Origin of the sequence: Stenotrophomonas rhizophila (assembly GCF_001704155.1) — a bacterium.
Classification (GTDB): Bacteria; Pseudomonadota; Gammaproteobacteria; order Xanthomonadales; family Xanthomonadaceae; genus Stenotrophomonas; species Stenotrophomonas rhizophila_A.
Genome location: NZ_CP016294.1, coordinates 2,430,363 through 2,542,205, shown reverse-complemented (window position 1 = coordinate 2,542,205; position 111,843 = coordinate 2,430,363). Strand labels below are relative to the sequence as shown.

The 111,843-nt window shown below is 68.5% G+C and carries 100 protein-coding genes (2 of these 100 running past the window's edge); 52 read left to right on the top strand and 48 right to left on the bottom strand.

Features of this window, described 5'->3' with window-relative positions; translation table 11 throughout:
* Nucleotides 1-1,847, top strand: the 3' portion of a protein-coding gene (locus tag BAY15_RS11335; RefSeq protein ID WP_068852585.1) for a hypothetical protein. Its footprint begins 331 nt before the window's first position; only the last 1,847 of its 2,178 coding nucleotides appear in the window; its start codon lies off the left edge, out of view; it ends in the stop codon at nt 1,845-1,847.
* Between the two features lie 11 nt (nt 1,848-1,858).
* Here the strand turns inward: BAY15_RS11335 and BAY15_RS11330 are convergent, their stop codons facing one another.
* Nucleotides 1,859-2,044, bottom strand: a complete 186-nt coding sequence (locus BAY15_RS11330; protein WP_068852583.1) for a hypothetical protein — start codon at nt 2,042-2,044, stop codon at nt 1,859-1,861.
* A gap of 98 nt (nt 2,045-2,142) precedes the next feature.
* On the opposite strand from BAY15_RS11330, the gene BAY15_RS11325 reads away from it, so the two are divergent.
* Nucleotides 2,143-3,042, top strand: a complete 900-nt coding sequence (locus BAY15_RS11325; protein ID WP_068852580.1) for a LysR substrate-binding domain-containing protein — start codon at nt 2,143-2,145, stop codon at nt 3,040-3,042.
* 3 nt (nt 3,043-3,045) lie between these two features.
* Here the strand turns inward: BAY15_RS11325 and BAY15_RS11320 are convergent, their stop codons facing one another.
* The 6 genes from BAY15_RS11320 to BAY15_RS11295 all read right to left on the bottom strand — a co-directional run bounded on the left by BAY15_RS11320 (nt 3,046) and on the right by BAY15_RS11295 (nt 11,310).
* Nucleotides 3,046-3,813, bottom strand: coding sequence for a YggS family pyridoxal phosphate-dependent enzyme (locus BAY15_RS11320; RefSeq protein WP_068852577.1), 768 nt, complete (start codon nt 3,811-3,813; stop codon nt 3,046-3,048).
* A 291-nt stretch (nt 3,814-4,104) separates the two neighbouring features.
* The gene (locus tag BAY15_RS11315) at nt 4,105-4,611 is read right to left on the bottom strand and encodes a hypothetical protein (RefSeq protein ID WP_068852574.1); all 507 of its coding nucleotides are present in this window, start codon (nt 4,609-4,611) and stop codon (nt 4,105-4,107) included.
* Between the two features lie 106 nt (nt 4,612-4,717).
* Nucleotides 4,718-7,819, bottom strand: a complete 3,102-nt coding sequence (locus BAY15_RS11310) for an error-prone DNA polymerase (RefSeq protein ID WP_068852571.1) — start codon at nt 7,817-7,819, stop codon at nt 4,718-4,720.
* Nucleotides 7,816-9,231: a Y-family DNA polymerase gene (locus tag BAY15_RS11305; protein ID WP_068852568.1), complete on the bottom strand. Its 1,416-nt coding sequence runs from the start codon at nt 9,229-9,231 to the stop codon at nt 7,816-7,818. The genes BAY15_RS11310 and BAY15_RS11305 overlap by 4 nt, the downstream gene beginning before the upstream one ends.
* 9 nt (nt 9,232-9,240) lie before the next feature.
* Nucleotides 9,241-9,858, bottom strand: coding sequence for a translesion DNA synthesis-associated protein ImuA (gene imuA / locus BAY15_RS11300; RefSeq protein ID WP_068852565.1), 618 nt, complete (start codon nt 9,856-9,858; stop codon nt 9,241-9,243).
* 258 nt (nt 9,859-10,116) lie between these two features.
* Nucleotides 10,117-11,310: an MFS transporter gene (locus BAY15_RS11295; protein WP_068852561.1), complete on the bottom strand. Its 1,194-nt coding sequence runs from the start codon at nt 11,308-11,310 to the stop codon at nt 10,117-10,119.
* A 74-nt stretch (nt 11,311-11,384) separates the two neighbouring features.
* On the opposite strand from BAY15_RS11295, the gene BAY15_RS11290 reads away from it, so the two are divergent.
* The 3 genes from BAY15_RS11290 to BAY15_RS11280 all read left to right on the top strand — a co-directional run bounded on the left by BAY15_RS11290 (nt 11,385) and on the right by BAY15_RS11280 (nt 17,350).
* Entirely contained in the window at nt 11,385-11,831 is a 447-nt protein-coding gene (locus tag BAY15_RS11290; protein WP_068852558.1) for a winged helix-turn-helix transcriptional regulator, read from the top strand.
* Between the two features lie 245 nt (nt 11,832-12,076).
* Nucleotides 12,077-14,893 (top strand): beta-glucosidase family protein, encoded by a 2,817-nt coding sequence (locus BAY15_RS11285; RefSeq protein ID WP_167693300.1) that lies wholly within the window; start codon nt 12,077-12,079, stop codon nt 14,891-14,893.
* A gap of 561 nt (nt 14,894-15,454) precedes the next feature.
* Nucleotides 15,455-17,350 carry a CocE/NonD family hydrolase gene (locus BAY15_RS11280; RefSeq protein WP_068852555.1) on the top strand — a complete coding sequence of 632 codons (1,896 nt, stop codon included), beginning with the start codon at nt 15,455-15,457 and terminating at the stop codon, nt 17,348-17,350.
* A gap of 12 nt (nt 17,351-17,362) precedes the next feature.
* Here the strand turns inward: BAY15_RS11280 and BAY15_RS11275 are convergent, their stop codons facing one another.
* Nucleotides 17,363-18,457, bottom strand: coding sequence for an alkene reductase (locus tag BAY15_RS11275; protein ID WP_068852552.1), 1,095 nt, complete (start codon nt 18,455-18,457; stop codon nt 17,363-17,365).
* A gap of 161 nt (nt 18,458-18,618) precedes the next feature.
* Here BAY15_RS11275 and BAY15_RS11270 point away from each other — a divergent pair, with 161 nt between their 5' ends.
* From BAY15_RS11270 to lldD, 4 genes are all read left to right on the top strand, one after another.
* Nucleotides 18,619-19,377 carry an SDR family NAD(P)-dependent oxidoreductase gene (locus BAY15_RS11270; protein ID WP_068852549.1) on the top strand — a complete coding sequence of 253 codons (759 nt, stop codon included), beginning with the start codon at nt 18,619-18,621 and terminating at the stop codon, nt 19,375-19,377.
* Nucleotides 19,378-19,490: 113 nt separating this feature from the next.
* Nucleotides 19,491-19,949: an MgtC/SapB family protein gene (locus BAY15_RS11265; RefSeq protein WP_068852546.1), complete on the top strand. Its 459-nt coding sequence runs from the start codon at nt 19,491-19,493 to the stop codon at nt 19,947-19,949.
* Nucleotides 19,946-20,383: a VOC family protein gene (locus BAY15_RS11260; protein ID WP_068852544.1), complete on the top strand. Its 438-nt coding sequence runs from the start codon at nt 19,946-19,948 to the stop codon at nt 20,381-20,383. Before BAY15_RS11265 ends, BAY15_RS11260 begins: the two co-directional genes overlap by 4 nt.
* Before the next feature lie 74 nt (nt 20,384-20,457).
* Nucleotides 20,458-21,600 (top strand): FMN-dependent L-lactate dehydrogenase LldD, encoded by a 1,143-nt coding sequence (gene lldD / locus BAY15_RS11255; protein WP_068852541.1) that lies wholly within the window; start codon nt 20,458-20,460, stop codon nt 21,598-21,600.
* 444 nt (nt 21,601-22,044) lie between these two features.
* Here lldD and BAY15_RS11250 read toward each other — a convergent pair whose 3' ends face one another.
* Entirely contained in the window at nt 22,045-22,350 is a 306-nt protein-coding gene (locus BAY15_RS11250) for a hypothetical protein (RefSeq protein WP_068852538.1), read from the bottom strand.
* 101 nt (nt 22,351-22,451) lie between these two features.
* Between BAY15_RS11250 and BAY15_RS11245 the strand changes: the two genes are divergently transcribed.
* Nucleotides 22,452-22,946 (top strand): DUF1543 domain-containing protein, encoded by a 495-nt coding sequence (locus BAY15_RS11245; protein WP_068854683.1) that lies wholly within the window; start codon nt 22,452-22,454, stop codon nt 22,944-22,946.
* Here the strand turns inward: BAY15_RS11245 and BAY15_RS11240 are convergent.
* Nucleotides 22,928-23,620: a M949_RS01915 family surface polysaccharide biosynthesis protein gene (locus tag BAY15_RS11240; RefSeq protein ID WP_068852535.1), complete on the bottom strand. Its 693-nt coding sequence runs from the start codon at nt 23,618-23,620 to the stop codon at nt 22,928-22,930. The two genes, BAY15_RS11245 and BAY15_RS11240, sit on opposite strands and share 19 nt — an antisense overlap.
* Before the next feature lie 238 nt (nt 23,621-23,858).
* Between BAY15_RS11240 and BAY15_RS11235 the strand changes: the two genes are divergently transcribed.
* Nucleotides 23,859-24,623, top strand: a complete 765-nt coding sequence (locus BAY15_RS11235; protein ID WP_068854682.1) for a SapC family protein — start codon at nt 23,859-23,861, stop codon at nt 24,621-24,623.
* A gap of 66 nt (nt 24,624-24,689) precedes the next feature.
* Here the strand turns inward: BAY15_RS11235 and BAY15_RS11230 are convergent, their stop codons facing one another.
* Nucleotides 24,690-26,048 carry a CpaF family protein gene (locus tag BAY15_RS11230; protein ID WP_068852533.1) on the bottom strand — a complete coding sequence of 453 codons (1,359 nt, stop codon included), beginning with the start codon at nt 26,046-26,048 and terminating at the stop codon, nt 24,690-24,692.
* Nucleotides 26,033-27,298 (bottom strand): AAA family ATPase, encoded by a 1,266-nt coding sequence (locus tag BAY15_RS11225; RefSeq protein WP_237334250.1) that lies wholly within the window; start codon nt 27,296-27,298, stop codon nt 26,033-26,035. The genes BAY15_RS11230 and BAY15_RS11225 overlap by 16 nt, the downstream gene beginning before the upstream one ends.
* 304 nt (nt 27,299-27,602) lie before the next feature.
* Between BAY15_RS11225 and BAY15_RS11220 the strand changes: the two genes are divergently transcribed.
* A complete protein-coding gene (locus BAY15_RS11220; RefSeq protein WP_068854681.1) occupies nt 27,603-28,586 on the top strand; it encodes a helix-turn-helix domain-containing protein in 984 nt (327 codons plus the stop codon).
* A 276-nt stretch (nt 28,587-28,862) separates the two neighbouring features.
* On the opposite strand, the gene BAY15_RS11215 is transcribed toward BAY15_RS11220, so the two are convergent.
* The 3 genes from BAY15_RS11215 to BAY15_RS11205 form a co-directional block, all read right to left on the bottom strand.
* A complete protein-coding gene (locus tag BAY15_RS11215; RefSeq protein WP_068852528.1) occupies nt 28,863-29,258 on the bottom strand; it encodes an OsmC family protein in 396 nt (131 codons plus the stop codon).
* Nucleotides 29,259-29,360: 102 nt separating this feature from the next.
* Nucleotides 29,361-30,221 carry an acid phosphatase gene (locus BAY15_RS11210; RefSeq protein WP_083214164.1) on the bottom strand — a complete coding sequence of 287 codons (861 nt, stop codon included), beginning with the start codon at nt 30,219-30,221 and terminating at the stop codon, nt 29,361-29,363.
* A 22-nt stretch (nt 30,222-30,243) separates the two neighbouring features.
* A complete protein-coding gene (locus BAY15_RS11205) occupies nt 30,244-31,782 on the bottom strand; it encodes a sensor histidine kinase (protein ID WP_167693299.1) in 1,539 nt (512 codons plus the stop codon).
* A 355-nt stretch (nt 31,783-32,137) separates the two neighbouring features.
* Between BAY15_RS11205 and BAY15_RS11195 the strand changes: the two genes are divergently transcribed.
* The 3 genes from BAY15_RS11195 (at nt 32,138) to BAY15_RS11185 (ending at nt 34,406) form a co-directional block, all read left to right on the top strand.
* Nucleotides 32,138-33,097: an AraC family transcriptional regulator gene (locus tag BAY15_RS11195; RefSeq protein ID WP_157771741.1), complete on the top strand. Its 960-nt coding sequence runs from the start codon at nt 32,138-32,140 to the stop codon at nt 33,095-33,097.
* A gap of 151 nt (nt 33,098-33,248) precedes the next feature.
* Nucleotides 33,249-33,896 carry a response regulator gene (locus BAY15_RS11190; RefSeq protein WP_068852517.1) on the top strand — a complete coding sequence of 216 codons (648 nt, stop codon included), beginning with the start codon at nt 33,249-33,251 and terminating at the stop codon, nt 33,894-33,896.
* A 120-nt stretch (nt 33,897-34,016) separates the two neighbouring features.
* The gene (locus BAY15_RS11185) at nt 34,017-34,406 is read left to right on the top strand and encodes a response regulator (RefSeq protein ID WP_068852514.1); all 390 of its coding nucleotides are present in this window, start codon (nt 34,017-34,019) and stop codon (nt 34,404-34,406) included.
* A 13-nt stretch (nt 34,407-34,419) separates the two neighbouring features.
* Here BAY15_RS11185 and BAY15_RS11180 read toward each other — a convergent pair whose 3' ends face one another.
* Entirely contained in the window at nt 34,420-35,586 is a 1,167-nt protein-coding gene (locus tag BAY15_RS11180) for a hypothetical protein (protein ID WP_068852511.1), read from the bottom strand.
* A gap of 131 nt (nt 35,587-35,717) precedes the next feature.
* Between BAY15_RS11180 and BAY15_RS11175 the strand changes: the two genes are divergently transcribed.
* The 8 genes from BAY15_RS11175 (at nt 35,718) to BAY15_RS11140 (ending at nt 41,806) form a co-directional block, all read left to right on the top strand.
* A complete protein-coding gene (locus BAY15_RS11175; protein ID WP_068852508.1) occupies nt 35,718-36,149 on the top strand; it encodes a hypothetical protein in 432 nt (143 codons plus the stop codon).
* Nucleotides 36,146-36,658 carry a YidH family protein gene (locus BAY15_RS11170; protein WP_083214162.1) on the top strand — a complete coding sequence of 171 codons (513 nt, stop codon included), beginning with the start codon at nt 36,146-36,148 and terminating at the stop codon, nt 36,656-36,658. The genes BAY15_RS11175 and BAY15_RS11170 overlap by 4 nt, the downstream gene beginning before the upstream one ends.
* A gap of 10 nt (nt 36,659-36,668) precedes the next feature.
* Nucleotides 36,669-37,592, top strand: coding sequence for a formylglycine-generating enzyme family protein (locus BAY15_RS11165; protein WP_068852505.1), 924 nt, complete (start codon nt 36,669-36,671; stop codon nt 37,590-37,592).
* 17 nt (nt 37,593-37,609) lie between these two features.
* Nucleotides 37,610-38,593 carry a SphA family protein gene (locus tag BAY15_RS11160; protein ID WP_068854678.1) on the top strand — a complete coding sequence of 328 codons (984 nt, stop codon included), beginning with the start codon at nt 37,610-37,612 and terminating at the stop codon, nt 38,591-38,593.
* Between the two features lie 36 nt (nt 38,594-38,629).
* On the top strand, nt 38,630-39,448 hold the full coding sequence (locus BAY15_RS11155; RefSeq protein WP_083214160.1) for a DUF2092 domain-containing protein: 819 nt from the start codon (nt 38,630-38,632) through the stop codon (nt 39,446-39,448).
* A 1-nt stretch (nt 39,449) separates the two neighbouring features.
* A complete protein-coding gene (locus BAY15_RS11150; RefSeq protein ID WP_068852502.1) occupies nt 39,450-39,968 on the top strand; it encodes a hypothetical protein in 519 nt (172 codons plus the stop codon).
* A 100-nt stretch (nt 39,969-40,068) separates the two neighbouring features.
* Nucleotides 40,069-41,184: a sensor histidine kinase gene (locus BAY15_RS11145; protein WP_068852499.1), complete on the top strand. Its 1,116-nt coding sequence runs from the start codon at nt 40,069-40,071 to the stop codon at nt 41,182-41,184.
* 4 nt (nt 41,185-41,188) lie between these two features.
* Nucleotides 41,189-41,806 carry a response regulator transcription factor gene (locus tag BAY15_RS11140; protein ID WP_068852496.1) on the top strand — a complete coding sequence of 206 codons (618 nt, stop codon included), beginning with the start codon at nt 41,189-41,191 and terminating at the stop codon, nt 41,804-41,806.
* A 23-nt stretch (nt 41,807-41,829) separates the two neighbouring features.
* Here the strand turns inward: BAY15_RS11140 and BAY15_RS11135 are convergent, their stop codons facing one another.
* Genes BAY15_RS11135 through BAY15_RS11120 form a run of 4 tightly spaced genes read right to left on the bottom strand, consistent with a single transcriptional unit; the run spans nt 41,830 to nt 49,370 of the window.
* Nucleotides 41,830-43,518: an aspartate-alanine antiporter gene (locus BAY15_RS11135; RefSeq protein WP_068852493.1), complete on the bottom strand. Its 1,689-nt coding sequence runs from the start codon at nt 43,516-43,518 to the stop codon at nt 41,830-41,832.
* Nucleotides 43,519-43,541: 23 nt separating this feature from the next.
* Nucleotides 43,542-44,879 (bottom strand): OprD family outer membrane porin, encoded by a 1,338-nt coding sequence (locus BAY15_RS11130; protein WP_083214159.1) that lies wholly within the window; start codon nt 44,877-44,879, stop codon nt 43,542-43,544.
* A gap of 9 nt (nt 44,880-44,888) precedes the next feature.
* Nucleotides 44,889-46,589, bottom strand: coding sequence for an aspartate:alanine exchanger family transporter (locus BAY15_RS11125; protein ID WP_068852489.1), 1,701 nt, complete (start codon nt 46,587-46,589; stop codon nt 44,889-44,891).
* Nucleotides 46,590-46,619: 30 nt separating this feature from the next.
* Nucleotides 46,620-49,370 carry a decarboxylase gene (locus tag BAY15_RS11120; RefSeq protein WP_068852487.1) on the bottom strand — a complete coding sequence of 917 codons (2,751 nt, stop codon included), beginning with the start codon at nt 49,368-49,370 and terminating at the stop codon, nt 46,620-46,622.
* Between the two features lie 204 nt (nt 49,371-49,574).
* Here BAY15_RS11120 and BAY15_RS11115 point away from each other — a divergent pair, with 204 nt between their 5' ends.
* The 3 genes from BAY15_RS11115 to BAY15_RS11105 are packed head-to-tail and all read left to right on the top strand — an operon-like array spanning nt 49,575 to nt 52,625.
* On the top strand, nt 49,575-50,372 hold the full coding sequence (locus BAY15_RS11115) for an OmpA family protein (protein ID WP_068852485.1): 798 nt from the start codon (nt 49,575-49,577) through the stop codon (nt 50,370-50,372).
* A 41-nt stretch (nt 50,373-50,413) separates the two neighbouring features.
* Nucleotides 50,414-51,733 carry a DUF3300 domain-containing protein gene (locus BAY15_RS11110; RefSeq protein WP_068852482.1) on the top strand — a complete coding sequence of 440 codons (1,320 nt, stop codon included), beginning with the start codon at nt 50,414-50,416 and terminating at the stop codon, nt 51,731-51,733.
* 13 nt (nt 51,734-51,746) lie between these two features.
* On the top strand, nt 51,747-52,625 hold the full coding sequence (locus BAY15_RS11105; RefSeq protein WP_068852479.1) for a DUF2950 domain-containing protein: 879 nt from the start codon (nt 51,747-51,749) through the stop codon (nt 52,623-52,625).
* On the opposite strand, the gene BAY15_RS11100 is transcribed toward BAY15_RS11105, so the two are convergent.
* Genes BAY15_RS11100 through BAY15_RS11065 form a run of 8 tightly spaced genes read right to left on the bottom strand, consistent with a single transcriptional unit; the run spans nt 52,622 to nt 60,383 of the window.
* On the bottom strand, nt 52,622-54,214 hold the full coding sequence (locus BAY15_RS11100) for a mechanosensitive ion channel family protein (RefSeq protein WP_068852476.1): 1,593 nt from the start codon (nt 54,212-54,214) through the stop codon (nt 52,622-52,624). The two genes, BAY15_RS11105 and BAY15_RS11100, sit on opposite strands and share 4 nt — an antisense overlap.
* A 5-nt stretch (nt 54,215-54,219) precedes the next feature.
* Nucleotides 54,220-55,032, bottom strand: coding sequence for a hypothetical protein (locus tag BAY15_RS11095; RefSeq protein ID WP_068852473.1), 813 nt, complete (start codon nt 55,030-55,032; stop codon nt 54,220-54,222).
* Nucleotides 55,033-55,057: 25 nt separating this feature from the next.
* Nucleotides 55,058-55,720, bottom strand: coding sequence for a potassium channel family protein (locus tag BAY15_RS11090; protein WP_068852470.1), 663 nt, complete (start codon nt 55,718-55,720; stop codon nt 55,058-55,060).
* Nucleotides 55,721-55,726: 6 nt separating this feature from the next.
* Nucleotides 55,727-56,782, bottom strand: a complete 1,056-nt coding sequence (cax, locus tag BAY15_RS11085; RefSeq protein WP_068852467.1) for a calcium/proton exchanger — start codon at nt 56,780-56,782, stop codon at nt 55,727-55,729.
* Between the two features lie 4 nt (nt 56,783-56,786).
* Complete coding sequence (locus BAY15_RS11080; RefSeq protein ID WP_068852464.1) at nt 56,787-58,235, bottom strand: efflux transporter outer membrane subunit; 1,449 nt, start codon at nt 58,233-58,235, stop codon at nt 56,787-56,789.
* Between the two features lies 1 nt (nt 58,236).
* Nucleotides 58,237-59,418 carry an HlyD family secretion protein gene (locus BAY15_RS11075; RefSeq protein WP_068852461.1) on the bottom strand — a complete coding sequence of 394 codons (1,182 nt, stop codon included), beginning with the start codon at nt 59,416-59,418 and terminating at the stop codon, nt 58,237-58,239.
* Nucleotides 59,419-59,421: 3 nt separating this feature from the next.
* Nucleotides 59,422-59,967: a DUF3302 domain-containing protein gene (locus tag BAY15_RS11070; protein WP_068852458.1), complete on the bottom strand. Its 546-nt coding sequence runs from the start codon at nt 59,965-59,967 to the stop codon at nt 59,422-59,424.
* On the bottom strand, nt 59,964-60,383 hold the full coding sequence (locus tag BAY15_RS11065; protein WP_068852455.1) for a response regulator transcription factor: 420 nt from the start codon (nt 60,381-60,383) through the stop codon (nt 59,964-59,966). Before BAY15_RS11065 ends, BAY15_RS11070 begins: the two co-directional genes overlap by 4 nt.
* 166 nt (nt 60,384-60,549) lie before the next feature.
* Here BAY15_RS11065 and BAY15_RS11060 point away from each other — a divergent pair, with 166 nt between their 5' ends.
* On the top strand, nt 60,550-61,101 hold the full coding sequence (locus BAY15_RS11060) for a DUF4136 domain-containing protein (protein ID WP_068852452.1): 552 nt from the start codon (nt 60,550-60,552) through the stop codon (nt 61,099-61,101).
* A 95-nt stretch (nt 61,102-61,196) separates the two neighbouring features.
* Complete coding sequence (locus BAY15_RS11055; RefSeq protein WP_157771740.1) at nt 61,197-63,461, top strand: patatin-like phospholipase family protein; 2,265 nt, start codon at nt 61,197-61,199, stop codon at nt 63,459-63,461.
* A 12-nt stretch (nt 63,462-63,473) separates the two neighbouring features.
* On the opposite strand, the gene BAY15_RS19215 is transcribed toward BAY15_RS11055, so the two are convergent.
* The 9 genes from BAY15_RS19215 to BAY15_RS11015 form a co-directional block, all read right to left on the bottom strand.
* Entirely contained in the window at nt 63,474-63,650 is a 177-nt protein-coding gene (locus BAY15_RS19215) for a hypothetical protein (RefSeq protein WP_157771739.1), read from the bottom strand.
* 29 nt (nt 63,651-63,679) lie between these two features.
* Complete coding sequence (locus BAY15_RS11050) at nt 63,680-64,495, bottom strand: hypothetical protein (protein ID WP_068852446.1); 816 nt, start codon at nt 64,493-64,495, stop codon at nt 63,680-63,682.
* Nucleotides 64,492-64,659: a hypothetical protein gene (locus BAY15_RS19370; RefSeq protein ID WP_167693281.1), complete on the bottom strand. Its 168-nt coding sequence runs from the start codon at nt 64,657-64,659 to the stop codon at nt 64,492-64,494. The genes BAY15_RS11050 and BAY15_RS19370 overlap by 4 nt, the downstream gene beginning before the upstream one ends.
* Nucleotides 64,660-65,116: 457 nt before the next feature.
* On the bottom strand, nt 65,117-65,938 hold the full coding sequence (locus BAY15_RS11040) for a DUF2092 domain-containing protein (RefSeq protein ID WP_083214158.1): 822 nt from the start codon (nt 65,936-65,938) through the stop codon (nt 65,117-65,119).
* A gap of 123 nt (nt 65,939-66,061) precedes the next feature.
* Nucleotides 66,062-67,945: a DUF885 domain-containing protein gene (locus BAY15_RS11035; RefSeq protein WP_157771738.1), complete on the bottom strand. Its 1,884-nt coding sequence runs from the start codon at nt 67,943-67,945 to the stop codon at nt 66,062-66,064.
* A 58-nt stretch (nt 67,946-68,003) separates the two neighbouring features.
* Nucleotides 68,004-69,800: an FAD-binding protein gene (locus tag BAY15_RS11030; protein ID WP_068852438.1), complete on the bottom strand. Its 1,797-nt coding sequence runs from the start codon at nt 69,798-69,800 to the stop codon at nt 68,004-68,006.
* 133 nt (nt 69,801-69,933) lie between these two features.
* The gene (locus BAY15_RS11025) at nt 69,934-70,773 is read right to left on the bottom strand and encodes a class I SAM-dependent methyltransferase (RefSeq protein ID WP_068852433.1); all 840 of its coding nucleotides are present in this window, start codon (nt 70,771-70,773) and stop codon (nt 69,934-69,936) included.
* An 89-nt stretch (nt 70,774-70,862) separates the two neighbouring features.
* A complete protein-coding gene (locus BAY15_RS11020) occupies nt 70,863-72,209 on the bottom strand; it encodes an Nramp family divalent metal transporter (RefSeq protein ID WP_068852431.1) in 1,347 nt (448 codons plus the stop codon).
* A 28-nt stretch (nt 72,210-72,237) separates the two neighbouring features.
* Entirely contained in the window at nt 72,238-73,185 is a 948-nt protein-coding gene (locus BAY15_RS11015) for a LysR family transcriptional regulator (RefSeq protein ID WP_068852428.1), read from the bottom strand.
* Between the two features lie 165 nt (nt 73,186-73,350).
* On the opposite strand from BAY15_RS11015, the gene BAY15_RS11010 reads away from it, so the two are divergent.
* Complete coding sequence (locus tag BAY15_RS11010) at nt 73,351-74,475, top strand: MFS transporter (RefSeq protein ID WP_099047451.1); 1,125 nt, start codon at nt 73,351-73,353, stop codon at nt 74,473-74,475.
* A 17-nt stretch (nt 74,476-74,492) separates the two neighbouring features.
* On the opposite strand, the gene BAY15_RS11005 is transcribed toward BAY15_RS11010, so the two are convergent.
* Complete coding sequence (locus tag BAY15_RS11005) at nt 74,493-75,149, bottom strand: response regulator (RefSeq protein WP_068852421.1); 657 nt, start codon at nt 75,147-75,149, stop codon at nt 74,493-74,495.
* A 183-nt stretch (nt 75,150-75,332) separates the two neighbouring features.
* Here BAY15_RS11005 and BAY15_RS11000 point away from each other — a divergent pair, with 183 nt between their 5' ends.
* The 7 genes from BAY15_RS11000 to BAY15_RS10970 all read left to right on the top strand — a co-directional run bounded on the left by BAY15_RS11000 (nt 75,333) and on the right by BAY15_RS10970 (nt 83,095).
* Entirely contained in the window at nt 75,333-75,989 is a 657-nt protein-coding gene (locus BAY15_RS11000) for a hydrolase (RefSeq protein ID WP_068852418.1), read from the top strand.
* Nucleotides 75,990-75,991: 2 nt separating this feature from the next.
* Entirely contained in the window at nt 75,992-76,396 is a 405-nt protein-coding gene (locus tag BAY15_RS10995; protein ID WP_068852415.1) for a DoxX family protein, read from the top strand.
* 124 nt (nt 76,397-76,520) lie between these two features.
* A complete protein-coding gene (locus BAY15_RS10990) occupies nt 76,521-78,359 on the top strand; it encodes an amidohydrolase (protein WP_208856146.1) in 1,839 nt (612 codons plus the stop codon).
* Complete coding sequence (locus tag BAY15_RS10985) at nt 78,338-79,636, top strand: alginate export family protein (RefSeq protein ID WP_068852409.1); 1,299 nt, start codon at nt 78,338-78,340, stop codon at nt 79,634-79,636. The genes BAY15_RS10990 and BAY15_RS10985 overlap by 22 nt, the downstream gene beginning before the upstream one ends.
* A complete protein-coding gene (locus BAY15_RS10980) occupies nt 79,630-81,270 on the top strand; it encodes an MFS transporter (RefSeq protein ID WP_068852406.1) in 1,641 nt (546 codons plus the stop codon). The genes BAY15_RS10985 and BAY15_RS10980 overlap by 7 nt, the downstream gene beginning before the upstream one ends.
* Nucleotides 81,271-81,329: 59 nt before the next feature.
* Complete coding sequence (locus BAY15_RS10975) at nt 81,330-82,106, top strand: hypothetical protein (RefSeq protein ID WP_068852403.1); 777 nt, start codon at nt 81,330-81,332, stop codon at nt 82,104-82,106.
* 14 nt (nt 82,107-82,120) lie between these two features.
* A complete protein-coding gene (locus BAY15_RS10970; RefSeq protein ID WP_068852401.1) occupies nt 82,121-83,095 on the top strand; it encodes a zinc-binding dehydrogenase in 975 nt (324 codons plus the stop codon).
* Nucleotides 83,096-83,105: 10 nt separating this feature from the next.
* On the opposite strand, the gene BAY15_RS10965 is transcribed toward BAY15_RS10970, so the two are convergent.
* The gene (locus tag BAY15_RS10965) at nt 83,106-83,993 is read right to left on the bottom strand and encodes a LysR family transcriptional regulator (protein ID WP_068852398.1); all 888 of its coding nucleotides are present in this window, start codon (nt 83,991-83,993) and stop codon (nt 83,106-83,108) included.
* 121 nt (nt 83,994-84,114) lie between these two features.
* On the opposite strand from BAY15_RS10965, the gene BAY15_RS10960 reads away from it, so the two are divergent.
* Nucleotides 84,115-85,032: a M14 family metallopeptidase gene (locus BAY15_RS10960; protein ID WP_068852395.1), complete on the top strand. Its 918-nt coding sequence runs from the start codon at nt 84,115-84,117 to the stop codon at nt 85,030-85,032.
* A gap of 30 nt (nt 85,033-85,062) precedes the next feature.
* On the opposite strand, the gene BAY15_RS10955 is transcribed toward BAY15_RS10960, so the two are convergent.
* The 3 genes from BAY15_RS10955 to BAY15_RS10945 form a co-directional block, all read right to left on the bottom strand.
* On the bottom strand, nt 85,063-86,208 hold the full coding sequence (locus tag BAY15_RS10955; protein WP_068852392.1) for an MFS transporter: 1,146 nt from the start codon (nt 86,206-86,208) through the stop codon (nt 85,063-85,065).
* A 10-nt stretch (nt 86,209-86,218) separates the two neighbouring features.
* Complete coding sequence (locus BAY15_RS10950) at nt 86,219-86,998, bottom strand: DeoR/GlpR family DNA-binding transcription regulator (protein ID WP_068852389.1); 780 nt, start codon at nt 86,996-86,998, stop codon at nt 86,219-86,221.
* 94 nt (nt 86,999-87,092) lie between these two features.
* Nucleotides 87,093-87,998, bottom strand: a complete 906-nt coding sequence (locus BAY15_RS10945; protein WP_083214157.1) for a LysR substrate-binding domain-containing protein — start codon at nt 87,996-87,998, stop codon at nt 87,093-87,095.
* A gap of 100 nt (nt 87,999-88,098) precedes the next feature.
* Between BAY15_RS10945 and BAY15_RS10940 the strand changes: the two genes are divergently transcribed.
* Nucleotides 88,099-88,863, top strand: coding sequence for an SDR family NAD(P)-dependent oxidoreductase (locus BAY15_RS10940; RefSeq protein WP_068852383.1), 765 nt, complete (start codon nt 88,099-88,101; stop codon nt 88,861-88,863).
* A 94-nt stretch (nt 88,864-88,957) separates the two neighbouring features.
* Nucleotides 88,958-89,269 (top strand): DUF3817 domain-containing protein, encoded by a 312-nt coding sequence (locus BAY15_RS10935; RefSeq protein WP_428999299.1) that lies wholly within the window; start codon nt 88,958-88,960, stop codon nt 89,267-89,269.
* On the opposite strand, the gene BAY15_RS10930 is transcribed toward BAY15_RS10935, so the two are convergent.
* Entirely contained in the window at nt 89,253-91,991 is a 2,739-nt protein-coding gene (locus BAY15_RS10930; RefSeq protein ID WP_083214156.1) for an autotransporter outer membrane beta-barrel domain-containing protein, read from the bottom strand. The genes BAY15_RS10935 and BAY15_RS10930 overlap by 17 nt on opposite strands.
* Nucleotides 91,992-92,186: 195 nt before the next feature.
* Complete coding sequence (gene atpC, locus BAY15_RS10925) at nt 92,187-92,633, bottom strand: ATP synthase F1 subunit epsilon (protein WP_068852374.1); 447 nt, start codon at nt 92,631-92,633, stop codon at nt 92,187-92,189.
* Between the two features lie 221 nt (nt 92,634-92,854).
* Here atpC and BAY15_RS10920 point away from each other — a divergent pair, with 221 nt between their 5' ends.
* The 7 genes from BAY15_RS10920 to BAY15_RS10890 are packed head-to-tail and all read left to right on the top strand — an operon-like array spanning nt 92,855 to nt 102,466.
* Nucleotides 92,855-94,051 (top strand): MFS transporter, encoded by a 1,197-nt coding sequence (locus tag BAY15_RS10920; protein ID WP_068852371.1) that lies wholly within the window; start codon nt 92,855-92,857, stop codon nt 94,049-94,051.
* Nucleotides 94,048-95,241, top strand: coding sequence for an isochorismate synthase (locus tag BAY15_RS10915; RefSeq protein WP_068852368.1), 1,194 nt, complete (start codon nt 94,048-94,050; stop codon nt 95,239-95,241). Before BAY15_RS10920 ends, BAY15_RS10915 begins: the two co-directional genes overlap by 4 nt.
* Nucleotides 95,241-96,893, top strand: coding sequence for a (2,3-dihydroxybenzoyl)adenylate synthase (locus BAY15_RS10910; protein ID WP_068852365.1), 1,653 nt, complete (start codon nt 95,241-95,243; stop codon nt 96,891-96,893). The genes BAY15_RS10915 and BAY15_RS10910 overlap by 1 nt, the downstream gene beginning before the upstream one ends.
* Nucleotides 96,893-97,528, top strand: a complete 636-nt coding sequence (locus BAY15_RS10905; protein ID WP_068852362.1) for an isochorismatase family protein — start codon at nt 96,893-96,895, stop codon at nt 97,526-97,528. Before BAY15_RS10910 ends, BAY15_RS10905 begins: the two co-directional genes overlap by 1 nt.
* Nucleotides 97,525-97,791: a phosphopantetheine-binding protein gene (locus BAY15_RS10900; protein WP_068852359.1), complete on the top strand. Its 267-nt coding sequence runs from the start codon at nt 97,525-97,527 to the stop codon at nt 97,789-97,791. Before BAY15_RS10905 ends, BAY15_RS10900 begins: the two co-directional genes overlap by 4 nt.
* Nucleotides 97,788-101,708, top strand: coding sequence for a non-ribosomal peptide synthetase (locus BAY15_RS10895; protein ID WP_099047401.1), 3,921 nt, complete (start codon nt 97,788-97,790; stop codon nt 101,706-101,708). The genes BAY15_RS10900 and BAY15_RS10895 overlap by 4 nt, the downstream gene beginning before the upstream one ends.
* Complete coding sequence (locus BAY15_RS10890) at nt 101,705-102,466, top strand: 2,3-dihydro-2,3-dihydroxybenzoate dehydrogenase (RefSeq protein ID WP_068852356.1); 762 nt, start codon at nt 101,705-101,707, stop codon at nt 102,464-102,466. The genes BAY15_RS10895 and BAY15_RS10890 overlap by 4 nt, the downstream gene beginning before the upstream one ends.
* On the opposite strand, the gene BAY15_RS10885 is transcribed toward BAY15_RS10890, so the two are convergent.
* From BAY15_RS10885 to BAY15_RS10870, 4 genes are read right to left on the bottom strand one after another with little or no spacing between them, the layout of a single operon-like run.
* Nucleotides 102,463-103,056, bottom strand: coding sequence for a DUF2894 domain-containing protein (locus tag BAY15_RS10885; RefSeq protein ID WP_068852353.1), 594 nt, complete (start codon nt 103,054-103,056; stop codon nt 102,463-102,465). The two genes, BAY15_RS10890 and BAY15_RS10885, sit on opposite strands and share 4 nt — an antisense overlap.
* Entirely contained in the window at nt 103,046-103,693 is a 648-nt protein-coding gene (locus tag BAY15_RS10880; protein WP_068852349.1) for an OmpA family protein, read from the bottom strand. Before BAY15_RS10880 ends, BAY15_RS10885 begins: the two co-directional genes overlap by 11 nt.
* Nucleotides 103,690-105,972: a DUF802 domain-containing protein gene (locus BAY15_RS10875; RefSeq protein WP_068852346.1), complete on the bottom strand. Its 2,283-nt coding sequence runs from the start codon at nt 105,970-105,972 to the stop codon at nt 103,690-103,692. The genes BAY15_RS10880 and BAY15_RS10875 overlap by 4 nt, the downstream gene beginning before the upstream one ends.
* Before the next feature lie 10 nt (nt 105,973-105,982).
* Nucleotides 105,983-106,660, bottom strand: a complete 678-nt coding sequence (locus BAY15_RS10870; protein ID WP_208856099.1) for a DUF3348 domain-containing protein — start codon at nt 106,658-106,660, stop codon at nt 105,983-105,985.
* 153 nt (nt 106,661-106,813) lie between these two features.
* Between BAY15_RS10870 and BAY15_RS10865 the strand changes: the two genes are divergently transcribed.
* From BAY15_RS10865 to BAY15_RS10840, 6 genes are all read left to right on the top strand, one after another.
* Entirely contained in the window at nt 106,814-107,233 is a 420-nt protein-coding gene (locus tag BAY15_RS10865) for a host attachment family protein (protein ID WP_068852341.1), read from the top strand.
* 3 nt (nt 107,234-107,236) lie between these two features.
* A complete protein-coding gene (locus BAY15_RS10860) occupies nt 107,237-107,560 on the top strand; it encodes a thioredoxin family protein (protein ID WP_068852338.1) in 324 nt (107 codons plus the stop codon).
* A gap of 71 nt (nt 107,561-107,631) precedes the next feature.
* Nucleotides 107,632-107,973 carry a type II toxin-antitoxin system prevent-host-death family antitoxin gene (locus BAY15_RS10855; protein WP_068852335.1) on the top strand — a complete coding sequence of 114 codons (342 nt, stop codon included), beginning with the start codon at nt 107,632-107,634 and terminating at the stop codon, nt 107,971-107,973.
* A gap of 3 nt (nt 107,974-107,976) precedes the next feature.
* Nucleotides 107,977-108,603 (top strand): hypothetical protein, encoded by a 627-nt coding sequence (locus tag BAY15_RS10850; protein ID WP_068852333.1) that lies wholly within the window; start codon nt 107,977-107,979, stop codon nt 108,601-108,603.
* Between the two features lie 476 nt (nt 108,604-109,079).
* Entirely contained in the window at nt 109,080-110,567 is a 1,488-nt protein-coding gene (gene proP, locus BAY15_RS10845) for a glycine betaine/L-proline transporter ProP (protein ID WP_068852330.1), read from the top strand.
* A 158-nt stretch (nt 110,568-110,725) separates the two neighbouring features.
* Nucleotides 110,726-111,843: the start of a GH92 family glycosyl hydrolase gene (locus tag BAY15_RS10840; RefSeq protein ID WP_237334249.1), read on the top strand. 1,186 nt of this gene lie beyond the right edge of the window; the window shows 1,118 of its 2,304 coding nt (coding positions 1-1,118); its start codon is at nt 110,726-110,728; its stop codon lies beyond the right edge, outside the window.

Sequence of the window (111,843 nt, the reverse complement as noted above, 5' to 3'; positions counted from 1 at the left end):
ACGCCACCGGCGTGGAAGCGGACATCCAACGGGTGGAAAAGGCAATCCCGCCGCCGCCGCGTGGTGATCGCGGCTGGAACATCCGGCTGGATGCGATCCACAGCGACAGCATCCGCAGCGGCCGCTTCGGCAAGCTGCTGATTGCCGGGCAGGGCCATGGCACGGTGGGCTTCCAGAAGCAGGTCAAGGGCGGGCCGTCGGAACTGTTCGATTCCACTGCTGGCTTCGAGCAGGCCACGGTCACCTACGACGGGGTCAAGCTGCTTGACGAGGCGCACCTGGCCGCGCGCTTCCATTACCCGCGCCACTATCGCGATGAGGCCCCGGGCCTGCGCAAGTTCGGCATCACCTTCGCGCAGCTGCAGGTGGACGGGCGCAGCCAGGCGATCAAGATCGACACGGCCGGGCCACATGTCAAGGTCGGCAGCGTACCCGCCGAGGCACGGCTCACGGCCGATGTGGTGATGGACCGCAGCCTGCTGCAACCCGGCAGCCGGGTGGTGTGGCGGGTGCCGGTGCATGCCGGCGTGCATGCACCGGATCGCGGCCTGTTGTCGCTGCAGCTGGACGTGGCCCAGGACATGCGCGTGCAGGCACGCCTGCCGCGCGACCCGGAAACCGGCAGCGAACTGCACGCGGACCTGCGCGTCACCGGCCGGAAGATTCCGTTCGAGGCGCCGGCCGAACTGTTGCCGCGGCTGTCCGGGCAGGTACGTGGCGCGTGGCGGTTCGAGTCGTTGAACTGGATTGCCGATCTGTTCGTGCGCAAGCCGTGGTTCAAGCTGGAAGGTGGCGGGCTGCTGCAGGGTGACCTGCGCATCGCCGATGGCCAGTTGGCGCCGGGCAGCACCCTGGAGGTGCCGCAGGTGTCCGCCATTGCCGAGGTGGCGGGCGTGCGCATGCAGGGCGATGCGCATGCGCTGGGACGCATCGTCAACGGTGCGCCGCCGCAGGCGGAATTGAAGGTCGATATTCCCACGTTCCGCGCGGCGCCGTCCGATGCGCCCAAGGCGGTGTTGTTTGATGGCAAGGCGCTGGCGTTGACCCTGCGCGGGGATGCACGGCTGCAGCAGCTGCGCGATGGCATGCGCGCGCAGCTGCGCTTCAACGACGCGCGGGTGCCTGACCTGAGCGCCTACAACCGCTACGTCGGCAACGACAATGTGCGTCTGCTCGGGGGTACCGCACTGCTGAGCGGCGACGTGACGCTGGATGCTGCCGGCCGGGTCGGGCAGGGGCGCGCGGACCTGCGCGGCACCGGTGCGCGCATGCAGGCCGCCGGCCTGTCGCTGCGTGGCGATGCGCAGGTCAAGGCAAGACTGCAGCGTGCCGACTTCGACGCTGGCCAGTTCGACCTGGGCGGCACCACGCTCAGCCTGCGCAACGTGCAGGTGGACGGCGATGCCGCCAAGGGCGGCTGGTGGGGCGAGGTCGACCTGCGCAGCGGGCACATCCAGTCAGAGGCGCCGTTCCAGGTGGACGCACGTGCCGACCTGCGGCTGCGCGATGCCGGTCCGCTGCTGGGCATCTACGCCGAGCGCAGCCAGTACCCGCGCTGGGTGCTGGGCCTGCTCGATTCGGGTGAAGTGCAGGCCAGCGGCCAGCTGCGCTGGCGCCGCGAGCACCTGGCGGTGGACGACCTGCAGGCCGAAAACGCGCGGCTGTCGCTGCGCGCCCGGCTGGACATGGAGCAGGCGCAGCGCCGTGGCGACCTGTACCTGCGCTGGGGCCTGCTCGGGGCCGGCATCGAACTGGACGGCGGCAAGCGCACCTGGCACCTGTCCGGGGCGCGCGACTGGTACGACAGCCGCCCCCGGGTGCTGCCCGAGGCCAAGCCGGCTCCGTAAGGCCGGAGGTCTCAACGCCGCACGGCACCAACCTCGCAGGCAGCCCGAGCCGGTAGCGCTACGGGCTGCGTGGCTGTCCCGGCCACCGCCCGCGCCGTGTCAGCGGCGGAGACCTTTTCCGGCTCCGCCAGCGCCCGCGCCAATCCCACATCGGCGATATGCCCGTGCAGGAACAACAATCCGCTGTAGATGTTCATGTGCGTCCTCCACTTGAGTAGGACTCACGATAGGGGCAGGATGGACGGTGCAAAAGCGATCCTTTCGCAAGTCTTTCTTGAACTGGATTCAAGTCGCCATGTCCCGTATCCCGCTCCAGCCGCTGCAGAATTTCGTTACCGCCGCACGCCTGGGCAACCTGACCCGCGCGGCCGATTCGCTGAACCTGACCGTCAGTGCGCTCAGCCACCAGATGCGGCAGCTGGAGGAGCGCCTCGGGTATGCGCTGCTGCAGCGCCAGGCACGCGGGGTGCGGGTGACGCCCGAAGGGCAGCGGTTGCTGGAACAGGTGGGCCCGCACCTGGACGCGATCGCGCAGGCGCTGCAGCCGTTCGGCGCGCGCCACGACCGCGTGCTGTCGGTCAGTGCGTTGCCATCGATGGCCTCCAACTGGCTGGTACCACGGCTGGGCTCGTTCGTGGCCTGCCACCCGGAGATTGAATTCAACCTGGAATCCAGCGAGCGGCTCACCGATTTCGACCGGCAGCTGCAGTGCGATGCTGCATTGCGTGTGGGTGCAGGGCAGTGGAGCGGCCTGCATGTGGAGCCGCTGTTCGATGAGTGGCTGATGCCGATGGCCAGCCCGTCACTGGTCGAGCGCATGGGCGGGCTGGGCGCGCTGCCGCTGTCGCAGTGGCCGCTGCTGGGGGACCCGGATGGCGAGTGGCAGCGCTGGTTCGCCTCGGTCGGCGAGGTTGCGCCGTCGCGCTATGTGGCCATGCTCAATGACTCCGAATCGCACCATCGTGCCGCGCTGGATGGCTTCGGAGTCGCGCTGGGGCGGGTGACGCGGGCGCGGTTGCTGCTGGATTCGGGCCAGTTGATTGCTTTGTCACCGCACCGGTTGAAGACGCGCTGGTCGCATTGGCTGGTATATCCGCCACGTTCGTCCACGCACCGGGGGTTCCTGGCATTTCGTGAGTGGCTGCACGCACAGGCCGCGGAGCATGCGCGGCATATGCAGGCGTTGGTGGGGTGACGATCAACCCGCAGGGGTTGGCCAATAGTGGCTGTCGGGGGTGCTGCGCGCGCCGAAAATCGCCTGGCCTACGCGCACCACCGTGGCGCCTTCCTCGATGGCGATCTCGAAATCGCCGGACATGCCCATCGACAGTTCGTCCAGGCTGACGCCCGCCGGCAGGGTCGGACGCAGGCGCTCACGCAGGTCGCGCAGGCGCACGAAACACGGGCGCACCTGTTCGGGATCGGCCGAGAACAGCGCGAGGGTCATCAAGCCGCGCACGCGCAGCTGGGGGAAGGCGGGCAGCTGCTGCACGAAGTCGGCCACCTCGATCGGGTCCAATCCGTACTTGCTGGCTTCGCCCGAGGTGTTGACCTGCACGAACACATCCAGCGTGCGGCCTTCCTGCGCCAGCCGCTGGTCCAGCGCCTGGGCCACGCGCAGGCTGTCCAGCGCCTGGAACTCGCTGGCGAAGCGGGCCACATCACGCGCCTTGTTGGTCTGCAGGTGGCCGATCACCGACCAGCGGATGCCCAGGTCGGCCATGGCTTCGGCCTTGCCCTTGGCTTCCTGCACCTTGTTTTCGCCCAGCGTATCGCAGCCGGCCTGCACCGCCAGTCGCAGCCGCGCTTCGTCCACGGTCTTGCTCACCGGCAGCAGTCGCACCGTGGCCGGATCGCGTCCGGCGCGCTCGCAGGCAGCGGCAATGCGTGCGTGCACCGCGTCCAGGTTGCGGCGGAAATCTTCGACGGTGGCAGCCTGCGGCCAGGTGGGGGCGACGATGGACATGACGTGTTCCGGAACCGGCGAGGCACGAATTTTCGCACGGGCAAACGAAATGGGTCGGTAACATTTCGCGGCCCATCGGCGCCTGCGTGGGCCGGCCAACGGCCGGCGCTACCGGTATCCGAAGCCTGCGGTTGATTGATCCCGATCTCAATGGGCCCGTAACGGTTCGTAGCCCCGGCCGTTGGCCGGACACCGCGCGTAGTGCGGCCCAAGCGTCCGGAGACGGTCCCGCAACGATGCCAGCCGGTACGCCGGCGTTTACACCTTCCGAAGCCCACCGTCAGGCGTCGATCAGGGCGCGGCAGTGGTCCCCGGACGGATGTAATGCGACTGCCCGTTGTCGTTGAGGAAAATGAGCTCCGGCTTTCCCTGCCAGGAGGTGAGCATGGCGCCGGTGCTGTTCTGGTGCTTGATCACCAGGGTGGCGCCACGATCCGGGTTCGCGGTGATCTTGAACACTTCGGTGGTGCCCTTGGCATCATCCAGCGTGAGCGAGGCCTCATCGCCGACATCGGCAGTGCCATAACTGCCCCGTTCGGAACCGTCGGCACCAAGCAGCACCACGCCCGACAGCGGCGAGGCGCGGGGGCCCTGCGACACGCCCCTGCTGAGCGGATCGGGCAGCGGCGCGCCCAGGATCACCCGCGCCTGGCCACTGCCGTCCTGGATGACCAGCCCGCGGGCGGTGATCACCCGCTCGGCGGACTGGCTGCGGTGCAGCTGCACGGCGGTGTACCCCGAGACCAGCAGGGCAAGGCTGGACACTGCCAGTGTGGTGAGGGTGAGTACGCGCGACATGGCAGGTTCCGGATCCTTGGATGGCAGCGACGATAGCCGAAGCCGTCATGGCCGCACCAGTCGGAAAAGTCTGTATCTATCGTCAGCGTGAAACCGGTCACAGCAATCAATGGAAGTCGCGGCTGTGGGTACGCACCCCCTCGATCAGCGCATCGAGGTTGTGCATGCGCTGCACGATCAGGTGCTGCACGCCATCCACCCGCTCCAGCCGGCCATCGATCTGCATCAGCTGCGCCTCCACCAGCACCCGGTGCTGGCGGTCGGCGGTCCTGCGCCAGACCACTGCGTTGACCATGCCGCTTTCGTCTTCCAGGGTGAGGAAGGTCACCCCGCTGGCGGTCTGCGGGCGCTGGCGCATGCGTACCAGGCCGGCGAAACGCACGCTGCGCCCGTGCGGCAGCTGCGCCAGTTCATCGGATCGCTGGCAACGCCGTGCGCGCAGCTCGTCGCGCAGGAACGACACCATGTGCTGGCCCAGGGTGGTGCCGGTGCTGTTGTAATCGGCCTGCATGTCCTCGAACGCACTCGGCGCCGGCAAGGCCACGGCCGCGTCGGCGGTGGCGCGGACGTTCTCGAACAGCGGCAACGGCTTTTCCACCCCCGAGACATCCCAGCGCGCGCGGTGGCGGTGCCCGCTCAGCCCCTTCAGCGCGCCGGCGTCGGCCAGCAGCCCCTGGTGGCGGCGGTCCAGCCGGGCCCGCTGGCTGAGGTCGGCCACGCTGTCGAAGGCATGGCGCGTACGTGCCTGCATCACTTCCTCGGCCACCGCTTCGCTGAAGCCATCGATCATGCGCAGGCCGAGCCGGATGCCGGGCAGGGCATCGGCCTGCGTGGCCGGCACCAGCGTGCAGTTCCAGTCGCTGTGGCGCACGTCCACCGGCAGCACCGGCACGCCATGCCGGCGCGCATCCTGCAGGATCTGGTCGGGGGTGTAGAAGCCCAGCGGCTGGCTGTTGACCAGGCTGGCGGCAAACGCGGCGGGGTGGTGGCACTTGAGCCAGCAGCTGACGTAGGTGATCAGCGCGAAGCTGGCCGCGTGGCTTTCCGGGAAGCCATAGCTGCCGAAGCCCTTGATCTGCTCGAACAGGCGCTCGCCGTAGTCGCGGCTGTAGTTGTTCTTTGCCATGCCGGCCAGCAGCTTGTCGCGGTGCGGTTCCAACCCGCCGTGGCGCTTCCAGGCGGCCATCGAACGGCGCAGCGCATCGGCCTCGCCCGGGGTGAAGCCGGCGGCGGCCACTGCCAGCTGCATCACCTGTTCCTGGAACAGCGGCACGCCCAGGGTGCGCTTGAACACTTTCTCCAGTGCCGGCGGGTAGTCGACTTCTTCGATCCCTTCTTCCTTGAGCCGCTTGCGGCGGTTGAGGTAGGGATGGACCATGTCGCCCTGGATCGGGCCGGGCCGCACGATCGCCACTTCGATCACCAGGTCGTAGAAGCAGCGCGGCTGCATGCGCGGCAGCATCGCCATCTGCGCGCGCGATTCGATCTGGAACACGCCCAGCGTGTCGGCGCGGCAGATCATGTCGTAGGTGGCGGTGTCGCCGGCCGGGATGTCGGCCATGCCCATCGCCGGGGCGCCATGCGCGTGCAGCATGGCCAGGCATTTGCGCACGGCGGTGAGCATGCCCAGCGCCAGGCAGTCGACCTTCATCAGCCCGGTGGCATCCAGGTCGTCCTTGTCCCACTGGATCACGGTGCGGTCGGCCATGGCCGCGTTCTCCACCGGCACCAGGGTGGACAGCGGGTGCTCGGAAATCACGAAGCCGCCCGGGTGCTGGGACAGGTGGCGTGGGAAGTCCACCAGTTCGGCGGTGAGCGCCACCACCCGCTGCATCAACGGCGTGTCCGGGTCGAAGCCGCGTTCGCGCAGGGCCTCGGGCAGTGGCTCGTGGCTGCTCCAGCGGTCCAGGCAGGCGGCCAGTTCGTTGACCTGGTCCGGCGGCAGGCCGAGCACGCGGGCCACGTCGCGCACCGCGCTGCGGCCACGGTAGCTGATCGCCACGGCGGTGAGCGCGGCACGTTCGCGGCCGTAGCGGTTGAACACATACTGCAGCACTTCCTCGCGCCGTTCGTGTTCGAAATCGATGTCGATGTCCGGCGGTTCGTCGCGTTCTTCGGAAATGAAGCGCTCGAACAGCAGTTCCATGTGGCTGGGGTCGATCTCGGTCACGCCCAGCACGAAGCACACCGACGAATTGGCCGCCGAGCCACGGCCCTGGCACAGGATCTGCTGGCTGCGGGCGAAGCGCACGATGTCGTGCACGGTGAGGAAGTACGACTCGTACTGCTTGAGGTGAATCAGCCGCAGCTCGTGTTCGATCTGCCGGCGCTGCGCCTCGCTGGCGCCGCCGGGCCAGCGCCAGCGCATGCCCTCTTCGACCAGGGTGCGCAGCCAGCTGGCCGGGTCGTGGCCGTCGGGCACCAGTTCGCGCGGGTAGGTGTACTGCAGCTGCGCCAGGTCGAACCGACAACGCTCGGCCACGCGCAGGGTTTCCTCCAGCAGCTCGGGCGGGTACAGCGCGGCCAGCGCCTGGCGGGTGCGCAGGTGGCGTTCGCCATTGGGAAACAGGTGCCAGCCGGCATCGGCGATGGTGCAGTGCTGGCGGATCGCGGTGAGCGTGTCCTGCAGCGCACGGCGGCGCCGCACGTGCATGTGCACATCGCCGCTGGCCAGCAGCGGCAGGTCGTGGGCGTAGCCGAATTCCAGCAGCGCTTCCAGCCGCGCCACGTCGTCGGCGTCGCGGTGCAGTTCCACCGCCAGCCACACGCGGTGCGCGAAGCGCGCATGCAGCCAGGCCGCATCTTCGGCAGTGGGCGAACGCGCCGGCCACAGGCACAGCAGGCTGTCGGGCAGGGCATCGAAGTCCTCGCGCAGGCAGCGGTATTCGCCCTTTGGCGCACGCCGGCGGCAGGTGGTGATCAGCTGGCACAGCCCGGCATAGGCGGCCTGGTCGGTGCACAGCAGCACCACCTTGGGCCCGTCCTCGATCTGGAATTCCGCGCCGGTGATCAGCGCCAGCGCGTGCTTCTTCGCCGCCTGCCAGGCGCGCACGATGCCGGCCAGCGAACATTCGTCGGTGATCGCCAGGGCCTGGTAGCCCTGTTCCTTCGCACGCGCGAACAGCTCCTCGGCAATGGAGGCGCCGCGCTGGAAACTGAAGGCCGACAGGCAATGCAGTTCGGCGTAGCCAGGCAGGGCGGTGCTCATGCGAACCAGCCGTGCAGCATGAACGGCCCATGCCGCGCGCCGGCGGCGGTGTAGGCCCAGGCGCGCTGGCCCAGCACGGTTTCCACCACGTAGTAATCGCGGCGCACATCGCCTTCGTCCCACCAGCCCGATTCAATCCGCTCCGGCCCGGAGAGAATGCGCAGGTCCGGGTCGTACAGTGGCTGCGGCGTGGCCAGCAGCCAGCCCGGGCGCAGCGGCAGGGTGGGTGGCGGGCCCTTGATGGCCTGTGCGGCGGTGCCGCTGGCGCGTTCGGGGCGGTGTTCGGCGCGCAGCCCCACGCCCTGCACGGCATCGTCGCCCAGCCGCGCGCGCAGGCGTTCGCGCAGCTGTTCCCACGGCATGGCCTGCTGCGGGCGCGGGTCGAACAGGTCGCGCGCGGCCGGCACGAACGGCGGCAGGTGTTCGGCCTGCAGGCGCAGCCCACGGCTGCCGGCGGGCAGGCGCAGGTGGTCGACGCGGTTGCGCGCCAGTTCGAACAGCATCGCCGCATCGCGTTCGGGGGCGAGCAACCCTACGGTGAGCCGGGTGTCGGGGTGGCGCTCGTGTTCGAACCACAGGTCGAACTGCTGCGCGCCGCCATCGCGCGAACACAGGAAAGCGGCCAGGTCGGCGGTAAGGCGACGCAACGGGAACAGCAGGGCCTGGGTGGATTCGATTTCATACTCGAACTCGATCCGCGCATCGAACCGGTCCGGCGGCCGGAAGTACTGCAGCGGCGCACTGCCGATACCGCGCAGCGCATCCAGGTGGGCCAGCACCTGGGCCGGGAAACGCCGGGCCAGGCTTTCGCGGGGCAGCGCGAAGGCAGCGCCCAGCGTGCGCAGGCCGGAGCGCGCCAGTACCGTGACGGCCTCGGCCGGCAGGCCGCTGCGGTCGATCGGGATCTGCGCCAGTGCAGGTTCCAGCGCGGCCGCATCCACGCCCAAGCGGGCATGCACGCGGGTGAGTACCCAGGCGGCGTGCGGGTTGGGTGCCGCTACCAGCCGATGGCGGAAGCCGAGTTCCTTCAAGCCCTCGCGCAGGCGCTGTTCGATCGCCGGCCAGTCACCGAACAGGGCACGGCTGGCGCCGATTTCCAGCGCCAGCGCATGCGGGAAGGCCAGGCTCACCTGCGAGCTGATGCCGTACAGCCAGCTGGCCAGCAGCTGGCGGGTGTCCTGTTCGGCGCGCGGGTCGTAGTCCACCGTGAGCATGTCGCGGGTCAGCACCTGCGCGGCCGACAGCAGCATGCCGCGGCGCAGGCCGAGCTGGCGCGCCGCCGGGCTGACCGCATGCAGCACCCGCCGCTGGGCCGGGCCGCTGACCAGCACCAGCGGCGCGCGCGGATCGGGCTGCTGGCGCAGGGCCGCGTCCAGCGCCAATTGAGGCAGCAACAGGCAGGCCCACTGCATGGCGGCGCCTCAATGGGCCAGGGCCAGCGGCAGCGGCTGCGCCGGTGCCATGCCGCCGCGGCATTTGAGTACCCGCACCTGGCCGGCATCGAGCTGCAGGCGCAACGGGGCGGGGGAGGGGTTGCGGGCCAGCCGGCTGTCCCGGAAGGCAAAGCCCAGGCACTGGCCGGTTTCGGCGGCCACCTGCAGCCGGCGCAGGGCGCGGTCGTCGGCATGCCCGGGCCAGCACAGCACCGCCGCACACGCGGCCGAGCGCAGGCATTGTTCGGCCGCCCACAGCGCTTCGCGCGGGCTGGCATGCACTACCTGCAACTGGCCCAGGGCCAGCCCGGCGCCGGCCCAGGCTGGCGCATGCGGCAGGTGCGGCGGGGCGACCAGCACTACGGTCTGCTGCAGCTGGCTGAGCCGGGCCAGGGTCGGCCAGACCAGCGCCAGCTCCCCCTGGCCGGGCGCGGCCAGCAGCACCTCGGACAGGGCCGAGGGCGGCCAGCCGCCGCCGGGCAGCCGGCTGTCCAGCGCCGGGTGCCCGGTCGGGTGGGCAGCGGCTTCCCGCGCCGTCCCGCGCGGCTGCCCGCGCCAGACCTGGCGGCTTTCCAGCAGCTGTTCCAAGGCCACCACCGCGCCCATCAGCGCACCTCCCTGGCAGGCTGGAACAAGGGCAAATGGGCGGGAAACCTGAACATGGAGGCGAGGATAGGCAGGGCAGGTGTCAAGGGTTGAGACCGACATGCTACTTGTTATTAGCAAAATTGCTAATGAATTTGCCCGCCCTGTCGGTGACCCCGTAACAATTCGTAGCCCCGGCCGTTGGCCGGACACCGCGCGCAGCGCGGCCCAAGCGTCCGAAGCCCAATTCACATCAGCCCACCGCACATTTCCCGACGTTTACCCCCGCCGAAGCCGCCCGTCAGACGTCCAAGACCCCCGCAAAAAAATCCCCAACGCCAACAGCGACACCCCAGCCCCCACCCAACACACCGCCCCCCACCCATGCGCCGCATACACCGCGCTTCCCAGCAACGCGCCCAAGCCACTCCCGGCCGCATAGAACAGCATGTACCCCGCAATCACCTGCGCCTGGGCCTGCGCCGGTGCCGCCGCCAGGATCAGGCTCTGGTTGGTCACATGCAGGGCCTGCACGGCCAGATCCAGCAGCAATACGCCCAGCACCAGCCAGCCCAGCGAGGTGTGCAGTGCCGACAGCGGCCACCAGCCCAGCAGCAACAGCAGCAGGGCCCCCCGCGTCACCCGGTCGGCATGCCCACGGTCGCTCCAGTGCCCGCTGCGTGCGGCGGCCAGTGCGCCGAGCAGGCCCACCAGTGCGAACGCACCGATCGCGGTGTGCCCAAGCCGGAACGGCGGCGCGCTCAACGGCAGCGCCATGCTGCTCCAGAACAGCCCGAACCCGGTGAACATCAACAACCCCAGCAGCCCACGCCGGCGCAGCACCGGTTGCTGGCGCAGCAGGGCCAGCAGTGACAACCGCGGCGAGGCGATCGGCACCGCAAGACGCGGCAGATACCGCCACAGCAGCAGCCCGGTGAGTCCCATCACGCCCGCCGAGAGCAGGTACACCGTGCGCCAGCCGCCCAGGTCGGCGACCACGCCCGCCACCAGCCGCGCCAGCAGCAGCCCGATCACCACCCCGGCCTGCGCCGCACCGACCACGCGGCCCCGCTCATGCGCCGGCGCGGCGGCGGCCGCGTAGGCAATCAGCCCCTGGGTCATCGCGGTGCCCAGCAGGCCGACCGCGAACATGGCCAGCAGCAGGCCCATGGCCGTACCGGCGCCAGCAACCCAGAGCAGCGCCAGCATCAGCGCGGCGGTCTGCAGCGCCATCAGCCGCCGTCGCTCGACCCGGTCGCCCAGCGGCACCAGCCATAGCAGGGCAGCCACCGATCCGACCTGGGTCGCGGCGATCACCGCGCCGATCCAGGACACGCCGATGTGCAGGTCGGCCGACAGGGCATCCAGCAACGGCTGGGCGTAGTAGACGTTGGCCACGCTGAGCCCACCGGCGCAGGCGAACAGCAGGAGCAGGGAAGGGGCGATGCGCGGGAGTGGGGCGGTGGCGGACATAACTGGTATCAAAATAGAACCAGTTGAGTCTGTGCCATTTGGTTCTAAAATGAAACCACTCAAGGAGGCTCGCCATGCACCACGATCTCAACCGCACCTGCCCGGTTGCCCGCGCGCTGGACCGGATCGGCGACCGCTGGTCGCTGCTGATCGTGCGTGACGCCTTCGACGGCGTCCGCCGCTTCAGCGATTTCCAGCGCGGCCTGGGCATGTCGCGCAGCATGCTCAGCCAGCGCCTCCAGGCCCTGCAGGACGCCGGTGTGCTGACCCAGCAGGCCGCCGCCGATGGCAGCCGTTACCACGACTACGTGCTCACCGCCCAAGGCCAGGCGCTGTTCCCGCTGGTGGTGGCGCTGCGCCAATGGGGCGAGGGCCATCTGTTCGATCCGTCTGAACCGCGTTCGCACCTGCAGGTGATCGGCACCGGACAAGCGGTGGCACCGCTGATGCCGCGCGACGCCGAGGGCAGGGCGCTGACGGCGGCGGAGACCGAAGTGATCAAGCCGAATTCACTGCCGTGAACCTGAACACGCTGTTGACACGAATGAACAGGGTGAACGACTCTTGAGCGGATGGGTGCTGGTGACGGCACCCGACGGATGCGGTGGCTGTGGCGACAGGCGGAGGGGCCTGATCGTGGCTGGCGTGCCCGTGTACTTCGATCCCGAGCGCAGTTGCGTGCCGGGATCCCGCCATGACGGCGCTGCACCCTTCTGCGGCAAGACTCCCTGGATTTACTGCGTCAGCAAAGGTGTTTCGCCCGCTTATGAAAACGATTACAAAGCCCTTGGCCCTGACGGCCGCCATCGCCCTGTCGCTGTCTGCCCCTGCCTTTGCCGCACCGGCGGTGGGTGGCGACGCCTTCACCGTGCTGCGCCTGGACCAGGCACCGACGTACCTGGATGCCAAGCTGGTGGCCGAACAGCTGCAGGCGCTGGACGTGGATGCGCTGACCATCGGCAACGTGATCCGTCCGGCCGACAGCATGGGAAGCGCGCAGGCACCGGACCCGCTGGCAGCATTGGCCGACGACCTGGGCTACACCTATCGCTTCGTCAGTGCCGACCCGGCTGCAGCCGAACAGCGCGGCAGCATCGTGCTCTCACGCCTGCCAGTGGAAGCCGAATCGGGCGTGGAAGCGCCGGGCCTGAACTACCTGCGCCTCAACGACGGCCGCCACGTGGTGGCGCTGTACACGCGCGCTGCCGAGGCCGATGGCACGGCGGTCAAAACGCTGGTGGACAGCTCGCGCCTGGGTGCGCCGGCGCTGCTGCTGGGTACCGATGCGGACATCGCCACCGCCGCAGGTTTCGCCGCCATCGGCAAGGGTGCCGGGTACAGTGCCGGCTTCGATGCCGCCACGACCAAGCCGGTCAAGCTGCGCCTGGATGCCGATGCGAGCATCGCCGGCCAGCTGCTGACGCTGGGCTACAACGCCCCCGTGGGCGGCGACACGCCGTGGATGGACACCGGCCTGGGCGCGGATGCGCGTGCCAGGCTGCTGGTGGCGCGGATGACCGTGGACGAGAAGTTCCAGATGCTGCACAGCTACTTCGGGCTGGGCAAGGATGGCGGGCCGCTGCCGGAAGGCGCGGTCGGTTCGGCCGGGTTCGTGCCGGGCGTGCCGCGCCTGGGCATTCCGTCCCAGCAGTCGGCCGATGCCGGCGTGGGCGTGACCAACCCGGGCGGGATCCGCAAGGGCGACCATGCCACGGCGATGCCCTCGGGCCCGTCCACTGCCTCGAGCTGGAACCCGCAGATCGCCTTCACCGGCGGTGCCACCATGGGCCGCGAAGCGTGGCAGCAGCGCTTCAACATCCTGCTGGCCGGCAGCGTCAACCTGCAGCGCGACCCGCGCAATGGCCGCAATTTCGAATACGCCGGCGAAGACCCGGTGCTGGCCGGTCGCCTGGTGGGTGAGTCGATCCGCGGTGTGCAGAGCCAGCACGTGATCTCGACGATGAAGCATTTCGCGCTCAACGACATGGAAACCTCGCGCAACTTCCACAGTGCCGAAATCGGCGAACAGGCGATGCGCGAGTCGGACCTGCTGGCCTTTGAAATCGCCCTGGACGAGGGCAAGCCCGGTTCGGTGATGTGTTCCTACAACCGCATCAACGGCACCTACGGCTGCGAGCACGATTACCTGATGAACCAGGTGCTCAAGCAGGAATGGAAGTTCCCGGGTTTCGTGATGTCCGACTGGGGCGGTGTGCACAGCGGTTCGAAGGCGGCGCTGGCTGGCCTGGACCAGCAGTCGGCGGGCGAGGTGTTCGACAAGGCGGTGTATTTCGATGCGCCGCTGCGGCTGGCCGTGGCCGGTGGCACGGTGCCGCAGGCGCGGTTGGACGACATGGTGGCGCGGATCCTGCGCACGATGTTCGCGCACGGCAATTTCGACCTGCCGCCGCAGCATGTGCCGATCGACGATGAAGCGGGCTTTGCGGCCGCGCAGCGCACCGTGGAAGAGGGCAGCGTACTGCTGCGCAACGCCGGCGACGTGCTGCCGCTGGGCAAGGAGGTGCAGCGCATCGTGATCATCGGCGGGCATGCCGACAAGGGCGTGATCGGGGGCGGTGGTTCGTCGATGGTGGGCTGGACCGCGCGGGGCACCAATGCGGTGCCGGGCGTGCTGCCGACCACCTGGCCGGGCCCGGTGATCTTCCACCCGTCCTCGCCGCTGGAGGCGCTGCGCGCAGAGCGCCCGGATGCAACCATCGAGTACGTGGACGGCCGTGACGTGGCGGCTGCCGCGCGCGCTGCCGCCGCAGCCGACGTGGCGATCGTGTTCGCGACGCAGTGGTCGGCCGAGTCGGTGGATCTGCCGCACATGAAGCTGCCGGACAACCAGGACACGCTGATTGCCGGGGTGGCCAAGGCCAACCCGAAGACGGTGGTGGTGCTGGAAACCAACGGTCCGGTCGAGCTGCCGTGGCTGCAGCAGGTGCCGGCGATCCTGCAGGCGTGGTACCCGGGCATCCGCGGCGGTGAGGCCATTGCGGCGCTGCTGACCGGCAAGGTGAATCCCTCGGGCCGGCTGCCGGTGACGTGGCCGGTGGACGCGTCGCAGCTGCCTCGCCCGCACGTGAACGGGCTGGGCTTCAATCCGAAGCAGAAGCCGGACGACACCATCGATTACAACATCGAAGGTGCCAACGTCGGCTACAAGTGGTTCGCGGCCAAGGGCCTCACGCCGCAGTTCGCATTCGGCCACGGGCTCTCGTACACGCAGTTCCAGTACGACAACCTGACCTACACGGCGATGGGCCAGCGCCTGGTGGCGACGGTGGACGTGCGCAACACCGGCAAGGTGGCCGGTGCGGACGTGGCGCAGCTGTACCTGAAGATGCCGGAAGGCAGCACCACGCCGATCCGCCTGATCGGGTTCCAGAAGGTCACGCTGCAGCCGGGCGAATCGCGCCGGATCCGCATCGAGGCCGAACCGAAGGCGATGGCCAGTTTCGATACGCGCGACAAGCAGTGGAAGATTGCGGAAGGCCGCTACGAGCTGCAGCTTTCGCGTTCGGCCAATGAGCCGCTGCAGACCTCGCCGATGGTGTTGAGTGGTGGTGTGGTGAAGTAAGTTCGGCGTGGTGCGTGGGCGCGTTTTGCGCTCACGCATTTCGGCGAACGGCAGCGTTTTGATTGCTGCGCGCTGAGGCGGGCGGGTACCCCCATCCGGGACCCGCCGTGAACCCATCCATGGGGGCTTGTCAAAAACATCCATGTTTTAGACAGTCCCGGATGGGGGTACCCGCCCACCTCAAGACGGATTCCGGTGCTCGGTAGCTGAAAGCAAAAGCAGTAGCAAGTGCCGACCAACGGTCGGTACCTACCGCTGTTCCCTTGGCCACCGGCTCACTGTCAACGGGTCGGCGGGCATGGGGGTACGGGGGCTTTGCGAAACATGGATGTTTCGCAAGAGCCCCCATGGATGGGTTTACGGCGCCCCCCGTACCCCCATGCCCGCCGGCCCAAGCCAGGGACGCCCGCAGACCAAGGCTCTGGCTTCAAGGCTTTGGCTTCAAGGCTTCAAGGCTTTGCTCCAGAAGGCCGTTCGCGGCCAACCATCGGCACATATCGGCAGGGGAAGAACGGCGCTAGGCTGCGGAGGTTGGTCGCCATCACCTTCCCGGAGAGAGCCATGCGTGTTCGTGTCGTGCCTGTCGTGCTGTTGAGCCTGATGATTGCCGCCAGCGTGTCGGCGCAGACCGCGCCGATGACGCCGGACATTCCGGCCAAGGGATTCGTCACCCCTACTGCGGGGTATGACTACGACAAGCGCGAAGTGATGATTCCGATGCGCGACGGGACCAAGCTGTATACGGTCATCGTCGTGCCCAAGGGCGCGCGCAATGCACCGATGCTGTTGACCCGTACGCCCTACGACGCCGCCAACCGCGCCAAACGCATCGATTCGCCGCACATGCGCGACATCCTCCCGCAGGGCGACGAAGTGTTCGTCGATGCCGGCTATATCCGCGTGTTCCAGGATATCCGCGGCAAGTACGGTTCTGAAGGCGATTACGTGATGACCCGGCCGCTGCGTGGCCCGCTCAATGCCACCAAGGTCGACCATGCCACCGACGCCTGGGACACCATCGACTGGCTGGTCAAGCACGTGCCCGAAAGCAACGGCAAGGTCGGCATGCTGGGCTCCTCGTATGAAGGCTTCACCGTGGTGATGGCGCTGACCAACCCGCACCCCGCGCTGAAGGTCGCCGCGCCGCAGAGCCCGATGATCGATGGCTGGATGGGCGATGACTGGCTCAACTACGGCGCCTTCCGCCAGGTCAACTTCGGCTACTTCACCGGCCAGCTGGCCAAGCGCGGCAAAGGCCCGTCCATTCCCAGCACCGGCTACGACGATTACACCACCTTCCTGCGTGCCGGCTCGGCCGGTGACTATGCCAAGGCCAATGGCCTGGAACAGCTGGCGTGGTGGCACAAGCTGGTGGAACACCCTGCCTACGATGCCTTCTGGCAGGAACAGGCGCTGGATGCGCGCATGGCCAAGACCGAATTGAAAGTCCCCACCATGTGGCTGCAGGGCCTGTGGGACCAGGAAGACATGTGGGGCGCGGTGCACAGCTATGCCGCGATGGAGCCGCGTGACACCGGCAATACGCTCAACTATCTGGTCATGGGCCCGTGGCGGCACAGCCAGGTCAACTATGACGGCAGCAGCCTGGGCGCGCTGAAGTTCAACGGCGATACCGCATTGCAGTTCCGCCGTGACGTGCTCAAGCCGTTCTTCGACCAGTACCTGGTCGATGGCGCGGCCAAGGCCGATACGCCCCCGGTGCTGATCTACAACACCGGCGAAAACCACTGGGACAAGCTGCAGCAGTGGCCGCGTACCGCTGCCCAGACCAGACCGCTGTACCTGCGCGCCGGCGGCAAGCTCTCGTTCGAAGCGCCGCAGGCGGGGGAGGCCACGTACGAAGCCTATGTTTCCGACCCGGCCAAGCCGGTCCCGTTCGCGCCGCGTCCGGTGCGCTTCGCCGACCGCGACATGTGGACCAGCTGGCTGGTCAAGGACCAGCGCTTCGTCGATGGCCGCACCGACGTGCTGACCTTCGTCAGCGAGCCGCTCACCGAACCGCTGCGGATCGGCGGCGCGCCGCAGGTGAACCTGCAGGCGGCCACCAGCGGCAGCGACAGTGACTGGGTGGTGAAGCTGATCGACGTGTATCCGGACCAGGTGCCGTCGACGCCGGAGATGGGCGGCTATGAGCTGGGCGTGTCGATGGCGATCTTCCGGGGCCGCTACCGCGAAAGCTTCAGCGAACCCAAGGCGATCGCCTCCAACCAGGTGCTCGATTACAGGTTCGGCCTGCCCACCGCCAACCACGTGTTCCAGCCGGGCCACCGGGTGATGGTGCAGGTGCAGTCCAGCCTGTTCCCGCTGTACGACCGCAACCCGCAGACCTTCGTACCCAACATCTACCTGGCCAAGCCCGGCGATTACCAGAAGGCGACCCAGCAGGTGTGGCATGCACCGGGCAACGCGTCGTTCATTGCGTTGCCGGTGTACTGATGCCGAGGGCGATTACCCGGATACGCTCGGGTAATCGGTATAGCCCTTGGCGCCACCGCCATACAGCGTGTCCGGATCAAGGTCGGACAATGCCACGCCCAGGCGCAGGCGTTCGACCAGGTCCGGGTTGGCGATGAAGGCGCGCCCGAACGCGATCATGTCCGCATAGCCGGACGCGATGGCCTGCTCGGCACTGTCCTTGTCGTAGCCGTTGTTGGCGATCCACGGGCCCTTGAACTTCGCGCGCAGCGCCGCGTAATCGAACGCGATGTTGTCGCGCGGGCCACCGGTGGCGCCTTCGATCACATGCACGAAGGCCAAGCCGCCAATGGCATCCAGGCGCTCGACCGCACGTTCGAACAACGGCTGCGGCTGCGAATCCCGCGCATCGTTGGCCGGGGTCACCGGCGACAGGCGCACGCCGGTACGCTCTGCGCCGATTTCCGAAGCGATCGCGCGCACCACTTCGTCGAGCAGGCGGGTGCGGTTTTCGATGCTGCCGCCGTATTCGTCGGTGCGCAGGTTGCTGCCATCACGCAGGAATTGATCGATCAGGTAGCCGTTGGCGGCATGTACTTCCACGCCGTCGAAACCGGCGGTGATCGCATTGCGCGCGGCCTGGCGGAAGTCCTGGATCAGCGCGGGAATCTCGTCCAGGCGCAGCGCACGCGGCTCGGAGACATCCTCGAAGCCCTTTGCGGTGAAGGTCTTGCCATTGGCGCGCAGCGCGCTGGGTGCCACCGGCACTTCGCCGTCCGGAAGCAGGCTGGTGTGCGAGATTCGGCCCACGTGCCAGAGCTGCAGCACGATGCGGCCGCCACGCGCATGCACCGCATCGGTCACCTTGCGCCAGGCATCAATCTGGGCCTGGCTGTAGATGCCGGGCGTGTCCAGGTAGCCCTGGCCGAGCGGGCTGATCTGGGTGGCTTCGGCAATGATCAGGCCGGCGCTGGCGCGCTGTTCGTAGTACTGGATGGCCAGCGGGTTGGGCACGCGACCTTCGATGGCGCGGTTGCGCGTCAACGGGGCCATCGCGATGCGGTTACCGACCTCGATCGCGCCGAGCCGGGTGGGGGTGAACAACGTACCGTCAGGGGACTGTGTCATGTGCGATGCCTTGGGGAAGGGAAGTCGTGCAGGGGATACGACACCCAGCATAGGCCCGGGTGCGTTGCAGCGATGGGAAGCATTGTTGCGGGGCGCTGCGTGCACGTTGTGTAACGCATCCGGGGCGTAGGGTAGCGAGGTACCCAAGCAGAGGCAGTGCAATGATCGATTACCAACTCAAGGGCAAGGTTGCCATCGTCACCGGTGGCGTTTCCGGTATCGGCCTGGCCGTGGCCGAGCTGCTGGCCGACTCCGGCGCGGCGGTCGCGGTGTGGGACCTGAAGGACGACGCGGTGCAGAAGACCGCCGAGGCCATCCGTGGTCGTGGCGTCAATGCCATCGGCATCGCCCTGGACGTCACCGATGAAGCGGCGGTGGATGCGGCCGTACAGCGCACGGTGCAGGAACTGGGCGGGCTGGATATCGCGGTCAACAACGCGGGCATCGGTGGCCCGTCGGCGACCAGCGGCGAGTACCCGGTGGACGGCTGGAAGCGCGTCATCGACGTGAACCTCAACAGCGTATTCCTGTGCCAGCGCGCGCAGATCCAGGCGCTGCGCAAGGGCGGCAAGGGCGGCAGCATCATCAACATGGCCTCGATCCTGGGCCAGGTCGGGTTCGCCAATTCGGCCGCCTACGTCGCCGCCAAGCACGGCGTGGTGGGGCTGACCCAGACCGCTGCCTGGGAACACGCAGGCGATAACATCCGGGTCAACGCGGTGGGCCCGGGCTTCATTGCCACGCCCCTGCTGGACAAGATGGATCCGACCGTACGTAAGGCGCTGGAAGCCAAGCACGCGCTGAACCGGCTGGGAAAGGCGGAAGAAGTGGCAGCGCTGGTGGCCTGGCTGGCCAGTGCCGACGCGTCGTTCGCTACCGGTACGTATTACGCCATCGATGGCGGTTACCTGGCCCAGTAAACACCGTGGGGCAGGGGCGGGCCTGCCCGCTCCTGCACGCCATGCTCACGCCGGATTTCACGGCACTCCCACGACGCTCACGCAAGGCTTGAGGCATTGCCGAGGAGAGCTGGATGGGACTGGAACAGGATCTGTCGATTCTGCTGCGCATCGCCGCAGCAATGTTGTTTGGTGGCGTGCTCGGCCTGGAGCGGGAGTTGGGCAAGCATGCGGCCGGGCTGCGCACGCACATGCTGATTGCCGGCGCGGCCGCGCTGATCGTCGGCCTGGGCGACAGCATCGCCGAGCATTTCCAGCAGGAGCGCTACCGCGACCTGCTGCAGGTGGATCCGGTACGCCTGATCGAGGCGGTAGTGGCGTGCGTTGGCTTCGTGGCGGCGGGCACCATCCTGCGTGGCAACCGCGATGATGAAGTCAGCGGTTTGACCACGGCCAGTTCGCTGATCATGGCCGCGGCCATCGGCATCGCGGTGGGGATCGGGGAATATGTGATTGCGATCGGGGTCAGCGTGATGTGCGTGATCGTGCTGACGGTGTTCCGTCGATTGGCAAAAAAGCTGGAGTCACCATGAGCAGCGAACGTCCGTTCGAGATCAAACGCCTTGATCACCTGGTGCTGCGGGTACAGGATCTGCAACGTGCCGTGGCCTTCTACCGCGATGTATTGGGCTGCACGGTAGCGCGCGAGCGCCCGACGCTGGGCATGGTGCACCTGCATGCAGGATCCTCGATGATCGACCTGGTGAGCGTAGAAGGTGCACTGGGCAGCCGTGGTGGTCCGGCGGCCGGCGCGCAGGGACGCAATCTCGAGCACCTGTGCCTGCGCATCGAGCCGTTCGACGAGACGGCGCTGCGCGAGCACCTGACGATGCACGGGGTGGCGGTGGATGGGCAGGTCAGCAGCAACCTGGGTGCCGAAGGCGACGGGTTGTCACTTTACCTGCGCGACCCCGATGGCAACGGGGTGGAGCTCAAGGGGCCGGCCAGTCCGTGCGGCTGCGGTTAGGCAGGCAATCCGCTGTGGGGGCGTAGATCTTTGGTCTAATGGGCGGATCGTGAACGCACCGCCATGGTTGGACCATGATCATTTCCGCTTCCACCGATTACCGTGCCGCCGCGCAACGCCGGCTGCCGCCGTTCCTGTTCCATTACATCGACGGCGGCGCCTACGCCGAGCACACGCTGCGCCGCAACGTCGAGGACCTGGCCGGCATCGCGCTGCGCCAGCGGATCCTGCGCAACGTGGCCGACCTGAGCCTGGATGCGGAGCTGCTGGGTGAGCGCATGGCGATGCCGGTGGCGCTGGGGCCGGTGGGGCTGACCGGGATGTTTGCGCGACGGGGCGAGGTGCAGGCGGCGAGGGCGGCGGCGAGTCGCGGCATTCCGTTCACGCTGTCGACGGTGTCGGTGTGCGCGATCGAGGAGGTAGCGCCGGCCATCGGTCGCCCGATGTGGTTCCAGCTGTATGTGCTGAAGGACCGCGGTTTCATGCGCAATGCGCTGGAACGGGCCAAGGCGGCAGGGGTCACCACGCTGGTATTCACGGTGGACATGCCCACGCCCGGCGCGCGCTACCGCGATGCGCATTCGGGGATGAGCGGCCCCAACGCGCCGTTGCGGCGCATGCTGCAGGCCGTGACCCACCCGCGCTGGGCGTGGGACGTTGGGTTGCGTGGGCGCCCGCATGACCTGGGCAACATCTCCACCTATCGCGGCAATCCCACCGGGCTGGGCGATTACATCGGCTGGCTGGGCAGCAATTTCGATCCTTCCATTTCGTGGAAGGACCTGGAATGGATACGCGAGTTCTGGACGGGGCCGATGGTGATCAAGGGCATCCTGGATCCCGAAGACGCGCGCGATGCGGTGCGTTTCGGCGCCGATGGCATCGTGGTATCCAACCATGGCGGCCGCCAGCTGGACGGAGCGCTGTCGACGGCGCGCGCGCTTCCGGCCATCGCCAGTGCGGTCAAGGGCGAGGTGGAGATCCTGGTCGATTCAGGCATCCGCAGCGGGCTGGACGTAGTACGCATGCTGGCGCTGGGTGCGGACGGCGTACTGCTGGGCCGCGCGTTCGTGTATGCGCTGGCGGCTCACGGCGAGGCCGGCGTGGCCAACCTGCTGGATCTGATCGCAAAGGAAATGCGCGTGGCGATGACGCTGACCGGTGCGCGGAACATTCGCGAGATCAGTGAGGATTCGCTGGTGGGTTTGTCGCGCTGAAAGCGGTAAAGCGGTAAAGCGGTAAAGCGGTAAAGCCTTGGTCTGCGAGTTTGCCTGGCTTGGGCCGGCGGGCATGGGGGTACGGGGGGCGCCGTAAACCCATCCATGGGGGCTCTTGCGAAACATCCATGTTTCGCAAAGCCCCCGTACCCCCATGCCCGCCGACCCTTTGACAGTAAGTCGGTGGCCAGGGTAAAGCGACAGCGTAGCGGCTGTCGTTGCCGTTGCCTTGCGTTTGATTTCCATGGGCAACCAGCCAACTGTCAATGGCTGGCGGGGGTGGGTTTGCGGGACCGTAGAGCGCCATGGATGGCGCGAACGAGCTTACATGGATGTACTTGCAGCGTGTCCCGCAAACCCACACCCGCCGGCCAAGCCGAGGACGTTCGCAGACCAGGGCTTTTGATCTTGCTCTTGCTCTGCGCCGTACGCGCTAAACCAACATCACTCGCAGCGGACTGCAGTGATGATGTTGTCCTTGTCGAGGTAGACGCGCAGGCGGTCGGAGCGATGGTCGCGGGTGGCGACGGTGGAGCCGGGGCCGATGGGGATGATCAGGCCGGCGCCGCTCTGCTTGAAGACAGTGCGCATGGTCGCTTCGTCGGCATTCTTGCCGATGGCCCAGGTCAGCCCTTCGGCGTGGCATTCGCCGCTGCCGGTGATTTCCGGCCCGGGCGCGGTGGCGCAGGCGGACAGGGACAGGGTGGCCAGGGCCACCAGCGGAAGCACGTTGCGCGAACGGGTCGTCATGGGTCGCTCCTGCGGTTGCCAGCCCCGACCATACCACCGCCGTGGTGGCCCCGGGGTGGGCGCCGCTACACTGGTGGCCGGAGTCGACGAAGGAGCCGGTGGTGCTGCACGTGTTCATGCTGGGGGGGCGTCATGCCCGCGCGCGGATCGAAGTCCATGACGTGGCCTTCGCCAACGTTGAACGCATCGAGGATGCGTATCCGCAGCTGCGCCGGGACTGGTTTGGCGAGGCCAAGGGGCTGCATGTCGATGGCTGGCTGGCCGTCGATGGGGTCGAGGACTATCGGGTAGCGTTTGTCGACGCCGCCCCGGCGGCGGACGAGCCGCGGCTGTTCTTCGTCAATCTGGGTGGCTATGTGCCCGGCGCACTGGGCGAGGCGCATGATTACCTGCTGCTGGTCGCGCCCGATCTGGCGGCGGCCCGGCGCAAGGCCAAGGCGCTGCAGGATGCGCGCTGGGACAAGCCGCATACCGACGCGTTGCTGGAGGTGGATGACTGCATCGCCATCGACCAGGTGGGTGGCCGCCATGTACAGCTGGTGCGCGCTGCGCATGCGGGCATCGAACAGGTCAGCGATTACATCGTGATCGGCTGAGCGCGCAGCGTCGACCACAGCGCCTCCAGGTGCTGCACGAACGCTGCCGGCGCGGTCGCCAGGTTCGCGCTGCCGTGGTGTTCGCCGCCGAAGGGCTCCTCCCCGGGCAGCGACACCCGCGTTTCACCTTCGATTCCGTAGCCGGTGCCGCCGTCTATCAGGCTGATGTGCAGCTGGTGCGGGTCGATGCCGCCCCCACAGAACGTGTGGCTGGCCAACGTGATCTCCGCCTGGCCATCGCCATCCAGGTCGGTCACGCCCACGTGCTCCAGGAACCAGCCCGCTTCCAGGTCCAGTCCGGCGCAGGGCTGGCGGATCTGACGCTGCCATTGCTTGCTCCAGGCCCCGCGCGGGTCCAACCGGGCATGCAGCTGCGCGGTCAGCACCGCGACCTCGAGCACGTCGCCGCTGTCGGCATCCTCATGGGTTTCGTCACTTCGCTCCAGCACCAGCAGGCCTTCCCCGTGGCGGTCGCGGAAATGCACACGCCGAAGCACGTTGTCGCCCCCCGGTAGCGGCGCGGCAGTGGCCACCGGTTCGGGAAGGAGGGTCAGTTCGTGCACCGCCGCAGCCGGCCCCTGCTCGGCACAGCCAGCCAGTGCCAGGCAGGCGGCCCCTATCAGCGCAGGGTTGAGCAGGCGGAACAGGTGGGGCGGGCAGGCGGGATCGTGCATGGGGGGGGCGTCGCGTAGCTGCCGTGATCATTACCCATCCCCTGCCGGCATGACCACGCACCGCGTCGCGACCGGCTCGTTTCGAGGGCCCGGATTGACCCCTCGGGCCCGTGTTGCTGCAGTGCAGCGAATTCACCGGGCGGTAGCCGGCTGCAAAACAGCCACGCTATAGTGCTCGATCAATGCGGTGCCCGCTTTCGTGCCCGGGCTGTATGGCGCGTCGTACCTGACCAAATTCATGACTGCTGAAACGACTACTCCGCCGGCCGCTCCGGCCCAGGCTTCCGGTCCGCTGTTCTACCGCCAGCCGCTGCCGCTGCAATCGGACAAGCACGCCAACTGGCGCCTGCGTCCGGGTTCGCTGGCGTTTGCCGCCGAGACCAACGCCATTCCGGCGGTGATCGGCGAATTCGGCATGGCCGCCCAGCATTTCCCCATCCTGTTCACCGGCCAGGATGCCTCGCCGATCGTGGCCGTGGGCCTGGCCCGCCGCAACCTGTTCGTGACCGACGGCAAGTGGGCCGATGACACCTACGCCCCGGCCTACCTGCGCCGCTATCCGTTCGTGTTCGTGCAGGCCGAGGACGATAATTTCCTGCTGGCGCTGGATGCCGATTCGGAACAGGTCAACCAGGGCGTCAGCGACGAAGGCGAGCCGCTGTTCGTTGATGGCAAGGCGACCGAACTGGTCGACAATGCCATGAAGTTCTGCGCTGATTTCACCCGCGAATACGAGCAGACCCGCCAGTTCAGTGCCGCGCTGAAGGAACAGGACCTGCTGGTCGAGCGCAGCATCGACGTGACCCTGCCCAGCGGTGAGAAGATGTCGGTGAACGGCTTCCACGTGGTGGACGTCGAGAAGTTCGCCAAGCTGCCCGACGCCATCGTCCTCGCCTGGCATCGCAACGGCTGGCTGGCCTCGATCCACCACCACCTGAGCTCGCTGGCGCGCTTCAACGCGTTGGTGCAGCGCCAGAGCGCGCAGGTCGCTGCCGCGGCCTGATCACGCAATGGCGTGTGAGGACAGAAAACGGCGGCCGCAGGGCCGCCGTTTCTGTCTGTCCCGGCATCAGGAACGGCTGCCCCGTGCCTGGCGCAGCTGCCGTCGGAACGCCTCAAGCTTGCTGGAGCGGGGTTGGAGGTCGATCCCGACCCAGCGGTCCTGCTCGCGGCCATCGGCATCGATCTGCAGTTCGTGATGGAACAGTTCGCGGGTGCCGATGGCGCTGTCGCTGATGCCGGTCACCTCGCTGATCGACGCCACCACGCGGCGACCGCTGCCCAGCCGCTGGACATGCACCACGAAATCAACCGCACTGGCGACCTGACGACGCACGTTGTCTTCGCTGCCCTGGAAGCCCGCGAGTCCTGCCAGGATCTCCAGCCGTTGCAGGCAGTCGCGCGCGGAGCTGGCGCGCACAGTGGCCATGGAGCCATCGTGCCCGGTCGCCATCGCCTGCAGCATCTCGATGACCTCGGCGCCGCGCAGTTCACCCACCAGGATCCGGTCGGGGCGCATGCCCAGGCTGCTGCGCATCAGCTCGCGGATGCCGACCGCGCCCTGGCCGTCCGTGCCCGCTGCGCGGCTTTCCAGGCGCACGACATGGGGGTGCTTGAGGGTCAGTTCGGCAACCTCCTCGACGGTGGCGATGCGTTCGTCGGCCGGAATGCATCCGGCCATGGCGTTGAGCAGCGCGGTTTTCCCCGAATCGGCGGTGCCGCAGACGAGGATGTTGCAGCGGCCCAAAACCATGGCGTTCAACAGCGCATGCACGGCAGGATCGAACGTGCCCATGCGCAGCAGCTCGTCACAGGTGAACGGGGTCCTGCGGAACTTGCGGATGGAGACCACCGGGCCATCCAGCGCCAGCGGCGGGATGATCGCGTTGAGATGGCCACCAGCGGGCAGGCGCACGGCCACGATCGGGCACTCTTCGTCCAGCCGGCGCCCCAGCGGGGCCAGGATGCGGCGCAGGATCCGCAGCAGGTGGTCATCATCGGTGAAACGCTGGTTGATCGGCACCAGCTGTCCGGCCTGGGAGACATGGATATCCCGGTAGCCGTTGATGAGGATGGCATCGATGGCGGGGTCGCGCAGCAGGTCATCCAAGGGGCCGAAGCCGGTCAGTTCCTTGACCAGCGCGGCTGCCACGATTTCCATTTCGGCGGCATTGACCGGGATGCGCCATTCCTGCACAAACCGGTCGGTCTGGGTGGTTACGTAGCGGGCTACCGTGACCGGCGACCAGGCGTCGATGTCGACCTGGCCATCCTCGATGCTGTTGAGCAGGTGCTCATGGGCAGCGGCCAGCACCCGCAGAAAGTCCTCGGACTGCGCGAACGGCACCCGTGGGTCCGCTGCCGGATCCGCGGGCACGGAATCCGCATGCGCAGCGACCGGGCCGAGCGGGACTACTTTCTTTTCCATTGACGGCTGTCCAGGAAGCGCATGAGGGTTTCCAGCGGGGTGTGCGGCCGCGCAGGCGGCGCGGCAGGGCACAGGCGCGCCAGCAAGGGCGCGAGCGCGCGCAGGTAGGGCGCGCGGGGGGCATCGTGCAACAGCAGGTGCCCATGGTTGGCGCTGGTACGCAAGCGTTCGCAGCAGGGCAGGGTAGCCAGCAGCGGCAGGCCGAACCGGTCAGCGATCTGGGCCGGGCCCAGTCCGCCGCCCTGGTGGTGGCGGTTGATGACCAACTGCAGGCGCGCGTCGCGGCTGCCGATGGCGTCCAGGTGCTTCAACACCTGGTCGAGTGAGACCAGGGTGCCGATCGCCGGGTCGGCGACGAGCCAGATTTCGTCGGCACCGTTGAGGAGGGAGCGGGGAACCTGGCGGACCGGAACACCACCCAGGTCGCACAGCACCGTGCGGAACACGCCGCGCAGGCGCTGCATCAGTACGGCTGGATCGGCAAGGGTACCGCCATCTCCGCTTGCCGGCTGTCCCAGCAGGTGAAGTCCGCCTTCGTGCCGGGTCACCACCGTGCGGACCAGGTTGGCGTCGATGCGATTGGCATGGCGAAGCGCATCGTCGTAGTGGAACTGGCTGTCCACGTTGAGGTACAGCGCGGCATCGCCGGCCGGATGGCCGAGATCGACCAGCAGGGTGCACGTGGCGTCGTCCTCTCCGGCGCGGGGCACGGCGAGCTGTTGCGCCATCACCCCCAGATGGGTGGCCAGCGTGCTGGTGCCGACCCCGGCGCGTACGCCCAGCAGCAGGATCAGCCGGGCCTTCGCGGCGCCCGGCGCAGGCAGGTCGGGAACATCGGCAGGCAGGGCGGCGGCGCGGCGCAGCACGGCGTCGATCTCGGCGGTGCTCGCTTCCAGGTCGAGAATGTCGCGCAGGCCCGCCCGTACTGCCGCGACAATGCCATCTTCCTCCTTCGACGAGGTCGACCCGACCGCGACCAGCGGCAGGTCGGGATGACTGCGCTGGAGCCGCCTGGCCAGCTCGCTGGAGGCCTGGGCGGCCCCGCGCAGATAATCCAGCAGCACCACGCAGGGGCCGCTGCGACGATGAACGTCGAGCGCACCCGGCGGCGCGGCACTGTCCTGCCAGTGCACGCGCATCCCGACCGGGAGCCGGGCTTCGAGCAGGGCGGCCAGGTGGCTGGCCGGGGCGTAGAGGACGAGGGTCATCGGTGGCGGCCTGGGGTGCAGCAGCTGGAGGGGAGCGGCCATGGGAAGCGTCCTTGCGCGCGGGGCACGTCGGACGATGTTCCGCCACCGCTGGCCCCGGCGGATGCACAAAATCGGCAGGGTCTTACACGCCACCCCCGTGATGGCCCCATGGACATCAAGTGAATGGAGGATATTGACGCCGTGTAAACACCTTCACGCAGAAACTCCGCGAAAACACACCGATATTCTGTCCGGTAGAACCAGCGACGCATTCCGAGGGGGGAATGCACAGCAAACCAGGAAGGGGCCTGCACGGTGGATGGCGACCATCGTGGAGTCCACGCCAAACGGGGAAACCGCTGTCATGGCCGATGGTGAAGTGCAGGAGATTCACGGTACCGCGTTACGCCAGCATGACCTGGCGTCATTAAGCGGTGTGCTTCGGGTCTGCGAACTGGAAATGGTGCTGCTGGACGACAACGGGCCGCGCGCATCGATCCAGTCGCAGGTGCATGATGAATCGCTGTTCTGCACGGTCACCTGCGGTTTCCACTTCCGCGGACGCTTCGTGTTGCCGCCGGAATGGTGCCTGCTCGGTTTCATCCACGAGACCGACCCATCGCGAAGCTGGTGCCACGGCGTGAGCCTGGACGCGGGTACGGCATTGACGGTGTTTCCCGAAGGCGCCAGTGAATTCGCGTTCAGTGCCGGCAGCCGTTTCAGCTTCCTGCTTACGCCCATGCAGCGGGTGCAGCGCAAACTCACCGAACTCAGCCTGCGTTCGAACCTGCCTTTCGGGCAGGCACTGTCGCTGTTCGATGCGGGCGCCAGCGGTTGCGGGCTTGCCGGGCGCTACGCGCAGCTTCCCGCATGGCTTGGCGGCGCGGATCCGGCCCTGCCTGCTGACGCTGCTGCGCTGCTGCTGCACGAGCACGTGCAGGCGTTGCTCGCGGCCCAGGGCCAGAGCCGGGCGGCCAATTCCCGTGCGCGCCACGCGCACTATCTGATCTCACAGCGCGCCGAATCCTTCATGCGGCAGAATCTGCGGCGCAACATCTACATGCACGAAATCTGCGCCGCAGCGGGCGTGAGCGAGCGTGCCCTGCGCTATGCCTTCGAGGACCTGTTCGGCACCTCGCCCAACCGGTACCTGTCGATGCTGCGGCTGTGCGCCGCATGCCGCGGCCTGTCGATGGCCGACGCCACCCGCAAGTCGGTCAAGGCGGTGGCGCTCAGCTGTGGCCTGTGGGATCTGTCGCGGTTCGCCGACAACTATCGGCGCGTGTTCGGTGAGCTGCCCCGGGACACCCTGATGCGTGCGCCTGCCTCGGCGGGCATCCCGGCCTGAAGGCACGTTTCCGGCAACGTGCCGGAATTGCGCATCCACATGCCGCATTCCTCCCTCATCTTGCCGGAACGCACGTTCGTGCTGCCGGATCGAAGCGTCTGCGCATCCACCCCGGCGTTCTAATGACCACGAAGCGCCAACGCGTGGACAGGGCCCTGGAGGTCCAGGAGCACGCGACCGGCACGCTTTGTCCTGGCTCGCTGTCAACCGCGGGATGTCTCCCCCGTCATCGCTCAGGGGGCAGCGAGCCAGGCCATTTCTCGCCTGCGATCCGTCTCAGCCGGCAGCCCGCTCGCTGGTGATCACCGCACCTTCGCGCATCACCAGGGTCACCGGCGTCCGTTCCACGACGTCCAGCAACCGTTGCCACTGCGCGTCATCAAGCGCACCGCTGGCATGCAGCACCCGGTGGACCAGCAGGCGGTTGTCGGCGTCGCGGGAGGAGGACAGTTCGGCGCGGAACTCGCCGAGGTCCCAGCCCTTCTTCTCCGCATACATGCGCAGGGTGATGGCCGTGCAGGCCGACAGCGCCGCCAGGTACAGCTCGAACGGCGCCATGCCCGCGCCCTGTCCGCCCAGCGTGGCCGGCTCATCGGCCACCACGTGGTGTGCACCGGCCTGGATCTGGTGCCGGTAGTTGGGGCCGTCGGAAACAATCCTGACCTGTGCCATGGCGCACGCTCTGCAACGGGAATATGGAGCGTCGAGCATGCCATGCTGGCTTGCTGCGCGCAGCCTGCCAGCAGCGGGACAGTTTGTTGCCTACGCGGGTGGTTACTCCACGCCGGGAATCTTCACCTTCAATGCCGTCGCCTCGGCCTCGCAGTCCTGGGCCACCACGCCGCTGCCGCGCAGGCTGTCGATCTCGGCACGGGCTGCCCTCATATCCGCGTTGAAGGTTTCATTGGCGTGCAGCACCGCGACGGCGCCAGCGCCGACCGCACGCCCCTGCAGCACATCGCTTTGCCAGTGCGCGTTGCAGATCAGCCGGTTCTCGCCGAATGCTCGGCCGCGGGCGAGCACGGCATCGGCCTGGGCCGGGCTAAGCTCGCTCAGCAGCAGTGCCCAGGCCCAGCCGATCGAGGTATGCCCGGAAGGATAGGAGCCGTCGGTGCGCAGCGAGGCTTCGTCGGCCGGGAAGCAGGTCTTCTCTTTGTAGAACACGAATGGCCGTGTGCGCTTGTAATGGTCCTTGGCCGCGTACGTGGCCAGGCCCGCATCGACGAGGCTGCGTTGCAGCAGCAGGTAAAGGCGCGGCGTATCCTGCTGGCTGATCGGCACCCCCAGCGCGCAGGAAAACGTGCTGGCCACCTGCGGGAAGCGCAGGTCGGCATCGCGACTGGCCAGTGCGTAGCGCGGACTGGATTTCAACTTCTGCGATGCCCGGCTGGTCGCCTGGTCACGGGCAAACCCGGGCGAGCCCTTGGCGGGAGGCGGCGGCAGCAACACCAGGCTGTCGGGCAGCGCACGTCCCAGGTAGCCGGCGGGCACGCCCGGGCGCAGCTCCGGAACGGGTGCAGGCTGCGGCGGCAGTGCGGAGGGGATCAGTGCCGGTGCCGGGCTGGTCAGTGGACCGGTGGCGCACCCGGCCAACAGCACGAAGGACAGCCAGGGCGCCTTGCGAAGAGCGGGCATGGGAGTCTCCATCCGTAGGGTTCTACTGGCCGGCCGGACCACGCGGCGCGGCATCGCGCAGGGGAAAGCGCACCTCAATCCGCGCACCGCCGAGCGGGCTGGTGCCCACGTGCAGGGTGCCAGCCAGCAGGCGTGCGCGTTCTTCCATGCTGATCAGGCCCAGCCCGGGCGTGCGCCGCAGGTGGCTGGCCAGGATGCCCACGCCATCGTCATCCACCCGCAGCACCACGTTCTGCCCACGCACGCACACCAGTACGTCGGCCACGCTGGCGCGCGCGTGTTTGTCCACGTTGTTGACTGCTTCCTGGACGATCCGGAACAGGCTCAGCTCCTGTTCGTCGTTCAGGCGTGGCGCGTCCTCGATGCTGCAGCGCAGCCGCAGCCGTCCGCGTGCGTTGCGCTTGATGCAGAACGCATCCAGCGCACTTGCCAGCCCGGTGAAGCGCAGGATGCTGGGGTGCAGTTCGTGCGAGATGGCGCGGATGTCGTTGGACACCGACAACAGCTGGTCCTGCAGTTCAACCACGCTGGGGCGCTCGGAAGGCGGGATGTGGTTGCGCAGGGTGCTGAGCCGGATCGAGATCGCGGCCAGCGACTGGTTGACGTCGTCATGCAGGTCGCGCGCGATCCGGGTGCGTTCCTCTTCCTGCACCACCAGCATCCTCCCGGTGACCTCGCCCAGGCGCGCGTACGCACGCTGCAGTTTTATCCGGTTGGACAGCTTCTGCTCGGAAAGTGCGCCCAGGAACAGCAGTGCGAACCCCGTGCACAGGGTCCAAGCCTGGCCGGTGAGCAGGTTGCGCGCGGGCGTCCAGAAGCCGAACGGTCCCATCGCTTCCAGGCCCAGCTGCATCCCCAGCACCGCCACGACCACCATGGTCAAGGATGCCCCCGCGATGCCAAACACGATCAGTGCCCAGACCAGCAGCGGAATCGGCGCCAGGGTGAGCAGCGGGGTGACCACACCGTCCTGCCAATCCACCGTCCACAGCACCACCAGCAGGCCCAGCAGCAGCAGGGCCAGGCCCAGCGTCTGCCAATGCCAGCCGTGGCGGCGCTCGGGCGCTTCAAGGATGCGGGCCACGTTGACCAGGGCCGGCACGATCAGCAGGTAACTGACGCTGCTGGTGAGGGCCAACTCGCGCATCGTGGCGGGCGCCAGCGCAGGACCGCGTCCACCCAGTGCCAGCACGTACCACCACGCCCCGCACAGGGGCAGCAGCACACAGGCCAGCAGCAGGAACAGGGTCAGGTCGCGGTAGTCCTCCAGCGCAGCGCGCTCGCCGCGCCAGCGCAGCAGCAGCCACGCCACCATTGCCACCATGGCGAACTCGCCCAGGCTGGCCAGCAGGCGCGGCAGTGCCGACAGCGGCACCAGCAGCAACGACAGCACGGTGCCGGCGCAGGCGGCGAGGATGCACCCGCGCCATTGGCTGCGCGGTGTGAACAGCAACCAGCCCAGCAGTACCGGGCCGGGTATCCACAGCACATGCAGCTGCGGGTTGGGGGCAAGCGTGGGCAGCCACTGGCCGAGCATGCAGCCGAGCAGGAGCGGGAGCACGTTTGTTATGAGGATGCGTACATCCAGTGGAGACGATGTGAAGCGCTCACTCCGACGCAAGGACAAGCGGTTGCGGGCGGTGTCGGGCGGAGTCGCGCCGACCTGGTTCACCTGGCTGCTGGCCTGCACTCTGCACCTCGGGGAGATGCGCGGGACCGCCACACTGGCAATCCATGCGCCATAACGTGGTACGACTTTCGGGTGAGCAACGGACTGCGACCGGTCACGGCTGGGGACGGCGGCACGACTTGTCGCCATGTCGTAACGGCCCCACAATCGCGCCGATGAGAACAGGTTGACTCGACGCGCGCTATCCACATTCCGACGAATCCGGGAGCTGGCGATGGACGAACCGATGTCCCCCTACAGCCGTTTTGTCGTTGACGGCTTTGATGCGGACGCCCTGCTGGGGGTGGTGCGCGATACCCGCTTCGAACAGCGGCTGCTGGCTGCCGGCCACTTCCGCGCCTGCGTGCAGCGCCTGGTCTTTCCCGAGTTCAGTCTGGACAGCGGCGCCTACACGCTGCCGATCTTTGCCAGTGGCAGCTTCAGCCAGGGCATGATCGCGCTGGCCCTGGCCGTCACGTGCGCGCAACCGATGTGGGCCAACGGACGCTGGATCGAGGCGGGCCAGATCATGGTGTTTGCCGAGGACAGCGAGTTGAACGTGCGCCCCAGTCCTGGGGGGTGGCAATGGGCCGTGATGCTCATTCCGCGCACCGTGCTGCAGCGCGAAGCGGTGCAGCGGGTCGGGCGCGAACTGCGGCTGCCCCGGGTGGGCTGGTACAGCCGCGCGGCGGCCCCCACGGACGCGCGCAACCTGCGCGAAGGGGTGTTCACGGTGCTCCAGGACGCCGCCGGTTGGCAGGGGATCGTTCCGCCCGAGCAGCTGGAGAGGCAGGCATCCACCCTGCTCGGGGTGTTCATCGATGCCGTGGCGGCCTCCGATGGCGGACCCGAACGGCGGGGGTTGGGCAGCTGCAACGAGCGCCGCCGCGACGCCATCGTGCGCCAGGCCGAGGCCTACCTGAAGTTGCAGCTGGACAATCCCTATGACAGCCGGGCGCTGTCCCGGCACCTGGGCGTGGGCGAACGCCAGCTGGAGCGTCTGTTTCGTGATGCTTACGGACATGGCCCGTGCCATTGGCACCAGCTGGCGCGGTTGAACCTGGCCCGCAGTGCCCTGCGGCATGCCCGGGGCTCGGTCGGGGTGACCGAGGTGGCGACGCGTTTTGGCTTTGCGCATCTGGGGCGGTTCTCGGTGATGTACCGCGACGTGTTCGGCGAAAGCCCCCGGGATACCCTGCGTGGCTGAACCGTTTTGAACGTTCGTCACAGTGTGAAACAACGTCACGGCGCCATCACGTCGGCACCATCAAGGTCGAATCGTTGTGCGGGGCTGGCGCTACCGCTGGCCCGCAGAGCACTTCAATCAGGGGACGATTGATGCCACGGGAGACGACAACATGCAGGTTTCGTATTCGCCGGCGGAGTGCCGGTATCGCAGGGTAGTGCTGGCCGACGACCACCGCGTGGTGGCGCAGGGCATCGAGCATCTGCTGGAAGGCCGGTTCGATTCGATCGAGCTGGTGTCCTCGGGTGAGGAGCTTGTCGAGGCCGTGCGTCGGGATCCTCCCGACGTGGTGGTGGCCGACATCAGCATGCCTGGCCTCACCGGCATCCAGGCGCTGCGGCGGATGCGGGAGGAGGGCTACGAAATGCCGGTGGTGTTCCTCACCATGCATGACGAGTCGAGCATGGCGGCCGAAGCGATCCGTGCCGGCGCGCGCGGGTATGTGCTCAAGAGCGCGGCGGGCGAGGAACTGGTGCGGGCCCTGGCCGGCGTGATGGGCGGGCACACCTATGTCACCCCGACGCTGGCCGCAGATGCCATCACCAATGCGGGCCGACAGCAGTACGTGCTGACCGACAAGCAGCTGCGCATCCTGGAGTACGTCGCGCGCGGGCTGCGTTCCAAGCAGATCGCTTACGAACTTGGGGTGTCGGTGCGCACGATCGAATCGCACAAGTACGCGATCATGCAGGAGCTCGGCGTGCACGGCACGCTGGAACTGGTGCGCAAGGCCGAACACGAAGGCCTGATCCGGCACTGAGCACCGTCTGCATACGGGACGCGGGCAAGTAGATTTACTTGCCCGCGTCCGGTTGTTTTTCCCTTGTCCGGGGGACAGCCACGGCACACCATCAGGGAACGCGTCGACCTGGCGGGAACCATGAATGCTGCCCGTGTGCTGCTTGCCGAAGACGGCTCCGCCATGGGCCGGCAACTGCGTGGCCTGCTTGCCGAACAGTTCGAGGTGATCGGCCTGGTCCAGGACGGCGCCTCGCTGGTCAAGGCGGCGCAGTCGATGCTGCCCGACGTGGTGGTGACCGACATCGCCATGCCCGAGCTCAACGGCCTGGAAGCGGCGCGGCGGCTGCGCGTGCAGCGGCCGGTACTGGGCGTGGTGTTCATCACCGTGCATGCCGAGCCGCAGATGGTGGACCAGGCCATGGCCCTGGGACCGTGCAGTTACGTGCTGAAGTCCGACGCGGGCGATGACCTGGCCATGGCCGTGCAGGCCGCATTGCGCGGCGAACGCTTCCTCTCGCACTCGCTGTAGGCAGATCCGTCGTTCAGATCAGCATGCCTGCCAGCTTGGCGACCAGGTCGTCGACCGACATCGCCACCAGCGCCAGGGGCAGCAGTGGCGCCATGGCGGGCAGGACCATGCCCAGCAGGGTCCAGCGGGTGAACGGTACCACTGACATCGATGCGGTGCCCTGGTAAACCGCGCTGAAATCAGCGAACGCCGAGGCATCGTTGTGGTCGAGCAGCGACTCGCTGCCGGCCGTGTCCTCACTGGCCGCTCTCCAGCGCTGGTCGAACGCGGCCGCCGCGCGGCTGCCCAGGGCGCTGAAACGGTACAGCGCATGCCGTCGCGCGCGGATCAGGATCGGGCTGAGCAGTACCAGCGGGGCCAGCAACAGCAGGGTCACGCCAATCACGTACCCCGCCAGCAAGTGGCGCAGCGAGTACAGCGAGGCGTCGAGATAGGTCATGTGGTTGAGGCAGGCCCCGGACAGGACCAGTGCGCCAGCCGCGCCCAGCATGCTGAAACGCTCGTGGGCCACGCCCAGAAACGCCAGGCCACCGGTCCGGTCGGGATGCTCGGCGTGCAGCGTCAGACCCACCGATGGCAGCCGGGCCAGCAGCATGGCCCAGAGCAGGAACCGCCACAGCCACAGCAGCATGACCAGCCGGAACAGGGGCATGCCGACCCATGCATACCAGTGCCCCGCAGGCGTGGTCGCGCCGCCTTCGGTTCGCCAGTCGGGAACGCCGCTGAGCAGGCTGACCACGCCACCCTGGACGAACAGCGGCAGGAAGGCCAGCACGATGCAGGCCAGCTCCGGCCATCGACTGTCACGCAGACGTCGGATTGTAGCCAGCAGCGCCTGCAGCCGGGGCTGCCGACGCGGGTGGACCAGGCTGGCCTGGCTCAGTTGGCGCAGGGCACTGTGCAGCAGCGCATCGGCACGCGGCGCGGCGAGTACCAGCAGCGGCAACGCCAGCAGCAGGCGGGCGAGGGTGGCGTAGTCGCCGAGCAACGCCATGGCGTGTGGCCGCGGCAGCAGCATTCCCTGCGCGCTGGCCAGCCCGACCAGGGGAAGCAGTGTCACCGCCACCAGCAGGGCGGCAAGCCACCACGACAGGCGCCGGCTGCCATGCAGTGCGCCGCTGGCGTGCAGCAGGCGGTGCACCAGTCCACCGCGCATCAGTGAGTAGCTGTCCTGGCTCATGCCGGATGAGCATACCCTCGAGGCATACCGTTGCCGGCGCAGTAAAAATACTGACGCCGGTGCAGTACCTATCCCGATGTGCGTTTACATTGTCACCGCCAAGCTGGAATCCTCTGCAATGGAACCCGGCAATGCTCCTGGCCATCGATTTCCTGACGCGCTTCTGGACAGACATGATGGGTCGTGCTGACGGTCCGATGACGTTCCGGTTCTTCCTGCAGCCGACCATGGCGCTGATCACCGCGCTGATCGACGGCATCCGCGCCGCCCGGGCCGGCAAGCCGCCCTATGCATGGCTCATCGCCCACAGCAGCGGCGGTGAGCGCCTCGCCACATGGCGCGAAGGGGTTACCGCAACGACGCGGATCCTGTTGCTGGGCGTAGTCATGGATGTGATCTACCAGGTCCGCGTGTACGGCGGCTTCCGCTACCCGCTGGAAGCGTTCGTGCTCGCGGTCCTGCTGGGCTTCATTCCCTACCTCATCCTGCGAGGCCCCTTCACCCGCCTGGCGGGCTATTGGCTGCGGCGTCACCCCCACCACGGCAAGGACTCCCGGCCATGACCGAGAAAGATCCGGCGAAGGCACTGTCCGACCGCGCCATCACCATCGAGCAGGCACGGCAGACGCTGGGCGGCACCGACCAGGCATCGCTGGAGCTGTCCTCGCGGCGCACCGGCATGTCGTTCCAGCGCACGCGCATGAGCGCCGACCGCACGCTGATGTCGATCATCCGCACCGCGCTGTCGCTGATCGGATTCGGCTTCACCATCTACCAGTTCTTCGGCCACATGCTGGAGACGCCCGGCGTGACCCTGCGCCCGCACGCCCCGCGCAACTTCGGCGTGGCCCTGGTCGCACTGGGCATGGTGATGCTGACCCTGGGCATCATCTACCACCTGCGCTACATGAAGGAGCTGCGCCGCGAGCGTGCCCTGATGATGGGTGAAGGCCTGATCCACGGCGAAAGCCACTACCCGATATCGCTGACCCTGATCACCGCAGGCCTGCTCTGGCTGCTTGGCCTGCTGGCTATCGTGAGCATGACGTTCAATGTTGCGCCTTTCGGCTGAGGGGGAAGAGATGAGTGTGGTGGCCGATACCATGATCGACATCGAGGGCGGGGTCTTCCTGATGGGCTCCAACGACCATTACCCGGAAGAGCGCCCCGCGCACAAGGTGCGGGTGGGGCCGTTCCGGATCGACCGCTATCCGGTCACCAACCGCGAGTTCTCGCGCTTCGTCAGCGCCACCGGTTATGTGACCGCGGCCGAGCGGCCTGCCGATCCGCGCGACTACCCGGGTGCGGATCCGGCGCTGCTGGTGCCCTCGTCGGTGGTGTTCGTGCAGCCCTCCGGCCCGGTGGACATGTCCAATACCCACAACTGGTGGCACTACGTTGCAGGCGCCAACTGGCGCCATCCGCGCGGACCCTTTACCCAACTGGACGGCCTGGATGACCACCCGGTGGTCCATGTGACCTTCGCCGATGCACAGGCGTATGCCACGTGGATCGGGAAGTCGCTGCCAACCGAAGCCGAATGGGAGTTCGCCGCCTGTGGCGGCCAGGACGCCACCGAGTTCGCGTGGGGCGACAGCCTCACCGTGCGGGGGCGCCACCAGGCCAATACCTGGCAGGGCGAGTTCCCGTGGATGAACGTGGAAGAAGACGGGCACCGCTGGACCTCGCCGGTGGGCAGCTATCCGCCGAACGGCTACGGGCTGTACGACATGATCGGCAACGTGTGGGAGTGGACCAGCGACTGGTACCAGCAGCACGACCAGCTGCAGAGCAAAGCCTGCTGCGCGATCGAAAACCCACGCGGCGGCGAGCGCCAGCGCAGCCACGATCCGAGCGATGGCAGCGCGATCCCACGGCGGGTGATGAAGGGTGGCTCGCACCTTTGCGCGCCCAACTATTGCCGCCGCTACCGTCCGGCCGCACGGATGGCCCAGCCGATCGATACCTCCACCTGCCACGTCGGCTTCCGCTGCGTAGAACGTTGACCCACGAGGTGATTGCCATGCCAGCCCCTTCCGCCTCCCTCTATCGCCGCAGCTGCCTGGCCACTGCCGTGCTGCTTGGCACGCTCGCACTGGTCGCCACGTTGCCCGCGCACGCGGTCGAAGGCGGGTTGGGACGTTCGATCACCGGCATGCAGATTACCTCCTACGTCGGCGTGATTCCGCCGGAGCCTGGCATGCAGTGGTCGCTGAGCTATGTGCAGTACGACGGCAAGATCGGCGCCAGCCGACCGGCGCCGATCGCGGGGCAGGTCTCGTTGGGGCTGGAGGCGGATGTCAGCCTGTGGGCCGCCACCGGCGTGTACGTGTGGCCGACCAGGACCGGCCGGTGGAACTTCGCCAGCATGTTGACCGTGCCCTACATCGATGCCGATGTCACCGCCAGCCTGCAGGGCCCGCTGGGCAACCAGGTGCGTGTGCAGGACAGCGCTTCGAATCTGTTCGACGTGTACTTCGCGCCGGTGGTCGCTGGTTTCCACATCAGCCAGGTGCAGCACCTGTCGTTCGGCCTCTATGTCTACGCGCCCACCGCCAAGTACACGCCGGGCAAGCTGGCCAACCCCGGCCTGAACGTCTGGACCGTGTCGCCTGCCGCCGGCTACACCCATCTGTTCCAGAAAGGCACGCTGGAATTCAGCGTGCTTGGTGGCATGGACTGGTACAGCCGCAACGATGACACCGACTACAAGAACGGCCTGGTCCTGCGCACCGACGCGCTGCTGGTCAAACGCACCGCCAGTGGCTGGGGGTTCGGCGCGGCCGCCGGCTGGCTGCAGCAGGTGCAGGACGATGAAAGCGACCTGGCCGACCGCCTCGACGGCTTCAAAGGTCGTTCGTTCGGTGTCGGGCCGGTGCTGACCTACGGCAAGAAGTGGTCCGGCGGTGAGCATGTGGATGTTTCGTTCCGCTATCTGAGTGAGTTCAGCGTGCGCAACCGCTTCGAGGGCGATCCCTGGAGCGTGTCGATCAGCGCGGGTTTCTGAGCCGCGCGTTTTCCTTTCCTTCTCCGGAGGCATGCAATGGCGACCCCTGCAATCTGTATTGCCCGCACTGCCTGCCTGCTGATCGCTGGGCTGGCGGGCGTCGCGCTGCCGCTCGCGGGGGCACCGGCGCGCACGCCGCCGGCCACCGCGGACGCCGGCGAGCGCGATCCTGAAGCGCTGGCGGCGCTGGATCGGATGGGTGCGGCGTTGCGTGGACTCAGACAGTTCTCGCTGACCTCCGATGCAAGCACCGAGGTGGTGCTGGAAGACGGCCAGAAGATCGAGCTGGACGGTGTGGTGACCTACAAGGTCAAGGCGCCCGACCAGCTGTTCCTGGAACTGCGCAGTGACCGCCAGTTGCGGCAGCTGTTCTACGATGGCAAGGCCTTGACGGTGTACTCGCCGCGGTTGAAGTACTACGCGCAGGTGGACGGGGTAGGGGCCACGCTGGGTGAACTGGTCGACCAGGCCGCCATCCGCTATGGCATCGAAATGCCACTGGCCGATATGTTCCTTTGGGGTACCGACAAGGCGCCCACGTCCGCGATCCGCAACGCATTGCACATTGGCGGCGATACCGTGGACGGTGAGCCGGTGGAGCAGTACGCGTTCAAGCAGGATGCCGTGGACTGGCAGGTGTGGATTTCCAAGGCGACCTCGCTGCCGAAGAAGCTGATCATCAACTCCCTGGATGACCCGGCCCAGCCGCAGTATCGGGGCCGCCTGAACTGGGATACCGGCACGGCGGTACCGGCTAGCGCGTTCCACTTCACCCCGCCGGCCGACGCCGCGCGGATAAAGCTGGTGCCGGTCGAGGTTGCCGTGGTCACCCCCGATGCCGGCCAGGAGAACTGACATGCGCACCCTGCTCAAGACCCGCATCCCTGTGTTGACCTGCGCGGGAAGCCTGCTGGTCCTGCTTGCGGTGGGCATCGCGCCGGTCAACGCGCAGCACGGCCACCGCGGCGGCGGCGGCGCGGCCCGCGCAAGCGCGCACGCCAACATCAATCGGCCGGTACGCCCGCAGGGCGGTGGCGCCCACCGCGACGTCAACCACAACGCAAACCGCAACGTGGACCGCGACGTCAACCGGAATGTGAACCGGAACGTGAATCGGGATGTCCATGTGGACGTGGACTACCACGACGACCACTGGAACCGCTATGACGACCACCCGTTCGCGACGGCGGCGGCGGTTACGGCGGGCGTGGCGGTGACCTCGGCGGTGATCGGCTCGATCGTGAATTCGGTGCCGCCCAGCTGCGTGACCACCGTCATCAATGGCATGGCCTACCAGCAGTGCGGGAGTACCTGGTATGAGCCGCGGTACAGCGGTACCACGGTGCAGTATGTGGTGATCAATCCGCCCAGGTAAGTGTGATGCGTCATCGGTGTGCGTCTGCGTTGAAGGGGGTGGGTTGAAGGAGAATCCACATGCACGGTTCGCTGCACGCTCACGGGCCTCGGAGGCCAGCATGGTGACGCTTACGCCACACCCGGAGCCGATAACGGGGGAGCAGGTCAAGCTGCGGGCGGTACTGAACGCGCTGCCGCTGGCTTTGCTGCTGGTCGACCGGCACTGCGTGGTGCGTTATGCCAACGACCGTGCGGCGACGGTATTCGGCTACGCGCAGGGCGAGATCGAGGGCAGGCCGCTGGTTGCCCTGTTGCCGGATGCCACCGGTGCCATCTGGTCCTGCAGCCACCGCACCGACCCCGTCGCCGCGCGTTGCATGGACCGTGACGAGCATGGCCTGCGTCGTGATGGCCAGGCGTTTCCGGTGGAACTGCTGTTCAATGCGGTGGAACTTGATTGCGGATGGCAGGGCGTGCTCGCGGTTGCCGACCTGAGCGCGCAGCGGCATGCCGAGCAGGAGCTTGCGGTGGAGCGCGAAAGCATGGCGCACATGTCGCGGGTCACCCTGATCGGTGAGATTTCGGGCTCGCTGGCGCATGAGCTCAACCAGCCGCTGGCGGCGATCCTGAGCAATGCCCAAGCCGGCCTGCGGATCCTGCGCCGCGACCCGGGCGCGATCGGCGAGATCCGCGAGATCCTGCAGGACATCGTCGAGAACGACCAGCGCGCCGGCGAGGTGATCAGCCGCCTGCGCGGGCTGCTGCGGCGCGAGACCCGGACGCTCGGCGCGTTGATGGTCAACGACCTGGTGCATGATGCGCTCCGTGTGATCCGCAACGACCTGATCAACCGCAGTGTCGAGTATCGGCTGGACCTGTCGGTACCGTTCAGCCGGGTTCAGGGTGATGGCGTGCAGCTGCAGCAGGTGCTGCTCAACCTGGTCATCAATGCCTGCGATGCCATGGTCGACAGCCCACGCCGGGTGCTGACCGTGCGCACGGACGGCTCGGTGCCAGGGACCATCCGGATCGAGGTGCGCGACACCGGCCCCGGCATCGCGGCGGAGCGCATGGACACCATCTTCGCCCCGTTCCACAGCAGCAAGCCCAACGGCATGGGCATGGGCCTGGCGATCTGCCGCACGCTGCTTCGGGCCCACGGTGGCGAGATCAATGCCCGCAACCTGCCCGAGGGCGGCGCCTGTTTCTACATCGACCTTCCTTTGATGGAGTAGTGCCATGAGCCCTGTCGTGCACATTGTCGACGATGACCCGCGCGTGCTTGCCGCGCTGGGACGCTGCCTCCGCGCCGATGGGCTGGAGGTGACCCTGAGCGGCTCCCCGGACGAATTCCTGGCCCGGTACGATGCCGACACCGCAGGGTGCGTGGTGCTGGACCTGCACATGCCCGGGATGGACGGGCTGGCGTTGCAGCAGCTGTTCGGAGAACGCGGCCAGGCGCCGGTGATGATCTTCGTCAGCGGCGATGCGGACGTTTCCAGCTGCGCCCAGGCAATGCGTGCCGGCGCGGTGGATTTCCTGACCAAGCCGGTGGATGCAGCGGTGCTGCTGGAGGCGGTGATGCGCGGCATCGACGCCGATGCCTGCGCACGGATCCGGCGCAGTGGCGAGCAGGGCGCGGTGCAGCGCTACCAGTGCCTGACCCCGCGCGAGCGCCAGGTGCTGCCGCATGTGATTTCCGGGCGGTTGAACAAGCAGATCGCTGCAGACCTGGGGATTTCGTTGAAGACCACCAAGGTGCACCGCAGCCGCATCATGGTGAAGTTCGGCGTGCGTTCGGTGGCGGCGCTGGTCCGCCTGGCCGAGCTGGCCCACGTCGATCCCGGCGGCGGCTGAAAGGTACCTGCGCCCTGGCGTCCTCAGGCCATCGCCAGCACCATCACCGTGCCCCAGGTGGTCAGCAGCACATGGGCGATGGCGACCGCACCGGAGTAACCGATCACCGCGATCGAACTGTCCGAGCGTTCCTGCAGCGCGGCCAGCGCCGCGGTGAACGTCTGCGCGCCTGAGATTGCACCCAGCAGCAGCACCCCGGGAATTTTCAGTACCTTGTGGCCGAACCACAGACCGGCCAGCAACGGCGTCATGGTGACCCCGATGCCGCCCAGGAACAGGCCGAGCCCGTGTTGTTCCACCGCTTCGACGAAATGCGGGCCGGCACCCAGCCCGACCATCGCAACGAACGCGGCAAGGCCGTAGGACTGCATCAGCTTGACCGCGCTGTCCGGGACCCGCCCGAACAGCGGGCGGCGCACCCGCAGGTGCCCGACCACGATGCCGCCCAGCAGCGCGCCGACGCTGCTGCCGATGCTGACCGACAGCGTGCCCAGCGGCACCACGGCAACGATGCCGGATACCGCGCCGAGGAAGATCGCCATGCCCACGACCACGAAATCGGTGGCGGTGGTCGGGTGCAGGATCCGACCGACTTCGGCGGCAGCACGCACCACTGCAGGCTCCGGTCCGATCAGTTCCAGCACGTCCCCGCGTTCGAGCACTGTCTGGGTGCCGATCGGCATCGATTGGCCGTTGCGGCGGATCCCGCGCAGGAACACCGCGCGCACCGCATCGTCGCGAGCGATCTGTTCCAGCCGCTGCCCGGCCCAGGTACGCCGGCTGACCAGCACCTGGTGGGACGCCATTGGAATGTCCAGCAGTTCCGGGTCGTCCACTTCCTCGGCACGCTCGCCCAGCACTTCCACCAGCGCCTTGCGTGGACCGCCGATGACGATGTGGTCGCCGGCATGCAGGCGCGTGGCCGGGCCCGGCTCGACCAGTGACTGGCCGTGACGCACCCGGTAGACGAACAGGCGCAGGCCCGGCAGCAGGCATTCGGCCTGGTCCACGCGCAAACCGGCGATTCGCATGCCCGGCGCGATGCGATAGGCGCGGGTGTCGAAGGGCTGCCAGGCCGATGCGATGCCGGCCGCCGAGCGTTCGATGCCGAACCGGTGCTCCAGTGCCAGCGCATCGTCGACCAGGTTCAGGCGCAGCAGGCGCGGCCCGATCACGTTGCAGGTGAGGATCACCCCCAGTGCCCCGGCCACGTAGCACAAGGCATCGGCAACGCCGACATGGGCGATGTAGCGGGCCTTGAGCGCGTCATCGATGGGCAGGCGCTGGATGGCCTCGCTGGCCGTGCCCATCGCCGGCGATTCGGTCAGGGCGCCGGACATCATGCCGGCCGCCAGGCCCGGATCGAGCTTCAGCGCGTGGGCGACGACCAGGGCGGCCAGCAGCCCTACCACGGGCATGAATACCGCCAGCACCGCATAGCGCCAGCCATCGCCCTTCATCGCGGACAGGAAGCGCGGACCGACCTCGTAGCCGATGCCGAACAGGAACAGCAGGAACACCAGCGATTTGGCGGTGGCCGCCACCGGGACATGGAATGCCCAGCCAATCAGCATGCCCACCAGCAACGAACCGGTGACACCGCCGAGGTTGAACCCATGGACCTTGATGCCGCCCAGCCAGTGGCCCAGCGCCAGGGCCAGGTACACGGCAAGTTCCGGATAGCGGTCCAGCAGCGATGCGAAGCCGTCCATGCGCGCCCCTCCGGATGGGTGGATCAGAGTCCCGGCGGATCGTAGTAGACCAGCAGCCGGAGGTCGTCCAGGTCGCTGGTCTGCGGACCCTTCTGGCTGATGTGCGCGTAACGCACCCGCATCATCAGGCCTTTCAGCGGCCCGTCGGCCGCCGTCCATTGGGCGTTGAGGTTGTACTCGTCCTTGGCGTAGTCGGTGAGCGCGTCCGGATCGGAGCCATCCACGTACAGCGCATAGAAGCTCAGCCCCTTGACCGATTGGACGTTGTACGCCGCACGCAGCAGCCAGGCGCCTTCGCCATTGCGGTTGAAATCCTCGACCTGCACGCTGGTGTAGCCGGGATAGCCGCTCCACGGGTTCTGCATGTTGGTGCCGCCACTGGCACGGGTGTAGCCGGTGGTGAACAGCGCTCCCTTGTAACCCAGTTCCAGCTTGCCACCCCATTGGCGGGCGGAGAATTCATCGCCGCGCAGCAGGTTGTCGCCCGCACTGTCCTGGTCGGAGTACTGCAGCGCCAGGTTGAGTTTGGCGGTGTCGCCCAGCGGAAAGGCGTACTTCGCCTCGGTGTAGAAGATGCTGATGATGTCGTTGCTGTGGTAGTAGATCGCACCGGCGCTTAGCCGGTCGCGGGTGTAATTCGCGCCAAGCGTATACACGCCGCGGTCGACCCAGGAAGGCGCGCCTGCGTCCCTGGCCATGGACACGAAACTGTCCGCGTTGCGCTCCTTGATCTTGTCGAAGTAGCCGGCACCGAATTTCCATTGCGGTGCGCCGCCGTCGCCGCCATACACCCCCTGCACGGTCAGGGCCTGGAAGGTGTTCGGGGTCATGCGCGCGTCATTTCGGTTGACGTAGGGGGTATCGATGCCGAAGCGGCCGAGCTTGAGCCGGGTGTCATCGTTGATCAGGAACTCGCCATAGGCTTCGCCCAGCACGGTGTAGCCTTCCTGGCCGGGTTTGAGCAGCAGGGTGCCGTCCTTGTCATCCGGTCCGTACAGGCGCTGGGAGGTGTAGCCGGTGGCGCCGAAGGCGAAGCGTTCGCGGAAGTAGCCGGTCTTGAACCCGGCCGAGCCGCCCAGTGCCCACGCCGTGCTCTGGCTGTCGTCGTACTTGTCGCGGTCCAGGTAGAAGGTGCGCGCCTGCACGTCGAAGGCGGTGTCCTTCCACGCCTGGCGGCGCGTTTCGCGGATCCAGGCAGCGCGGTCGCGCGGGACGAACGCTTCGTCGAGGGGGGTCTGGCCCTGTTCGGTGGAACTGGGGGACGCGTCGGCCGGGGCCGGGTCGTCGGGCGCAGCGGACTGCGCCCGGGCCAGGGCTGGCAGCAGCGCCGCTGCGGCCAGCATGCATGCGAGTGGCTTCATGTCCGTCTCCTAGTGCGAGAGCAACATCGCGAAGTAGCCAAACACGGTGTACAGCACGCCGGACACGGCATAGCCGACCGGGAAGCCCACCCAGGGCACGGTACTGTCGATCTCCTTGGCGGCCTCGCGCGCGGGACCCGAGTGCGACCGTGAGCCGGCCACGCCGCCCATCAGCACGGCGGGATTGATCTTGAAGAAGTGGTACCCCACCGCCCAGGTGATGAAGGGCGGCACCGTGCTGGCGACGAAGCCCGCCAGGAAGATCTTGAGCGCGATGGCGCCGGTCAGCTGTTCCAGCAAGGTGGCGCCGGCATTGATGCCGACGATGGCGATGAAGGTCACCAGGCCCAGGTCCTCCAGGATGTTGCGGGCGGCGTTGGGCGTGCTGCCAAAGAAGCGCAGCCGCGACACCACCGACGACACCAGGATGCCCGAGAGCAGCAGGCCGCCCGCGTTGCCAAGGCCGACCGAGAAGTCGCCGATCGGCACGTTGATCTTGCCGATCAGCAGGCCCAGCACCATGCCCCCGGACAGCGTCAGCAGGTCGGTGGTAGTGCTGGGACGGGCGATCTTGCCGAGCATGCCGGCCGCACGGTCCACCGCGCTCTTCAGACCGGTGACGAACAGCACGTCCAGGCGCTTGAGTTCGGTTTCGGCGCCGGCCGGGATGGGTTCACCCGAACGTTCCAGCCGGGTGACCTGCAGTTGCCCCGCGAAATCCTCGCCGGCCAGGCTCCTCAGCGGCTTGCCGACGAAGTCCTTGTCGGTGACCAGGATCTCGGCCTGGTCCAGCGGAATGTTCAACGCCTTGGGGTCGTCCACCTCCGCACCGAGCAGGCCGATGTTGTCGGTGAGGTCCTGCAGGCGTCCACCCAGCGCGACCACGTCGCCCTGCTGCAGCACCAGGCCGGGATCCGCGCCCAGCGTTTCCTCGCCGCGGCGCACGTTGACGATGCGGTACTGCGGATACCTGCTGCGGAACTGGCCGATGCTCTGCCCGGCGCTGGTGGCGTTGTCCAGCCGGTAGGCACGAAGGCCACCGCCGCGGTAGCCCGAAAGCGCGGCGTCATCGACGTTGCGCACGCCGTGTTCCAGCTCGTACTCGCGTGCGGCCTTGCGTGCATCCACGCCCCACCAGCGCGGCAGATACTTGCAGACCAGGATGATGCCGACCGTGCCCCAGATGTAGGTGACGCCGTAGCCCAGCGCGATCATTCCCGAAACCTGCTCGGCGGTCGTCCCGGGCGGCAGCTGGTAGGCGCCTTGTTCGACCGCCATTTCGGCGGTCCCGATCGCGGCCGACATGGTCTGCGACCCGGCCAGCACGCCACCGGCCGCGCCGGCCGGCAGCCCGAGCAGCCCGGACATCAGCACCACCAGCAGCAGGCCCAGCACGGCGCAGATCACCGCCAGGATGGTGAACTTGATGCCGTCCTTCTTGAGGCTGTTGAAGAACGCCGGCCCCACCCGTAGGCCCACGCCGTACATGAACAGATAGTAGAAGAGCGACTTGGCGAAGTTGTCCAGCTGCAGCTTCACGCCGTAGGTGGACGCCCAGGTGGCCAGCGCCGCGCCGACCACCACCGCTGCGGCGACCATGCCCAGGCCGTAGCCCTTGACCGAGAACTTGCCCGCCAGCACCGCCATGCCGACGGTGAAGAACAGCAGGATATAGGGGTTGTCAGCGAGAAACTGGAAGAAACCTTGCATGACGTGTGCTCCTGTCCGGGGGACGGCGGTTCACTGCAGGGAACCGGCACGCAGGCCGGCCAGCGCATCGGGTTTGATCAGTTTGATTCCCTGCGCGGCGTGGTAGCCGTGGATCTCCTTGACATCCAGCTTGCGCATGAAGGCAATGGTGTCGGCGGTGATCACCTGGCCGGGCACCATGATCGGGAAGCCGGGCGGGTAGGGGATGACGAAGTTGGCAGAGACCATCTGCGGTCCTTCGGCCAGCCGCCGGTCGACGTCGTCGCTGTGCAGCCGCACGAATTCGCAGTTGGCTTCCTCGTAGGCCATGAAGAAGGCCGGGCGCATGTGGCCTTCGTTGCTGGCCCCGTCCGGCGCTTCGCGGAAGGCATCGTGGAACTGGCTGAAGTTGGGCAGGTCGGGCACGTCGGTCATCAATGCGCGGACCCGGTCGGCGAAGACCTGGCGACCGTTGGCGCCTTCCTGTGCCAGCCGCGCTTCGATTTCGCGCGAGAGGTCGGCAAGGGCCTTGATCAACAGCGCCGCGTCGCTGTGGGTGTTGTTGATGTTGGTCTGGACCAGGATGCTGTTGCGCGAGGTCTTGTTGATCTGGATGTCGAAGCGCTCGGCCAGAAGGCCCTTGAACTGGGTGCCGTCGAAGCCGGCGGCGCCGCAGATCACGGTCAGCCGGGTTGGGTCCAGCGCGAACTCATCGTCGTCCCACGCCTGCAGCGTCTCCACCCAGCTGGCATTGGGCGGCCCGTAGTCGCGCAGGCCGGAGGCGCGGAACTCGGCCGGGATCATGTCTTCGGGCGTGGCGACGTGGAAGTACTTCGAGATCAACGGGTGGCCGTTGATGGTGCGCCGCAGGCGCAGCGCCAGGTCGGTCATCTTCAGCGTCAGGCCGTAGCCTTCCAGTTCCATCTGCCGCCGTGCCAGGTCAAGCGAGGCGATCAGCTGCAGGTTGGGCGAGGTCGAGGTATGGGCGAAGAACGCTTCTTCGAACGGGCCTTCCACCTCGTGGAAATCCTCGTCCCAGACCAGCATCATCGACCCCTGCCGGAAGGCAGACATCGACTTGTGGGTGGAGTTGGTCTGGTATACCCGGATGCGCACCTTATCCGGATCGGGCAGCAGATGTTCATCCAGCTGGGCCGGGTCGCCGGGCTCGACCTTGCCGCGCTGCGCCTTCCAGGCTTCGTACTCGGTGCGGTACGCCTTGCTGCGATAGCGTTCGGTCAACGCGGCCGCGGCGCCCAGACCGGTCCGCCGACGGTGCAGCGGGCTGAAGCGGGCGAAGCCGAACCAGGCTTCGTCCCACAGGAAGATCAGGTCCGGCTTGATCGCCAGGCACTCCTCCATCACCCGTTGCGGGTTGTACATGTGGCCGTCGAAGGTGCAGTTGGTCATGTCGATGACCTTGACCCGGTCCAGCTTGCCGCCGGCCTGGCAGTCCAGCAGCGCCTGTTTGATGGTGCGCAGCGGGACCGCGCCGTACATCGAATACTGGGTCAACGGGAACGCTTCAACGTAGTAGGGCTGCGCGCCGCTGAGCACGAAGCCGTAGTGGTGCGATTTGTGGCAGTTGCGGTCGACGATGACGATGTCGCCGGGCTTGCACACCGCCTGCACCACGATCTTGTTCGAGGTGGAAGTGCCGTTGGTGCCGAAGTAGGCGCGCTTGGCGCCAAAGGCCCTGGCCGCGGCGGTCTGCGCGCGTTTGATGGTGCCGGTGGGTTCCAGCAGGCTGTCCAGGCCACCGGTGGTGGCCGAGGATTCGGCGAACAGGATGTTGGTGCCGTAGAAGTGGCCCATGTCGCGGATCCAGTTGGAGCCGAAGATGGACTTGCCGCGCGCGATCGGCAGCGCGTGGAAAGTGCCGATGGGGCGCAGCGCGTATTTCTTGAGGTTGTCGAAGTACGGCGTTTCGTAACGGTCGGCGATGCCATCCAGCAATGCCAGGTGCACTTCCATGGGTTCTTCGACGTGGTGGAAGACGCGGCGCAGCGGCGCGGCTTCGTCGCTGCCGGCCAGACGCTCCGGGGAGCGGTCGGTGAGCAGGTACAGGTCCAGCTCCGGTCGGAAGTGCTTCAGGGCGCGGGCCAGCGAGGTGGACAATGCGCCGGCCGTCGACGGCTCGTCGTCGCTGCCGAGGTTGCGGGCGAGGAACTGCTTCAGGTCCGGGATGTCGAGCAGCGAGGTGAAACGGAATCCGTCGACGATGACCACCGCCTGCACGTCCGCATTGACCATTGCCGCCAGCGCGGCATCCTCGAAACTGCCGGCGTGGGTGACCGCGTAGTGGAACTGATCGTCGACGCGGCGCATGGCGCGCATTTCGTCGCGAGCACGTTGCCACAGCGCCGGTTCGTTGGGGGTCACGATCAACACTTCGAAGTAGGGCTTGTCCGGCGCGCCCAGCAGCTCGGGCGGCAACGCATCGAGCAGGGTGCGGTCGCCGTCGTCGTCGGCGTTCCAGGCCTGTTCGTCGCGGCGGAAATCGCCGGACAGGATCGCGGCCGAAAGCTTGCGTGCCAGCCGCGCGAACTGTGCGGCGTCGTTGTCGGCCAGTGCCGCGGCCAGCGCGCCCAGCAGGCGTTCGCCGGGGTAGGCCCAGCACTGTTCGAGCGGGCGCAGGTCGGCCAATGCTTCGACGCAGGCGCCACGCCGTTCGGCGCTGTCGGTGCCTGCAGCCGCCCACGCACGCGCATACGCGTTCAGTTGGCGCCAGTGGTCGGCGCGCATCGAGGCGGCAGCCAGCACCGTGGACAGTTGCGGCAGGGCAGCAGGGTCGGCATTCATGGCAGGGCTCCGGCGGGGAACGAAAGGAATCCGCCACGCGCTCGAGCAGGCGCGGCGGCCACTACGCAGCGCAGGCTAGACCCCTGCCGCAGGGCCGGGAATTGGCCCTTGGTGCCATGCCCGGCGTATGGCCCCAAGGGCCAATTGCGGGCCGGCTGGCCCACGCCTAGCGTGGTTCATCGTCCTCGTTCCTGGAGCTGCCCCATGTCCACCCGCACCGTGTCCCGCGCCGCCGCCCCCCTGCTGCTGGTGCTGGTCGGCCTCACCTCCCTGGCCGCGTCGGCCGCCGATCCGGCCAAAACCAGGCTCAAAGGCGTGATCACGGCCGTGCAGGGCGACACCATTACCGTGGTGGACCAGGCCCGCACCGCACACACCGTGCAGGTGTCGGCCGACACGGTGTACAAGAAGACCAAAGGGCTGACCAACGTCATCCATGAAAAGACCGATGCCAGCGTCCTGGCGGCGGGGCTTCCGGTCACGGTCGAAGGCAGCGCCGCGGGCGATGCGCTGGCCGCGCGCGAAATCAGCTTCCGCTCCGAGGACCTGCGCACCACCCGGCAGATCCAGGCGGGCATGGCGCCGACCACGGAGGAGGTCGGTGCGATGAACAAGCGCATGGACGAGTTCGGTACGTACGAGCAGCTGGATGCGGCGGAAGTGACATTCGACTCGGGCAGCGCAAAGCTCTCGGCCAACGCACGCGGCGATCTGGATGCATTCGCCGCCAAGGCAAAGCAGACCCACAACTACGCCGTGGTGCTGCAGGGGTTCACCGATTCCACCGGCAACGCCGCCGCCAACCAGCGCCTGAGCACCCAGCGTGCCGCAGCGGTGGCCAACTACCTGCAGCAGAATGCCGGCCTGGCACCGGGCAGGGTCCGCGCCGGCGACGGCATGGGCGTGGCACCGGATGCGGGCAGCGGCAGCAACGGCGCAGCGCGCAAGGTGGTGGCCAAGCTGGTCGTCGACAAAGGTGTACAAGCGGGCGTCAAACCCTGAACCCTGGCCGCAGGCGTACGGCGCATTGAAGTGGAGGTCGCATGCACACCTACCTGACATGGGCACGGCTACCCACGCTGGTGCTGGCACTGGCCTGCACGGCGGTGGCGGTGCGCCCTGCCGTCGCTGCCGCACCCGTGCCCGCCAAAGCAGCGGCGAGCCAAGGCACCTTCACGCGCGAACAGCTGGACCAGATGCTGGCGCCGGTGGCGCTGTATCCGGACGCGCTGCTGGCGCAGGTGCTGATGGCCTCCAGCTATCCTGGCGATGTCACCGATGCGGTGGCGTGGTCAAAGGCACATCCTGATGCCAAGGGCGAAGAAGCAGTGCGCCAGGTGGCCAACCAGGCGTGGGATCCCAGCGTGCAATCACTGGTTGCGTTCCCGCAGCTGCTGGCGGTGCTGGGGCAGGACCCGGCCTGGGTACAGAAGATGGGCGACGCATTCCTGGCCCAGCCCGACGCCGTGATGGATTCGGTGCAGCGCCTGCGCCGGCAGGCCCAGACCGCTGGCCACCTGGACAGCAATGAACAGCAGAAGGTCAGCACCCAGCCCGCAGCGTCCTCCGCGCCACAGACCATCGTGATCGAATCGGCCGACCCGCAGGTGGTGTACGTACCCAGTTACAACCCCAGCGTGGTGTACGGCAGCTGGGCCTACCCGGCCTACCCGCCGTACTACTACCCGCCGCCGCCGTATTACTACCCCGGCGGTGCGCTGCTCAGTTTCGGCATCGGCGTGGCCGTGGGCGGTGCGCTGTGGGGCGACCTGGACTGGGGGCACGGCGATATCGATATCGACGTGGACCGCTACAACGAGTTCAACAGCAACCGCCAGATCAACCGCGACGACAGCAGGTGGAAGCACAACGCGGCCAACCGTGACGGCGTGCCCTATCGTGACGGGGCTACCCGCGAACGCTTCGACGGAGCGCGCGACAGTGCGGCGCAGCGGCAGGACTATCGAGGTCGTGATGATGCACGGGCGGCCGAGCGCGACCGCGCACGCCAGTCGATGGAACGCCGTGGATTCGATACGCCCGCCACCACCAACCGTGAGGCGCGCGACCGCGCCGGTGCTTCGCAGCGAGAGCTGGGCCAGCGCCCTGCGCAGGGGCGCAACCCGTCCGGCAGCAATCAGTTCCGCAACCAGGGGGGCGCCGGCCACGGTCGCCCGCCGGGCAGCCATCCGGAGAATGCGTTCAATGGTGCGCGCAATCCCGGCCAGTCGCTGGGCGATGCCGATCGCGGGCATCGCAGCGTGCAGAGTTCGCAGCGTCCCGCCGGCGCACGCCCGCAGGGGCGGCCGATGAATCGGCCGGCCGCTCCGCGCGGTGGTGGTGGCGGCGGTCGTCGTCGTTGATCGGAGATCTGCCATGACCCTTCGTCTTTCCCTTTTGAGCGTGGCCTGCCTGCTGCTGGTCGCGCCCGCCCAGGCCCAACAGGCCTATCCCAGCGCCGCTGCCGCGGCCGACGCGCTGGTGGCAGCGCTGCAAGTGCGCGACACGCAGCCCGGACAGGTCTCGGTGGTACTGGGCGACGACTGGGAGGATTACGTGCCGCGCGACGATATCGAGCGCAAGGACGTGGACACCTTCATCAGCCAGTACCAGCGCAGGCACGCGATAAAGCCGGTCGACGCCAGCCATGCGCTGGTCAGCGTGGGCGACGAAGGCTGGACGTTGCCGGTGCCACTGGTGAAACAGGGCAGCGGCTGGGCCTTCGACCTGGCTGCGGCCGCACCCGAACTGCGTGCGCGCCGGATCGGGCGCAACGAGCGCGAAGCGGTGCAGGCCGTGCTGGCCTACCATGACGCGCAACGCGAATACGCACGCCGTGACCGCAACGATGACACGCTGCCCGAGTACGCCGCCCGGCTGCGCAGCAGCCCCGGTACGCATGACGGCCTGTACTGGCCTGCCGACGCGGGCGGTGAGAGCCCGCTGGGGCCGTTGTTCGGCGGCGAGACGCCGGACGATGAGTGGCATGGCTACCACTACCGGATCCTGCAGGGGCAGGGCCCTTCCGCACCGCGAGGGGCGTACCCCTACTCGGTGGCCGGCGCCATGACCCGCGGCTTCGCGCTGGTGGCCTGGCCGGCGCGCTACGGCGACAGCGGCGTGATGAGCTTCACCATCAGCCATGCCGGCCAGGTCTATGAGAAAGACCTGGGGCCGGACACCGACCGCGAGGCTCGCGCCATGACCCTGTTCGATCCGGACAGCAGCTGGACGCAGGTCGATACCGCCGACTAGGTTTCGTCGCTGGCCGGCGCCGGCCGTCCTTCCCAGTGCGCCTTCGGCACCACCTTGGCCTGTTCCGGGTCGCCTTCGTAGTTGGGCGACATGATCTGCACTCCTGCCGCATTGAACGCGTCCTGGATATGCGCATGCAGCGCGCTGCGCACCTGCCAGCGGCGTTCGACCTCGACCACGCGCACGCGCAGCACGTAGCGCACCGCGACGTCGCCCAGTTCGGACTGCACCACGTGCGGTGGTGGATCGGCCAGCGCCCCGTCGGTGGCCGCTGCGGCCTGCAGCAGCAGCCGGTGCACCTGCCGCCACGGCGCGTCGTAGCCGATGGTGATCGCGCTTTCCAGCCACAGGCCAGGCCCCTGCGGATCGCGCGAGTAGTTGCGCAGCTCGCCGGCAAGCACCACGTTGTTGGGGATGCTGACCTCCACCCCCAGCGGGGTGCGCAGGCGGGTGGTGAACAAGCCGATCTGTATCGCCACGCCTTCGGTGTCGCCCACGCGCACGACATCGCCGACCATCAGGGTGCGTGAGTAGAGCAAGGTGAAGCCGCTGGCGGCCTGGCCGACGATGCTCGACGCACCCAACGACACCATCAGGCCGACGAACACGCTCAGCCCCTTGAACGCGTCGGTCTCGGCACCGGGCAGGTAGGGGTAGGCCATCGCCAGCGCGAACAGCCAGATGACCACGGTGATGATCCGCCGGGTCGGTTCGGCCAAGGGCTGGTCGATGCCCACGAACTGGAACCGGCCGCTTGCCACCCCGTCAAATACGATGCGTACCGCCTGCACCACCAGCCGTGCGGCCAGGAAGATCAGCGCCGCCGTGAACAGGTCGGGCAGCGCCTCCAACACGCCACGGCCAAAGCGGGCGACGCGTTCGCCGATCCAGCCGCCCATCGCCGCCGACCAAGGCTGGGTGTAGGGGAAGCGACCGAACACGAAGCGCAGCCATTCCTCCAGCACCACCAGCACCACCAGCCAACCCACCAGCCGCCCCAGGCTGCGCGCGCTGGTCACCAGCCCCAGCAGCAGCTGCCGCGCCGAAACGCTGCGCAGCTGCTGCACACGCTGCTGGACCCAGCCATCCACCCGTCGGCGCATGCGCCGGCTGCACCAGCGCAGCCCCCACAACACGCCGATGGCAATGGCGGTGGCCAGCAGCGCCCACGCGGCGCCGGCCAGCAGCCGCTGCGGCAGGCGGGCCTGTTCGGCGGCCGCCAGCGCCACCTGCATGCGGGCCACGGTACGGTCGCGCAGTTCGGGCAGGGTTTCATTTCCCAGTGCGTTGCAGTCGGCCGGGGTCAGCACGGTGACCAGCTGCCCGCCGGCCAGGATGACCACGCCCTGCGGCACCGGCTGGGAATGCAGGGTGGCCTGGCCGGGCAGGTCGACGATGCGTGCCAGGTTGGCTTCGGTGGCGCGTGCGCGCATCTCCGGCGTGTTGCCGTACAGCGGTGCGCGGAAGGTCACCAGGTCACGGTTGAACCAGCGCGCCGTGGCCGGCGCGGGCGCGCCGCCCGCGATGAGCGCCCAGGCCAGCAGCCAGGCGCCGCAGGCACAACGCACCACCAGCCGAAGCGCGGGCATGGCGATCAGAACCGGTAGATCACACCCACCCGCACGCCGCTGTCGACGAAGCGCAGGTTGCCATCCAGGCGGGAGGCATCCACGTCCGCTTCGATGCGCCGCACCGTGTAGTCGAGCGAGAAACCCCAGTTGTCCCACGGGAAGTACTCCACGCCGCCCCGGCCGAAGGTGACGTCGGCATCGACGTCATTGAGGCTGGCGCTGAAATAGCCCGCGTCGGCGCTCAGGCGCCAGTTCTCGCCAGGTGCCCAGCGCCAGCTGCCGCCGATCGTGGGCGCCGGCAGGTCTGCATTGACGTTGTTGCCCGCGCGGGCATTGATGGGGTTGCCGTTGACATCGGCGGTGGCGCTCAGGTCCAGGTCCATCTGGTACCAGATCAGGCCCACGCGGGGACCCAGGGCCCAGCGCCCGTCGCCCCACGCCCACCAGGTGTAGTAGCCCTCGTAGGCATCCAGGTCGAACTTGGCGCGGATACGGGTGTGGGTGGCGTAGTGCTGGCCGTTGAAGTCGATCTCGCGTTCGGTGTTGCGCTCGGCATCGGCGCTGTCGCGGTACCAGGACAGGCCGAACTCATGCTTTTCCCACGGGCGCCAGCTCAGCGCGATCACGCCGATGGCGTTGTTGTTGTCCAGGCCAAGGTCGCGGCGGAGGTCGATGCGCGTGCCTTGGCCGGTCTGGCCGTCGGCGCGCACTTTGGTATCGAAATCGGTGATGTAGCCGCCGACGCGGACGCTGAAAGTATCCAGCGGTTCAACCGCCCAACATGGGGCGCTGGTGAACAGCAGAAGGAACGAGGGCAGCAGGTGCGGGCGTTTCATGACAGGCTCCCGGGTGCGCAATGGGTCAGGGGGATCGATCGGTGCTGCGCAGGCCCACCAGGCGCGCGACCAGCAGCGCCAGGTAGAGCTGGCCGGCAATCGCTTCGAGCGTGGCCAGCCCGCGCGCGACCTGGCTGACCGGGGTGATGTCGCCGTAGCCGAGTGTGGCCAGGGTGACGAAACTGAAATACATCGCGGTGCCGATGCCCAGGCCATGCGCCGTGCCCTGGCCGCCCACCGCCATGGCGCTGGGTGAAATGGCCGACAGCGCGGCGAAGACCACGCCGCCACATACGCCCAGCAGCAGGTAGGCGCTCAACGCGGCGGCCAGGTGCTCGGTGCGCACGCGCTGGCTGGACAACGAAAAGCGCACCGCGTGCCAGGCCGCGATGGTGGCCAGCACGCCCCACAGGACCGCGCCGGCCATGGCCACCGCGCCACCGGCGTCGCTGGCCAACCAGCGCAGCAGCTGGGCGACCAGCACCAGCACCAGCAGCACGTGGCGCTGCAGGCGCTTCCCGATCGGAAACAGCGCCGCCAGCAGGCTCGCGCACAGCAGCAGTTCCATCAGCCGGTGGCCGAACGACATCGCCTCCAGCAACGGGCCCAGGGTGACTGTCACCAGCAGCGCACCGAACAGGAAGGCGTAGCGGTGGTGGTGGATCAGCAGGGCGGGCGAGGAACGCATGCGCGGTCATGATCCCGTGTCCGGCACGAACCAGAACAGCGTGGCCAGGATCACGTACAGCCCGAGTAGCTGGACCCCGCGCAACCAGTCGGCACGGCCATCGCTGGCGACCTGACCGGTGATGATCACCGCCACCAGTACGCTCAGCACCAGGCCGGGGCCGAACTCCAGGCTCATCGGCTGCGGACCGATCACGTAGCTGAGCAGCACCAGCAGCGGCGCGACCAGCAGCGCGAGCTGCACGCCCGAGCCCAGCGCGATGGACAGGCTCAGGCTCATCTGGTTGCGGCGTGCGGCCACCAGCGCGGTGGCCTGCTCGGCTGCGCCGCCGATCACGGCCAGCACGAACACGCCGGTGAATGCATCGGAGAAGCCCAGCTGCTGGCTGGCCGGTTCGACCACGCCTAAAAGGATCTCGCTCATCCAGATGATGCCGATGCTGGTGCCGCCCAACAGCAGCAGGGCGCGGGCGTTGGACAAGCTGCCATCGTGGCCGTGGCCGGCGGCGGAGTCGCTGCCCTCGCTTGCCGCGCTGCGCAGGGTGAACACGACGGTGGCCAGGTACACCAGCAGCAGCAATACCGACAGCACCAGGCTGATCGACTGCAGCGCGGCATCGGCCTCGGGCACCACCGCGCGGTAGGACGCCGGCAGGATCAGGGTGATCACCGCCAGGGTCAGCATGGTGGCCTGCATGCGGGCGTTGGCGGCGTCGTAGCGCTGCTGGCCGTGGCGCAACCCGCCCAGCACCATCGACAGGCCGAGCACGAACAGGATGTTGCCGATGATGGTGCCCGCGATGGACGCCTTGACCATGCCGTGCAGCCCGGCGCGCAGCGCCGCCAGCGCAATGATGAATTCGGCGGCGTTGCCGAAGGTGGCATTGAGCAGGCCGCCGATGCTGGGCCCGAGCCGCGTGGCCAGCGCGCCGGTGGCGCGCGACATCAGCGCCGCCAGCGGCACGATCGCCAGCGCGGTGGCGCCGAACACCAGCAGGGCGTTGCCCGGCAGCAGGTAGTGCAGCGCGATCGCCAGCGGTACCAGCAGCAGCATCCAGTACATGCACTTACTCCGGGGAGGGGGAGGGCGGGCTGGCAGGCGCCGCGGGGTCTGCCGTGGCGTAGTCGCCGCCCAGGGCCAGGTACAGGTCCACGCGCCGGCTCAGCCGTTCGCGGCGCACGCCCAGCAGCGCCGAACGTGCGGCCAGCGCCTGCATTTCCTGGGTGGCCACCGCGCGGTGATCGGCCCGGCCAATGCGTTCGGAATCGCGCACCTGCCGCACCACCTGTTCGTTGTTGGCCAGCACCTGCCCGAGCAGCTGTTCGCGCTCGGCCAGCACGCGTTCGGCGGTCAGTGCGTCTTCCACCTCGCCCAGCGCCAACAACGCACGCCGCGCGTAGTCGGCCACCGCCTGCTTCTGTTCGGCCGAACGCAGCTGCACCTGGCCGCTGAGCGCACCGCCCGTATAGAGCGGCATGATGCCGGTGGCCGAAACGCTCGAGGTGGTCTGTTCCAGGTCGTCCCGGGTGCGCACGGCCGCGTTGCTGAGCCGGCCGTAGCCGGCCGACAGCGACAGCGTGGGCAGCATCGCCGCGCGCGCCTCGCCAACCCGGTCGAAGGCGGCCGCCACCCGGCGTTCGGCGGCATGCAGGTCCGGGCGCCGGTTGAGCACATCGATGGGCATGCCGGCCGGCACTTCGCCGGGCAGCGCGGTGAGCGCGGCCGGCGCGGCCAGCGTCGCGCCAGGGTAGCGGCCCAGCAGGATCTCCAGCGCGCGGCTGGCGCTGTGGGTGGCCAGGTCGGCCTGCTGGCGGGCATCCAGGTAGCTGGCGGCGCTGGCGCGCGCGGCCAGGGTTTCATTGGAACTGCCTGCACCCACCCGTTCGCGCTGTTCGGCCAGGCCGACCAGCTGCTCGCCGCTGCCGGCCATCTGCCCGGCGATGTCGTACTGCAGACGTGCTTCGGTCACCGTGAACCATGCACGTGCGACGCTGGCCGCCAGCGATTGCTGGGCATACCGGTAGTCGGCGTTCTGCGCATCACTGGCGGCAATGGCGGCATTGCGTGCGTAACGCAGGCGCCCCCACAGATCGATCTCCCAGCTCAGGCGCAGCATCAACCCGCTCAGCAGCGGCACCAGGTCGGCGATCGGCTTGGAGCCGCCGCGGCCGATCAAGCCAATGGCGGGGCGCAGCTGGGCCTGGGCGATGTCGACCTGGGCGTTGGCCTGTTCGACCCGCGCCGCGGCAATCAGCAGGTCCGGATTACGGGCCAGCGCTTCGTGCACCAGGGCGGTCAACTGCGGGTCGGCAAACGCGTCGAGCCAGCCGCGGTCGACCTGGGCCTGGCTGGCCTGCGCCGACCAGTTCGGTGGAATGGCCACCGTGCCCAGCGCGTCGGCGCGGATCTGCTCGCTGCCCGGCTCCGGCGCGGTGGCACATCCGGCCAGCACCAGGGCCAGCGCCAGCAGCAGCGGGCGGGGCAGGGCATCACAGCGGCGGCGCGGTGCGGTCATGTCAGTGCAGCTTCAGGACCAGCCAATCCAGCTTGCTGCCCACGCGCAGGATCACCCGGCGCACGATGTGGATCAGCTTGCCGTGCTCGGTGTAGATCGCGCCCTGGCCTTGTGCTCCCATGGCGATGAACACATCGCGGTCGCGCCCGTCCGGGCGCAGCCGTACCGCGATGCGCCCCGGCGGCAGCGGACTGGTGCCGGTCTGCGGAATCATGCCGCTGATCGGCAGCTGGCCCGTGCCGGATGCCCACACCACCGAATCCACCCGGCACTTGATGATGCGGTTGGGATAGACCTTCAGCGCGATCTCCGCTTCGTTGCCCGGCGCCACGTTGCCCAGTTCGTTCTGCGAGAACATCGCCAGGATCCACTGCTCGCGCTCGACGAAGGTCATCACCGGGGTCAACGGCAGGCTGGCGGCGTAGGAGCCTTCGCGCAGCTGCAGGTTGATCACGCTGCCATCGGCCGGGGCGCGTACGACGGTCTGCTCCAGCTGCCAGCGTGCTTCCACGATCTGCGCCTGCAGCTGGACCATGCCGGCCTGGGCCTGCGCCACTTCGGAGAGTTCGCCGTCGCGGGTCTGTGCGGACAGCTTCTGCTGCACCTGCGCCATCTGCGCGGTGGTGGATACCAGGTCCAAGCGCAGGCTGGCCGCTTCGGTCTGTGCCTGCTCATGGTCGAAGCGGCTGCCGGCACCGCTGCTGGCCAGCTCACCGGTCTGGCGTTGGCGGCGTTCGGCCAGCTGCAGGCGCACGGCCAACGCCTCGCGGGTGGCGCGCGCGCCGCGCAGCTGTTCGCCCAGTTCGCGCTGGTAGGCATCGGCACTGTCCACTTTGGCCGACAGTTCAGGCAGCTTCGCTTCCAGCGCCGCCAGCTGCTGCTGGTAGGGCACCGGGTCGATGCGGAACAGCACCTCGCCCTTGCGCACCGGGCGGTTGGCTTCCACCGGCACCTCGATCACGCGCCCGGTGACGCGCGGCACCACCTGCACCACGTAGTTGATCGCACGCACGTCCGAGGAGGAGGGCGCCACTACGTTCAGGACCAGGATCAGCGCGGTCATCGCGAAGATCGGCAATGAGACCACGACCACCTGCGACACGAAGTTCCACGGCAGCCACTTGAACTTGAAGAAGATCAGCCAGACAAAGAACGAATAGATGAGCAGCAGGATGACTTCCATGGTTCAGCCCTCCGGCCGCGTAGGCGAGCCCGGGCGCAGGCGCTCCATCTCCGCCAGGCGCCGTTCGAGTGCATCTACCCGCTGCTGCCACGCAGACACGTCCACCGGGGTGGACAGGTCCGGTTCGACCGGCTCCACCCGGGCATCGTGCAGGGGCGCCAGTGCGGCGTCGCCGTGTCCGTGGTCGATCTGGTCGGTGCCATAGGCCAGCTTGTGCAGTACCGGGCGGGTATAGGCCCACAGCCACGCCAACGGCCACAACAGGCCACCGAACAGCAGTGACAGCAGGCACAGGGTCTTGATCGCATCCAGCTGCGGGTGGTGGCGCTTGTGCGCGATCTTCTCGGGCAGGATGTGCACCATCCAGAACACTGCGATCAGGACCACCGGCACCACCACCAGGGCCAGCCAGGCAATCACGTTGGCCGCCGTATCCAGCGCCTCGCCACTGAGGAAGGAGGCGTGCGCATCGGGAGCTGCGCCGAGCAGCAGGGCGGGCACCAGCCACGTGGCGGCGGAAGCAACGACGGAACAGCGGGGACGGTTCATGGGGACTCCGGCCGACTGCGCGGGGGGGAGGGAGGGTTTCGCGCGCAGCGTTCGATCGCCGCCTGCGTGGCGTTGATCAGCGCATCGCCATCCACGGGTTTGCACAGGTACGCGTCGGCGCCCCCGGCCAGCGCCTGGTGGCGGCTGGCGGCACTGTCGTCGGCGCTCACCACCACCACCGGGATCGCCAGCTGCTGGGCGCGCAGCGCGGCCTGCACCTCGAATCCGCTGGGGCCGGGCATGCGCAGGTCCAGCACCACGCAGTCCGGCAGGCTGCTGGCCGCATGGCGCAGGAACTCCGACCCCGATTCGTAGGCCAGCACGTCGTACCCGGCCGAGCGAAGCAACCGGCGCAGCGCAAGCCGCACGTCGTCTTCGTCGTCGACCACCGCAACCACTGGCGCTCGCTTGGTCATTGGCGGTCAAGATCGCCTGTGCCGGACCCGGCCAGCAATTGGCCCTTGGCCCCATGCCGGTGCGGCAACCGGTAGTTTTGCTGGCTGGGCTGCGTAGTTATGCGGATGACCATGAGCTGGCCGCGGGCTAGGCTGGAAGCCAATTCACTGCCCGGAGTGTCGTGTGATGAAAGCCTTTGCGATCGCGGTCCTCGCCACCTCGCTGGTGGCCTGTGCCACCACGCCAACCGTTCACACCGACTTCGATCCGGGGGCGAACTTCGCCTCGTTCAAGACCTACAGCTGGGCGATGAAGCCGCAGGGCGGCTCCCCGCTGATCACCCAGCGCATCGTGGACGGCATTGACTCGCGGCTGGCGGCCCGTGGCTGGCGGCAGACCCCCAGCGACGGCGACGTCGCGCTGGCCGCGCATATCGTGACCAGCCAGCGCCAGACCCTGGACACCTTCTACACCGGCAGCAACATGGGCGGTTGGGGCTGGCGCGGCGGTGGCTGGGGCGGTGGCATGGGCATGGGCAGCGCGACCACAACCGTGCGCACCTATGACGTGGGCACGCTGGTGGTGGACATGTTCGACGCGCGCAGCAAGCAGGCGGTCTGGCGCGGCACGGCCAGCGCCACGGTGCCGAGCTCGCCGGAGCGGGCCAACGCGGCGGTGGAAGCGGGCCTGGACAAGCTGTTCGCCGGCTTCCCGCCGGGCAGTGCACCGGCCCGCTGAACCGCTGCCGGTAAACCACGTTTCACCGCGCGGCGCCGCACCGGGGTCCATCCCTCCCACCGGCCCGGCGCCGCGCACTTTCCTCGAGGTGGCCCTTGGCGATTCCCGCGCCTGCGCGCATGCGCCTGCTGCTGGCCTGCCTGCTGGCACCGGGTGCCGCCCTGGCCGCCGAGCCGGTGGCGACCCTGGACGGCACGCAGTGTGGTCACCGCGACAGCGGGGACCCGCGGCCGCGCATCGGCGTGGCGCTGGGCGGTGGCGGTGCACGCGGTATCGCCCATGTGCGCGTCCTGCGCCAGCTCGAGGCGCTGCATATTCCGGTGGACTGCATTGCCGGCACCAGCGCCGGCGCGCTGGTCGGTGCGCTGTATGCCTCCGGCAAGACGCCGGCGCAGATCGAGCAGGTGGTGCTGGATACGCAGTGGATGGCGATGTTCAGCGACACCCTGCCGCGCCGTGAGCGGTCGCTGCAGCGCAAGGCCGACGACTACCAGCAGCTGGCACCGATCGGGATCGGCCTGGGCGGGCAGGGCAAACGGGTGCAGATCTCTGGCGGCATGTCGCAGGGCGAGCGGCTGATCGCGCTGTTCGAGACCGCCACCGGCGGCAGCCGGGTCACCGGTGATTTCGACGACCTGTCCATCCCGTTCCGTGCGATCGCTACCGACCTCAACACCGGCGAGGCGGTGATCCTGGACCACGGCAGCCTGCCGATGGCGATGCGCGCGAGCATGTCGTTGCCTGGCATCTTCCGGCCCATCACCATCGACGGGCGCGTGCTGCTTGATGGCGGCGTGTCCAACCAGGTGCCCATCGACGTGGTACGGGCGATGGGCGCCGACCGGGTGATCGCGGTGGATGTGGGCACGCCGCTCAGCGCGCTCGACCGTGACGCCAGCCTGGTGGACGTGATCGGGCAGCTCAGTGGATTTCTGACCACGCGCAATGCCCAGCGCCAGCTCGACACGCTCGGCCCGCAGGATCTGTTGATCACACCCCAGCTTACCGGCAAGGTCGCTACCGGCGATTTCGACAAGGCGCCCGAAGCGCTGGCGATCGGTCAACAGGCCGCGGACCAGGCGGCCCCGGCGCTGCGTGCCTTCTCGCAACCGTCGCCGGTCTACCAGCGCTGGTACGCCACCCGCGAATCGCGCGCCGCGCCGTCGGCTCCGGCACCGATCGCCTATATCGAGGTCCGCAACCACACCGGCTATGCCGATGAACTGCTGTTGTCCTACCTGCCGGTGGAACTCGGCAAGCCGCTGGACAGCAAGGCCATGCAGGAAGGCGTGCTGCGTGCGTACGGCATGGATACCCTGGCCAGCATCAGTTACGAGCAGGACCGCCGCGACGACGGCCAGGTCGGGGTGGTGATCACCGCGTACGAGAAGCCCAACGGCCCGATCTACCTGGAGGCCGGCTGGACCCTGAGCAACGACCTGGATGGCAACCACGAAAGCAACCTGCGCGCCGGCCTGCTGTTCGCGCCGCTGTCGCCGTATGGCGCCGAGGCGAGGGTGACCCTGCAGGTGGGCAGCGAACCGGCGATACGCGGGAGCTACTACCATCCCTTCGACGTGGGCAACCGCTACGCGTTCGAAGCGCTGGGCGGTTACGAAACACGCAGCTTCAACGTGTTTGATGCGGCGGGCAACAAGACCTCGCGCTACCGGGTCAGCCGCACCGGTGCGGGCGTGGACCTGGTGCGCAACGTGTCCAACGTACTGTCGGTACGCGCCGGCATCGAGCGATACACCGGTAGTGCACGCATGGACATCGGCTCGCCCCGGATGCCACGCACTGATTTCGACGACGGTGGGCTGACGGCCAGCGTCACCTACGACAACATCGACAGCCTGTACTTCCCGCGCGACGGCTTCCTGGTCAACCTGGGGACCTACCAGTCGCGTGAGGCCCTCGGTGCCGATACCCGCTTCGGCCAGATCGACCTGGATGCGGTGGGCGCGTTTCCGTTCGGACGCAGCGCGGTGCAGCTGGGCCTGCGCTACCACGTAACCTCCTCGGGCACCGCACCGGTACAGAGCATCTACCGGTTGGGCGGGCGCTGGCGGCTGGCCGGGTTCCAGCACAACCAGCTGACCGGCCAGGACTATGCGCTGGGATTTGCCGGCTACACCTATGAACTGGGCAAGGTGCTGGGCCGGTCCGCGCAGGTCGGTGGCACGGTGGAGTACGGCAATGCCTGGCAGCGCCGTTCGGACATGTCGATCAGCGATGGGATCTGGAACGGCAGCCTGTTCCTGGGCTTCGATTCGTGGATCGGGCCGCTGATCTTCGGCCTGGGCATGCGCGAAGGCGGCGACCGGGTGGTGTTCATCGAGTTGGGTCAGTCGCTTTGATGGGGCGCGGTGTTACAGCACCTGGGAAAGAATGACCGCAAGGGCCCCGATCCAGCACACCAGGACGAACCAGGCCAGCACGGCGTTGGCGCTGATGCCGCGCTTGCGCACGGCCAGGCTGACCACGAGCGCGGCCACCAGCGGCACGAGGAACAGGCAGAGGATCCAGAACCAGGGATGGGCGTGCATGTCGGCACCTGCAGGTTGTGGCGCGGGGGCTATTCCGGGAACACCAGCGTCACGGTGAAGCGGGCGCTCCAGCGGTTGGCATACTGCGGCCGGTCCAGGTTGTAGAAGCCGCCAGCGCCGACACTGATCGGGGTTTTCCCCAAGTGCAGTACCTTGGACACGGTGGCACCCAGCGGCACCGTCCACGCATTGCCGCTGTCGGCCTTCCAGTTGTAGCTGGTCTCGGAGGTCATGCCGACCGACCAGCCACCGGGCAGGTTGCGGGTCACGAACGGCTGCACGCTGGTGCTGCTCACATCGTCGCGATCGCTGTCGCCGGCAATCGACCAGACATGGTTGGCCAGCGCGCCAACCGTCCAGTTGCGCGTCTTGTGCACCAGGATGAACGCCGGGCCGAGCGAATACCTGCCACTGCCCAGGCTGTCGTGGGAGGCGGTGTCGAGCAATGCGGCGGCACCAAAGCCGAACTCCGTGCCACGTTCTTCAGACGCGGTCTTCGGAATGTAGTAACCCTGCACGAACAGGTCGCCGGTGCCGCTGCGGTCCTGGGGATACTGGTTCCACTGGATGGGCAGGATCGGCCTCAGGATGAACTTGCCGTGCTCGCCGACAAAGGGGATCACCGGCTGGATCTTGAGCTGCTGGTTGTGGAAGTCACCGCCCGGGCCGACCGAGCCGAGGTAGTTGTACTGGAACGGCACGGAGATGAGCGCCGCACCGGGATCGGCCAGCTTGCGCGCGATGTCATCCGTGGACGAGGCCGCGGGCGCGTTCTGCGCGCCCGCACCGGCGCATGCCAGCACGCCACCGATCACGGTGACGGCCCTGGCGATACGGCAGTTCATCGCGGCGCGTCCACGACGATGTACTGCACCGTGGTGCCCACGTAGCGCGGCTGGTACCAGCCATTGCTGCACTGCTGGTAGCCGATGCCGTCCACGACCACGGTGCTGCAGTCGACCGGCAGCGAATACACCACCGAGCCTATCGCAGCAGCGGTCAGCGCCACTCCGGCGGTGACGGCGGCGGCATCCCAGAACGGGTGGTCCCAGTACGGCGGGGGCGGCGGTGGAGGAGGCGGATAAGGGCCGGGCCCGGGGTGTGGACCGGGTCCAGGATGGGGGCCGGGACCCGGGCCGGGACCGGGTCCAGGCCCAGGCCCAGGGCCGGGATGCGGTCCAGGACCCGGGCCAGGACCGGGGCCAGGGTGGGGGCCCGGTCCCGGGTGTGGGCCCGGTCCCGGCGCTGGACCCGGATGCGGGCCGGGCCCAGGATGCGGCGCGAAACCGCCGTGGCCGCCGCCGGCAAACCCGCCACCGAACCCGCCGTGGCTGGCGATGGACGGATGCGCGAAGCCGCGCAGCCCGGGGCGGCCCTGTGCGTCTGCGCTGGCCAGCAGGCCGGCAGTGGTGGTGCAGACCAGCGCGGCAAGCAGCGCGGTGCGCAGCGAAGTCGTGGCAGCCATGTCAGAGCCCTCCCTTGTCGTCGGCATCGCCGGCCTGTGCCACCGGGACGAACGCGATCCGTGTGGCGCCGTCGGGGCGGAACACCAGCTCGTTGGCGGACACGGCACGGCGGGTGTCCCACTTCAGCGTGGCCTGGTAGTCGGGCAGGGCGGGATCGGCGTGGCTGGTGATCAGCAGTTGCCGCGGCAGGTGGGTGGCATCGGAAATCCAGACCTGCCAGTCCACCCCGGGTTGGCGGAACGCGTAATGGCGGGTCGCTTCGCCGTCCACGCGTTCACTGCCCACGAACAGCGCCGACTCGATCACGTCGGTCGGAAAGCCCGGCGTTCCCCACAGGAACAGGTCCGCCAGCGGGAACTCCACGCCCAGCCGCGTTGCCGAATCGCTGAGCAGCGCCTGGCTGCTGCGGTCCAGGTTCTCCACCGTGGCGTAGTACTTCTGGCGTGGCGAATGAATGGTCAGCGTGTGACCGTCGTAGAACAGCTGGCGATGCTGGTGGTCGCTGCGGATTTCGACGAAGAAGCGGTCCGGGCCGAGCACCTTGTAGTCCACCGTGCCGGCCAGCGCGAGCTTCTGCCCGTCATCGAGCACGTAGTCGGTACGGGTGGTGGCCGCCAGCGTGAAGTGGGGCAGGGCGCGCAACGCCTTGCCCATGCGGGTCAGTGCGGCCACCGCCTCGGGGTCGACGGTGGCGGCAGCCACAGCAGGCGTGGCAGCGGATGCGGCCGCGCGCGGCGCAGGTGGCGCGCCGCTGGCCGACTGCCAGGGCAGCGGCGCGGCGATCAGCAGCGCAAGCAGCGGGCACGCAAGGGAATGTCGCATGGTGCTCTCCTGTAGGGCGGAACCGGCCACGTGGCCATGCCCTCACTCTGCGCACCCGTACCGGGGCGGACAAGCGGAGTTACACCGAGGCGGCCTAGGTATTTCTACGCAGCCGCGCCCCGCTCATGGAGCGCGTCGGGGATCTCCGCCGCCGCTGGCCACCCATGCATCCACTGCCTGCTCCACCACGGTCATCGGCAGCGCGCCGTTGCCCAGCACCAGGTCGTGGAAGGCGCGGATGTCGAACCGATCGCCCAGCTGCTTCTGCGCCTTGGCGCGCAGCGCCAGCAGGCGCAGCTGGCCCATCTTGTAGGACGAGGCCTGGCCGGGCTGCACCAGGTAGCGGTTGACTTCGATGCGCACGTCCGAGGCCTTCATGCCGGTCTTCTGTTGCATGTAGGCGATGGCCTGTTCGGGGGTCCAGCGCTTGCGGTGCAGGCCGGTGTCCACTACCAGGCGCACCGAGCGGAACATCTCGGCCTGCAGCCGGCCGATGTCGCCGGCCGGGTCGTCGCGGTAGACGCCGGCTTCTGCCATCAGCTGCTCGGCATACAGTGCCCAGCCTTCGGAAAACGCACTGGGATTGAGGCTGCGGCGCAGCAGTGGCAGGTCGGTCAGGGTCTGCCCGATCGAGATCTGGAAGTGGTGGCCCGGCGACCCCTCGTGGTAGGTCAGGGTGGGCGTGCTCCAGCGGGTGTTGGAGGCCATGTCACCCAGGTTGATGAAGAAGGTGCCCGGGCGCGAGCCGTCCATCGCCGGCGGGTAGTAGTAGCCGCCCGGCGAGGTGGCCTGCATGTGCGCCGGCACCGGCTGCACCAGCAGCTTCTGCGGCGGCAGGTGGCCGAAGTAGGTGGGCAGCAGCGGGTCGAGGTCACGCAGGCGCTGTTCGATGTCGCCGATCAGTTCCCTGCGGCCGGCATCGCTGTCGGCGTAGCGGTAACGCGGATCGTCGCCCAGGGCCCGGATGCGCTCGGCCACGGTGCCATCGCGCAGGCCGATCTCGCGCAGGCGCGCGTCCATGCTCTTTTCCAGGCGCGCCACTTCGTCCAGGCCGATCTGGTGGATGGCATCGGCGCCCAGGTCGGTGCTGGTGTACCAGCGCAGGGCCGCGTCATAGAACGCATCGCCGTGTGGCAGGGCCCACATGCCCTTGTTGCCGGGGTGGGTGGCCTGCAGTGCCTGCACGCGGTCGAGCAGGCGCTGGTAGCCGGGGTTGACCGAATCGCGAACGGCCACGCTCGCCTGTTCGAGCAGCGCGGCGCGCTCGGCGGCGGGAATCGCCTGCAGCTTGTCCAGCTTGCGCTGCAGCGAAGCCACCCACAGGCTGCCCTCCGGTGCCGGTTTGAGCAGCGTGCGGAACTGGCTGGCCGCGCCGGCCAGGGCCAGTTCCGGCGGCACCACGCCCTGCGCGGCCTGCATGTCCACGTTTGCGCGCACCTGGTCCAGCTTGCCGCCCATGGCGTTCAGGCGGGCGATGTAGTGGCGCGCAGTGGTCACATCGGTGACGGCGTGCTGGTTGTCGAAGAACTGCGGCAGGTTCACCGGCAGGCTGAACAACTGGTCCACCGCATAGGTGCTGCCCCCCACCGGCAGCCACGCCGCGGCCCACGGCACCGCCATCAGGTCGATCTGTGCCTGGTAGAACCAGCGCGCCAGACCGTCGCTGAGCTGTTGCTGCGGGTCCAGCGGTGCACCCTTCCAGGCCTTGATCGCGGCCAGGTTGTCGGCCAGGAAGCGCCGGTTGACCTCACGCTGGGCCAGCGACACGTCGGTGAGCCGGTCGGAGGTATCGGCCGCGCCGTCGCCGCTGATCCCCAGCAGGGTTTTCAGTTCGGGATCGGCATTGATCGCGGCCATGGTCTGCGCATCGAGCAACGCATTGAAGCTCTGCGCGTGCGGCACGCCTGCAGTAGCGGGTGCAGCCTGTGCAGCGGCGGTGACCGGCAACAGCGCGGTGGCGATGGAGAGGCAGAGCAGGGCGGGGACGGCGAGCGTAAACGACGGCACGGGGCGGACTCCTGCAGCGGGCGGGTGCCCCGCAGCCTAAGCCAGTGCGGGCGCCGCGTCAGCTGCGCCGTTCGAAGCCATCGGCGCTCCAGTCCTCGCTGCCCACGCCGTGATGGATCACGAACAGGCCGTCCGGGTCATAGCGCCGCTTGGCCGCCAGCAGGCGAGGGTAATGCGGGCCCCAGAACGACTGCTGCCAGTCGCGCTGGAAGAAGTCGCACTCGGACACATAGGTCGGTGCGCGCGGCAGCACCGCGCGCAGGGCGGCGTAGGAACGCCCGACCCGCGCTGCCCCTTCGCGGGCTTTAGCCTCATCCACCGTTCCGCCACTGCCCGCGTACACCGGGCCACCGGCATTCCCGATCAGCGCCAGCGCGAACGCATCCAGCACCGCCGGATGGGTCGCGGTGTCGCGGCTGGCGGCAAGCGCCTCGGCCGGGGCGCCAAACAGCCCCTTGTTGCAGTGCAGTTCGACCGGCATGTGCGCGGCCGCCGTGCAGATCGCCGCCGCCGCTGCATCGCGCTGTGCATCGCCGAGCAGCGCCGAGGGCATCCACGCCGACGCATAGCCGTGCAGGTACCAGCCCACCTGGCCCTGGTCGCCCTTCCAGAGCATGTGCGTGGCCGGCGCGCCCGCGCGGGTATCTTCGGCGATCAGCGTCGGGGCATGCTTGCGGAAGAAGTCCGCGTCCCACATGTGCTGGGCGGGCAACGCCAACGCCTGCAGGGGATCGATCACGGTGTATTGCGGACGCGCGGCCACCCACGCTTCAAACGGGGCCCACACCGCGGCGGCCTGTTCCTGGCTCAGCCCCTGGAACACCATCGACGCCCCGAAGGTGCGGTGGCTGTCGAAGCGCAGCTGTTCGCCCCACTGCGGCGTGCACAGGGCATCGCGGCAGAAGCGCAGTACTTCGGCGGCCAGCGCCTGGAAGCTGTCGTCGCTGTCGGCCCGCACCTTCATCGACACCCCGCCAAACGTGGCGGGCAGTACATGGGTGCGCAGCGTGATCCGGGTCACCACGCCAAAGCTGCCGGCGCAGCCGCCCTTCAGTGCCCAGAACAGCTCGGGATCCTGGGTCGCGTTGACCACCCGCACACGGCCGTCGGCGGTGACCACTTCGGCTTCCAGCAGGTTGGCGGCAGCGGTGCCGAAGCCCTTGGAGAAGCTGCCGAAGCCGCCGCCGGTGACCAGCCCGGTCACGCCCACCGAGGTGCAGCCGCCGCCCTGGACGTAGCGGCCGGCGCGGGTGGTGACTGCATCGTAAGCATCGATCCACATCGCCCCGGCGCCGAGGCTGACCGCCGGTTGCGCGGCGGTACCGGCGGGCGCGCCCTGCGCGACGAAGGCATCGTGCAGTTCCACCGCGTTCATGGCGCGCGTCCAGACCAGCAGGGAATCGGGCGCGCAGGAGGTGCCGTGGTAGCTGTGCCCGCCGCCCTTGACCACCAACCGCAGCCGGTGCCGCCGCGCGAAATCGACCGCCGCTGCCACATCGGCGCTGTTGGCGGCGGCTACCACCCGCGCGCTGGGCCGCGAGAGCCAGGCCCCGTGGTAGCCACTGGTCTGGGTCAACCCAGGCTGGTCGCCGATGAAGAAGGGGTTCTGGATCTGCGCCAGTGCCTCGGCGCGGGTGGTGGCATCGCCGAGGAAGGGCGACACCGGGATCGACAGCCGTCCACCGACGGCGTTGGAGAGCTGGTCCCATTCGCTGGCAGAGGGCCACCCGGCGGTACCGGGGCGGGCACGAGCGAGGGCGTTGCGTGACCCGGTTGAATTGCCTGCGGCCGCTTTTCGAACCAGCGGGAGCAAGGGCAGGGCAAGGCCGGCTTTCAGGCAGTCACGACGTTTCATGGCAGTCACAGGCAGAGGGCGATGAACCCAGCATGTGCCCGTCAACCCTTGCTGTCATTGGCCTGGGGCCGAATGACGGTCACCCGGGACGAATGGCGGCCGCGGGGTGACGTGGGTATAGGCCGCTTCGCGTTCACGCGGCCTGGATCGACCAGCACGCGGCGGTGAACACCACCCGGTCACCCTGCACGAACGGTGCGAACGCGTCGACCACGGTCGACAGCACCCGCTGCCGGAGGTCCGGATCCAGCCCTTCGGCGCGCAGTGCCTGTCCGACCGGTCCCAGCAACGACACGTAGGTCGGCAAGGCGTCGCGGGCGATGCTGCATTCCACGTCGAGCGGGGCGATGTCGATGTGATCCCAACCACTGTCATCCAGGATCTTCCGCACGACGCCTGCATCGGCGAACGCAAACTGTCCCGGCCCCCCTTCGGCCCGCGCCGGCAGGGTCAGCAGCGACGCTGCCGCGCGCTCGGCGGTGGTCATGAACGGATTATCGGCCGGACTGCGCCAGGCAATGGCATGCAGGCGGCCACCACGCCGAAGCGCCCGCCGCAGGTTGCCGAACGCGCGCACCGGATCATCGAAGAACATCACCCCGAACCGCGACACGATGCGGTCCAGGCTGGCGGGGGCAAAGGGATGCTGCTGGGCATCGCCCACGGTGAAATCAATGGCCTTGCCCGCCGCCAGCGCCCGCTCGCGCGCCACGGCGATCATCGGCGCGGAAATATCCACCCCGCTGCAGCGGCCCTGCGGACCCAGCCGATCGGCAATGGCCAGGCAGAGCGCCCCGGTGCCGCAGCCGACGTCCAGCACGCGCGCATCGGGCTCGGCGGCAATGGGATCGGCAAGAACCGGCTCGAAGCCGGCGAACATGCCGTCGAGCAGCGACTGCGCCTGTACCCAGGCATCGCCGGCCGGGCCGTTCCAGAGGTCGTGCTGCGAAGGCGGGGATGCGGCGTGGGGCATGTTGGGGATTCCGGGAGGATTCCGCGCACTGTGCCACCTCAACCGTGATTGAGGTCAAGAGCCAGACAGGGCCTGCGCATCACCCCGGATCACCCCATCAACGTCTCGGTCAACAGCTTCACGTTGAGCACCACGATCACCGCGGCAATCACCCAGGCCAGCGTCAAGAGCCACCGCGGCGCGACCAGCGTGCCCATCCGTGCCTTGTCACCGACGAACATCACCAGCGGAATCACCGCGAATGGCAGTTGCATCGACAACACCACCTGGCTCAGCACCAGCAGCCGCGCCGTTCCCTGTTCGCCATAGATCGCGGTGACGATCACCACCGGCACGATGGCGATGCCACGGGTCAGCAGGCGGCGCGCCCAGGGCGCGATGCGCAGGCGCAGGAACCCCTCCATCACGATCTGCCCGGCCAGGGTGGCGGTCACCGTGGAGTTGATGCCCGAGGCGAGCAGCGCCACCGCGAACAAGGTCGATGCCAGCCCGACCCCCAGCATCGGCGCCAGCAGCTCATGGGCCTGTTCGATCTCCTGCACATCGGTGCGCCCGCTGGCATGGAACACCGCCGCGGCCAGGATCAGGATCGAGGCGTTGATGAACAATGCCAGCATCAACGCGATGGTGCTGTCGGTCACCGCCCAGCGCAGCGCGCTGCGCCGGCCGCTGTCGGTGCGCGGGTAGGCGCGGGTCTGCACGATGGACGAATGCAGGTACAGGTTGTGCGGCATCACCGTGGCCCCGATGATGCCGATGGCCAGGTACAGCGCATGCGGGTTGGTGACCACCTCCGCGCGCGGGATGAACCCGCCCAGCACCGCCTGCAGCGGCGGCGCGGCCAGCGCGATCTGCACCGCGAAGCAGGCGAAGATCACCAGCAGCAGGGCAATCACGAACGCTTCCAGCGCGCGGAAGCCACGGTGCATCAGCCACAGCACCAGCACCACGTCCACGGCGGTGATGATCGCGCCCATCATCAGCGGCAACCCGAACAGCAGCTTGAGCGCGATGGCGGTGCCGATCACCTCGGCCAGGTCGCAGGCGATGATCGCGATCTCGCACAGCACCCACAGGCACAGGTTCACCGGTCTGGAGAAATGGTCGCGGCAGGCCTGCGCCAGATCGCGCCCGGTGGCGATGCCCAGCCGCGCCGACAGCCCCTGCAGCACGATGGCCATCAGGTTGGAGAGCAGGATCACCGACAGCAGCAGGTAGCCGAACTGCGCGCCACCGGCGATGTCGGTGGCCCAGTTGCCCGGGTCCATGTACCCCACCGACACCATGTAGCCGGGGCCCAGGAAGGCCAGCAGCCGGAACCACCAGTGGCCGCCCCTGGGCACGGCCACGCTGGCGTGCATCTCGCCCAGGCTGGGGCGATCGCCGGTGGACTGCGGCCATGCGCTGGTGGTCGGGGAGGTGGGGTCCGCGCTCATGCGGCCGAATATAGCAGAGGCTATGTTATCAAGGTGAGGGCATCGGCCACGAACGCATGCCATGGGTATGCGGCAGGCTGGCCTTCATGGCGTCGATGAAGGCGCGCAGCCGCGAGGGCATCTGGCGCGCGGCCGGGTACACCAGATGCACCGGCAACGGCGGCGCCTCCCAGCCGGGCACCAGCTGCACCAGCCGGCCGTCGCGCAGGTCATCGCCCACCAGCCATGCCGACACCACCGCTGCGCCCAGTCCGGACACCGCCGCGCGGCGCGCCACGAACAGGTTGTCGGTGAGCAGGCGCGGCTGGATGTCCACCCGCAGCGCCGGACCGTCATCGGCCGGCAGCAGGGTGAAACGGTCGCGGTAGAAGGTGGTCAGGGCGATCCACGGCAGGCCGGGCAGCAGGGTGGGGTCGCGTGGGTCGGCCGCCTCCAGCAGCGAGGGCGCGGCGATGACGATGCGCGGCACTTCGGCCAGCGGAACCGCCACCAGTTGTGGTTCCTGCACGGGTCCCACCCGGATGGCGCAGTCGATCCCATCGGCAATGAAGTCCACCGGCTGGTCTTCCAGCATCCACTCCAGCGTGACCTGGGGATGGCGTGCCATGAACTGCAGCATCGGTTCCAGCAGCTGGGCCTGGCCGAAGGCATGTGGCACCACCACCCGCAGGCGCCCGCGTGGCACGTCCACGTCACCACGCAGGTCGGCCTGGATCGCGTCCCAGTCGTCCACCAGGGCCCGGGCGTGCGCATAGCAGCGTTCGCCGTCTTCGGTCAGCGTCATCTGGTGGGTGGAACGCTTGATCAGGTGCAGGCCGAACAGCCGTTCCAGGGTCTGCAGGCGGCGGCTGACGGTGGGCTGGGTGGTGCCGAGCTGTACGGCGGCGGCGGAGAGGCTGCCGCTTTCGACGATGCGGACAAAGGTGGCCAGCAGGTCGATACGGTCCGCACCCGGTGCCGCGGAGGGAGTGCTCATACAACCTTCGTATGATGGATATGTACCGAAGCCTACTACACGCCTTCTCTTTCAAGGAGGATGCTGGCGCCACTTTCTTCAGGCGTGGAGTGGCTCATGTCCAGCGTGCATATTCCGGCGGTCGCCGTCCCCCGGCCTGCGGTGCCGTCGCGGCTGATCGTCGCGATGGCGGCCGGGGCCGGGTTTTCGGTGGCCTCGATCTACTACAGCCAGCCCATGCTGGGCGTCATCGCCAGCGGGCTGGGCAGCGACGCGCAGTCCACGGGCATGGTCCCGACCCTGACCCAGCTGGGCTACGCGTTGGGCATCCTGCTGCTGGCGCCGCTGGGCGACCGCGTCGACCGCCGGCAGCTGATCCTGCTCAAGTCGCTGGTGCTGGCCGCCGCGCTGGCCGGCGCCGCGCTGTCGGGCAGCCTGCCGACGCTGCTGCTGGCCAGCCTGCTGATCGGGTTGATGGCTACCGTGGCCCAGGACGTGGTGCCCTCGGCGGCGATGCTGGCGCCGGAAGCCGAACGCGGTGCGGTGGTGGGCAAGGTGATGACCGGGCTGCTGCTGGGCATCCTGCTGTCGCGCGTGGCCAGCGGGCTGGTCGCCGAGGCACTGGGCTGGCGGGCGATGTTCGGTATTGCCGCCGGCTCGGTGGTGGTGATGGCGCTGGTACTGGCGCGCGAGCTGCCGCACCTGGCACCGACCACGTCGTTGCGGTATCCGGCGTTGCTGCGTTCGCTGGCCCACCTGTGGCGTGGACAGCCGCAGCTGCGCCGTGCGGTGTTCGCGCAGGGGCTGCTGGCGGTGGGCTTCAGTGCGTTCTGGTCGACGTTGGCGGTCATGCTGCACGACCGCTACCAGCTGGGCAGTGCGGTGGCCGGTGCCTTCGGCATTGCCGGTGCAGCGGGTGCGCTGGCGGCGCCGCTGGCCGGGCGCTGGGCCGACCGGCTGGGCAGCCACGCGGTGGCGCGCATCGCCATCGGGATGGCGCTGCTGGGCTTTGCGATGCTGCTGCTGGATGCGTGGTTGCCGCGGGTGGCGATCGTGCCGTTGCTGGCCATCAGTGCGGTGGTGTTCGACTTTGGCTTCCAGGCCGCGTTGGTCTCGCACCAGACGCTGGTCTATGGGCTGGCGCCGGAAGCGCGCAGCCGGCTCAATGCGCTGCTGTTCACCGGGGTGTTCCTGGGCATGGCGGCCGGTGGTGCGCTGGGCGCGGTGGTGCTGGCGCACTTCGGGTGGCCGGGCGTGGCGACGCTGGCAACCGTGTCGGCAGGCGCCGCCCTGCTGGTCCGCATGCGCTGAGGCCGCGGTTGCCGGCCCTAGCGGTCGTGGGTGGCGTCGTCCAGGCTGATGATGCCGCGCTTGAGGGCCAGGGTGACCGCGTGGGTGCGGTCGCGGGCCCCGAGCTTTTCCATGATGTTCTTCATGTGCGCCTTCACCGTCTGTTCGGAGATGCGCATCTGTTCGCCGATGCCCTTGTTCGAGCGACCGCTGGCGACGTGGCCCAGCACTTCGGTTTCGCGGGGGGACAGGCTGTCCTCCACTACGTGCGCGGCGATGCTGGCGGCCAGGGTGGCCGGAATGCCGGCGCGGCGGCCGCTGTGCACGGTGCGGATGGTGTCCACCAGTTCGTGGCGCAGCATGTCCTTGAGCAGGTAGCCGCTGGCCCCGGCCTGCAGCGCGCGCACCGCGCGCACATCGCCGCGGTAGGTGGTGAGCACGATGATGCGCGCGCGCGGGTCATGGTGGCGGATGCGGGTGATCGCTTCCACGCCATCCACGCCCGGCAGCTGCAGGTCCATCAGCACCACGTCCGGGTGCAGGGCCAGGTACTGGGCCACGGCCTCCTCGCCATCGGCGGCTTCCCCGAGCAGGCGCATGTCCGGCTGCATGTCCAGCAGGGCAGCCAGGCCATCGCGCAGCAGGGGATGGTCGTCGACCACCAGGATGCCGATCGACGGGGAGGAAGGGGTCATGCGGGATCTCCAGGGTGCGCCGCCAGCGCCAGGGAAGGATTGTCGCAGGCGCGGGGCCGGCCACGCCCCCTCTTTCGGGTGAGCGCCTCCCCCAAAAGAGTAGCTGCGTTCACCACCCAAGGGGGGTAGGGCAACCGGGCCGCGGCCGCCACCATGGCCTTACCCGCCCACCAAGGATTTCCCATGACCACCGCCACCGCCGTTCCCGGCGCCTCGCTGCTGTCGCCTGCCGATCACGCCCTGGTGCTGATCGACTTCCAGTCGCAGATGGCGTTCGCCACGCGCACCATCGATGTCGCCGCGCTGCGCAACAATGTCGCGCTGATCGCCAAGGGTGCCGCCGGCTTCAAGGTGCCGGTGGTGCTGACCACCGTGGCCGAAAAGTCATTCTCCGGCCCGATGTTTCCGGAGATCGCGCCTGTCTTCCCCGGCCAGAAGGTGTTCGACCGCACCTCGATGAACTGCTGGGAAGACCAGGCGGTGATCGATGAGATCAACCGCATCGGCAAGCAGCGCGTGGTCATCGCCGGCCTGTGGACCAGCGTCTGCATCGTCGGACCGGCGCTGTCGGCGATCGACCAGGGCTTCGAGGTGTATGTGATCACCGACGCCTGCGGCGATGTCAGCGACGAAGCGCACGAGCGTGCGGTCACCCGCATGATCCAGGCCGGCGCGGTGCCGCTTACCTCGGTGCAGTACCTGCTGGAACTGCAGCGCGACTGGGGCCGCAGCGCCACCTACGACCTCACCACCGGCATCGCCCGCGAACACGCCGGCGGCTATGGCCTGGGCATCCAGTACGCCAGGAGCATGTTCGGCGCACAGGAAGGCGGCCACTGAGCATGGGCGGCGCCACTGGCCTGGATCTGGGGCTGCTGGTGCTGCGGCTGGCGGCAGGCGGATTCCTGCTGCCGCACGCGCTGGGCAAGCTGTTCGGCTGGTTCGGGGGGCCCGGGCTGGCCGGTTTTGCCGAGGAACTGCGCGGGTACCACCTGCCGGCGCCGGCACCGGTGCCACTGCTGCTGGCCGTGGTGCAGGTGCTTTCCGGCCTGGCCGTGCTGCTGGGCTGGCAGGCGCGCGTGGCGGCTGCGGTTGCCGCGCTGTTCCTGGCCATGACCGCCGTGCTGGCCCTGCCCAAGGGCTGGTTCTGGATGCGTGGCGGGATCGAGTATCCCTTGTTCTGGACACTGGCCCTGTCGGCCATTGCCCTGGCTGGCCCCGGCGCCCTAGCGCTGCATTCGACGTGAGCGGAGTGTCCCCATGTCCCGTGATCCGCCCCTTCCTGCACGCCGCGACCTGCTGCTCGGCGCCGGCGCCGCGATGGCGCTGGGCCTGGCCGGTCGCGCCTTCGCCACGCACCCGGAGAAACCCATGACCACGCTGCTCATCCGCAATGCCCGCATCACCACGCTGGACCCGCGCCTGCCGCAGGCCGACGCACTGGCGGTGGTGGACGGGCGCATCGTCGCGATCGGCACCGAAGCCGAGGTGCGCGCCGGACTGGCCGAGGCAACCGTGATCGACGCGGGCGGCCGCCGCCTGGTGCCCGGGCTCAACGACAGCCACACGCACCTGATCCGTGGTGGCCTCAACTACAACCTGGAACTGCGCTGGGACGGGCTGCGCTCGCTGGCCGACGCCATGGCCATGCTCAAAGCGCAGGTCGACATCACGCCGGCACCGCAGTGGGTGCGCGTGGTGGGCGGATTCACCGCCGAGCAGTTCGTGGAAAAACGCCTGCCGACGCTGGCCGAGCTCAACGCCATCGCGCCGGATACGCCGGTGTTCCTGCTGCACCTGTACGACCGCGCGCTGCTCAACCGCGCCGCGCTGCGCGCCTGCGGCTACGACAAGACCACGCCGGACCCGCCGGGCGGGCAGATCGTGCGCGACAGCCTGGGCAATCCCACCGGGCTGCTGCTGGCCAAGCCCAACGCACTGATCCTCTACGCGACCTTGGCCAAGGGCCCGCGCCTGCCGATCGAATACCAGGCCAACTCGACCCGGCATTTCATGCGCGAGCTGAACCGGCTGGGGATCACCTCGGTGATCGATGCCGGCGGTGGGTTCCAGAACTACCCCGAGGACTACCAGGTCATCGAGCAGCTGCACCGCGACGGCGAGCTGACGGTGCGCATCGCCTACAACCTGTTCACCCAGAACAAGGGCAAGGAAGCGCAGGACTTCCAGCACTGGAGCGAGATCCTGGCCCCGCGTCAGGGCGACGACCTGCTGCGCCACAACGGTGCGGGCGAGATGCTGGTGTTCTCCGCGGCCGACTTCGAACTGTTCAACGAGCCGCGACCGGAACTGCCGCCGGGCATGGAGCCGGAACTGGAGGAAGTGGTCAAGCTGCTGGTGGAAAAGCGCTGGCCGTTCCGCATCCATGCCACCTATGACGAGAGCATCGACCGCATCCTGGATGTGTATGAGCAGGTCAACCGCGAGATCCCGTTCGATGGCCTGCACTGGTTCATCGACCATGCCGAAACCATCACCCCGCGCAACATCGACCGCATCCGCGCGCTCGGCGGTGGCCTGGCGATCCAGCACCGCATGGCCTACCAGGGCGAGGCGTTCGTGCAGCGCTACGGCGCCGACGCCGCACGCCACACGCCTCCGGTACGGCGCATGCTGCAGGCCGGCGTTCCGGTCGGTGCCGGCACCGACGCCACCCGCGTGGCCAGCTACAACCCGTGGGTGGCGCTGTCCTGGCTGGTCACCGGTCGCACCGTCGGCGGACTGGCGCTGTATGGCGAAGAGAACCTGCTCGAGCGCGAAGAGGCGCTGCGGCTGTGGACGCAGGGCAGTGCCTGGTTCTCCGGCGACGAGGGCCGCAAGGGCACGCTGGCGGTCGGCCAGCTGGCCGACTTCTGCGTGCTCTCGTCGGACTTCTTCTCGGTGGACGATGCCGGCATCGCCGATATCACCAGCGTGCTGACCGTGGTCGGCGGGCGGGTGGTGTACGGCGATGGCGACTTTGCCCCGCTTGCGCCGACCCTTCCTCCGGCGATGCCGGACTGGTCGCCGGTGAACCGCTTTGGCGGGTACCACGTGGGTGGTGCCGCCACCGGCCTGGTCGCGCATGCGCACGCCCACGGCGGCGCCTGCCGCACCCACGGCCACGGCCATGCAGCAGCGCACCCGGTGCCGACCGACGCGCCCACTGCGTTCTGGGGCGCGCTGGGATGTTCGTGCTTCGCGTTCTGAGCCTGGCGTTGGCGACGGCACTGCCGCCGCTGGCATCTGCCTGCACGCCGGGCGATACCGGTCGCTGCATCGCGCTGGACGGCGGCGGTGAGGTGCAGGTGGATACCTCGCTGCGCCTGCGTGGCATGTATTACGACCCGACCCGGTTCGGCATACAGGGTAGAGAGGACGGATACGGCCTGCTGCGCGCGCTGGGGTCGGTGGCGGCGCACCGCGGTCGCTGGGATGGGCTGGTGCAGCTTGGCGTGCATGCAGAGCAGGGGCGCGCCGGCGGGCCCGGCGGCACCGACCAGGGCGCGCTCGACCTGCAGCAGGGCTTCGTGCGCTGGCAGGGCGACCATGCAACGTGGCAACTCGGCCGGCAGGAGGCCGCTTATGGCAGCTCGCGCCTGCTTTCGGTGCGCGATGGGCCCAACATCCGGCTGGCGTTCGATGGCGTGCGCGGGCGGTGGCAACAGGGCGCACTGAAGCTCGACGTGATGGCGCTACGCCCGGTCGACAACCGCAGCGGCGCCTTCGATGACCGCGGCGACCGTGACCAGTACCTGCTCGGCAGCTACGCCACCTGGCAGCCTGGGCGGCCGGGCACCGGCATCGACCTGTACGTGCTCGACTACGGTCGCGATGGCGCACGCTTCGCCAGCGCGGTCGGCGACGAACGCCGTACCTCGCTCGGCACGCGCGCGTTCGTGCTGCAGCCACGCTGGGACGCCAACATCGAGCTGGTCGCGCAGCGCGGCACCCTGTCGCGTGCCCAGGGCAACCTGGCGATCCGTGCCTGGACGCTGGCCACCGACAGCGGGCTGCGCTGGCCCGCGCGGCGCTGGCAGCCGCGGCTGGGCGTCAAGCTGGACATCGCCAGTGGCGACCAGGACCCCGGCGATGGCCGCTTGAACACCTTCAATGCGATGTACCCCAAGTCGGCGTACTTCAGCGAAGCCAGCCTGCTGGCGCCGGCCAACCTGATGGACGTGCAGCCGACGCTGACCTTGACCCTGCGCCCGGGCCTGACCACCGACATCGGCTGGCAACTGGCGTGGAAGCATCGCCGCAGCGACGCGGTCTACACCACGCCGGCGCCACTGGCCGCGGTGCCGGGCACGGCCGGCACGCCGCGCCGCATCGGCCAGCAGTACAAGTGGGAAACCAGCTGGGAGGCCAGCGACCACTGGACCTGGAAAGGCCAGCTGGCCTGGTTCGAGGCCGGTCCCGGCCTGCGCGCGGCCAGCGGCCGCGACACCCTGTTTGCATCGGTAGTAGGAGCATGGAAATGGTAAACACACATGACAACGCCGCCCCCGGCGCGTGGTCGCCGCTGAAGATCCGGCTGTTCCGCGCGATGTGGCTGGCCATCCTGGGCAGCAACGTCGGCACCTGGGTCAATGACGTTGCCGCCGCCTGGGTGATGGCCGAGCGCACCGGATCGCCGCTGATGGTGGCGCTGGTGCAGTCGGCCACCACGGTGCCGGTGGTGCTGCTGGCGCTGGTCGCCGGCACGCTGGCCGACATCGTCGACCGCCGGCGCTACCTGCTGTTCACCCAGGGCTGGATGCTGCTGGTGGCCGCCACGCTGGCCACCCTGACGGCACTGGGCATGCTCACGCCCCCGCTGCTGGTCCTGCTGACCTTCGCGATGGGCTGTGGCGCAGCCATGGCGATGCCGGCACAGGCCGCCATCGTGTCCGAGCTGGTGCCGCGACCGATGCTGGCCTCGGCGGTGGCGTTGAATTCGATCGGCATCAACATCGCGCGCTCGCTCGGCCCGGCCATCGGCGGCCTGATCGTGGCGCAGCTGGGCGCGGGCTGGGCGTTCGGCCTGAACGCACTGAGTTTCGCGGCGATGCTGTGGGTGCTGTTCAACTGGAAGCAGGAAGCGGCGGCTTCCAACCTGCCGCCGGAGGGCTTCGGCGCCGGGCTGCGCGCCGGCGTGCGCTACGCGTTGCGCGCCGGCCGCCTGCAGGCGGTACTGATCAAGTCGGCCGGGTTCTTCTTCTTCGCCAGCGCGGTGACCGCGCTGCTGCCGCTGGTGGTACGCAGCGAACTGCACGGCGGGGCAGGCACGTACGGGCTGCTGCTGGGCTGCATCGGCATCGGTGCGGTCAGCGGCGCGCTGGTGCTGCCGAGCCTGCGCGCGCGGCTGGACCGTGACCTGCTGGTGCTGCTGGCCACGCTCGCCTGCGCGCTGAGCCTGTTCGGGCTGGCCTGGCTGCGGCACATGGCGCTGTTGCCGCTGGCGATGCTGGTGAACGGGTTTGCCTGGATCACGGTGCTGTCCTCGCTGCAGATCGCCGCGCAGACCGCGGTGCCGGCGTGGGTGCGGGCGCGTGCGCTGTCGCTGTACATCATGGTGTTCTCGCTGGGCATGGCTGCCGGTGGGTTGAGCTGGGGCAGCATTGCCCAGCGCACCTCGATTCCGCTGGCGCTGACCCTCGCGGCGGTGGGCGCGGTGATCGGCGGGTTGCTGGTGTGGCGCGTGCGCATCGCCGGCAGCGAGGAACTGGACCTGCGCCCGGCCGGGCATTGGCCTGCGCCCGAGCTGGCGGTGCCGGTCACCCACGACCGCGGCCCGGTGCTGGTGACGGTGGAGTACCACATCGATGATGCCGACCGCGCCGCGTTCCATGCGCTGCTGGGCGAGCTCGGCCGTACCCGCCGCCGCGATGGCGCGGTGATCTGGGGCGTGGCCGAGGACGTGGCCACGCCGGGCATCCACCTGGAATATTTCGTGACCGCGTCCTGGATCGAGCACCTGCGCCAGCATGAGCGGGTCACCGCTGAAGACCGGACCCTGCAGGAGAAGGTCAGGGCGCTGCACCGCAACGAGCACGCGCCGATCGTGCGTCATTTCGTAGGCGGCACCGGCGCCTTGAAGGCGTTGCAGCACGGTCACGAGCATCCGGCGTTGGGTTGATGGCATCTTCTTAACCGCAATGCGCGTATGGTCGGTGCTCTTTGAGCTGGAGTGGATGCATGCGCTGGATCGTATTGTTGGCCGCCTTGGCCATGCCGCTGGTGGCGTGGTTGTCCCAGACCGGTCAGTTCGGCCCGACCAACGGTGCGATCTCCGACCGCTATCCCACGTTGCTGGTCGCGGCCGGCTATGCGTTTTCGATCTGGGGCCTGATCTTCCTGTGGGACGTGGCCTTCGGGCTGTGGCAGCTGCGCCAGCGCCGGCCCGATGACATTGCCGGCGCGCGCGGCTGGGCCGCCGCCGGGTTCGCGCTGACGGCGGCGTGGATGCCGGTGTTCTCCAACCAGGCGTTCCTGCCGGCGCTGGCCATCATCTGGCTGGCGCTGGTGTGCCTGCTGGTTGCTGCGGTACGCGCGGCGCCGGCCACCGCCAGTGCCGGGCAGCGCGCCTTCGCCGCCTATCCGCTGGCGCTGCACGCGGGCTGGCTGACCATGGCCGCCTTCCTGAACACCGCCCAGGTGATCGTGGCCTACCAGTGGCTGCCGACTGGCGACATGCTGTCGTGGAGCGTGGTGCTGCTGGCGCTGGCCACGCTGCTCGCATGGGTGATGAATTACCGCCTGCGTGGGCACTTCGCCTACCCGGCGGCGGTGATCTGGGCGCTGGTGGGCGTGTACATCAAGCAATCCGGCTGGCGCCTGCCGGGTGCCGATACCGTTGCGGTGCTGGCGCTGGCCGTGGCCGCGCTGCTGGTGCTGCAGACCCTGCTGCTGCGCACCCGGGCCTGGCGCGCACCGCGCGTGGGCGTGGTCGCCGCACACCGCCATCGTCGTTGATACAGGAGATTCGCATGCGCGCTGCATTGCATGAACAGTTTGGTGACCCGACCGTCGTCCTGCATGGCGGTGAGGCCGCCACGCCTGAACCCGGTGAGGGCGAGGTGCGCATCCGCACCGTGCTGGCGCCGATCCACAACCATGACCTGTGGACCGTGCGCGGCCAGTACGGCTACAAGCCCGAGCTGCCTGCCATCGGCGGCAGCGAAGGCACCGGCGTGATCGACGCGCTGGGCGAGGGCGTGACCAGCCTGCAGGTCGGGCAGCGGGTCAGTGCGGCGTCGGTGCATGGCACCTGGGCCGAACAGTTCATTGCGCCGGCGCGGATGGTGATTCCGATGCCGGACAGCATCAACGATGAAACGGCCGCGCAGCTGATCGCCATGCCGCTCAGCGCGTTGATGCTGCTGGAATTCCTGCAGGTGGACGCCGGCCAGTGGATCGTGCAGAACGCGGCCAACGGTGCGGTCGGCAAGGCGTTGGCGATGCTGGCCAAGGCGCGTGGCGTGCACTGCGTGAACCTGGTGCGGCGCGATGCGGGCGTGGCCGAAATGGCGGCGCTGGGCATCGACGACACGATTTCCACCACGCAGGCGGACTGGCTGGCGCAGGTGCAGGCGCGGGTAGGCGAGGGTGCGGCGGCGGCGGTCGATTCGGTCGGCGGGCGCGCCAGCGGCGAGTTGCTGGGCCTGCTGGGCGAGGGCGGCACGCTGGTGTCGTTCGGCTCGATGACCGGCGAGCCGATGCAGCTGGGTTCTGGTGATGTGATCTTCAAGCAGGCCGTGGTGAAGGGCTTCTGGGGCAGCAAGGTGAGCCAGAACATGGCCCCGGAGAAGAAACGTGCGCTGGTGGGCGAGCTGCTGAAGCTGGCCGCCACGGGCGGGTTGAGCCTGCCTGTAGACGCCGTGTTCGGGCTGGATCAGGTAGCCGAAGCGGCGAAAGCCAGCCTCGAACCGGGCCGCAACGGCAAGGTGCTGCTGCGCCCGTGACGGCGTGGCGTTACACGCGCAGCGCGTCGATCACCACGCGCAGCGCGCTGGAGGACTGCCGGCGGCTGGGGTAGTAGGCATGGAAGCCGTCGAACACATCGCACCAGTCCTGCATCACCCGTTGCAGGCGCCCAGCGGCGATGTCCTCCAGCACCATGTCTTCCAGCAGGTAGGCCAATCCGGCGCCGGCCAGTGCGGCGCGGTGCATGGCGATGCTGCTGTTGAAGGTCCACTGGCCCTGTACGCGCACGTTGACGTTCTGCTCGTCCTTGCGCAGGTCCCACACCATCAAGCCGCCATGGGTGGGCAGGCGCAGGCCGATGCAGTCATGCGCGGCCAGGTCGCCTGGCCGCTGCGGCGCGGCGTGGGTCCGGAAGTACGCGGGACTGCCGACGATCGCCATCCGCTGCGGGCCGGTGACCGGCACGGCGATCATGCCCTGCGCGACCCGTTCACCGAGCCGGATTCCGATGTCGTAGCGTTGTTCGACGATATCGGCCAGCCCGTAGTCGATGGTCAGTTCCACCTTCAAATCAGGGTAGCGGGGCAGTACGGCGGCCAGGCGGGGCCACACCACCGTGTTGGCCACGTGTTCGGACGCGGTGATGCGGATGGTGCCGGCCGGGTGGTCACGGTACTCCGCCACCGCCGCGATTTCCGCTTCGATTTCCTCCAGCCGCGGTGCCACGCTCAGGTAAAGACGCTCGCCGGCCTCGGTCATCGACACATTGCGGGTGGTGCGGGTCAACAGCCGCACCCCGAGTCGTTCCTCCAGTGCGCGCACGGTATGGCTCAGCGCGGATTGCGAAACACCCAGTTGCGCCGCAGCGCGGGTAAAGCTGCGCTCGCGCGCCACGGTCACGAAGACTTGCAGATCGTTGAAGTTTTCGCGGGCCATGAGGGCAGCGGAGGCGCATGACGGTCATGCCAGCCCATGATGGCCGGGAGCCACGGCGATTGGTAGGGGCGTGGGGTGCAGGCTAAAATCGCGGTTCTTCCGTGACAACCGCGAGCCCGCCATGAATGACACCCGCTTCTATCCCATCGGTACCCCCGGCCAGCCCTGGGGCGCTGCAGAGAAGGCGGAGTGGCGGGCGCGGCAGTTGCCGGTGCGGCGCTATGCCGACGATGTGCTGCCGGTGCTGGAACGGCTGCGCGCCGGGTTCGAGGTGGTCCAGTACGGCACCCTGGAGTACGCACCGGACCGCTACCCGCTGTTTGCCGTGCGCAGCCGCGACTGGAACCCGGCGCTGCCGTCGGTGCTGGTCACCGGTGGCGTGCACGGCTACGAAACCAGCGGCGTGGAAGGCGCGCTGCAGTTCCTGGCCACGCGTGCGGCCGACTACGCCGGGCGTGCCAATGTGCTGGTCGCGCCGTGCGTGAGCCCGTGGGGCTACGAGCGCTTCCAGCGCTGGAATGCCGATGCGACCGACCCGAACCGCTCGTTCGTGGCCGACAGCCAGGCGCAGGAATCGGCGGCGCTGATGGCGCTGGTGGCACCCCTGCGTGACGGCATGGTGCTGCACATCGACCTGCACGAAACCACCGACAGCGACGAAAGCGAGTTCCGCCCGGCGCTGGCCGCGCGCGATGGCAAGCCGTTCGCCCCGGGCCTGATTCCCGATGGTTTCTACCTGGTGGACGACACCGAAAACCCGCAGCCGGCGTTCCAGCAGGCGGTCAATGCGGCGGTGGAGCAGGTGACCCACATCGCCCCGGCCGACGACAAGAACGAAATCATCGGTTCGCCGGTGGTGGCACCGGGCGTGATCGAATATCCGCTGAAGAAGCTGGGGCTGTGCGCCAGCATCACCGGCGCGCGCTTCACCACCACCACCGAGGTGTATCCGGACAGCCCGCGTGCGACTCCGCAGCAGTGCAACGATGCACAGGTGGCGGCAGTGTGCGCGGCAATCGATTACGCGCTTGCCCATTGATTGAGCGTTGCAGGCACGCAGGGCGTGAGCCTACGCCTTCACCCAGCGTGCGGTGATGCCGACCAGCAGCACGGCAGCGGCCACCAGGCAGAAGGCCGTTACCAGGCTGCTGGCCTGGGCGACGAAACCGATCAGGGCCGGGCCGGCCAGCACGCCTGCGTAGCCCAGCGTGGTGATGGCGGGGATGGCCAGGCTTTCGGGCATGGTCTTCTGGTTGCCGGCCATGGAGAACAGCGCCGGCACGATGTTGGCGCAGCCCAGGCCGATCAGTGCGTAGCCGAGCAGGGCCGGCAGCAGGGCGCCGGCAAAGGTGGCGATGCCGAAGCCGGCCGCGGCCACGATGCTGCCCAGCAGGATCGCGCGCAGGCGGCCGAGTTTCGCCACGATGCCGTCGCCGACCAGGCGGGTGACGGTCATGGCGATGGCGAAGGTCATGAAGCCGAGGCCGGCGCGGTCCGGTGGTACCTGCTGCACTTCATGCAGGAACACCGCGCTCCAGTCGAGCATGGCGCCTTCGGCAAGGAAGGCGACGAAACAGAGCACGCCGATCGCCAGCACCACGCCATGCGGGATCGCAAACACCGGCGCGCCACTCGGCGCGCGGTCACGCCGCCAGTACGGCACTGAAACCGCCAGCACCACCACCATCGCCATCGAGGCCAGCACGCACACCCACAGCGGTGGCAGCCGCAGCGCGAGCAGCGCGGTCATCGCAGCGGCCCCCACCGCACCGCCGATGCTGTAGAAAGCGTGGAAGCCGGACATCATCGGCCGCCCGCTGTCGCGCTCCACCATCACCGCCTGGATGTTCATGGTGCAATCGCAGGCGCCCACACCGGCGCCGAACACGAACAGGGCCAGGCCCAGTGTCCACGGCGAGGGCGCGACCGCCAGCAGCGGCAGGCTGGCCATCACCATCAGCAGGGTGGCGATCATCACCGCGCGGCAGCCATGGCGGGCGGCCAGGATGCCGGCCAAGGGCATCGCCAGCAGCGAACCGGCGCCCAGGCACAACAGCACCAGGCCCAGCGAGCCTTCATCCAGCCCGGTACGGGTTTTGGCGAACGGCACCAGGGGTGCCCAGGCGGCGGTGGCGAAGCCGGGCAGGAAAAACGCCGCACGGGTGGCGTGCTGTTCGGCGCGCGTGCCGCGCGCGGAAAGAGCGGAGTCGATCATCAAGGCAGCCTCAGTACGGCGCAGCGCGCTGGATATCGACGCCACGACGCGCGAATGCCGCCACCTGCGCGTCAGGAGCATCGTGCTCGATCACCAGCAGGTCGATCTGCTCGACCCCGCCCACGCGGTAGGCAGCCTGCGTGCCGAGCTTGTCGTTGGTGGCTACTGCAACGCAGCGGCTGCTCGCCGCCAGCACTGCCCGCTTGAGAGGGGCTTCTTCGCCATCGATGGCCCACAGGCCCGCCTCGGCATCGACTGCGCAGGTGCCGATGAAACAGACATCCGCGCGCAGCCCGGCCACCGTCTCCAGCGCCTGCGCACCGATGCAGGCACCTGCGCGGGGATCCAGCCGCCCGCCGATCAGGGTCACCTCGATCCCGCCGCGCGCCAGCAGCGCCAGGGCGATGTCGGGGGCATTGGTGATCACATGCAGGCCCTGCTGTTGCGGCAGGCACGCGGCGATGGCGCTGTTGGTGGAACCGGCATCGAGCAGGATGCGCTCACCCGGGCGGATACACGCGGCGGCGGCCAAGGCCAGCGCGTGCTTCTGCGCCGGCTGCTGCGCGTGGCGTGCGGGGAGGGGCGGGAATTCCACTGCCGCCGGCAGCGCACCGCCGTGGACTTTCCGGCAGAGCCCCTGGTTGGCGAGCTCGCGGAGGTCGCGTCGGATCGAGTCCTCCGACACCTCCATCTGCAGCGCGAGCTGGGCCGAAAACACGCGACCCTGTTCGCGTAGCAGGCGCAGGATGGTCTGTTGGCGTTCGCCGGGTAGGGTGTCGGGAGTCGTCATGCGCGCACTGTACCTGATTCAGTGCGCGAATGCGCATGAATGCGCATGAATGTGCATGAATGTGCGTGATAGCGCGTGTATGCGCGGTTGCGGTTCAGTCCAACCGCTGCAGCTCCGGTGTGACCAGCGCCGCCATCCAGTCCATGAAGGCGGCCACCCGGCGTGGCAGATGTCGTCGCTGCGCGTACAACAGGGTCACCGGCATGGGCTCGGCCACGCACGCCGGCAGCACTTCCACCAGCGTCCCAGCGGCCAGCGCCACGCGCGCACCCAGCCGTGGCACCTGGATGATGCCCAGCCCCGCCAGCGCCGCGGCACTGTAGGCCTCGCCACTGTTGACCGTGATCGCGCCGCGCATCGGCACACTGCGGTAGGCCTGGCCGTCGTGGTACTCGAAGCCCGGCGAGCGCTGGCCCAGCGTGCCCACGTAATGCACCAGCGCATGGTGGGAGAGATCCTCCAGCGCGTACGGCATCCCCCGTGCAGCCAGGTACGCCGGGCTGGCGCAGTTGACGATGTGCATCACCCCCAGCGGGCGCGCCACCAGCGTGTTGTCGTCCAAAGGGCCGACCCGGACCACGCAGTCGAAGCCTTCGCGGACCAGGTCGACGCGGCGGTCGGTACCGCTCAGCTCGATCTCCAGTCCCGGGTGCCGGGCCAGGAAGTCCGGCAGGTGGGGAATCACCAGCTGCCGGGCCAGCCCGCTGGACATGTCCACCCGCAGCCGGCCCTTGAGCTGGGTGTCACGGCGGAACATGCCCTGCAGATCCTCCATGTCGTCCAGCAGGTCGCGGGCGCGCTGCTGGAACTGCGCGCCGTCGGCGGTCAGCCGCACCCGGCGGGTGGTCCGGTGCAGCAGCTGCACGCCCACTTCCGCTTCCAGCCGCTGCACGGCCAGCGACACGCTGGCCTTGGGCAGGCCCAGCTGCTCGGCAGCGGCGGTGAACGAGCCCAGTTCGGCAACACGCAGGAAGCTGCGCAGGTGGTCGAGGCGGTCCATGGATTGTTCACTCTGACTGGACAGTCAAATCAGGATCGCGCGGTTTATGTGATGGCGCAATGCCAATAGTCTGGCGTCACACCTCACCCAGGAGCACCCCATGTCCCACTCCCCCTCACGCGTTGTCCTGATCACCGGCGGCAGCCGCGGCCTCGGCCGCAATGCTGCGCTGGCGCTGGCGGCCGACGGTGCCGACATCCTGCTGACCTACCGCAGCCGGGCCGATGCGGCCGACGCCGTGGTCGCCCAGATCCAGGCGCTGGGCCGGCGTGCCGCCGCGCTGCCGCTGGACATGGCCGACAGCGCCGGCTTTGCCGGCTTCGCCGAAGCCGTGCAGGCACAACTGCAGGCCTGGGGCGCGACCGGCCTGCAGGGGCTGTTCAACAATGCCGGCGAAGGCCTGTATGCCGGTTTCGCCGACACCACCCCGGCCCAGTTCGACGAGCTGGTCGCCGTGCACCTGAAAGGGCCGTACTTCCTGACCCAGGCGCTGCTGCCGCTGATCGCCGATGGTGGCCGCATTCTCAACGTGTCCAGTGGCCTGGCCCGCTTCTCGCTGCCGGGCAGTTCGGCCTACGCGATGATGAAGGGCGGCATCGAAGTCTTCAGCCGGTACCTGGCCAGGGAACTGGGCGCGCGCGGCATCAGCGCCAACACGCTGGCACCGGGCGCGATCGAAACCGACTTCGGCGGCGGGCACGTGCGCGACAACGCCGACATCAATGCGATGGTGGCCGGCAACACCGCGCTGGGTCGCGCAGGGCAGCCGGACGATATCGGGCCGGTCGTCGCCGCGCTGCTGTCGCCGCGTACGGCGTGGATCAACGCGCAGCGCGTGGAAGCGTCGGGCGGCATGTTCGTCTGAGTGCGAAAGCGTCGCATTCGCGCAAGACGGTATGATGGGCGGCCTTGTCGCCCCTGCAGAGACTGTCTTGCGCGCTTCCGTACCGTTGCACCCGATGGGCCGTGTGTTTGCCGTTGTCGCCTTGTTCGAGGCGTTTACCTGGGCCGGGCTGCTGGTCGGCATGTACCTGAAGTACCACGCCGCCGAGCCGACCACCGCCGGCGTGGCGCTGTTCGGGCCGGTGCATGGCGTGGCCTTCATGGTCTACGTGGTGGTCACCGTGCTGGCGGCAGTGAAGCTGCGCTGGCCGTGGTGGGCCGCCGGCCTGGCGCTGCTGGCAGCGGTGCCGCCGCTGGTGACGCTGCCGCTGGAAGGGTGGTTCAAGCGGCGTGGCCTGTTGTCCACGCGTCTCACCACCGATAGCTGAGCCCCAGCTGCGCGCTGCGCTGGAAGTACCCCTGGCCCTGCTGCAGCGACAACCCGCCCCACGCGCCAAACCCGTTGGCGAACACCAGCGAGGCGCCGGCACTGAATTCGCCGCGGTTGCGCGGAATGCGCGCATCCACCCGCTCATCATCCATGCGCACGCGCGCGTCGGCGCCGGTGCGGATCCAGTGTGCGGCGATGTAGGGCTGCACGCTGGCCGCCAGGCCGTCCCACCGGGTCACGCCGGAAAGGCGGACACCCACGCGGCCGAACGTGCCGTTGGCGTCCTCGGTGGTGACCAGGGTGCCGTTCTGTTCAAGATGGCGCACATCGTTCCAGCGCGTGTAGCCCACCTGCAGCTGCGGCTCGATGAACACGCCGCCGTGTTCGCCGCGACCGAGGCGGAACGCGTGGCCGGCTTCCAGCGCGCCCTGCCAGGCGCGGGTGTCGTAGCGTTCGGTGGCCAGCGCGGCGCCTTCCACCCGGTTGGAGAAGCGCGCGTGCTGCAGCGAGCCGTCCAGGTAGAAACCGGTGTACGGGTCGCCATCGCCGGCGGCGCGCCAGGTGGCATACACGCCCAATGCGGCCCCGCGCACCTTGCCGCGCGCGTAGTACCCGGTCAGTGTGCTGGTCGAGGTGCTGGAGGCATTGCCGCTGGACAGCATCACCCCGAAGCCGCTGCCCTGCGGGGTGCGCAGCAGATCGGTGCCGACGCTGAGTGCCTGGCTGCTGCCGTGCACGTCGAGCTGGCGGCTGTCGGCATCGAAGCGCGAGCGCGCGCCATCCACGCGCACCCAGGCACGCCCACTGTTCTGGCCCGCGTGGCGCTCGTGGTAGCCGAGCCGGAACATGCCTTCAGCAGCCTGCAGGTTGGCCAGGTACGCGCCCGGTTCCGGCCGCAGCACCGGCACCGGCTCGGGGTCCACGCACTCGGGCAGGGTGGGATCGATCGCGCACGGGTCCGGTTCGGGATCCACGCAGCCCGGCGCCGTCGGATCGATCAGGCAGGGATCGGGTTCCGGATCGACACAGCCGGGCTGGGTCGGGTCGGCGTCGCACGGGTCGGGCAGTTCCGAGCGCAGGTACCAGTTGCCGTCGGCAGCGCTCTTGAACAGGAAGTACTCGTACTGTCCACCCACCGCGCGCCCGGCAAGGTCGAAGGTGCCGTTGGACGCACCGCCGATCTCGATCAGGCTGATGCCCTGGCTGGTCTGCGCCCCGGCGCCGCCCACGTTGTTGACCCGTACGTTGGTCTGGCCGCTGGTATCACCGTCGATCAGCAGCCGGTCGGACGACGCGTCGTCGCCGGCCAGCACCGTGTTGAACAGCAGCGTGCCGCCGTCGCCGACGTAATTGCCGGCGACCTCAAGCGTGTTGAAGCTGCTGCCATCGCCGAGTTGGAGCAGCGAACCGCTCCCCACGGAAAGGTCCTGCACCGTGCTGTTGCCGGTCAGTTGCCATTGCGCGCCGGTCAGTGCCACCGTGTTGCCGTTGACGATCGCGCCGGTCAGCGATGCGCCTTCGCCCAGTGCGATGTTGACCTCGGCGCGGCTGGTCCCGCGGGTCTGCCCGATGATGTCGCCGACCAGCGCGGAGGCGACCACCTCCAGGTTGGCCGTAGCGCCTGACCCCACCTGCAGGATCACGCCGTTGCCGGCCTCGACGGTGGAGCCGTTGGCGATGCGGAGGTCGGCATTGCCGGACTGCGGCATGACAATCGCCGGGCCGTTGGTCGAGACAAGGCGCGACTGGTCCACCACCACGCTGCTGGTGCCGGCCGCGCTGCCGGTGATCGACAGGGCACTGTTGCTGCCCTCCAGGGTGCTGCCCTGCGAGACGACCAGCGTGGCATTGTTGAGCGCCACGCCCACGCCGTTGTTGGCGCCGCTGCCGCTGCCCGCCGTGCCACGCACCTGGCTGCCCGCCAGGGTGAGGTTGGCACCGCGCGTGACGGTGGCGCCGGTGCTGCCGGTGACTTCGGAGCCCGACAGCGTTGCGGCAGGCCCGGCCGTGCCGGTGCCGACCATCGACAGCGCGGTGCCGCTGGACGTGATCGTCGAGGCGTCCATGACCAGCTCGCCGCCGGTCATGGCCACCCCGGCCAGCGAGCCCGACAGCGTGCTGTTGCTGACGCGGGCGGTGCCGCCGGCCATGTCCAGCCCGTAGCCGAGCGCGCCACTGGCGCTGCCATCCGAGCTGGCCTGTACGTTGTCCAGCACCAGCAGTGCACCATCGTCCACCTGCAGCGCTTCTCCGCCGGCGGTAATGGTCGTGTTGGTCAACGTGAGTTCGCTGCCGTCGCCGGTGGCGCTGAAGCCGCGCCCGGCGGAAGTGACGGTCACCGCGTTGATGCCCATGGTGCTGCCAGACGAGACCCCGCCAGCGTCGGCGAAGGGAGAGGTGAAGGTCATCGTGCCGCCGTTGATGTCGGCGCTGCCGCCGTTGGCGACGCGGATCCCGAACAGCCCGCTGATGTCCACGTCGGTGCCGATCACGCGCGCGTTGTCGACCTGGGTGGGGCCTGCCAGACCACCGGCGGCGATGGTGAGTTCGGCGCCGTCGGACACGGTCCAGTCCTCACGCAGGTCGCCGGGCTGGATGGTGTGCGTGCTGCCGGGGCCGGTGAGCGTGGCTGCTGCTGCAGCAAGGGGCAGCGTCGCGAGCGTCACGGCGATGGCCGTAACGAGCATGCGGCGCGGGCCGCATGGGGTAATGGCTGTCATGACTGGACTCCGAAACGGAACTGGGTGGACCGCACGACCCCCGTAGCACCACAACGTCGTACCAGGATCAGCGAGGGACCGAATCCTCCGGTCCAAAGGCCGCTGTATCCATGCAACATCTTGTATGCGTCATCTATCACTACCGCCTGTTCAGCATGAGCACGTCTATGTGGGGCTCGCGTGAAGGCGGAGGTGCTATTTCCAGGGCAGCCCGCGCAGCTGCACGGCGCGCTGGTGCATCAGCTCGGCGTGCAGGCGCACGTAGTCTTCGTCGGTGAACGCCTGAGCCATCGGCGAGCGTGCGGCCTCTGCGGCCACCCGCGCGCGTCCTTCGTCGAGATCATCGCTGCGCACGGCCAGGTCGGCCATCACGATCACCTTGCCAGGCTGCACTTCCACGTAGCCACCGGACACGTACACGTGCAGCGGCGGTTCGGCCTTCAGCGGATACACCGACACCATGCCTTCGCGCAGCGTGCCCAGCAGCGGTGCGTGCCGGGCCATCACCCCGAAGCGGCCGTTGCTGCCGGGCACGCTCACCTCGCGCACCTCGCCGTTCCACAGTTCACCGGCCAGGCTGAGGATCTGCAGCGAGAAGCCCTGTGCGTCGGCAAGCAGCGCGGGCAGGGGAGGTGACGCCATGGGGGAATGTCCGTGGAACGTTGCCAGCAGCTTAGTCGGGCCGGCGGAAGACCGCGTTGATCCGCATCATGAACACCGGAACCATTGATCGCGCAAACCTAAATGCGAGCTGTTATCATTTGAAAGGATAGCCACGCCGGTCCTTGAATCGACGAAGCCGAATCAATCAAACGCCCGCCGTCGCGCGGTGCGTGTCCAATCCTGATCGGTCGTGGTGATGCATGCGTTCAATTCCCGTGGTATCCGGCTTGCCGGCTCTGGTCTTCGCCGCGTGGGTCGGCACCATGGCGATGATGGCGTTCGTCGCGGTGATCGGCCCGGTGGTGCGCCTGCTGGGGCTGTCCGAATGGCACGCGGGGCTGTCGGTCACCGCGGCCGGCGTGCTGTGGATGCTGTCGGCCCGACGGTGGGGCGCACTGAGCGACCGCATCGGGCGCCGCCGTGTACTGCTGATCGCACTGGCCGCGTATGCGGTGATCTATATCGTGATGGCGGTGTTCGTGGACACCGCGTTGCAGGCACCGCCGGCGGTATGGCTGTCGGTGCTTGCGCTGGTGGGCACGCGCGCCCTGGTCGGCCTGTTCTATGCCGCCGTGCCACCGACCGCTGCGGCGCTGGTGGCCGATGAAGCCGCACCCGGGCAACGTGCCGGTGCGATGGCCAAGCTGGGCAGTGCCAATGCATTGGGCATGGTGATCGGGCCCGCAGCAGCGGGCTGGGTCGCGTTCCACGATCTTGCGCTGACCCTGTACGTGGCGGCACTGCTGCCGGTGCTCGCGCTGCTGGTCATCGCCTGGCGGCTGCCGTCGGCGCCACCGCCGGCGGCGCCCACCAACGGTCCGCGTGCCGCGCTGGCCTGGTACGACCCGCGCCTGCGCCTGCCGGTGATGGCGGTGTTCGCGGCGATGATCTCGGTGACCATTGCCCAGGTCACGGTGGGGTTCTTCGCCATCGACCGCCTGCAGCTGGCCCCGGCGGCCGGCGCGCGCATGGCCGGCCTGGCGCTGACGGCGGTCGGGGTTGGGCTGATCGTGGCCCAGGTGCTGGTGATGACCTTCAAGAACATGCCGCCACGCCGTTGGATCGCGCTGGGTGCAGTGATCTCCGGTATCGGGTTTTCGTCGGTGGCGCTGGTGCAGGCGCCCTGGCAGCTGCTGGCCACCTATGCGGTGGCGGCGTTCGGCATGGGGTTTGTGTTTCCCTCGTTCCAGGCCTTGGCTGCCGATTCGGTGCAGGCGCACGAGCAGGGCGCGGCTGCCGGTGCGGTGGCTTCCGTGCAGGGCCTGGGCATGGTGATCGGGCCGATGGTGGGCACGCTGCTGTATCGCGCGGCCCCCAGTGCGCCGTACCTGCTGGTGGGTCTGGTGCTGTTGGGGCTGGCGGCTGCGGCTACCCTGGATGGGAGGCGCGCGGCATGAACGACACAGTGCGCGCGGACAGCGATACCATCGCGCAGGCGAGCGATCCCGGTGCCGGCGACGCAGCGGAGCACTTCATGCTGCGCCTGCCTGGGCGCACGCTGGATGCACGTGGCTGCCACGCCACCCTTCCGTCCGGCGGCACCGCGACGCTGGATGCCCGCGCGCGGACCTTCTTCGCGCGCGAAGGGCGCACACCGGCACTGCTGGTCGGCGCGGTGCCGTTCGATCCGAAGGGTGACGACGCGCTGTACCAGCCCGCGTCACTGGCGCAGGGTGCGTTGGAAGCAACGGCGCCGGCGCTTCCATTCAGCGGCGACATCCATGCCGAGCCGAGTGCCGCGCAGTACGCGGACGCGGTGCGGCACGCACTGGCAGGATTGCACAACCGCGACGGAGAACTCAAGAAAGTGGTGCTGGCCCGCACGCTGCGTGTGCACAGCCGCGCGGCGATCGACCCGCGTGCGTTGGTGGCGCGGCTGGGCCAGGACCCGGACGCGGTCACTTACCTGTGCCCGCTGCCGGTGGCCGCCGGCGATGCGCCAGCATGGCTGGTCGGTGCCAGCCCGGAGCTGCTGGTGTCGCGACGTGGACCGCAGGTATTTTCGCATCCGCTGGCCGGCTCGGCCCGGCGTCGCCCGGATCCGGATGAGGACGCCCAGGCGGCCCGCGAGCTGTTGGGCTCGGCCAAGGACCATGACGAACACCGCTACGTGGTCGACGCCATCGTGGCGGCGCTGCGTCCGTATTGCGAGTGGATCGACGCTGCAGCGCGGCCGACCCTGCATGCCACCACCACCTTGTGGCACCTGGGCACGCGCATCGAAGCACGCCTGCGCGATCCGTCCACCTCGGTAGCCACGCTGCTGGCGGCCCTGCATCCCACGCCGGCGGTGTGCGGCACGCCTGCCGCACTCGCGTTGGATACCATTCGCCGCCTTGAGCCGGTGCAGCGCGGCTTCTATGCAGGCGCGGTGGGCTGGATGGACGCGCACGGTGATGGCGACTGGTACGTGGCGATCCGCTGCGCACGCGTGCAGGGCCACCAGGCCCGCATCCATGCCGGCGCCGGCATCGTCGCCGGTTCGGAGCCGGCCGCAGAGGTTGCCGAGACCGGGGTGAAGTTCGGGGCCTTGTTGACCGCGCTGGGCGCGGACGCCGCCCCACGGATTGAAGGATGGACACTCTGATGAATGCAGTCGTTTCTCCGGTGCGTGTGCCACTGCGCCAGGTCTGGCCGCCGGCGCTGGTCGCGCGCTACCGCGCCGCCGGCTATTGGCGTGGCGAAACGTTCCCCGGCTTCCTGCGCGAGCGTGCCGGACAGTTCGCCGACGACGTGGCCGTGGTCGGCGGCGGGTCCCGCCTGACTTACGCACAGCTGTGGCAGGAGGCAGGGCGCATCGGTGCTGGCCTGCTGGCCGCTGGCTTGGCGCCGGGTGATCGGGTGGTGGTGCAGCTGGGCAACACGGTCGAATTCGTCAGCGTGGTCTGCGGGCTGTTCCGCGCCGGGTTGATCCCGGTATATGCACTGCCGGCCCATCGCCTGACCGAGATAGCGCACGTGGTGCGCACGGCCGAAGCCAGCGCCTACATAGCTGCGTCGGCATACGAGGGTTTCGACTACCGCACGCTCGCGCGCGAACTGCAGGCGTCCATACCCGGTGTCCGCCACGTGCTGATTGTCGGCGATGCAGCGGAATTCCTTTCCGTCGCCGGGCTGGCCGGACCCGCTGACGCGCTGCCGCCGGATCCCGACCCGCAGTCGGTGGCGTTCCTGCAGCTCTCCGGTGGCAGCACCGGCCTGCCCAAGCTGATTCCGCGCACCCACGACGACTACCTGTATTCGTTCCGCGCCAGCAACGCGATCTGCGGCATCGGCCGCGACAGCGTGTACATGGTGGCGCTGCCGGCCGCGCACAATTTCCCGATGAGTTCGCCGGGCTTCTTCGGCGCACTGTATGCCGGGGCACGGGTGGTGCTCAGCCCCGGCGCAGGCCCGGACACCGCGTTCCCGCTGATCGCGCGCGAGCAGGTGACCTGCGTGGGCCTGGTGCCGCCGTTGGCGCTGCTGTGGGCACAGGCCGCAGCCAGTACCCCGCATGACCTGTCCAGCCTGCAGGTGCTGCAGGTCGGCGGGGCCAAGCTGGTGCCGGAAGCCGCGCGCCGGGTCATCGACGGGCTGGACTGCCAGCTGCAGCAGGTGTTCGGCATGGCCGAAGGCCTGGTCAACTACACCCGCCTGCACGACGCGCGGGAGTGCGTGCTGAACACCCAGGGCCGCCCGATCTCGCCCGACGATGAAGTGCTGGTGGTGGACGACCACGGCCACCCGGTCGCGCCGGGCGAGGTGGGCCACCTGCTGACGCGGGGCCCTTACACGATCCGCGGTTACCACAACGACCCCGGCGCGAACGCGCGGTCGTTCACCGAAGATGGCTTCTATCGCACCGGCGACATGGTCCAGCAGCTGCCGGGCGGCTACCTGGTGGTGCAGGGTCGCGCCGGCGACCACATCAACCGTGCGGGCGAAAAGATCTCGGCCGAGGAGATCGAAGACCACCTGCTCGCGCACGCCAGCGTCTTCGACGCGGCGGTGGTGTCCATGCCCGATCCGTACCTGGGCGAGCGCAGCTGTGCCTTCGTCATCACGCGCGGCGAGCGCCCGACCGCGGCCAGCCTGAAGGCGTGGGTGCGCAGCCGCGGTCTTGCCGCCTTCAAGGTGCCGGATCAGGTGGTGTTCGTGGACGCCTTCGGGACCACGGCGGTGGGCAAGGTCAGCCGCCGCGAACTGCGTGCGCAGCTGCGTGCGCGCCATATCGAACAGACAGGAGAACCGCGCTGATGGCGCTGCCCACCATTCCATCCTACGCGCTGCCCACGGCGGCCGAACTGCCGGCGCCGCGCGGACCGTGGCAACCTGACCCGGCGCGCATCGCGCTGCTGGTGCATGACATGCAGCGCTACTTCCTGGCCGCGTTCGGCGCCGATGCCGCGCCGCTTGCCCCGGCAACCGCCAACATCGTCCGGCTGGTCGCGCACTGCAGGGCGCAGGGCATACCGGTGTTCTACACCGCCCAGCGCGGCAACCAGGACCGGCGTGACCGCGGCCTGCAGGCCGACCTGTGGGGGCCGGGCATGCAGGCAACCCGCGAACACGAGGCGATCATCGCCGCGCTGGCACCCGCCGAAGGCGACCACGTGCTGGTCAAGCACCGCTACAGCGCCTTCCAGCGCAGCAACCTGGAGACGATGATGCGCGCACGCGGCCGCGACCAGCTGCTGGTGACCGGGGTGTACGCACACATCGGCTGCACCGCCACCGTGGCCGACGCATTCCAGCGCGATATCGAAGCGTTCATCGCGGCCGACGCGGTGGCCGATTTCTCGCGTGCCGACCATGACCAGGCGCTGCACTGGATCGCCCGCACCTGCGGCGTGCCGATGACCACCGACCAGCTGCTGGAGCGCCTGGCATGACTGACACCCTCACCGCACCCCTGACCCTGGAACGGATGCGCGCCGATGTGGCCGGCATGCTCGGCGAATCCCCCGACACCGTCGGCGATGACGACCACCTGATGGACCTGGGCCTGGATTCGATGCGGGTGCTCGGGCTGGTGCTGGCCTGGAGCAACACCGGCATCGCCCTGGAGTTCGGCCACCTGGCCGAGCACACCACGCTGGCCGGCTGGTGGCAGGTGGTGCAGCAGCTGCAGGCCCGGGCCAACGCCGGGGCATGAGCGCGCAGATGGCCAGCGCCGAGGGCGCAGGGCAGCTACGGTATCCGCTGAGCGAGGCGCAGACCGGGCTGTGGTACGCGCAGCGCCTGTCGCCGGCGCCCGCAACATTCAATACCGCGCACGTCGTGTGGTTTGAAGGCGCGCTGGATGTCGACCGTTTCCGTGCGGCCGCCGATGCAGCCGCCGCTGAAGCCGAGGCACTGTGCCTGCGCGTGGCCGAAAATGAAGCGGGCGTGCCGCAGCAGTGGCTGGACCCGAGCCACGTTCCGCGTGTGCAGGTGGTGGATCTGTCTGTCCAGACCGATCCGCTGCACGCCGCGCGCGAAGCGATGCAGGCCGACCGCCTGCAGCCGGTCGATCCCGGCCGCGACCGGTTGGCCCAACAGCGCCTGTTCGTGCTCGGGCCGCAGCGTTTCGCGTGGTACCTGCGGGTGCATCACCTGGCCACCGATGGCTATGGCATGGCGCTGTTCAGTGCACGGGTGTGTGCGCTGTACGCCGGCGAGAGCGCCGATGCTCTGCAGCCGCTTCTGCCGGTGCTGGACGAAGACGCGCAGTACCGCATCGGCGAGCGCCGCGTGGCCGATGCGGGCTACTGGCGGGCAACCATGCAGGACGCTGCACCCGCAGAGGGACTGGGGGGTGGCATGGCAGCGGCAAGGTCCGACGCGCTGCGCCTGACCGAAACCATCAACGTGCCGCTGGGCGAACAGCTGTTGGCCACTGCGCAGGCCGTGGGCCAGCCTTGGCCGGACCTGCTCACCGCGTTGACTGCCGAGTACTGCCGACGGATGACGGCCAGCGATGAGGTGACCGTCGGTGTGCCTTACATGGGGCGGCTGGGCAGCGCCTCGGCACGGGTCCCGGCGATGGTGATGAACGTGCTGCCGCTGCGCGTGTCCGCAACGGCAGATGAGAGCGTCGACGACAGGGTGCGAGATACCGCACGGGCGCTGGTGCGGGGCCGCCGGCATGGCCGCTACCGGGGCGAGCAGATCCGCCGCGACCTGGGCTGGAGCGGCCAGCAGCATCGGCTGCACGGCGCCTTGGTGAACGTGCAGCCGTTCTACCGGCCGCTGCCGTGGCCGGGGGTCACGGCGCAGCTGGAGGTGCTGTGCACCGGACCGGTGGACGACATCACCTTCGGTTTCCGCGGGGATGCACTGACGTCGCTGGCATTGGAGATCGAGGCCAATCCGCAGCAGTACACGCGGTCGGGGATCACTGCGCATGCCCGACGGCTGCTGCATTTCGTGTCGTCCGCGCTCGAGGTGCAGGCACGCGGTGGCCTGCTGGCAGACGTTGCGCTGTGCCTGCCTGACGAAGCGCAGCACTGGCTGCACACCGTCAATGCCACGCAACATGCGGTTGCCGATGTGTCACTTGCTGCGCTGCTGAACCAACGGCTGGTCGCCGCGCCGGACGCAACCGCACTGCGGTTTGAAGGCGAGGCACTGACTTACGCCGCGCTGGAGCAGCGCAGCCGCGCGTTGGCGCTGCAGCTCCAGGCAATGGGCATTACCCGCGAGTCGCGCGTGGTGGTGGCCCTGCCGCGTTCGTTGTCGCTGCTGATCGCGCTGGTGGCGGTGGTGCGCGCCGGCGGCGCGTACCTGCCGGTGGACCTGGACCATCCGGATGCGCGGCTACGGAAGATCCTGGCGTCGGCACAGCCGCAGTGCGTGTTGGCGGAGGCGGGCGACGCCCATCGTTTCGTGGGAGCGCCAGTCCTGTCGCCGTCGCAGTGGGCGACCTGCAGCGACGCGGCGCTCCCCGATACCGTGCAGCCGGGTGACGCGGCCTACGTGATCTACACCTCCGGCTCCACCGGCGAGCCGAAGGGCGTCGTGGTGGAACACCGCGCCATCGTCAACCGTCTCGAATGGATGCGCAGCCAGTATCGGATCGGGCCGGAGGCGCGCATCCTGCAGAAGACGCCGGCCACCTTCGATGTCTCGGTGTGGGAGTTCTTCCTGCCGCTGATCAGCGGTGCCACGCTGGTGATCGCATCGCCCGGCCTGCACCGCGACCCGCAGGCGCTGACCCGATTGATCGCGGCCGAACGCATCACCACGCTGCATTTCGTGCCGTCCATGCTGGATGCCTGGCTGGCCGTGCCCGATCTTCGGGGCCTGCCGCTGCAGCAGGTGTTCACCAGTGGCGAGGCGCTCGACGCCGGGTTGCGCGACCGCTTCCACGCGCGTGTCGACGCGGAGCTGCACAATCTCTACGGCCCCACCGAAGCAGCGGTCGATGTCAGTTACTGGCCGGCGTCCCGCGAGGACCGTTCGGACCCGGTGCCGATTGGCCATCCGGTCTGGAACACCCGGCTGTACGTGCTGGATGCACAGCTTCGGGCGCTGCCGGCGGGCGTGCCCGGCGACCTGTATCTCGGCGGGGTGCAGCTCGCGCGTGGCTACCTCGGGCGCGAGGACCTGACCGCCGAGCGCTTCCTCGACGATCCGCACGTTCCCGGAGGGCGCCTGTACCGCAGCGGCGACCGGGCACGCTGGCGTGATGACGGGGCGCTGGAGTACCTGGGCCGCGGTGACCACCAGGTCAAGCTGCGCGGCCTGCGCATCGAGCTGGGCGAGATTGAATCCGCGTTGCGCGGGCTGCCCGGCGTGACCCGCGCCGAGGTGCTGCTGCGCGACCAGGACCCGGGCATGCCGGCACGCCTGGTGGCGTACGTGTCCGGCGACGTACTGGACGCAGGAAGCCTGCGCCGTGCGCTCGGCACGCAGTTGCCCGAATACATGGTGCCGGCGGCCATCGTGGTGGTACAGGCGTGGCCGGTAACGGCCAACGGCAAGCTCGACCGCGCCGCGCTGCCACTGCCGGATACCCACGCGGCCGGCCGCAGCGCGCAGACGCCCACGGAACAGGCACTGGCCGCGCTGTTCCAGCAGGTGCTCGGGCTGGCGGCGCCGGCTGCGGCGGACGCGGACTTCTTTTCGCTGGGCGGCGATTCGCTGACGGCCGTACACTTGCTGCTGGCGATCCAGCAGCGTTGGCAGCAGGACCCGGGATTGGGTGCGGTATTCGCCACGCCGACGGTGGCGGGCTTGGCTGCACGCCTGGAGGCGCCGCTGCAGGACGCCGACCACGGCCTGGCGCCAGTGATCACCCTCGCGCGCGGTGAGCCGGGCAGGGTGCCGCTGTTCGTGATCCATCCCGCAGGCGGCATCGCCTGGAACTACCGCGAGCTGGGCCGTGCGCTGCACCCGGCGCGCGACGTGCACGGCCTGCAATCGCCGGTACTCGACCCCGCGCAGCCGCTGCCGGCGGGGATCGATGCGCTGGCGGCCGACTACGCCGCACGCATCCTCGCGCTGCAGCCGCAGGGCCCGGTGCACCTGCTGGGCTGGTCGGTGGGCGGCATCATCGCCCAGGCCATCGCGGTGCACCTGCAGGCGATGCAGCGTGCGGTGGGCGCGCTGGTCCTGCTGGATGCCTACCCCAGCGAATGCTGGCGCGCGGAACCCGAGCCGGATCCGGTGGCGGCGCTGCGTGCGCTGTTGGCCATTGCCGGCTACGACCCGGAGCGCCACCCCGAGCTGGACAGCCGCGAGCGCATCGTCGCGTTTCTGCGCCGTGGCGACAGCGCGCTGGGCAACCTGCCCGGGCACGTGCTGGACGGCGTGGTGCGCGCGGTGACCGGCACCAACCGGTTGATCCGCGAGCATCACCATCGCCACTTCGTCGGCACCCTGGTGCATGTGCGCGCCGGCAATGACCACGCGCAGCGGCCGCACCTGCAGTCTGTCCTGTGGCAGGCGCACGCCTCGCGGGTGGAAGCATTGCCGCTGCCGTTCCTGCACGCCGAGCTGACCGGCCGTGATGCCGTGGCGCAACTGGCCCCGTGGCTGTCGGCGCGGCTGCAGCACTGGGACGGCCTTGAACGAGAGGACAGCACATGAAGCTGACAGGATTCGAGAACACGATTGCACTGGTCACCGGCGCCAGCGGCGGCATTGGCGCTGCGCTGGTCCAGCAGCTGCTCGACAGCGGCTGCAGGGTGGTCGCCACCGACCTGGCCGCACCGGCGCTGCCGCCCCACCCGCGACTGCACCCGCGGTCACTGGACGTGACCGATTCAACGGCGGTTGACGCACTGGTTGGAGCGGTTGAAGCCACCCTTGGCCCGATCGGCTTCGGCATCAGCGTTGCCGGCGTGCTGCAGGTCGGCGAGGTCACCGGCATCGATGACGCCCAATGGCACCATGTGTTTGCGGTCAATACCGATGGGGTCTTCCATCTAAGCCGTGCGCTGGCGCGGGTAATGGTGCCGCGCGGGCAGGGCGCCATCGTGACGGTGAGCTCGAATGCCGCCGGCGTGCCGCGCCATGGCATGGCCGCATATGCGGCGTCGAAGGCGGCGGCGACCATGTTCACCCGCTGCCTTGGCCTGGAACTGGCGCCGCACGGCATCCGCTGCAACATCGTGGCGCCGGGGTCGACGCTGACCCCGATGCAGACCGGCATGTGGGCCGATGACCAAGGCGCGCAGCGGGTCATCGATGGCAGTCCGGCAACCTACAAGGCAGGCATTCCGTTACGCAAACTGGCTACGCCGGATGACATCGCGCAGGCGGTGATGTTCCTGCTCTCCGACCAGGCCGGCCACATCGCCATGAGCGACCTGTACGTGGACGGCGGCGCGACCCTGCGCGGTTAGCGTGCGGTGCGGCTGCGGCGCGGCTTGGCCGGGGTGCGGCCGGGCACGCTGTCGCGGCTGGGCAGGGTGCCGCGCTGCTGCATCTGCTCCAGCCAGGCCAGGTTGTCGATGTAGGCGAGGAAATGCTGCAGGTACGCGGGCGACACCTCGCCCATCCAGCCGATGGCACGGTGCACCAGCACGCTGGAGTTCAACGGGCCGCCATCGCTCGGGGTCTGCGCCAATGTCTGCCGCACCTGGCCGGCGGTGCGCAGCGCGGCCCACGCACTGCGGAACTCGGCCAGGGCCGGCAGTGCGGGGTAGTCGGGGTTGTACGTGGCGCGCGGCTGGCCCAGCGCGGCCAGCGTATCCGCCGTTTCTGCGCGCTTCGCGGGCGCGGTTGCAACGGTCGCGGCAGTCACGCGTTCGGCGTAGGCAGCCAGCAGCGTCTCCAGGCGGGCGTCCAGTACGCCGCGCAGCGAACCGCTGGCCCGCTGCGCGCGGCGCTGCAGCGCTTCCAGGAAGGCGAACTGCACCGGATCGTGGCGATCCAGCTGCTGCCCGCGCCAGTGCGCGAGCCGGTCGCTGGCGGCGGTACGGTTACCGTCCATCGCCCGCCACGGTCGGCTTCGGGCGTGGAATCGGCGCCATTTCGACACGGCGATTGCGTGCGCGGCCTTCTTCGTCGGCGTTGGAACCCACCGGCTGTTCGGCACCGAACGCGGCGGCGAACACCGAACCGGCCGGCACGCCTTCGGCGATCAGGGTGCGGGTCACGGTCAACGCGCGCTCGGCCGACAGTTCCCAGTTGTCGGCGAACTGGCGGTTGCTGTCGCGTACCGGACGGTCATCGGTGAAACCGCTGACCATCAGGATCTCTTCGCGCGATGAAAGATACCCGGCCAGCGGCGCAGCCAGGCTGCGCAGCAGCTCGCGGCCTTCCGGCTGCAGCTGGTCGGAATTGAGCGCGAACAGCACGCTGCCGCGGATGCCGATGCGGCCATCCACCAGCGTTACCCGCCCGGCGGCCAGCGGACCGGCCAGGGCCTGTTCCAGGGTCTGGCGCCGCTTGGCTTCGGCCTGGCGCTGCGCCACTTCCTCATCGAGGCGATGCGACAGCTCCAGCTGCAGCGCCACCACGCCGACCAGGATCAGCACGAACGCGCCCAGCAGCACCGACATCAGGTCGCCGAAGGCGGCCCAGATCGGCGCGCCGGTTTCGCCTTCCAGCTCGATCTCGTCACTCATGCGGTGGCGGCCCCGGCGCTGCGGCGGCGGCCGGCCAGCTGCTGCAGTTCCTCGATGATCTGCTGCTGGGAGAGCACGCTCAGGTCAATCACTTCACGCGCCTGGGTCACGTAATAGGCCAGCTGCTCATCGCTGCGGGTCATCGAGGCATCCAGCGCGCCGGCCACCTGCTGCAGCTGCTCACCCAGCCCGGTGCTGGCGGTGCCGAAGCTCTGCATCGCAGTGCCGAACGCCTCGGCCAGGCTGGCCACTTCCACCGCGCTGCCGCTCAACTGCGCGGCCACGCCATCCAGTTTGCCGGTCTCGGCAGCGATATGGTCGGTGAACTGCGTGCCCACGCGCTCCAGCAGATCGGCCGAGGTGCTGACCAGCGCGTCCACGGCGGTGCGTTGTTCGGTGGACGCGTGGTTGACTGCATCCAGCAGCGTTTCCAGCGTGGCCAGCAGGCGGGTCCGTTCGTCGAGCATGGCGGTGTCGCGGACCATGCTGTCGGACAGCTTCTGGCGCAGTTCGGCGACCACTTCGGCGGCCGCCTTCGGGGCTTCCGAGGCGAGCGTGACCAGCCGCGAGATCTCGCTGATGGTCTCGGCCGCATGCGCCTGCGCCTGCGTGCCGATCTCGTGTGCGGTACGCGACAGGGTTTCGCAGACCGCCTGCTGGCTGGCCGCAACCTGCGCGCCGTTGTCGGCCCATTGCTGGCCCAGCTGTTCCGACAACTGGGTGAACGCATCGCTCCAGGTGGCCAGGCGCTGCGCGTCGCGGGCTTCCAGACGATCCTGCAGGCCGCTGTGCGAGGCCTGCAGGCCATCCACCAGCGAACGCGCATGGCCATCGAAGCTGGCCGTGGCCGCGACCAGTGCCTGCTGGTTGCGTTCGGCCAGTTCGGCGTTCACCGACTGCTGGCCCTGCAGCGCATCGCGCCACGCCTGCGCGTGGGTGCTGGCGCTGCTGTCCATGCGCTCGGCGAGGGTATCGGCCCAAGCAGCCAGACGCATACCCACCGAATCGAGCAGGCGGGCGCCGTGCTCGCCCTGCAGCTGGCTGAAATCCTCAAGCGTGCTGCGCAGATCGCGGGTAAGGGCGGCATGGCGCTGCGCCTGTTCGGTCTGTGCCCCGGTCCATGCATCCACGCTGGCGTCGAGACGGGCGGCCAGGGTTTCCAGCAGCTGCACGGCACGCTGGTCGTGCTGTTCGCTGAGCGTGGCCAAAGTAGAACGCAGTTCTGCCGACAGGGTGTCGTGCGCCTGCTTCTGACTGCTGAGCGCAGCGTTCCAGGTCTCGCTGGTGGCGGCGCGGCTGGCTTCGAAGCCATTGGCCAGGCCGTCCAGCTGCGCGCGCACGGCATCGCCCACCGTGGCCTGCAGGGCAGTGGTCTGCTGGCTGATGCCGGCCATGGTCTCGGCCATGATCGGCTGCAGCGCCTCGCCGACCGCGCGCGCACTCTGCGCGACGCTGGCCTGCAATGCCTCCTGCACCGAAGCGGCGAGGCGCTCATGGGCGGCCTCGGCGCGGGCATGGAAGGCGTCCTGGTTGGCCGACAGGCGTTCGCCCGCCGCGCCGCTCTGCGCTTCGATCGCGGCGCTCATCGCTTCCAGGCGGTCCACCAGCGCCGGCATCAGGCCTGCCTGCGCCTGCAGCAGGCGGAAGGCTTCGGCGCGCTGCCACGCCTGCGAATGCAGGTGCAGGGTGGTGGCGATGCGGGTATCCAGTTGCTGCACGCCCAGCAGGCGTTCGCGCCGGCACAGCGCCGACAGCAGGCCCAGCATGGCCGAGGTGGCCACGCCGGCAATCGAGGTGCCGAACGCCACGGCCAGGCCTTCCACCGGCGCGCCCAGCGAACCGCGGATGGACTGCAGGTCGGTGGCGCTGCCCAGTGCCAGCCCAGTGCCGCGCAAGGTGGCCATCATGCCCAGCAGGGTGCCGAGCATGCCCAGCAGCACCAGCAGGCCGACCAGATACGGGGTCAGCACCGGCGCTGGCAGCGCCACGCGCTCGCCCTCCACGCGCAGGCGCACCGCGTTGCGCAGGCCTGCCGGTACCTTCTCCAGCCACTCGCCCAGGTTGGCCGGCGCCGTCGCCGCCTCAGCCACCGCGACGCTCAGCCCTGCGGTAGCCGCCCGGTAGCGGTGCAGTTCAACTGCACCGGCCACATAGCAGGCGGCAATCACAAGCGCCACGGCCAGGCCGACCGGGTTGCTGCCCACGTAACCGGCACCGATCCAGCACACCGCCAGCAGGCCGGCAAGGAAAACAACGAGGTAGAGAGGAGTTCTGAACATGACAGCCCGGTTAGTGGGGGCGAAGCGCTGCAAGCAGGCCTTCGATGGGGTGAAAACGGACATCCAGTTCGGCCAGCAGCACGGCCTGCATGTCGTTCCTGAACAAGTGCAGCCAGCCGCTGTCGGGATCGACCTCAGCGGTGCCGGCGTCGTCGCGCAGACGCTCGAAATGGGCGCCGAGCAGGACCGGCACGCTGGCCAGCAGTTGCTGCTCGCGCGGGCTCAGCGCCTGCTCCATGGCGGCGTCCACCTCGGCCAACCGGGGCAGGTCTCCGGGCCCGGCACTGAGCCGGTCCCGCAGCAGGCCGCGCAGGCGCCCGGTGGCGGTGAGCATGGCGCGCTGCGCGGTGAGACAGCGCTGGCGGTAGGCGGTGGCGTCGGTCGCGGCCGGTTTCCCTGCCGCCGGCGGGGCGGTGATGCTTTCAACCAGGGTGGCGCGTACCCGCGCGCATTCCCCGTCAAGCGTCTCGACGGAACCGGGTGCGGCGTCTGCCACGGCCGGCAGCCGCCCGTCGAGCGCGCGCGACAGCGCCACGGCCCGGGTCCAGTCGATCCACTGGCTGAGCCGGTCGGACAGGTCGAGCCCGGTACGCGGGGCATTGCGGTCGGCCAGCGCCGCCAGCAACCGGATGAAGGGCGGGCCGGGGACAGGCGTGCGGTGCTGCTTCTTCGCCATGGTTCCGGTCAAAAACCGCGAATTTTACACTGTAATGACCGACCGACTCCCTGAATGCCCTTGCATACACGGTGAACACGCGCCTATGCACCGCGCTTACATCCGTTTGCCTACGGTGGGGGCGGGCCAACACATCGCCCGTTTTTCCATCCAAGGAGTTCAACCATGTCCACCCTGCAGATCCCCAAAGGTACCCTCGTCATCGTCGCTGATGGCGGCTCGGCCCGCGTGTTCACCAATGTGGGCGACGGCCGCACGCTGCAGCTGAAGCAGGAGGAGGAACTGGAGGTCAAGGACATCAGCGCCGAAGGCGTCTCCGGCCAGGGGCCCTCCGGCGCAGTGCCCAAGGACATGAGCATTTCCCAGCTCAATGAAGCCACCTTCGCCAAACAGCTGGCGCAGCAGTTGAACGATCACGCGCTCAAGCACCGCTATGAGCACCTGATCCTGATCGCCGACCCGACCACGCTGGGCCACATCCGGCCGCAGCTGCACAAGGAAGTACAGAGCCGGATGCTGAAGGAGATCGCCAAGGACTACACCAATTCCACGCTGGACGACATCCAGCGCGCCCTGGCGGCCTGAGCCATGGCCTACGCACGCAGGTTTACCGATCTGCTGGAGCCTGCCCGTGCCGAAGTAGAGGCCGGCACGGGCTGGCAGCTGCTGGAATTCGGCACGGACTGGTGCGGGCATTGCGCGGCGGCGCAGCCGGTGGTGAGGGACTTTGTTGAAAAACACGGCCTCGACCACCGCAAGGTCGAAGACGGCAAGGGGCGCCCTCTGGGGCGCGCCTTCACGGTCAGGCTCTGGCCCACGCTGGTCCTGTTGCGCGACGGGCAGGAGGTGGCGCGCGTGGTGCGCCCGACCGCCCAGGCAGATATGGATGCCCTCGAACGCGCCCTCGGGTAGATGAATATCCCTTTATTCCCAATTTACCCAAAAGGGGTATAGTGGCCACATCCCTCCGCTGGATGTCCGTCATGAGCCTGCCCCTGGATGTTCCCGGCCTTGAAAAGGCCACTGCGTCATCGGTGAAGACCCGGGGCTGGCCGAGCCTGATGCGCACCGTGCGCGAAAAGCAGGCCCTGGTGATCACCAACCACAACCACCCCGAAGCGGTGATCGTGGACATCAAGGCCTACCAGGAACTGCTGGCCCGCGCGGCCGGCAACCCGGATGACGCGCGCCAGGGGGAGCTGGATCGCCTGCGTGCGGAGTTCGATACCACCCTGGCCAGCCTCAATACCGACGGTGGGCTGGGCAAGGTGATGGGCCAGCCGATCCGTCGCGGGCGCAGGACCGCCCTTGGCCCGTCGCTCTGATCGGTGGCGCGGATCCTGGTACTGGCCGGCGTCAATGGCGCCGGTAAAAGTTCGCTGCTGGGCACATGGCTGCGCGACGCGGGGCTGACCTGGTTCAACCCGGACAGCTTCACCCGGCGGCTGGTGGAACAGGGCTGGCCGCTGGACGAGGCCAACGCCGCAGCATGGAGCGAGGGCGCCCGACGGCTGCGCCAGGCGATGGCCGATGGCACCGACTTTGCGTTTGAAACCACGCTGGGCGGCAACACCATTCCGCGCCTGCTGCGCGATGCCTGCCAGACCCACGACGTGGCGATCTGGTTGTGCGGCCTGCACAGCGTGGCGTTGCACATCGAACGCGTGGCGGATCGGGTCAGCCAGGGCGGACACGATATTCCGCACGACAAGATCCGCGCGCGTTTCGATTCCGCGCGCGAAAACCTGATCGAACTGCTGCCGCATCTTGCCGAGCTGCATGTGTACGACAACAGCGCGCCCGCCGATGCAAAGGGCAGGGCGGCACCGCTGCCGCTGCTGCAGCTGGATCGCGAGGGATTGCATTTTCCGGTCACGGTGATCGATCTGCTGCAGACGCCCGATTGGGCCAAGCCCATCGTAATGCGCGCGATGGAACTGCAAAGCGGGGCCTGATGCAGAGCGGTAGGGTCGCATCCCAATCGACCGCCGTGGAATTGCCAACATTCGATTACGGCATGACCGTCGGCGACATCACGCTTCTGCCTCGGCACAGTCCATGCGTTACCGAACGCGGAAGCGCTGAGGGCAGTCGTTCGGGAACCGACTCTACCAATGGACGTCAACGATTGCCCCAACTTTACCGATGGCTGCAAAACGCCTTGAAACAAGGCGTTTGGACAACATGTGAAGAATCGATAAGGGCCACATGCACACACTGTGGTAACATGTGAGCTTGATCATTGCCTCGGGCCATTGCCCGTCTCTCGGTCATCCTTCCTGCAGCGCCGTGGTGTACCACGCGGCCGTCCGGGAACGCCTGTTGTTACCCCTCTTCGCGCCTCGTGCTGCGTTCCTCCAGAGGCGGTGCTTACCTGTGCCTTGCGCGGGACCTCGGGTGCGTTGATGACCCTGCTTCCAGGAGAAAGCAGATGCAGGAACTGCATGCCGCACATGCCCATTTCGGGTGGTTCAAGCGCCGCCGCCAGATGAAGGTCGACGAAGTCACCGTGGTCGATCGCCCCATGCTCAAGAAAGCCGTGGGTGCCGCCGCGCTCGGCAATGCGATGGAATGGTTCGATTTCGGTGTGTATGGCTATCTTGCGGTCACGCTCGGCCAGGTGTTCTTCCCCGCCAGCAGCCCGACCGCGCAGCTGATCGCCACCTTCGCCACCTTCACCGTGGCGTTCCTGGTCCGCCCACTGGGTGGGCTGGTGTTCGGGCCGCTGGGTGACAGATACGGCCGCCAGAAAGTGCTGGCGTTCACCATGATCCTGATGGCGCTGGGCACCTTCAGCATCGGCCTGATTCCGTCCTACGACAGCATCGGCATGTGGGCCCCGGCCTTGCTGCTGCTTGCGCGCCTGGTGCAGGGGTTCTCGACCGGCGGCGAATACGGCGGCGCGGCCACGTTCATCGCCGAATATTCCACCGACCGCAACCGCGGCCTGATGGGCAGCTGGCTCGAGTTCGGCACGCTGGGCGGCTACATCGCCGGCGCGGCCACGGTGACGGTGCTGCACATGGCCTTGAGCAGCACGCAGATGCTGGACTGGGGCTGGCGCCTGCCGTTCCTGATCGCCGGTCCGCTGGGCCTGCTCGGCCTGTACATGCGGATGAAGCTGGAAGAGACCCCGGCCTTCCGCGCCTATGCCGAAGAGGCCGACAAACGCGACCTCGAACGCCCGGGGCTGGGCGCGCTGCTGCGCGTGCATTGGCCGCAGTTGCTCAAGTGCGTGGGCCTGGTGCTGGTGTTCAACGTCACCGACTACATGCTGCTCACCTACATGCCCAGCTACCTGAGCGTGACCATGGGCTATGCCGAGAGCAAGGGCCTGCTGCTGATCATCATCGTGATGCTGGTGATGATGCCGCTCAACGTGGTGGGCGGGTTGTTCAGTGACCGCCTGGGCCGCCGGCCGATGATCATCGGCGCGTGCATCGCGCTGTTCGCGCTGGCCATTCCGTGCCTGCTGCTGGTGGGCAGCGGCCACGACGGGCTGATCTTCCTCGGCCTCATGCTGCTCGGGTTGGCGCTGGTGTGTTTCACCAGTTCCATGCCGTCCACGCTGCCGGCGCTGTTCTACACCCCGGTGCGCTACAGCGCGCTGTCGATCGCGTTCAACGTCTCGGTGTCGCTGTTCGGTGGCACCACGCCGCTGATCACCGCCTGGCTGGTGGAGCGCACCGGCGACCCGCTGGTGCCGGCGTACTACCTGATGGGCGCGGCGGTGATCGGCCTGGTCACCATGCTGTTCGTCAACGAAACCGCCAACCTGCCACTGCGCGGCTCGCCGCCGGCGGTGGCCAGCGAAGCCGAAGCCCACGCCCTGCTGCGCAGCGACGAGCCGGTGACGGTGGATGCCACCCAGCCGACGCTACCCCGGCCGGCACTTCCGAACGACCCCACCCCGGCGTAGTGCCACGCCCTGCGTGGCAACCCCAGCTAATTCACCCCAAGCACGCCCCCGCGCCGCAACATGCGGCGCGGGGACAACCAATGCTAGGATCGGTTCACCTTGAATCGATCTAAATCCATATGAGCAGAGCGGGGAAGTCGGGGTTGGTGGCACTGGCCATGGGCGCAATACTGGTGGCAGGCACTGCAGCAGCGGCGCCGCAGAGTGCAGGCGAACGCGCCTACGCCGCCGTGGATCCATTCATTGGTACCGGTGGCGAGGGGCATACCTATCCCGGCGCGACGGTGCCCTTCGGCATGGTCCAGCTCAGCCCGGACACCCGCATCCAGCCGCGCGAAAAGGCCTACGACTGGGCCGCCGGCTACCGCCACGACGACAGCAGCATTGTCGGCTTCTCGCACACCCATTTCTCCGGCAGCGGCCATTCCGACCTGGGCGATGTGCTGGTGATGCCGTTCACCGGCGACCCCGGCCTGGAGCGTGGCGATCCGGAAAAGCCGCGCAGCGGCTACGCCTCGCGCTTTGACCACAAGGATGAAAAAGCGGAGCCCGGCTACTACGCCGTGACGCTGCAGGACTACAAGGTCCGCGCCGAGCTCACCGCCAGCGCCCGCACCGGCGTGCATCGCTACACCTACCCGAAGGGCGAGGAAGCCAAGCTGCTGCTCGACCTGCGCACCAGCCTGTACGACTACCCCGGCAAGATCCTGTGGTCGCGCCTGCGCCTGCGCGAGGACGGCACCGTGACCGGCTTCCGCGAAACCCGCGGCTGGGCACCGGGCCGGCAGCTGTATTTCGCCATGCGGTTCTCGCGCCCGCTCACCGGGCACGCGCTGCACAACACTGAAACCGACATCGCCTACAAGGGATTCCCGCCGCCGGGCCACAACCACCCGGAGCAGCGCCCGCAGATCGAAGGCCGCCAGCTGGTCGGTACGTTCGACTTCGGCAAGCTCGATGCCCCGCTGGTGGTCAGCGTGGCGATCTCCTCGGTGAGCGAAGCGGGCGCCATCGCCAACCTCGACGCCGAAGCGAAAGACCAGAACTTCGACCGCGTCCGCGCCGACGCCCGCACGCAATGGCAGCAGGCGCTGTCGGTGCTGGACATCGAGGCCCCCGCGCATGACAAACGCAGCGCCTACACCGCGCTGTACCACAGCCTGCTCGGCCCGACCCTGTTCATGGACGTGGACGGCCAGTACCGTGGCTCGGACAACGCCGTGCACCGCGCCGAGGGCTATACCAATTATTCGACCTTCTCGCTGTGGGACACCTA

What these genes read in the sequence shown, in the direction of transcription:
- BAY15_RS11165 (WP_068852505.1), top strand. Translation starts at nt 36,669, where the DNA reads ATGAGTGTGGTGGCCGATACCATGATCGACATCGAGGGCGGGGTCTTC.
- BAY15_RS10955 (WP_068852392.1), bottom strand. Translation starts at nt 86,208, where the DNA reads ATGATCGACTCCGCTCTTTCCGCGCGCGGCACGCGCGCCGAACAGCAC.
- BAY15_RS11060 (WP_068852452.1), top strand. Translation starts at nt 60,550, where the DNA reads ATGAAAGCCTTTGCGATCGCGGTCCTCGCCACCTCGCTGGTGGCCTGT.
- BAY15_RS11330 (WP_068852583.1), bottom strand. Translation starts at nt 2,044, where the DNA reads ATGAACATCTACAGCGGATTGTTGTTCCTGCACGGGCATATCGCCGAT.
- BAY15_RS10940 (WP_068852383.1), top strand. Translation starts at nt 88,099, where the DNA reads ATGTCCCACTCCCCCTCACGCGTTGTCCTGATCACCGGCGGCAGCCGC.
- BAY15_RS11190 (WP_068852517.1), top strand. Translation starts at nt 33,249, where the DNA reads ATGCAGGTTTCGTATTCGCCGGCGGAGTGCCGGTATCGCAGGGTAGTG.
- BAY15_RS10960 (WP_068852395.1), top strand. Translation starts at nt 84,115, where the DNA reads ATGAATGACACCCGCTTCTATCCCATCGGTACCCCCGGCCAGCCCTGG.
- BAY15_RS11080 (WP_068852464.1), bottom strand. Translation starts at nt 58,235, where the DNA reads ATGACCGCACCGCGCCGCCGCTGTGATGCCCTGCCCCGCCCGCTGCTG.
- BAY15_RS10895 (WP_099047401.1), top strand. Translation starts at nt 97,788, where the DNA reads ATGAGCGCGCAGATGGCCAGCGCCGAGGGCGCAGGGCAGCTACGGTAT.
- BAY15_RS11020 (WP_068852431.1), bottom strand. Translation starts at nt 72,209, where the DNA reads ATGAGCGCGGACCCCACCTCCCCGACCACCAGCGCATGGCCGCAGTCC.
- BAY15_RS10980 (WP_068852406.1), top strand. Translation starts at nt 79,630, where the DNA reads ATGGTAAACACACATGACAACGCCGCCCCCGGCGCGTGGTCGCCGCTG.
- BAY15_RS11240 (WP_068852535.1), bottom strand. Translation starts at nt 23,620, where the DNA reads ATGCACGATCCCGCCTGCCCGCCCCACCTGTTCCGCCTGCTCAACCCT.
- BAY15_RS10990 (WP_208856146.1), top strand. Translation starts at nt 76,521, where the DNA reads ATGACCACGCTGCTCATCCGCAATGCCCGCATCACCACGCTGGACCCG.
- BAY15_RS11170 (WP_083214162.1), top strand. Translation starts at nt 36,146, where the DNA reads ATGACCGAGAAAGATCCGGCGAAGGCACTGTCCGACCGCGCCATCACC.
- BAY15_RS10965 (WP_068852398.1), bottom strand. Translation starts at nt 83,993, where the DNA reads ATGGCCCGCGAAAACTTCAACGATCTGCAAGTCTTCGTGACCGTGGCG.
- BAY15_RS11210 (WP_083214164.1), bottom strand. Translation starts at nt 30,221, where the DNA reads ATGCCCGCTCTTCGCAAGGCGCCCTGGCTGTCCTTCGTGCTGTTGGCC.
- BAY15_RS10885 (WP_068852353.1), bottom strand. Translation starts at nt 103,056, where the DNA reads ATGGACGGTAACCGTACCGCCGCCAGCGACCGGCTCGCGCACTGGCGC.
- BAY15_RS19215 (WP_157771739.1), bottom strand. Translation starts at nt 63,650, where the DNA reads ATGCACGCCCATCCCTGGTTCTGGATCCTCTGCCTGTTCCTCGTGCCG.
- BAY15_RS10860 (WP_068852338.1), top strand. Translation starts at nt 107,237, where the DNA reads ATGGCCTACGCACGCAGGTTTACCGATCTGCTGGAGCCTGCCCGTGCC.
- BAY15_RS10995 (WP_068852415.1), top strand. Translation starts at nt 75,992, where the DNA reads ATGGGCGGCGCCACTGGCCTGGATCTGGGGCTGCTGGTGCTGCGGCTG.
- BAY15_RS11140 (WP_068852496.1), top strand. Translation starts at nt 41,189, where the DNA reads ATGAGCCCTGTCGTGCACATTGTCGACGATGACCCGCGCGTGCTTGCC.
- BAY15_RS11320 (WP_068852577.1), bottom strand. Translation starts at nt 3,813, where the DNA reads ATGTCCATCGTCGCCCCCACCTGGCCGCAGGCTGCCACCGTCGAAGAT.
- BAY15_RS11070 (WP_068852458.1), bottom strand. Translation starts at nt 59,967, where the DNA reads ATGAACCGTCCCCGCTGTTCCGTCGTTGCTTCCGCCGCCACGTGGCTG.
- BAY15_RS11040 (WP_083214158.1), bottom strand. Translation starts at nt 65,938, where the DNA reads ATGCGACATTCCCTTGCGTGCCCGCTGCTTGCGCTGCTGATCGCCGCG.
- BAY15_RS11155 (WP_083214160.1), top strand. Translation starts at nt 38,630, where the DNA reads ATGGCGACCCCTGCAATCTGTATTGCCCGCACTGCCTGCCTGCTGATC.
- BAY15_RS11050 (WP_068852446.1), bottom strand. Translation starts at nt 64,495, where the DNA reads ATGAACTGCCGTATCGCCAGGGCCGTCACCGTGATCGGTGGCGTGCTG.
- BAY15_RS11275 (WP_068852552.1), bottom strand. Translation starts at nt 18,457, where the DNA reads ATGACACAGTCCCCTGACGGTACGTTGTTCACCCCCACCCGGCTCGGC.
- BAY15_RS11315 (WP_068852574.1), bottom strand. Translation starts at nt 4,611, where the DNA reads ATGTCGCGCGTACTCACCCTCACCACACTGGCAGTGTCCAGCCTTGCC.
- BAY15_RS11280 (WP_068852555.1), top strand. Translation starts at nt 15,455, where the DNA reads ATGCGTGTTCGTGTCGTGCCTGTCGTGCTGTTGAGCCTGATGATTGCC.
- BAY15_RS11115 (WP_068852485.1), top strand. Translation starts at nt 49,575, where the DNA reads ATGTCCACCCGCACCGTGTCCCGCGCCGCCGCCCCCCTGCTGCTGGTG.
- BAY15_RS11285 (WP_167693300.1), top strand. Translation starts at nt 12,077, where the DNA reads ATGAAAACGATTACAAAGCCCTTGGCCCTGACGGCCGCCATCGCCCTG.
- BAY15_RS11100 (WP_068852476.1), bottom strand. Translation starts at nt 54,214, where the DNA reads ATGCCCGCGCTTCGGCTGGTGGTGCGTTGTGCCTGCGGCGCCTGGCTG.
- imuA (WP_068852565.1), bottom strand. Translation starts at nt 9,858, where the DNA reads ATGGGCGCGGTGGTGGCCTTGGAACAGCTGCTGGAAAGCCGCCAGGTC.
- BAY15_RS11195 (WP_157771741.1), top strand. Translation starts at nt 32,138, where the DNA reads ATGTCCCCCTACAGCCGTTTTGTCGTTGACGGCTTTGATGCGGACGCC.
- BAY15_RS11265 (WP_068852546.1), top strand. Translation starts at nt 19,491, where the DNA reads ATGGGACTGGAACAGGATCTGTCGATTCTGCTGCGCATCGCCGCAGCA.
- BAY15_RS11090 (WP_068852470.1), bottom strand. Translation starts at nt 55,720, where the DNA reads ATGCGTTCCTCGCCCGCCCTGCTGATCCACCACCACCGCTACGCCTTC.
- BAY15_RS11215 (WP_068852528.1), bottom strand. Translation starts at nt 29,258, where the DNA reads ATGGCACAGGTCAGGATTGTTTCCGACGGCCCCAACTACCGGCACCAG.
- BAY15_RS11125 (WP_068852489.1), bottom strand. Translation starts at nt 46,589, where the DNA reads ATGCAAGGTTTCTTCCAGTTTCTCGCTGACAACCCCTATATCCTGCTG.
- BAY15_RS11150 (WP_068852502.1), top strand. Translation starts at nt 39,450, where the DNA reads ATGCGCACCCTGCTCAAGACCCGCATCCCTGTGTTGACCTGCGCGGGA.
- cax (WP_068852467.1), bottom strand. Translation starts at nt 56,782, where the DNA reads ATGTACTGGATGCTGCTGCTGGTACCGCTGGCGATCGCGCTGCACTAC.
- BAY15_RS11120 (WP_068852487.1), bottom strand. Translation starts at nt 49,370, where the DNA reads ATGAATGCCGACCCTGCTGCCCTGCCGCAACTGTCCACGGTGCTGGCT.
- BAY15_RS11295 (WP_068852561.1), bottom strand. Translation starts at nt 11,310, where the DNA reads ATGTCCGCCACCGCCCCACTCCCGCGCATCGCCCCTTCCCTGCTCCTG.
- BAY15_RS11185 (WP_068852514.1), top strand. Translation starts at nt 34,017, where the DNA reads ATGAATGCTGCCCGTGTGCTGCTTGCCGAAGACGGCTCCGCCATGGGC.
- BAY15_RS10880 (WP_068852349.1), bottom strand. Translation starts at nt 103,693, where the DNA reads ATGAGTGACGAGATCGAGCTGGAAGGCGAAACCGGCGCGCCGATCTGG.
- lldD (WP_068852541.1), top strand. Translation starts at nt 20,458, where the DNA reads ATGATCATTTCCGCTTCCACCGATTACCGTGCCGCCGCGCAACGCCGG.
- BAY15_RS11105 (WP_068852479.1), top strand. Translation starts at nt 51,747, where the DNA reads ATGACCCTTCGTCTTTCCCTTTTGAGCGTGGCCTGCCTGCTGCTGGTC.
- BAY15_RS11290 (WP_068852558.1), top strand. Translation starts at nt 11,385, where the DNA reads ATGCACCACGATCTCAACCGCACCTGCCCGGTTGCCCGCGCGCTGGAC.
- BAY15_RS11110 (WP_068852482.1), top strand. Translation starts at nt 50,414, where the DNA reads ATGCACACCTACCTGACATGGGCACGGCTACCCACGCTGGTGCTGGCA.
- BAY15_RS10985 (WP_068852409.1), top strand. Translation starts at nt 78,338, where the DNA reads ATGTTCGTGCTTCGCGTTCTGAGCCTGGCGTTGGCGACGGCACTGCCG.
- proP (WP_068852330.1), top strand. Translation starts at nt 109,080, where the DNA reads ATGCAGGAACTGCATGCCGCACATGCCCATTTCGGGTGGTTCAAGCGC.
- BAY15_RS10865 (WP_068852341.1), top strand. Translation starts at nt 106,814, where the DNA reads ATGTCCACCCTGCAGATCCCCAAAGGTACCCTCGTCATCGTCGCTGAT.
- BAY15_RS11305 (WP_068852568.1), bottom strand. Translation starts at nt 9,231, where the DNA reads ATGCAGTGGGCCTGCCTGTTGCTGCCTCAATTGGCGCTGGACGCGGCC.
- BAY15_RS11000 (WP_068852418.1), top strand. Translation starts at nt 75,333, where the DNA reads ATGACCACCGCCACCGCCGTTCCCGGCGCCTCGCTGCTGTCGCCTGCC.
- BAY15_RS10935 (WP_428999299.1), top strand. Translation starts at nt 88,958, where the DNA reads ATGGGCCGTGTGTTTGCCGTTGTCGCCTTGTTCGAGGCGTTTACCTGG.
- BAY15_RS11325 (WP_068852580.1), top strand. Translation starts at nt 2,143, where the DNA reads ATGTCCCGTATCCCGCTCCAGCCGCTGCAGAATTTCGTTACCGCCGCA.
- BAY15_RS10905 (WP_068852362.1), top strand. Translation starts at nt 96,893, where the DNA reads ATGGCGCTGCCCACCATTCCATCCTACGCGCTGCCCACGGCGGCCGAA.
- BAY15_RS10950 (WP_068852389.1), bottom strand. Translation starts at nt 86,998, where the DNA reads ATGACGACTCCCGACACCCTACCCGGCGAACGCCAACAGACCATCCTG.
- BAY15_RS11145 (WP_068852499.1), top strand. Translation starts at nt 40,069, where the DNA reads ATGGTGACGCTTACGCCACACCCGGAGCCGATAACGGGGGAGCAGGTC.
- BAY15_RS11235 (WP_068854682.1), top strand. Translation starts at nt 23,859, where the DNA reads ATGACTGCTGAAACGACTACTCCGCCGGCCGCTCCGGCCCAGGCTTCC.
- BAY15_RS10915 (WP_068852368.1), top strand. Translation starts at nt 94,048, where the DNA reads ATGAACGACACAGTGCGCGCGGACAGCGATACCATCGCGCAGGCGAGC.
- BAY15_RS11065 (WP_068852455.1), bottom strand. Translation starts at nt 60,383, where the DNA reads ATGACCAAGCGAGCGCCAGTGGTTGCGGTGGTCGACGACGAAGACGAC.
- BAY15_RS10920 (WP_068852371.1), top strand. Translation starts at nt 92,855, where the DNA reads ATGCGTTCAATTCCCGTGGTATCCGGCTTGCCGGCTCTGGTCTTCGCC.
- BAY15_RS11270 (WP_068852549.1), top strand. Translation starts at nt 18,619, where the DNA reads ATGATCGATTACCAACTCAAGGGCAAGGTTGCCATCGTCACCGGTGGC.
- BAY15_RS11095 (WP_068852473.1), bottom strand. Translation starts at nt 55,032, where the DNA reads ATGAAACGCCCGCACCTGCTGCCCTCGTTCCTTCTGCTGTTCACCAGC.
- BAY15_RS10930 (WP_083214156.1), bottom strand. Translation starts at nt 91,991, where the DNA reads ATGACAGCCATTACCCCATGCGGCCCGCGCCGCATGCTCGTTACGGCC.
- BAY15_RS11180 (WP_068852511.1), bottom strand. Translation starts at nt 35,586, where the DNA reads ATGAGCCAGGACAGCTACTCACTGATGCGCGGTGGACTGGTGCACCGC.
- BAY15_RS10890 (WP_068852356.1), top strand. Translation starts at nt 101,705, where the DNA reads ATGAAGCTGACAGGATTCGAGAACACGATTGCACTGGTCACCGGCGCC.
- BAY15_RS11135 (WP_068852493.1), bottom strand. Translation starts at nt 43,518, where the DNA reads ATGGACGGCTTCGCATCGCTGCTGGACCGCTATCCGGAACTTGCCGTG.
- BAY15_RS11130 (WP_083214159.1), bottom strand. Translation starts at nt 44,879, where the DNA reads ATGAAGCCACTCGCATGCATGCTGGCCGCAGCGGCGCTGCTGCCAGCC.
- BAY15_RS11310 (WP_068852571.1), bottom strand. Translation starts at nt 7,819, where the DNA reads ATGAGCACCGCCCTGCCTGGCTACGCCGAACTGCATTGCCTGTCGGCC.
- BAY15_RS10900 (WP_068852359.1), top strand. Translation starts at nt 97,525, where the DNA reads ATGACTGACACCCTCACCGCACCCCTGACCCTGGAACGGATGCGCGCC.
- atpC (WP_068852374.1), bottom strand. Translation starts at nt 92,633, where the DNA reads ATGGCGTCACCTCCCCTGCCCGCGCTGCTTGCCGACGCACAGGGCTTC.
- BAY15_RS11160 (WP_068854678.1), top strand. Translation starts at nt 37,610, where the DNA reads ATGCCAGCCCCTTCCGCCTCCCTCTATCGCCGCAGCTGCCTGGCCACT.
- BAY15_RS10875 (WP_068852346.1), bottom strand. Translation starts at nt 105,972, where the DNA reads ATGTTCAGAACTCCTCTCTACCTCGTTGTTTTCCTTGCCGGCCTGCTG.
- BAY15_RS11005 (WP_068852421.1), bottom strand. Translation starts at nt 75,149, where the DNA reads ATGACCCCTTCCTCCCCGTCGATCGGCATCCTGGTGGTCGACGACCAT.
- BAY15_RS11025 (WP_068852433.1), bottom strand. Translation starts at nt 70,773, where the DNA reads ATGCCCCACGCCGCATCCCCGCCTTCGCAGCACGACCTCTGGAACGGC.
- BAY15_RS11225 (WP_237334250.1), bottom strand. Translation starts at nt 27,298, where the DNA reads ATGGCCGCTCCCCTCCAGCTGCTGCACCCCAGGCCGCCACCGATGACC.
- BAY15_RS11175 (WP_068852508.1), top strand. Translation starts at nt 35,718, where the DNA reads ATGCTCCTGGCCATCGATTTCCTGACGCGCTTCTGGACAGACATGATG.
- BAY15_RS11075 (WP_068852461.1), bottom strand. Translation starts at nt 59,418, where the DNA reads ATGGAAGTCATCCTGCTGCTCATCTATTCGTTCTTTGTCTGGCTGATC.
- BAY15_RS10975 (WP_068852403.1), top strand. Translation starts at nt 81,330, where the DNA reads ATGCGCTGGATCGTATTGTTGGCCGCCTTGGCCATGCCGCTGGTGGCG.
- BAY15_RS10970 (WP_068852401.1), top strand. Translation starts at nt 82,121, where the DNA reads ATGCGCGCTGCATTGCATGAACAGTTTGGTGACCCGACCGTCGTCCTG.
- BAY15_RS11010 (WP_099047451.1), top strand. Translation starts at nt 73,351, where the DNA reads ATGGCGGCCGGGGCCGGGTTTTCGGTGGCCTCGATCTACTACAGCCAG.
- BAY15_RS10910 (WP_068852365.1), top strand. Translation starts at nt 95,241, where the DNA reads ATGAATGCAGTCGTTTCTCCGGTGCGTGTGCCACTGCGCCAGGTCTGG.
- BAY15_RS11220 (WP_068854681.1), top strand. Translation starts at nt 27,603, where the DNA reads ATGGCCGATGGTGAAGTGCAGGAGATTCACGGTACCGCGTTACGCCAG.
- BAY15_RS11230 (WP_068852533.1), bottom strand. Translation starts at nt 26,048, where the DNA reads ATGGAAAAGAAAGTAGTCCCGCTCGGCCCGGTCGCTGCGCATGCGGAT.
- BAY15_RS11250 (WP_068852538.1), bottom strand. Translation starts at nt 22,350, where the DNA reads ATGACGACCCGTTCGCGCAACGTGCTTCCGCTGGTGGCCCTGGCCACC.
- BAY15_RS11015 (WP_068852428.1), bottom strand. Translation starts at nt 73,185, where the DNA reads ATGAGCACTCCCTCCGCGGCACCGGGTGCGGACCGTATCGACCTGCTG.
- BAY15_RS10945 (WP_083214157.1), bottom strand. Translation starts at nt 87,998, where the DNA reads ATGGACCGCCTCGACCACCTGCGCAGCTTCCTGCGTGTTGCCGAACTG.
- BAY15_RS10855 (WP_068852335.1), top strand. Translation starts at nt 107,632, where the DNA reads ATGAGCCTGCCCCTGGATGTTCCCGGCCTTGAAAAGGCCACTGCGTCA.
- BAY15_RS11260 (WP_068852544.1), top strand. Translation starts at nt 19,946, where the DNA reads ATGAGCAGCGAACGTCCGTTCGAGATCAAACGCCTTGATCACCTGGTG.
- BAY15_RS11030 (WP_068852438.1), bottom strand. Translation starts at nt 69,800, where the DNA reads ATGAAACGTCGTGACTGCCTGAAAGCCGGCCTTGCCCTGCCCTTGCTC.